General features: G+C 37.7%; 95 protein-coding genes and 1 other RNA gene (2 of these 96 cut by a window edge). 62 read left to right on the forward strand and 34 right to left on the reverse strand.

The genetic code is table 11. The features are described 5' to 3' along the window. Positions 1-717, forward strand: partial view of a Hint domain-containing protein gene (locus PQG54_RS06990; RefSeq protein ID WP_271807711.1) — the end only. Its footprint begins 1272 nt before the window's first position; only the last 717 of its 1989 coding nucleotides appear in the window; its start codon lies beyond the left edge, outside the window; it ends in the stop codon at positions 715-717. Between the two features lie 271 nt (positions 718-988). Here the strand turns inward: PQG54_RS06990 and PQG54_RS06995 are convergent, their stop codons facing one another. Beyond that, positions 989-1312 (reverse strand): FYDLN acid domain-containing protein, encoded by a 324-nt coding sequence (locus PQG54_RS06995; RefSeq protein WP_271790223.1) that lies wholly within the window; start codon positions 1310-1312, stop codon positions 989-991. 158 nt (positions 1313-1470) lie between these two features. Between PQG54_RS06995 and aroA the strand changes: the two genes are divergently transcribed. The 9 genes from aroA (at position 1471) to PQG54_RS07040 (ending at position 17338) form a co-directional block, all read left to right on the forward strand. Then, positions 1471-2814, forward strand: coding sequence for a 3-phosphoshikimate 1-carboxyvinyltransferase (gene aroA / locus PQG54_RS07000; protein ID WP_271790222.1), 1344 nt, complete (start codon positions 1471-1473; stop codon positions 2812-2814). Next, entirely contained in the window at positions 2811-3443 is a 633-nt protein-coding gene (cmk, locus tag PQG54_RS07005) for a (d)CMP kinase (protein WP_271790221.1), read from the forward strand. The genes aroA and cmk overlap by 4 nt, the downstream gene beginning before the upstream one ends. 33 nt (positions 3444-3476) lie before the next feature. Beyond that, the gene (locus PQG54_RS07010; protein WP_271790220.1) at positions 3477-4175 is read left to right on the forward strand and encodes an aspartate/glutamate racemase family protein; all 699 of its coding nucleotides are present in this window, start codon (positions 3477-3479) and stop codon (positions 4173-4175) included. 345 nt (positions 4176-4520) lie between these two features. Beyond that, the gene (rpsA, locus tag PQG54_RS07015) at positions 4521-6245 is read left to right on the forward strand and encodes a 30S ribosomal protein S1 (protein WP_271790219.1); all 1725 of its coding nucleotides are present in this window, start codon (positions 4521-4523) and stop codon (positions 6243-6245) included. 225 nt (positions 6246-6470) lie between these two features. Continuing rightward, on the forward strand, positions 6471-9833 hold the full coding sequence (locus PQG54_RS07020) for a glycosyltransferase (RefSeq protein WP_271790218.1): 3363 nt from the start codon (positions 6471-6473) through the stop codon (positions 9831-9833). Between the two features lie 89 nt (positions 9834-9922). Beyond that, positions 9923-15187: a glycosyltransferase gene (locus PQG54_RS07025; protein WP_271790217.1), complete on the forward strand. Its 5265-nt coding sequence runs from the start codon at positions 9923-9925 to the stop codon at positions 15185-15187. A 3-nt stretch (positions 15188-15190) separates the two neighbouring features. After that, positions 15191-16312 carry a CgeB family protein gene (locus PQG54_RS07030; protein ID WP_271790216.1) on the forward strand — a complete coding sequence of 374 codons (1122 nt, stop codon included), beginning with the start codon at positions 15191-15193 and terminating at the stop codon, positions 16310-16312. 127 nt (positions 16313-16439) lie between these two features. Next, positions 16440-16949 carry a GNAT family N-acetyltransferase gene (locus tag PQG54_RS07035; RefSeq protein WP_271790215.1) on the forward strand — a complete coding sequence of 170 codons (510 nt, stop codon included), beginning with the start codon at positions 16440-16442 and terminating at the stop codon, positions 16947-16949. Positions 16950-16963: 14 nt separating this feature from the next. Further along, positions 16964-17338 carry a hypothetical protein gene (locus PQG54_RS07040; RefSeq protein ID WP_271790214.1) on the forward strand — a complete coding sequence of 125 codons (375 nt, stop codon included), beginning with the start codon at positions 16964-16966 and terminating at the stop codon, positions 17336-17338. A gap of 74 nt (positions 17339-17412) precedes the next feature. On the opposite strand, the gene PQG54_RS07045 is transcribed toward PQG54_RS07040, so the two are convergent. Next, a complete protein-coding gene (locus PQG54_RS07045) occupies positions 17413-17988 on the reverse strand; it encodes a YqgE/AlgH family protein (RefSeq protein WP_271790213.1) in 576 nt (191 codons plus the stop codon). Positions 17989-18171: 183 nt separating this feature from the next. Here PQG54_RS07045 and PQG54_RS07050 point away from each other — a divergent pair, with 183 nt between their 5' ends. Beyond that, positions 18172-18933, forward strand: a complete 762-nt coding sequence (locus PQG54_RS07050; protein ID WP_271790212.1) for an SDR family NAD(P)-dependent oxidoreductase — start codon at positions 18172-18174, stop codon at positions 18931-18933. Between the two features lie 26 nt (positions 18934-18959). After that, a complete protein-coding gene (locus PQG54_RS07055) occupies positions 18960-19958 on the forward strand; it encodes a PPK2 family polyphosphate kinase (protein ID WP_271790211.1) in 999 nt (332 codons plus the stop codon). 187 nt (positions 19959-20145) lie between these two features. Here the strand turns inward: PQG54_RS07055 and clpA are convergent, their stop codons facing one another. Together clpA and clpS are read right to left on the reverse strand one after the other, a co-directional pair. Then, a complete protein-coding gene (clpA, locus tag PQG54_RS07060) occupies positions 20146-22470 on the reverse strand; it encodes an ATP-dependent Clp protease ATP-binding subunit ClpA (protein ID WP_271790210.1) in 2325 nt (774 codons plus the stop codon). Between the two features lie 150 nt (positions 22471-22620). Then, positions 22621-22986: an ATP-dependent Clp protease adapter ClpS gene (gene clpS, locus PQG54_RS07065; RefSeq protein ID WP_271801153.1), complete on the reverse strand. Its 366-nt coding sequence runs from the start codon at positions 22984-22986 to the stop codon at positions 22621-22623. Positions 22987-23381: 395 nt separating this feature from the next. On the opposite strand from clpS, the gene PQG54_RS07070 reads away from it, so the two are divergent. From PQG54_RS07070 to PQG54_RS07090, 5 genes are all read left to right on the forward strand, one after another. Then, entirely contained in the window at positions 23382-24479 is a 1098-nt protein-coding gene (locus PQG54_RS07070; RefSeq protein ID WP_271790208.1) for a D-alanyl-D-alanine carboxypeptidase family protein, read from the forward strand. A gap of 122 nt (positions 24480-24601) precedes the next feature. After that, a complete protein-coding gene (map, locus tag PQG54_RS07075) occupies positions 24602-25393 on the forward strand; it encodes a type I methionyl aminopeptidase (protein WP_271790207.1) in 792 nt (263 codons plus the stop codon). A gap of 940 nt (positions 25394-26333) precedes the next feature. After that, complete coding sequence (locus PQG54_RS07080) at positions 26334-27989, forward strand: dihydroxyacetone kinase subunit DhaK (protein ID WP_271790206.1); 1656 nt, start codon at positions 26334-26336, stop codon at positions 27987-27989. Positions 27990-28614: 625 nt separating this feature from the next. Next, positions 28615-29433 (forward strand): glycosyltransferase family 2 protein, encoded by an 819-nt coding sequence (locus PQG54_RS07085; RefSeq protein ID WP_271790205.1) that lies wholly within the window; start codon positions 28615-28617, stop codon positions 29431-29433. A gap of 20 nt (positions 29434-29453) precedes the next feature. Continuing rightward, entirely contained in the window at positions 29454-30530 is a 1077-nt protein-coding gene (locus tag PQG54_RS07090) for a D-alanine--D-alanine ligase family protein (protein WP_271790204.1), read from the forward strand. 627 nt (positions 30531-31157) lie between these two features. Here the strand turns inward: PQG54_RS07090 and PQG54_RS07095 are convergent. Continuing rightward, positions 31158-31565 carry a hypothetical protein gene (locus PQG54_RS07095; RefSeq protein ID WP_271790203.1) on the reverse strand — a complete coding sequence of 136 codons (408 nt, stop codon included), beginning with the start codon at positions 31563-31565 and terminating at the stop codon, positions 31158-31160. A 124-nt stretch (positions 31566-31689) separates the two neighbouring features. Here PQG54_RS07095 and ggt point away from each other — a divergent pair, with 124 nt between their 5' ends. The 5 genes from ggt (at position 31690) to recR (ending at position 36691) form a co-directional block, all read left to right on the forward strand. After that, the gene (ggt, locus tag PQG54_RS07100) at positions 31690-33516 is read left to right on the forward strand and encodes a gamma-glutamyltransferase (protein WP_271790202.1); all 1827 of its coding nucleotides are present in this window, start codon (positions 31690-31692) and stop codon (positions 33514-33516) included. A gap of 62 nt (positions 33517-33578) precedes the next feature. Further along, positions 33579-33675: signal recognition particle sRNA small type (ffs, locus tag PQG54_RS07105), an RNA gene on the forward strand. A gap of 81 nt (positions 33676-33756) precedes the next feature. After that, on the forward strand, positions 33757-35688 hold the full coding sequence (locus tag PQG54_RS07110) for a DNA polymerase III subunit gamma/tau (RefSeq protein WP_271790201.1): 1932 nt from the start codon (positions 33757-33759) through the stop codon (positions 35686-35688). A gap of 30 nt (positions 35689-35718) precedes the next feature. Further along, entirely contained in the window at positions 35719-36042 is a 324-nt protein-coding gene (locus PQG54_RS07115) for a YbaB/EbfC family nucleoid-associated protein (RefSeq protein ID WP_271790200.1), read from the forward strand. Between the two features lie 55 nt (positions 36043-36097). Continuing rightward, positions 36098-36691, forward strand: coding sequence for a recombination mediator RecR (gene recR, locus PQG54_RS07120; protein WP_271790199.1), 594 nt, complete (start codon positions 36098-36100; stop codon positions 36689-36691). A gap of 3 nt (positions 36692-36694) precedes the next feature. Here the strand turns inward: recR and PQG54_RS07125 are convergent, their stop codons facing one another. Then, on the reverse strand, positions 36695-37474 hold the full coding sequence (locus PQG54_RS07125; RefSeq protein WP_271790198.1) for a DUF1460 domain-containing protein: 780 nt from the start codon (positions 37472-37474) through the stop codon (positions 36695-36697). Positions 37475-37672: 198 nt separating this feature from the next. On the opposite strand from PQG54_RS07125, the gene PQG54_RS07130 reads away from it, so the two are divergent. From PQG54_RS07130 to PQG54_RS07170, 9 genes are all read left to right on the forward strand, one after another. Further along, positions 37673-37834, forward strand: a complete 162-nt coding sequence (locus PQG54_RS07130) for an AtzG-like protein (RefSeq protein ID WP_271790197.1) — start codon at positions 37673-37675, stop codon at positions 37832-37834. A 10-nt stretch (positions 37835-37844) separates the two neighbouring features. Further along, positions 37845-39197 carry an AtzE family amidohydrolase gene (locus PQG54_RS07135; RefSeq protein ID WP_271790196.1) on the forward strand — a complete coding sequence of 451 codons (1353 nt, stop codon included), beginning with the start codon at positions 37845-37847 and terminating at the stop codon, positions 39195-39197. A 45-nt stretch (positions 39198-39242) separates the two neighbouring features. Beyond that, entirely contained in the window at positions 39243-39695 is a 453-nt protein-coding gene (gene uraH / locus PQG54_RS07140) for a hydroxyisourate hydrolase (protein ID WP_271790195.1), read from the forward strand. A 318-nt stretch (positions 39696-40013) separates the two neighbouring features. After that, positions 40014-40862, forward strand: coding sequence for a transketolase (locus PQG54_RS07145; protein ID WP_271790194.1), 849 nt, complete (start codon positions 40014-40016; stop codon positions 40860-40862). Further along, positions 40859-41803, forward strand: coding sequence for a transketolase family protein (locus tag PQG54_RS07150; RefSeq protein ID WP_271790193.1), 945 nt, complete (start codon positions 40859-40861; stop codon positions 41801-41803). The genes PQG54_RS07145 and PQG54_RS07150 overlap by 4 nt, the downstream gene beginning before the upstream one ends. Before the next feature lies 1 nt (position 41804). Beyond that, positions 41805-43286, forward strand: coding sequence for an FGGY-family carbohydrate kinase (locus PQG54_RS07155; protein WP_271790192.1), 1482 nt, complete (start codon positions 41805-41807; stop codon positions 43284-43286). 44 nt (positions 43287-43330) lie between these two features. Next, a complete protein-coding gene (locus PQG54_RS07160) occupies positions 43331-44095 on the forward strand; it encodes an SDR family oxidoreductase (RefSeq protein WP_271790191.1) in 765 nt (254 codons plus the stop codon). A gap of 198 nt (positions 44096-44293) precedes the next feature. Continuing rightward, the gene (locus PQG54_RS07165) at positions 44294-45553 is read left to right on the forward strand and encodes an MFS transporter (protein WP_271790190.1); all 1260 of its coding nucleotides are present in this window, start codon (positions 44294-44296) and stop codon (positions 45551-45553) included. Between the two features lie 28 nt (positions 45554-45581). Further along, positions 45582-46361, forward strand: coding sequence for an SDR family oxidoreductase (locus PQG54_RS07170; protein WP_271790189.1), 780 nt, complete (start codon positions 45582-45584; stop codon positions 46359-46361). A 47-nt stretch (positions 46362-46408) separates the two neighbouring features. On the opposite strand, the gene PQG54_RS07175 is transcribed toward PQG54_RS07170, so the two are convergent. Both PQG54_RS07175 and PQG54_RS07180 read right to left on the reverse strand, forming a co-directional pair. Then, positions 46409-47053: a hypothetical protein gene (locus PQG54_RS07175; protein WP_271790188.1), complete on the reverse strand. Its 645-nt coding sequence runs from the start codon at positions 47051-47053 to the stop codon at positions 46409-46411. A 21-nt stretch (positions 47054-47074) separates the two neighbouring features. Beyond that, a complete protein-coding gene (locus PQG54_RS07180; RefSeq protein ID WP_271790187.1) occupies positions 47075-48043 on the reverse strand; it encodes a sugar-binding transcriptional regulator in 969 nt (322 codons plus the stop codon). A 206-nt stretch (positions 48044-48249) separates the two neighbouring features. Here PQG54_RS07180 and PQG54_RS07185 point away from each other — a divergent pair, with 206 nt between their 5' ends. Beyond that, a complete protein-coding gene (locus PQG54_RS07185; RefSeq protein WP_271790186.1) occupies positions 48250-49740 on the forward strand; it encodes a PepSY-associated TM helix domain-containing protein in 1491 nt (496 codons plus the stop codon). 34 nt (positions 49741-49774) lie between these two features. Here PQG54_RS07185 and PQG54_RS07190 read toward each other — a convergent pair whose 3' ends face one another. Next, positions 49775-51985 carry a TonB-dependent siderophore receptor gene (locus PQG54_RS07190; RefSeq protein WP_271790185.1) on the reverse strand — a complete coding sequence of 737 codons (2211 nt, stop codon included), beginning with the start codon at positions 51983-51985 and terminating at the stop codon, positions 49775-49777. A 215-nt stretch (positions 51986-52200) separates the two neighbouring features. Between PQG54_RS07190 and PQG54_RS07195 the strand changes: the two genes are divergently transcribed. Further along, positions 52201-52458 carry a hypothetical protein gene (locus tag PQG54_RS07195; protein WP_271790184.1) on the forward strand — a complete coding sequence of 86 codons (258 nt, stop codon included), beginning with the start codon at positions 52201-52203 and terminating at the stop codon, positions 52456-52458. Position 52459: 1 nt separating this feature from the next. Here PQG54_RS07195 and PQG54_RS07200 read toward each other — a convergent pair whose 3' ends face one another. Then, on the reverse strand, positions 52460-52894 hold the full coding sequence (locus tag PQG54_RS07200) for a GNAT family N-acetyltransferase (protein WP_271790183.1): 435 nt from the start codon (positions 52892-52894) through the stop codon (positions 52460-52462). Positions 52895-52999: 105 nt separating this feature from the next. On the opposite strand from PQG54_RS07200, the gene PQG54_RS07205 reads away from it, so the two are divergent. The 4 genes from PQG54_RS07205 to xylB all read left to right on the forward strand — a co-directional run bounded on the left by PQG54_RS07205 (position 53000) and on the right by xylB (position 58845). Next, positions 53000-53860, forward strand: coding sequence for an SEL1-like repeat protein (locus PQG54_RS07205; RefSeq protein ID WP_271790182.1), 861 nt, complete (start codon positions 53000-53002; stop codon positions 53858-53860). A gap of 109 nt (positions 53861-53969) precedes the next feature. Continuing rightward, on the forward strand, positions 53970-55316 hold the full coding sequence (locus PQG54_RS07210; protein WP_271790181.1) for a tetratricopeptide repeat protein: 1347 nt from the start codon (positions 53970-53972) through the stop codon (positions 55314-55316). Positions 55317-55425: 109 nt separating this feature from the next. Beyond that, positions 55426-57282, forward strand: a complete 1857-nt coding sequence (locus tag PQG54_RS07215) for a tetratricopeptide repeat protein (RefSeq protein WP_271790180.1) — start codon at positions 55426-55428, stop codon at positions 57280-57282. 108 nt (positions 57283-57390) lie between these two features. Continuing rightward, positions 57391-58845 (forward strand): xylulokinase, encoded by a 1455-nt coding sequence (gene xylB / locus PQG54_RS07220; RefSeq protein ID WP_271790179.1) that lies wholly within the window; start codon positions 57391-57393, stop codon positions 58843-58845. 51 nt (positions 58846-58896) lie between these two features. On the opposite strand, the gene PQG54_RS07225 is transcribed toward xylB, so the two are convergent. The 6 genes from PQG54_RS07225 to PQG54_RS07250 all read right to left on the reverse strand — a co-directional run bounded on the left by PQG54_RS07225 (position 58897) and on the right by PQG54_RS07250 (position 64680). Further along, positions 58897-59193 (reverse strand): hypothetical protein, encoded by a 297-nt coding sequence (locus tag PQG54_RS07225; RefSeq protein WP_271790178.1) that lies wholly within the window; start codon positions 59191-59193, stop codon positions 58897-58899. A gap of 130 nt (positions 59194-59323) precedes the next feature. Beyond that, positions 59324-59797, reverse strand: coding sequence for a hypothetical protein (locus PQG54_RS07230; RefSeq protein ID WP_271807712.1), 474 nt, complete (start codon positions 59795-59797; stop codon positions 59324-59326). Positions 59798-60088: 291 nt separating this feature from the next. After that, positions 60089-60232 carry a hypothetical protein gene (locus PQG54_RS07235; RefSeq protein WP_271788473.1) on the reverse strand — a complete coding sequence of 48 codons (144 nt, stop codon included), beginning with the start codon at positions 60230-60232 and terminating at the stop codon, positions 60089-60091. Positions 60233-60428: 196 nt separating this feature from the next. Beyond that, entirely contained in the window at positions 60429-61790 is a 1362-nt protein-coding gene (locus tag PQG54_RS07240) for an ABC1 kinase family protein (protein ID WP_271788474.1), read from the reverse strand. Positions 61791-61793: 3 nt separating this feature from the next. Next, positions 61794-63614, reverse strand: a complete 1821-nt coding sequence (locus PQG54_RS07245; RefSeq protein ID WP_271788475.1) for a M3 family oligoendopeptidase — start codon at positions 63612-63614, stop codon at positions 61794-61796. A gap of 133 nt (positions 63615-63747) precedes the next feature. After that, the gene (locus tag PQG54_RS07250; protein ID WP_271788476.1) at positions 63748-64680 is read right to left on the reverse strand and encodes a hypothetical protein; all 933 of its coding nucleotides are present in this window, start codon (positions 64678-64680) and stop codon (positions 63748-63750) included. Between the two features lie 235 nt (positions 64681-64915). Between PQG54_RS07250 and uvrB the strand changes: the two genes are divergently transcribed. The 4 genes from uvrB to gshB are packed head-to-tail and all read left to right on the forward strand — an operon-like array spanning position 64916 to position 69443. Continuing rightward, positions 64916-67036, forward strand: coding sequence for an excinuclease ABC subunit UvrB (gene uvrB, locus PQG54_RS07255; RefSeq protein WP_271788477.1), 2121 nt, complete (start codon positions 64916-64918; stop codon positions 67034-67036). An 18-nt stretch (positions 67037-67054) separates the two neighbouring features. Continuing rightward, a complete protein-coding gene (locus tag PQG54_RS07260; protein ID WP_271788478.1) occupies positions 67055-67942 on the forward strand; it encodes an aldose 1-epimerase in 888 nt (295 codons plus the stop codon). A gap of 13 nt (positions 67943-67955) precedes the next feature. Further along, complete coding sequence (gene greB / locus PQG54_RS07265; protein WP_271788479.1) at positions 67956-68447, forward strand: transcription elongation factor GreB; 492 nt, start codon at positions 67956-67958, stop codon at positions 68445-68447. 33 nt (positions 68448-68480) lie between these two features. Then, positions 68481-69443, forward strand: coding sequence for a glutathione synthase (gshB, locus tag PQG54_RS07270; protein ID WP_271788480.1), 963 nt, complete (start codon positions 68481-68483; stop codon positions 69441-69443). Positions 69444-69446: 3 nt separating this feature from the next. On the opposite strand, the gene PQG54_RS07275 is transcribed toward gshB, so the two are convergent. Further along, the gene (locus PQG54_RS07275) at positions 69447-69677 is read right to left on the reverse strand and encodes a hypothetical protein (RefSeq protein ID WP_271788481.1); all 231 of its coding nucleotides are present in this window, start codon (positions 69675-69677) and stop codon (positions 69447-69449) included. Between the two features lie 264 nt (positions 69678-69941). Here PQG54_RS07275 and PQG54_RS07280 point away from each other — a divergent pair, with 264 nt between their 5' ends. The 4 genes from PQG54_RS07280 to PQG54_RS07295 all read left to right on the forward strand — a co-directional run bounded on the left by PQG54_RS07280 (position 69942) and on the right by PQG54_RS07295 (position 73102). Beyond that, a complete protein-coding gene (locus tag PQG54_RS07280) occupies positions 69942-70580 on the forward strand; it encodes a class I SAM-dependent methyltransferase (protein ID WP_271788482.1) in 639 nt (212 codons plus the stop codon). A 75-nt stretch (positions 70581-70655) separates the two neighbouring features. Then, positions 70656-71969, forward strand: coding sequence for a cbb3-type cytochrome c oxidase subunit I (locus PQG54_RS07285; RefSeq protein ID WP_271788483.1), 1314 nt, complete (start codon positions 70656-70658; stop codon positions 71967-71969). Positions 71970-71980: 11 nt separating this feature from the next. Then, positions 71981-72928, forward strand: a complete 948-nt coding sequence (gene cyoE / locus PQG54_RS07290; RefSeq protein ID WP_271788484.1) for a heme o synthase — start codon at positions 71981-71983, stop codon at positions 72926-72928. Between the two features lie 15 nt (positions 72929-72943). After that, entirely contained in the window at positions 72944-73102 is a 159-nt protein-coding gene (locus PQG54_RS07295; RefSeq protein WP_271788485.1) for a hypothetical protein, read from the forward strand. Positions 73103-73248: 146 nt separating this feature from the next. On the opposite strand, the gene PQG54_RS07300 is transcribed toward PQG54_RS07295, so the two are convergent. From PQG54_RS07300 to PQG54_RS07320, 5 genes are read right to left on the reverse strand one after another with little or no spacing between them, the layout of a single operon-like run. Then, on the reverse strand, positions 73249-74328 hold the full coding sequence (locus PQG54_RS07300; RefSeq protein WP_271788486.1) for a Tim44 domain-containing protein: 1080 nt from the start codon (positions 74326-74328) through the stop codon (positions 73249-73251). Between the two features lie 28 nt (positions 74329-74356). After that, entirely contained in the window at positions 74357-75694 is a 1338-nt protein-coding gene (locus PQG54_RS07305; RefSeq protein WP_271788487.1) for a TldD/PmbA family protein, read from the reverse strand. Continuing rightward, positions 75691-76956 (reverse strand): M16 family metallopeptidase, encoded by a 1266-nt coding sequence (locus PQG54_RS07310; protein WP_271788488.1) that lies wholly within the window; start codon positions 76954-76956, stop codon positions 75691-75693. Before PQG54_RS07310 ends, PQG54_RS07305 begins: the two co-directional genes overlap by 4 nt. A gap of 19 nt (positions 76957-76975) precedes the next feature. Next, positions 76976-78376 carry a threonine synthase gene (gene thrC / locus PQG54_RS07315; RefSeq protein WP_271788489.1) on the reverse strand — a complete coding sequence of 467 codons (1401 nt, stop codon included), beginning with the start codon at positions 78374-78376 and terminating at the stop codon, positions 76976-76978. 32 nt (positions 78377-78408) lie between these two features. Then, a complete protein-coding gene (locus tag PQG54_RS07320; RefSeq protein WP_271788490.1) occupies positions 78409-79545 on the reverse strand; it encodes an L-dopachrome tautomerase-related protein in 1137 nt (378 codons plus the stop codon). 204 nt (positions 79546-79749) lie between these two features. Here PQG54_RS07320 and PQG54_RS07325 point away from each other — a divergent pair, with 204 nt between their 5' ends. After that, a complete protein-coding gene (locus PQG54_RS07325; RefSeq protein ID WP_271788491.1) occupies positions 79750-81609 on the forward strand; it encodes a tetratricopeptide repeat protein in 1860 nt (619 codons plus the stop codon). A gap of 13 nt (positions 81610-81622) precedes the next feature. On the opposite strand, the gene PQG54_RS07330 is transcribed toward PQG54_RS07325, so the two are convergent. From PQG54_RS07330 to tsaD, 6 genes are all read right to left on the reverse strand, one after another. Then, positions 81623-84550, reverse strand: a complete 2928-nt coding sequence (locus PQG54_RS07330; protein WP_271788492.1) for a [protein-PII] uridylyltransferase — start codon at positions 84548-84550, stop codon at positions 81623-81625. A gap of 72 nt (positions 84551-84622) precedes the next feature. Next, on the reverse strand, positions 84623-87244 hold the full coding sequence (gene mutS, locus PQG54_RS07335) for a DNA mismatch repair protein MutS (protein ID WP_271788493.1): 2622 nt from the start codon (positions 87242-87244) through the stop codon (positions 84623-84625). 46 nt (positions 87245-87290) lie between these two features. Beyond that, positions 87291-88841 carry a murein biosynthesis integral membrane protein MurJ gene (murJ, locus tag PQG54_RS07340; RefSeq protein ID WP_271788494.1) on the reverse strand — a complete coding sequence of 517 codons (1551 nt, stop codon included), beginning with the start codon at positions 88839-88841 and terminating at the stop codon, positions 87291-87293. 59 nt (positions 88842-88900) lie between these two features. Beyond that, complete coding sequence (locus PQG54_RS07345; protein ID WP_271788495.1) at positions 88901-89392, reverse strand: glutathione peroxidase; 492 nt, start codon at positions 89390-89392, stop codon at positions 88901-88903. Positions 89393-89444: 52 nt separating this feature from the next. Next, a complete protein-coding gene (locus tag PQG54_RS07350) occupies positions 89445-90404 on the reverse strand; it encodes an NAD(P)H-dependent glycerol-3-phosphate dehydrogenase (RefSeq protein ID WP_271788496.1) in 960 nt (319 codons plus the stop codon). Positions 90405-90414: 10 nt separating this feature from the next. Next, the gene (tsaD, locus tag PQG54_RS07355) at positions 90415-91518 is read right to left on the reverse strand and encodes a tRNA (adenosine(37)-N6)-threonylcarbamoyltransferase complex transferase subunit TsaD (RefSeq protein WP_271788497.1); all 1104 of its coding nucleotides are present in this window, start codon (positions 91516-91518) and stop codon (positions 90415-90417) included. 56 nt (positions 91519-91574) lie between these two features. Here tsaD and hemC point away from each other — a divergent pair, with 56 nt between their 5' ends. Together hemC and PQG54_RS07365 are read left to right on the forward strand one after the other, a co-directional pair. Beyond that, positions 91575-92648: a hydroxymethylbilane synthase gene (gene hemC, locus PQG54_RS07360; protein WP_271788498.1), complete on the forward strand. Its 1074-nt coding sequence runs from the start codon at positions 91575-91577 to the stop codon at positions 92646-92648. Then, positions 92641-93381 carry a uroporphyrinogen-III synthase gene (locus tag PQG54_RS07365; RefSeq protein WP_271788499.1) on the forward strand — a complete coding sequence of 247 codons (741 nt, stop codon included), beginning with the start codon at positions 92641-92643 and terminating at the stop codon, positions 93379-93381. The genes hemC and PQG54_RS07365 overlap by 8 nt, the downstream gene beginning before the upstream one ends. An 8-nt stretch (positions 93382-93389) precedes the next feature. On the opposite strand, the gene secB is transcribed toward PQG54_RS07365, so the two are convergent. Then, positions 93390-93917 carry a protein-export chaperone SecB gene (secB, locus tag PQG54_RS07370; protein ID WP_271788500.1) on the reverse strand — a complete coding sequence of 176 codons (528 nt, stop codon included), beginning with the start codon at positions 93915-93917 and terminating at the stop codon, positions 93390-93392. Between the two features lie 204 nt (positions 93918-94121). Here secB and PQG54_RS07375 point away from each other — a divergent pair, with 204 nt between their 5' ends. The 5 genes from PQG54_RS07375 (at position 94122) to PQG54_RS07395 (ending at position 99167) form a co-directional block, all read left to right on the forward strand. Further along, positions 94122-94817: a Tim44/TimA family putative adaptor protein gene (locus tag PQG54_RS07375; RefSeq protein ID WP_271788501.1), complete on the forward strand. Its 696-nt coding sequence runs from the start codon at positions 94122-94124 to the stop codon at positions 94815-94817. Between the two features lie 31 nt (positions 94818-94848). Beyond that, on the forward strand, positions 94849-96069 hold the full coding sequence (gene mltA, locus PQG54_RS07380; protein ID WP_271788502.1) for a murein transglycosylase A: 1221 nt from the start codon (positions 94849-94851) through the stop codon (positions 96067-96069). 12 nt (positions 96070-96081) lie between these two features. After that, complete coding sequence (locus tag PQG54_RS07385) at positions 96082-96954, forward strand: DNA-methyltransferase (protein ID WP_370866871.1); 873 nt, start codon at positions 96082-96084, stop codon at positions 96952-96954. A gap of 93 nt (positions 96955-97047) precedes the next feature. Beyond that, entirely contained in the window at positions 97048-98463 is a 1416-nt protein-coding gene (locus PQG54_RS07390; protein WP_271788503.1) for a cytochrome c peroxidase, read from the forward strand. 89 nt (positions 98464-98552) lie between these two features. Next, positions 98553-99167: a Smr/MutS family protein gene (locus PQG54_RS07395; RefSeq protein WP_271788504.1), complete on the forward strand. Its 615-nt coding sequence runs from the start codon at positions 98553-98555 to the stop codon at positions 99165-99167. A 4-nt stretch (positions 99168-99171) separates the two neighbouring features. Here the strand turns inward: PQG54_RS07395 and PQG54_RS07400 are convergent, their stop codons facing one another. After that, the gene (locus PQG54_RS07400; protein ID WP_271788505.1) at positions 99172-100245 is read right to left on the reverse strand and encodes a hypothetical protein; all 1074 of its coding nucleotides are present in this window, start codon (positions 100243-100245) and stop codon (positions 99172-99174) included. A 206-nt stretch (positions 100246-100451) separates the two neighbouring features. Here PQG54_RS07400 and PQG54_RS07405 point away from each other — a divergent pair, with 206 nt between their 5' ends. From PQG54_RS07405 to PQG54_RS07415, 3 genes are read left to right on the forward strand one after another with little or no spacing between them, the layout of a single operon-like run. Further along, complete coding sequence (locus PQG54_RS07405; protein ID WP_271788506.1) at positions 100452-101690, forward strand: cytochrome b; 1239 nt, start codon at positions 100452-100454, stop codon at positions 101688-101690. Then, the gene (locus tag PQG54_RS07410; RefSeq protein WP_271788507.1) at positions 101690-102466 is read left to right on the forward strand and encodes a cytochrome c1; all 777 of its coding nucleotides are present in this window, start codon (positions 101690-101692) and stop codon (positions 102464-102466) included. Before PQG54_RS07405 ends, PQG54_RS07410 begins: the two co-directional genes overlap by 1 nt. Further along, a complete protein-coding gene (locus PQG54_RS07415) occupies positions 102456-103352 on the forward strand; it encodes an S-methyl-5'-thioadenosine phosphorylase (RefSeq protein WP_271788508.1) in 897 nt (298 codons plus the stop codon). The genes PQG54_RS07410 and PQG54_RS07415 overlap by 11 nt, the downstream gene beginning before the upstream one ends. Positions 103353-103881: 529 nt before the next feature. Here the strand turns inward: PQG54_RS07415 and PQG54_RS07420 are convergent. The 3 genes from PQG54_RS07420 to PQG54_RS07430 all read right to left on the reverse strand — a co-directional run bounded on the left by PQG54_RS07420 (position 103882) and on the right by PQG54_RS07430 (position 106380). Next, positions 103882-104961 carry an alkene reductase gene (locus tag PQG54_RS07420; RefSeq protein WP_271788509.1) on the reverse strand — a complete coding sequence of 360 codons (1080 nt, stop codon included), beginning with the start codon at positions 104959-104961 and terminating at the stop codon, positions 103882-103884. Positions 104962-105048: 87 nt separating this feature from the next. Continuing rightward, positions 105049-105636 carry a TetR/AcrR family transcriptional regulator gene (locus PQG54_RS07425; RefSeq protein WP_271788510.1) on the reverse strand — a complete coding sequence of 196 codons (588 nt, stop codon included), beginning with the start codon at positions 105634-105636 and terminating at the stop codon, positions 105049-105051. Positions 105637-105708: 72 nt separating this feature from the next. Then, positions 105709-106380, reverse strand: a complete 672-nt coding sequence (locus PQG54_RS07430; RefSeq protein ID WP_271788511.1) for a dienelactone hydrolase family protein — start codon at positions 106378-106380, stop codon at positions 105709-105711. Positions 106381-106655: 275 nt separating this feature from the next. On the opposite strand from PQG54_RS07430, the gene groES reads away from it, so the two are divergent. The 4 genes from groES (at position 106656) to PQG54_RS07450 (ending at position 110224) form a co-directional block, all read left to right on the forward strand. After that, on the forward strand, positions 106656-106946 hold the full coding sequence (gene groES, locus PQG54_RS07435) for a co-chaperone GroES (protein ID WP_034337605.1): 291 nt from the start codon (positions 106656-106658) through the stop codon (positions 106944-106946). Between the two features lie 64 nt (positions 106947-107010). After that, on the forward strand, positions 107011-108666 hold the full coding sequence (gene groL, locus PQG54_RS07440; RefSeq protein WP_271788512.1) for a chaperonin GroEL: 1656 nt from the start codon (positions 107011-107013) through the stop codon (positions 108664-108666). Between the two features lie 178 nt (positions 108667-108844). Then, positions 108845-109669 (forward strand): DUF805 domain-containing protein, encoded by an 825-nt coding sequence (locus PQG54_RS07445; protein ID WP_271788513.1) that lies wholly within the window; start codon positions 108845-108847, stop codon positions 109667-109669. Positions 109670-110020: 351 nt separating this feature from the next. Further along, positions 110021-110224 carry a cold-shock protein gene (locus PQG54_RS07450; RefSeq protein WP_271788514.1) on the forward strand — a complete coding sequence of 68 codons (204 nt, stop codon included), beginning with the start codon at positions 110021-110023 and terminating at the stop codon, positions 110222-110224. Positions 110225-110330: 106 nt separating this feature from the next. Here PQG54_RS07450 and PQG54_RS07455 read toward each other — a convergent pair whose 3' ends face one another. Then, positions 110331-113138, reverse strand: coding sequence for an ATP-dependent DNA helicase (locus tag PQG54_RS07455; protein ID WP_271788515.1), 2808 nt, complete (start codon positions 113136-113138; stop codon positions 110331-110333). A gap of 136 nt (positions 113139-113274) precedes the next feature. Here PQG54_RS07455 and PQG54_RS07460 point away from each other — a divergent pair, with 136 nt between their 5' ends. Both PQG54_RS07460 and PQG54_RS07465 read left to right on the forward strand, forming a co-directional pair. Next, on the forward strand, positions 113275-114891 hold the full coding sequence (locus PQG54_RS07460; RefSeq protein ID WP_271788516.1) for a lysine--tRNA ligase: 1617 nt from the start codon (positions 113275-113277) through the stop codon (positions 114889-114891). A gap of 50 nt (positions 114892-114941) precedes the next feature. Further along, on the forward strand, positions 114942-115343 hold the start of the coding sequence (locus PQG54_RS07465) for a lysylphosphatidylglycerol synthase domain-containing protein (RefSeq protein ID WP_271788517.1). 1677 nt of this gene lie beyond the right edge of the window; only the first 402 of its 2079 coding nucleotides appear in the window; its start codon is at positions 114942-114944; its stop codon lies beyond the right edge, outside the window.

Consider the following 115343-nt stretch of genomic DNA (forward strand, 5'->3'; position numbering starts at 1 on the left):
TCAATTTATTACGATCGCTCAAAAATGAAATTTATATATTACCATATTGAAACGGGTGAGCATTCTGTTATTATAGTTAATGGTATGTTGACAGAAAGTTTTCTTAATACACAAAATCACACTGTACACGATGGTAATGTGATTAGGATGCGAAAGAAAACATGGGCAGGCGATGCTGCAGCCCCCTTGACAGTCGACCGTGGTAGCGTTGAACCAATTTTTAATAGGTTACTAAATCGTGCAATTAAAAATAATATTCAATGCAAAGATATTAAGAAAAATGTAACGAACGATCATAATGTGCAGCTAATAACTGATAATGGTAAAGTGATTGATAGAATCATGGTGCAGGGACAGGATAAAGTTATATTTATCGTGCCAAGAAATACTTGCAGTGTCAGAATTCGTTCACGTTCTGGCAGATTAAGTGACACTGTTGGTCCATTCATTGATGATCGTCGTCCCCTTGGTGTGTTAGTCAAGAATATAACTATTTTTAATCGTAACAAAATTGATCATATTGAGACGCATTTATTAACCAAAGATCTTGCTGGATGGTATGATTCAGAGGATGCTTCATTAAGATGGACGAATGGTGATGCCTTTTTGCCATTAGATGACTATTGTAAAGAGGACAACTGTATACTGATATTGGAGATTGTTTCTGCTGGACCATACTTTATACAAGAGGAAAGAGGCATACAAATGGCAGTCTAATACAAATAGCATCTAAATTTTATGAAATAATTCTGTTATTTAGATGCTAGTTTCCTGCTCTTGTATTGTCGTTGTATGAACAATACTCTTTGTTTAAATTTTTTGCTTAACCTTCTATAATAATTTTCTTTTTTAAAGGTTAAATATGAAGTTGGTTTCACATCTGAAACAAATGTGAATAAATATCGTTACAAATTAAACGATTAACAGCAAGATTTGATGAGGTCTTGAAAATTGTAAGACCTCATCAAAACGAATTGTTCAGGATCAATTAAGAATCGTCATCTCTGCCATCATCTTTAATAACTTCGATTTCAGATCCAATGGTGTCTACATCGTCTTCTAGATCAGAAGTATCTTCGATTACATCATCGACATCGGTGCCATCTGTATCCAAATCATCCGCATCGATTACAGTATCCAAATCTTTGTCATTTAGCGCATCGTTATCTTCTTCGGGTGGACGACCACGAGGTAACTCGATCGGTTGTTCTGTGCTGCATTTAGGACATACAGGTGGCATTTTGTTAAGGTCGTAAAAACGAGTTCCACATGAACAACATACTCGTTTAATACCCAACTCTAATTTAACCATTGATTTATTCTACCTCTAACCAATAAAATATACATAGGCGACATGCCAGTTTATAGGGTTTATGTCAAACTTTAAAATGACAATTTCAATATTTCTGATAAAAGTTTTATGACCCGTAGTGAATTATTTAGCAATAATTTATTTTAGAAAGTAAAGATATGACCAATTCTTCTGTAATAAAACCGCTTACTGTTTCTTTTTTGCAAACACCATTAAAAGGGAAAATGAATGTTCCAGGCGATAAATCCATCAGTCATCGCGCATTGATGTTTGCAGCCCTCGCAACAGGGGAAAGTCATATCACGGGTCTGTTAGAGGGCGAAGACGTAATGCAAACAGCCGCAGCTATGCAAGCGCTGGGTGCCCAACCCAAGCGAATTGCTGAAGGAGAATGGCATGTTGTTGGTAAAGGTATTGGTCAATTAACTGAACCAGAAAATGTGTTGGATATGGGTAACTCTGGGACTTCAGCGCGGTTGCTCAGCGGCATTTTGGCGAGTCATGGTTTTTTAAGTATTATGACAGGCGATGGCAGCCTGCGTAAAAGACCGATGAAGCGTGTTACGGTTCCGTTGTCAGAAACGGGCGCACAATTTGCAACGCGTGAAGGTGGCAAATTGCCGATGGCTATAACGGGAACCGCGAATGCAAAGCCCGTCACCTATCGTTTGCCTGTTGCTTCTGCACAGGTGAAATCGTCTATTTTGTTGGCAGGGCTGAATGCTCATGGTGTAACCTGTGTCGAGGAACCTGTTGCAACACGCGATCATACAGAAAATATGCTACGTCACTTCGGGGTAGAGGTTCACGTTGAAGACTTGCCGAAAGGTGGCAAAAAAATAAGTCTTAAAGGACCAGTAACCTTACAAGGGAAAGATATTAAGGTTCCAGGAGATCCTTCCTCTGCAACATTCATGTTAGTTGCGGCAGCAATGATTAAAGGATCAGAGGTTTGCATTGAAAATGTAGGATTAAACCCATTGCGCACAGGTGCTTTTGACGTATTAAAATGGATGGGTGCAGATTTACAAATCCTGAATGAACGGGTTGAAGGTGGAGAGCCTGTTGGTGATTTGATGATTAAAGCAGGCGCTTTAAAAGCGGTGGATGTGCCAGCAGCGCATGCGCCTTCTATGATTGATGAATATCCAATTTTATCAATTGCTGCTGCTTATGCAACGGGTGTGACGCGTTTCAGAGGATTGGAAGAATTAAGAGTCAAAGAAAGCGATCGTTTCACCAGTATTGTCGAGATGTTGCGTAGTAATGGTGTGCAAGTCGATGTTGAAGGCGATGATCTTATCATTCATGGCACGGCAGGTAATATTTCTGGTGGTGGAGAAATTGAAACGCATATGGATCATCGTTTGGCGATGAGTGCTTCTATTCTTGGATTGGTTGCTCAAAAGGGCGTAAAAGTTGATGATGTAACTTTTATCCGTACCAGCTTTCCAAATTATTTTCCTTTGATGAATGCGTTGGGGGCAAAGTTCGACCTATGAGTAAAAAACTAGTTATCGCGATTGATGGGTATTCAGGCGTGGGTAAGGGAACCTTGGCGAAAGCATTGGCTGATAAATTGTCTCTGCCTTATTTAGATACTGGGTTATTATATCGTGCTGTTGGCAAAAAAATGCTCGATGCAGGTCTGTCTGTTGACAGTGATGGCGTCGTCCAAATTGCAGAAGAATTAACTGAAAAAGACTGGCTACGCGATGATTTGCGTACGCCGAAAATTGATAAAGTCGCCAGCCAAGTCGCAGCACAACCGAGGGTCAGGGCTGCGTTGCTGGATATGCAACGTCATTTTGCCACGCAACAAGGCGTGGTGATGGATGGTCGAGATATTGGGACGGTAATCTTTCCGAATGCTGATGTGAAATTATTTGTAACGGCTTCAGCCAAAGTTCGTGCGGAACGCCGTTGGTTGCAATATACAACAAACCCGAACGATCCTGCCAAAGCAGAACAGATTAAACAAATTGAACTTGAATTAATGCAACGTGATGAAGCAGATGCCTCGCGTGCAGTTGCGCCATTACGCCCAGCCGAAGATGCGCATATTATCGATACGGATCATTTAAATGCGAGTGAAGTTTTAACGCAGGTATTAGAGATTATCCAGCGTTAAACGATAATTTTTAAAGTAAGTGCAGGAATTAAGATGAAAACAATTGGTTTATTAGGTGGGATGAGTTGGGAATCCACAGGAATGTATTATCAACTTATAAATCAAAAGATCAAAGCAAGACTTGGTGGGCTACATTCTGCTAAAATTACGTTATTTAGCGTTGATTTTGCTGAAATTGAAAGTTTGCAGCGTCAAGGAAAATGGGACGAAGCAGGGATCTATTTAGCAGAAGCAGCACGAAAAATAGAGGCTGGTGGAGCAGATTTTTTGCTGATTTGCACAAATACAATGCATAAAGTAGCCGAACAAATCCAAAATGCTATATCCATTCCTGTTCTTCATATTGTTGATGCTGTTGCTGAAAGTTTGAAGGAAAATAATATTAAAAAAATTGGGTTGTTAGGGACGCAATTTACAATGGAAGATGATTTTTATAAATCCTATTTCTTCAATCACCATCATATTGAAACAATAATTCCATCATTACCACAGCGTGAAAAAATTCATCATATTATCTATAATGAACTTTGTTTAGGACAAATTAACGCTGCATCTAAACAGTATTACTTAGAGACCATACAAGATTTGTACGATCATGGTGCTGAAGCGATTGTTTTGGGATGCACAGAAATTCAATTGTTGATTCAGCAGCAAGATACGGATGTTCCTTTATATGATACAACTTTGTTGCACGCAGAATATGCAGTCGATTATGCATTGAATAAAGTTTAACGATACAAACACTATTTTACGTTATTTTAAATTAGCAATAATACTTTGAATTGAACTCAAATCTTTATGATGTAATTTGTTAAAATAATGCTGATAAACCAAAGTGTTTTATCTTATTTTTTTTTATATTTAATGATAAGAAATGATTGAATTGCTTATGTAATTCCTATATAGTTCGGTTTAATATTTTTAGGAATATTATTTTTAACCATTTGTTTTTTGAGGTTGCTCGAAAAAAAGTCGTATATTTATTTTATATTGATAAAATAAAGGCGCGCAAATATTAAAGTCTATATAAACAAGGGTTTATTTCCTTGTAATGATGACTAGGATTACAGGTAGCACATGGCTGAAGCCACACAAAATCACCAAGACCACTTTGCTGGTGAAGATTTCGCAACCCTTCTTGAAGAAAGCTTAGGTCAAGATATTGGGTTCGAAGGTTCCGTTGTAACAGGAAGAATCGTTCGTTTAACCGATGATTATGCAATTGTCGACGTTGGTTTAAAAAGTGAAGGACGTGTTCCTTTAAAAGAATTCGCACCAGTTGGTGCAAAGCCAGAAATCAAGCCTGGCGATATGGTTGAATTATATATTGAACGTTACGAAGATCGTGACGGTTTAATTCTACTTTCACGTGAAAAAGCGCGTCGTGAAGAAGCTTGGTCTGCTCTTGAAAAAGCATTCGAAAGCAATCAACGTATTAACGGAACAATTTTTGGTCGTGTTAAAGGTGGTTTCACTGTTGATTTAGGTGGCGCAATGGCGTTCTTACCTGGATCTCAAGTTGATATTCGTCCAGTACGCGATATTAACCCTATGATTGGTGTTGCTCAGCCTTTCCAAATCTTGAAAATGGATCGTGCTCGTGGAAATATCGTTGTTTCTCGTCGTGCAGTTCTTGAAGAAACACGTGCAGAACAACGCAGCGAATTGATTCAAGGTCTTGCAGAAGGCATGATCCTTGACGGTGTTGTTAAAAACATTACCGATTACGGTGCATTCGTTGATCTTGGTGGGGTTGATGGTCTGTTGCATGTGACTGACATTGCTTGGAAACGTGTCAACCATCCTTCAGAAGCATTGCAAATCGGTCAACCTGTTCGCGTTCAAGTGATTCGTTTCAACTCTGAAACACATCGTATTTCATTGGGCATGAAACAACTTGAAGCTGATCCTTGGGAAAATGTTGCAAACAAATATCCTTCTGGTTCACGCTTTACAGGTCGCGTTACCAACATCACCGATTACGGTGCATTTGTTGAGCTAGAAGCTGGCGTTGAAGGTCTTGTTCACATTTCTGAAATGTCATGGACAAAGAAAAACGTACATCCTGGTAAAATCGTTTCTACTTCTCAAGAAGTTGACGTGGTCGTATTGGATGTTGACAGCTCAAAACGTCGTATTTCATTGGGCTTGAAACAAGTTCAACCTAATCCTTGGGAACAATTTGCTGAAACGCATAAAGTTGGTTCTGAAATCGAAGGCGAAATCCGTAATATTACAGAATTCGGTTTATTCATTGGCTTATCTGCAGATATCGATGGTATGGTTCACATGTCAGACCTATCTTGGGATGAAGCTGGCGAAGCAGCAATGGCCAATTATAAAAAAGGCGATGTTGTAAAAGCTAAAGTTCTTGATGTTGACGTTGAAAAAGAACGTATTTCATTAGGGATTAAACAACTTCAAGCTGATCCTGCTGCTGATGCACTAGCAAGTGTTACCAAAGGTAGTGTTGTGACTTGCGTTGTTACAGGCATTCAAGCAAATGGTGTTGACGTCAGTGTGAATGATGTTCTTGTTGGTTTTATCCGCCGCACAGAACTTTCTCGTGATAAAGCTGAACAACGTCCAGAACGTTTCTCTGTTGGTGAACGTATCGATGCAAAAATCGTTACTGTTGACAAAGCAGCTCGTCGTTTGACATTGACCATCAAAGGTCGCGAAGTCGAAGAAGACAAGCAAGCAATCTCTGATTACGGTTCTGCAGATAGCGGAGCATCTTTGGGAGATATTCTTGGTGCAGCTATTCGTCGTCGTAATGAAAATGACACGGATGTAGAGTAGTATTTATTTAATAAATAAATAAATTAAAAGCTAAGTGTATAATAGGCACTTAGCTTTTTTTTTAAATAAAATTAATTAAACTGTTAAGTCGATTTAATAGTGAGTAGCTATTGACTATTTTATTTATCGAGATATCTATTTGTTTATTAATAATTGAGCGCGTAACTTATATTGGTTCAATAGCCGTTACATTTTAAAATATCAACTGGGTGATAAAGATTAATCATGGCCGTTATTTACAATACAAACTATACACACAATTCAAATTCTTATTTGACGCTTGCAGTTGCGCGGGCAGCAAAAGAGCTTTGGGGAGATGAAAATGTTGTTGTCGCTGATAATATGAATTTATTATCAATCGCAGCTACGCACGAACATGAGGTTTTAATTTGTATTGATGGTCAGCGTACTGATTTCGAATTAATCAAACGTTTAAGACCTTGTTTCAAAACAATGATATTTTGGGCATTTGAAGACCCATTTATGTTGGATTTTAATGTTCACGTAACGTCTAACTTTGACTATGTATTTACTAATGATCCAAGTTGTATTGATTCATATCAAGTTGAGGCTTATTATTTGCCACTTGCTGGCAGCAAATCAATTCATTATAGAGACATTAAGAACACGCAAGATCTTGATTACGATATTTTCTTTGCCGGAACGATGTGGCCAAATCGTGTAGAGGTTTTACGTCGTTTGTTAATCGCTTTTCCAGAAGCACGTTTTAAATTAATATGTCCAGGTAACGAGTATTTACCTCCTTTGCCCAAAGATTTAATTAAACGTATTATACCAAGACCCGTCAGTATTGAATCTTTTATTGATTTTGCAAATGCGAGCCAAGTAACGTTAACGATGTTCCGCAATTATGCAAGTCATGGTGATGTCGGTCAGGCAACAGCGCCTGGGCCTAGATTATATGAATTAGGTCTGGCAGGAACTGCACAAGTTGTAGAGTTGCCCTCCGAGATGGATGAGAAATACCTAAAGGAATTAAACGGTGTTTCAATTGCACGGAATACAGATGAAGTTATCGAAACGATTGCCAATATTTTAAATGAGAAAGAATTAAGAAAAAAACTGGCGACAGAGACACAAAAAGCCGTTTTAGATAAACATTTATATAAAGATCGTTTAAAAGAAATTGCTAATATTACTCAAGCAGATTTCAAAAAAAAACAACAACAAGAAATATTACTTGAAAAACCTCGTCGCCAAGCAAAGTTACGTGTTTTATTTGTTACTCATTCCACAGTTCATGAGCATGTCTGGGGTGGTATCGAAGTTTATCAACAAATCTTATCAACCAGCTTAGTCAAAGATGTTGAATTTTTTTATTGGTTACGTCGACGTGGTGCCTGTTACTTGACCGATGCGAATGGTAAAGAGATTGAACGTTTTGATATGCCTGATGTTGGCTGGCTAGATTCAATGAATGATGCTGGTGAAGAAACCGCATTTTCAAGTGTTATCAATCAATATGGTTTTGATGTAGTTCATATCCAACATTTAGGTCATCATACTTTATCCTTACCAATTATTGCAAAAGCATGTGGGGTTGGGGTTATTTTCTCTTATCATGACTTTTTGGCAGTCTGTTCTCATTATAATTTATTGAATTACGAACAACGTTATTGCGAGATTGATAAAAAGAATATTGGTGCCTGCGATATTTGTTTGAAAACTTCTGAGAAATTAGAATTTGGTGTACAACAGACCAGACGCGCCTTTGTATCCAAGATTATGAAGAATGTTGATGTTTGCTTGTATGGAACAAAACATTCTTATGAATTGGCCTTGAAGATTTATCCTGTATTAGAAACTAAGAAAAACTATGTTATGGGTATTCCTTCACCTGATACAACCATCCCGTTAAAACAGAAGAAATATGAACCTTTAAATGGTCGAAAGCTTAAAGTAGCGACTGTTGGGAATTTTATCCGCTCAAAGGGTGCTGATACAATTTTGTCAATCTTACAATCAGCTAATCCTGATCTTTATGAGTTTCATATATTTGGTTATATGCAACCAGATTATGAAAATGTTCTTAGAGAAATGAAGAAGGACAATGTGATACTACATGGATCCTATGGGCTGGGTGAGGTTGCAGCACTACAAGTTGCGGATGTAGCAATGACCTTGTCTATATGGCCTGAAACTTATTGTATTTCTCTATCTGAGGCATGGCAAAACGGATTAATTCCGATTGTTACCGATGTTGGTGCATTGGGGGATCGTGTAAAAGACGGAGTTAATGGGTTTAAGGTTGAGATTGGTGCGGTGAATACTGTGATCGATCGTCTTGAGCTTATCCGATCGGACGAGATGCTACGCAAACAAATAATGGATAATATTACCCCAGAATTGTGGGTAACAGCCGCTGATTATGCAAAAGAATTATTAAAGGTTTATGAGGATGTTGTTCCTTATGACAAGCTAGGGATCAGCAATTTAAAATGGGATATTGGTCGCCTACATTATTTGCCGCATGCATCATGGAAAGACCAAGCGCCACCTCGTCATATTTTTGATCCACCAACAGGCAATGATTTGCATGTTGAATTGCCACAAATTGTTGATGATTGGGCTGTTGTCCAAGGGGCCAATTATTATTTAGACGATATTTGTTATCACATACTCAATATTGACGATAATAAAAAGTTTAAGCCTGCACATGAGTTCCATATCCGTGGTTGGTTTATTTCTCCTGGATTATCAAATGCGGGGTCTTTATATACAGTTTTGATTCACGCAGATAGCGATTTGACGATTTTCTTAGAATGTCAACGTGAAAATCGTGCGGATGTTGCGGAAAGTTTCACAAATGCACCTATTCGTAACGGTTTTTCTGGGCAAGCTGCTTTAAGAGGGAAATGGTGTGAAGGTCGTTTTAGAATTGGTTTAATTAATATTGTTAACGGTTCTGCAGCGTTTCAGCTGACAACAAATGAGATAGAAGTAGAAGAGGGACAAGTTAAAAAAATTGATACTATTTCTCATAGTAATCAAGTCATTTTAGATGATTTCAATCGTATTATTGAAAAAGATGGTTTAATTCGTGGAATCAAGCTTGATACATTCATTGAGAAAAATATTCTTGCTCAACGCTTTGGCGAGTTGGAATATTGTATCGAACATTTCACCGGATTTATCCAAGATAGTGAAGGCGAAAATGCTGTTGAAACATCAGATAAAAGCATTTTAAAAATTGCTGGATGGGCCTTTAATCGTACTAATTTGATGGCTGGTCGGATGTATATCGCATTTATAAACGATCAATCAGAAGATTGCTTTATTGTAGGTACATCAAGATTTATGCGTCATGAGACCTCTGATATTTTTCAATCAGCACCTTTGAATAATGGTTTTGTGGCTGATATTCGTTTAAATCAAGGATGTTTTAAACAGTTTAATGGGCATTATCATGTGTATTTGGTCAATATTGTGCATAATGAATATCAAATTGCCAATACAAATATTCTTGTTAACATTGTGAATAATGTTGTTGAGGATGTCGCAGACAGTGTTTTGACTGAGGGTATTATGAATAAAAACGTTCAAATAATTAATAAAAAATTTAAATAGTTTATTGATTTTTTCTGAATAGAATAGGTATTGATCTGGTTTATTATTTAATAAACCAGATTGTTTTTATAGTATGGTTTATTGATATTATGGTAAAAAAAGATATATTAACTCCGAAATGGGAAAAGTTTGACAATGAATGGTATCGTCAGCGCTATTCTTCTATTCTCCCGATAATTGAGGATATTTATGCTGGAGATGTTTACTTATATTATCAAGAAAAAGGCAGAAAGATTGGGCATTCACCTAATTCATATTTTGACGAAAAATGGTATTTAAAAACATATCCTATTGTTGCTGAAGCCGTTCAATCAAATCAATTTCTGTCTGGTTTTGATCATTATTGTCGTGAAGGATATAAAGATCATTCGCCTCATTGGTTATTTACAGAAGATTACTATCAAAAACAATATAATGAATTGACCAATCATTTTGCTGCTTATAAAAATGGTTACGATCATTATTTAAATGAAGGCGATTTAAATCTATTTTCAGGGAGCATCTTTTTTAATCCTTTGCTTTATGCCTTGCAGCAAGATAACCAAGAGCTTATTTCTGTAGCAGGTGGATCTTATCAGCATTTCTTAAGAAACCTGACTTCCAATATTGGTAAAACAAGACTATCTTGGTTTTTCGATGAAGAATGGTATGTAAACACTTATCCAGATGTTCAAAATTCAATTAAACGTCATGAATATTCGTGCGGATTGCATCATTATTTGTCAAACCCAACGCCTTTAGAATTTTCCCCTTCAGCTGATTTTTCTGAATCATTTTATCGTCAACATTATAATGATGTGGCTTCTTCTGTTGGTGTTGGTCATCCCTTAAGAAATGGATATATGCACTTCATTTTTCATGGTTATAAAGAGGGACGTAGACCAAATGAAAACTTTGAGTTAGATCAATTAGCATTACAAGGTGATGTCATCAAAGCGATATCTTCTCATATGTTCCATAATGCTTTTGAATATTGGGTTGCAAAACAAGATCAGGTATTGTTTGATCAATATTGCAATGAATTTAAGTCCAAGGTTCAGACTGAAGACCTCACCGCGGCTCAATTGCCCCTATCAAATGAAACAAATGTTGTTCATGAAACTGCTTCTCAGGTTGTATCAAAATCTGTTGAAGACAGTGATGCAACTGATGAGGTGATACATTCATTAGGCACGGATCCCATTCCAACTATAGCAAAAGATCCGATAATTGATGAAGATGAAGATTTTCCAGTTTTGACGGTAGATGAAGATAAATCTTTATTGACGATTGAACCTCAGAAAGAAAAAATTAAATTTACAGAATATTCAAAGGTATCAGATGCTGTAAACGAAGATGAGGACAGTAATGTATTATCTGAGATGGATCCCAAGAAAGATCCTCAACCTAGTCCTGTTCCAAGTCCCAATAAAGCTTTTTGGAAAGATTTCGATGAAGAATGGTATGTTCGCAAATATAGTGACGTAACTTCGGAAATCAAAGCCTTGGATCTTGATAGTGTTGAAGAATATTATCATTCATTTGGTTGTCATAAGGGGCATTCCCCCAATCCTTATTTTGATGAGCAATGGTATTTAAAAACTTACCCCGAAGTGAAAAGCCAGATTGAGCAACATCAGTATGTTTCTGGTTTCGAACATTACTGTCATCAAGGATACCAAAAATATTCACCGCATTGGTTATTTTCAGAGGCTTATTACCGCCAGAAATTAACACATTTAACGGATGAAAACCTAGCAAGAAATGGTTTTGTAAATGGATACGATCATTATTTGCGCGCAGGCGATAGGGAAGGGATCAGTGGTAGTGTATTTTTTGCCCCTGAATTTTTTATAGGTCATTATAACTCTCCTATACAATCTGGATTGGGTGCTTATTCGCATTATTTAAAACATATTGACACGATAAGCAACTTGACCAGAACGTCATGGTATTTTGATCCAGCCTGGTATTTGCAACAATATCCTGATGTGCAGACATTAATTGACAATGGTGAGTTTATTAATCCATTACATCATTATTTAACCAATGACGATCCAAAAAATTATTCTCCTCTGCTGTGGTTTAATGAGCAGTTTTACAATAGTGAGTACGCTGACTTATTTGAACAATTAGAGCCAGAGCAAAACTATAGAAATGGTTATGCTCATTTTATTGATAAAGGAATTGGCTTATTATTACAGCCGTCTTTACCGATCAACCTAGATATATATTCCTTTAAAACAGAGGTTAAACGAGATATAAATAATGGTTTATATCCAAATGCTTATGTACATTGGCTAGCAAATCATGCAGATATTCATGATGTAGCAGACTTAAAAGAGGACGAAACTGAATACTATACGCATATCAGTGATATTCTAGCAGATGAAAATGCTTATCAAGGTGCAGTATGGGCACAGTTTGATGAGGAATGGTACTTAATGACTTACTCAGATGTTCCTCAAAAAATGGAGATCTGTGGTATTGAGAGCGTTAAAGAATATTACGAACAAATTGGTGTTTTTTTAGGTCATTCTCCTAATCCATATTTTGACGAGCAATGGTATCTTTTTGAGTATGAATTCGTAAAGAAAGACATCAAGAGAGGAAAGTTTAAAACAGGTTTTGATCATTATTGTCGTATAGGCCACAAAAAATGCCAACCACATTGGCTGTTCTCTTCTGAACATTACTTATATCATAATCCGAATTTTACATATGAAATTAATGCGTCATCCGAATATGTGAATGCTTATGATCATTACTTAAAAAAGGGAGATGCGTTACGTAAAACGGGATCGCTCTTTTTTGATCCGTTGGTTTATGAACGTCATTGTTATGAAGCTGGTAATGTAGAAAAGACCTATTTTCCGTTTCGTAATTACTTGTTAAATATGGGCAAAACCGATCTTAGAGCAACGGTTTCACTATATTTTGATTCAAGATGGTATTTAGATAGATATCCTGAAGTTTTACATGAAATAAAGGCGGGTAAATATACAAGCGCTTTACAACATTATTTTATGAACCCAACGCCAACTTCATATGAGCCTTTGCCTTGGTTTTCTGAAAAATTTTATGTGGAAGAATATCCAGATTTAGCGGGCGTTATTTCAACTGATAGAAATAGTAAATTTCGAAATGGTTATGAACATTTTCTGTTACATGGTTCATTGGAATGCAGAAATCCTCATCCAGATGTGAATTTGAAAAAATATTATCTGTCAGGTTCTGTCCGTGATGATATTGAAAATGGGTTTTACAGAGATGCGTTTGGACATTGGGTCTTTGATAAGCGTCTGGAAGCATGGATTGATCATCTTCCAGAAGATTCTCATTATCGGTTAAGTGATAAAACGATTCAGTCTAGAGAATATTTTCAGAAGAAAGCGCATTTTATGTTGCCCACGGTGGCTCATCAAAAATTGGATTTTTCTTACGAAGGAAAGCCAGATATTAGTGTCATTATGTTGGTTAAAAATCAGCTTGCAGTGACATTGACTGCACTGGCTTCGTTGCGTGCGAATTTCAAAGGAAAAATTCAGCTGCTTATTGGGGATAATCATTCAACTGACGATACAATTTTTATACAAAATTGCTTGATTGGTGCTCATTTAACCAGATTTGCTTATAATTTTGGTTATGGTAGAGCTTGTAATTACTTAATTGAGCAAGTCAAAGCGCCGATTACAGTGTTCTTGAATAATGATATTTACTTATATCCTGGTGCTATCGATATTTTATGTAAGCATCTAGTATCAAAAACAGATATAGCCGCGGTAGGCGGAAAAATTATTCATCCCGATGGTCATTTGCAAGAAGCTGGCTCTATTATTTGGCGAGACGGGACGACGATTGGATATTTGCGGGGGGATGACCCTTTAATTCCAGAGGCAAATTTTGTGCGTGATGTCGATTATTGTTCCACAGCAATGATGGCGATTAAAACATCTATTTTATTGCAATTGGAAGGGTTTTCATCGATTTATTATCCAGCATATTTCGAAGATACCGATCTATGTGTCCGGATTATTAAAGCGGGATACCGTGTTGTTTATCATCCTGATGCTGTGGTGGAACATATGGAATATGCTTCGAGTGATCCTATTGTTTCGAGTGGATTGACGCGTCGTAACCATCAGAAGTTTGTGAAGGCTCATGCAGATTTTTTACGTTTCCAACATCCAAGACACTCTGATAATGTTGTCATAGCTCGAGAACGAACAGAGAAGAATAAACGTATTTTGTTTATAGAGGATAGAGTTCCCTTACGTAATTTAGGATCAGGATATGTGCGTTCGAATGATATTGTTCGCCAAATGGCAAAATTGGGCTATAGCGTAACTGTTTACCCGATTAATGATCAATATCCTCATCTGTTTCAAATTTACTCTGATTTACCTGAAACAGTAGAGGTTCTCTATAACAGGACTATTCATGAACTATCTGAATTCTTTTTCAAACGTGCGGGATATTATGATGTGATTTGGATTGGGCGTACTCATAATTTACAACGCATTTTACCGATGATGGGCGAAGCTAATCGCTATATTCCTCAGGATTGTTTAATATTAGATACAGAAGTTATCGCAACACCAAGAACATTGCTACGCCAAGATATCTTAGGTCTTAAAAAAGATGAAGAAGACACTTTAGAAATTGGCCTTGAGCGCGAGCTTTCCTGTGCAAGACATTGTCAAACGATGGTCACTGTGAATGAAATTGATGCCAATTATGCAAAAGCAACAGGGTTTGATCAAGTATCAATCTTAGGGCATATGCTGGACGTTCGTCCCACCCCAAAAACGTGGGAAGAACGAACAGGATTATTGTTTGTGGGGGCATTGCATGATTCTTTATCACCGAATTTCGATAGTTTAGAATGGTTCTTAAGCGAAGTTTTTCCAATCGTTGTAAAAAAAATGGATCAAGAATTTACATTTACGATTGCTGGATATGTTCACCCATCTGTCGATATGTCAGTGTTTGCAAAATATCCTCAGGTTAAATTATTAGGTGCTGTAGATGATTTAACCTATTTGTATAATGATAATCGTGTATGTATCGCACCAACGCGTTTTGCAGGAGGTATTCCTTATAAGCTACATGAGGCAGCGTCTTTTGGTATACCGATTGTGGCTACTGAACTATTGGTTCGTCAATTGGGTTGGACAGATGACAAGGATATCTTTGCAGCATCAATTTATAATCCGGAATTTTTTGCGTCTCAAATTGTAAGGCTTTATCAAGAGGAAAAACTATGGAATAAACTGCGTAATAACGCATTGTCACGCATTGATAAAGAATGTAATGAACAACAATTTAGAGATAATCTTCAACAAATCTTAACACAAGTAACTTCTCATAAATAGGGAATGGGCAAAATGGCAGTAAGAACAACTAAAAAGAAAGCTCCAGCAAAAGTATCGAATGCTACTGAAGCGACTAAAACAAAAACGACTGAAAAGATCACCAATACTGATGTAACACCTAAAGATGTTGCTGTGACTAAGGTTATAAGTGAAAAAATGAGTGGCAAAGTATTGGTTTGCAGCGGTGGAAGATATGAATCCCAAGCAAATGCTCAAATCCGTGAAGCCATCATGTCAGGTTGGGAAAGTGTTTTTGGCGAAGGGAATGTAATTTCCACTAATATTGCGGGTGCTTCTGCGGCAATTGATTATATTAAACCGAGAATTGTATTCTCTATTGGCTCTTATTTGCCAGAAAGCACCTATTTTGGTGAAGTGTGCCAAAAGGCTAAAGCTGTTGGGGCAACTACCATTTTTTGGGCAACAGAAGATCCTTATGAACAAGATGCTAATTACCGTGTTGTTGATGATTTCGATGTAATTTTTTCATGCGATCGTTGGGGAACCAATTTTTACGAACATCCACACGTGCATTTTTTGCCATTAGCAGCATGTGAAAAATTACATTATCGACCTCTTGATGAAACCCTCGAAAAGAATATTGATGTCATGTTCTGTGGTGTTGCATTTGGTAGTCGTAAAGATGTTATGCGTAGTATTAAACCTGCCTTGGCTGACTTGAATATTAAAATTGTTGGCCCGGGTTGGGGAGAATTCGGAATTGGATTTTCAGATGCGCGTATTGAAAAAGACCAATTAATTGAATTATATCAGCGTTCTAAAATTGTTTTAAATTTAGGTCGTAGTCTGCATTTTGAGAATAAACGGTTTATTATTATGCCTTCTAATCCTGGTCCTAGAACGTTCGAAGCTGCTGCCGCTGGTGCGATGCAGCTATTTCACGAAGATAATTATGCAATTCATGATTTCTATGAACGTGATGAATTACCTGTTTTCTCAACTTGTTACGATTTTCAACAAATATTGGATAAATATTTAAATAATCCAGAATTAATTATTGAAACTGCTAAAAAAGCACAAGCAAGAACCTTAAAAGACCATACTTATTCAAAGCGTATCGAAACAGTATTGTCTTTTGTAAAGCAAGATGGATTTTTAGATTAAATTCTTGATCATTTGGTATAAAAAGAGAGCATGCTGTATATAGAGCATGCTTTTTTTTATTTGTGGAATATTATTTGCTATAGTCGTTATATATAAAAATATTAATTCAGAATGGTGATTTTATAAAATGATAATTGAAAGAGTAACAATAACAAAAGTTGATATTTTACAATCTATTGCTCGGAAATGTTTTTTCGATACATTTTACGAAGTTAATAGCAAGGAGGATATGGATGATTATTTGGAAAATAAATTATCAATAAAGCAATTAAGTTCTGAGTTGAACAACCCTCTTTCACATTTTTATATAGCTAAAATAAACGAGCATTATGTTGGATATATTAAACTAAATTTTGGTATGGCTCAGAATGAGTTTGAGAACGATAACGCAATGGAAATAGAAAGATTGTACATTCTACAACAACATCATGGAAAAAAAATAGGACAAGCATTATTTTCGCATGCTATGTCGATTGCGGATCAAAAGAGAGTTGATTATGTTTGGCTAGGTGTTTGGGAGCATAATCAAAAAGCGATCTCTTTTTATCAAAAAAATGGTTTTGTTGCTTTCAGTCAACATGAGTTTATACTGGGGCAAGATAAACAAATCGATATATTAATGAAAAAGAAACTGTAAATATTGAAGTCAAAATGGATGAATCGTATAAGTCTTCTCTGAACTATGAATTTTTAATAGCATGCACGCAACGATTGCAAAATCTGTTAAGTGAACATGGAAAAGATGATGTTTCTCTGAGAGCGCTATATGAAATACTAGAACCATTATTCAAAAAAATTTATCAAAAACAATTACAAGATGGAATGGATGAATCTTTCATTAATGGGATCATAAGTTGCGCTGGGTATCAAATCAGCGATTCAGGTCTGGATATTTATTATCCTGATCTAAAAATACTTTATTCTGATTTTTACTGGGAAGTTCAAGGAATAGGCAATCATCCTGAGAGAAAAGCTGGGCAATATTCTAGGAATAGTGTGAAAGAAGAAAAATATAGAAAAGGATAGTTCTTGATGAATAAAACTATTTATTTTTATATAGATTTCTTATTATTCCTAGATCATGTGTTTGTATTAACTTATTATGATTTCCCAACAAAATAAGATAATTTACCAGGATCAATAGAGATAGAATGTAATGCATTACGCCATTTTTTTGTATAATGAGGGTTGAACAGCATTTCTTCATTACACGGGGCAATATGCCAAATACTATTTCTTAATTCATCCTCTAATTGCCCAGGTGCCCAGCTGGCATGTCCTAATGCTAATAAAGAATATTTAGGACCTTTCCCAACCGAAAGATCTCTTAAGACGTCAAGGCTGGCATTTAACAAAACTTGATCTGTAACAGCAATACATCCGTTTGTTTCCCAGTCAGTAGAGTGTAAGACTAAGCCATGAGCATTTTCAACGGGACCTCCAGCACTAACAGAAAATATCGCTTCTTGTGGAATAGGGGCTATGCCAAGTTGCTGTAATAGTTCCTCAGGTGTAGGTTTGGTCAGATGACGGTTGACAATAATTCCCATCGCTCCTTCTTGAGGAGAATAGGCACAAAGAAAAATAACCGTTTGTGCAAAAGGTGGTGCGGTAATAAATGGGCTGGCGATTAAAATTTGACCAGCAAGACCGCTGGAAAGATCAGAAAAATTCAAGACTATTTTACCTTGTTTATATAAGGAAACAAAATACGATATTATAAAATCATTTTATGGGAACAATGAAGTTTTTTAAAGAGTATAATGTAAAGATGTGTTCAAATTATCATTTTTTAAGTGGCGAATTATTTATATTATTTTATAATTTACTATAAATATTGTTATAACAAGGAAAAAATAATGGCAGAACAAAAAATTGCTTTGGTAACAGGTGCTTCTGCTGGGTTCGGAAGGGAAATCACGTGTCGGCTGGTTCGTGATGGATATAAAGTTATTGCAACAGCACGTCGTAAAGAAAAACTGGAACAATTAGCTCAAGAGTTATTTGGGAATATTTATCCTGTTGTGATGGACATGGCTGATACCAAAGAAATTGAAAGAGTCATCCAAACATTACCTACTGAATGGCAAGATATTGATGTGTTGGTGAATAATGCAGGGCTAGCTTTGGGAATTGACCCTATTCCTAATATCTCTTTGCCAGATTGGGATCAAATGATTCAAACAAATGTGATTGGGCTTATTCATTTGACACAGCTTATAATCAGTGGGATGCTGAAAAGAAAGAAAGGGCATATTCTTTCCCTTGGTAGTATCGCAGGGACATATCCTTATCCAGGGGGGAATGTTTATGGTGCAACAAAAGCATTTGTAACGCAATTTATGCTGAATTTAAAAACAGACTTATTGGGCACTCCAATCCGAGTGACAAATATAGAGCCTGGCCTTTGTGGTGGCACTGAATTTAGTGAAGTTAGGTTGCAAGATTCTCAAAAAGCAAAAGAAGTCTATAAAGGAACAAACCCGTTGACCGCAGAGGATATTGCTGAAACGATAAGTTGGATCATTGGATTGCCGCCCCACGTCAATATTAATCGGATTGAGATGATGCCTGTGTGTCAGGCACCTGCAGGCGTTGCTGTAGCAAGAGAAATTAAATAATATATCAAAGCAATTGGAGAATAATAATGGTTGATAAATCGGTATGTGAAATATTAAGATCAAAATATAAAGTTGAGCATGGGAAGAAATTTAAACTTTCTGATTATGATCCTTCTGATACAGCGGGACTTTCTTTAACTAAAAAAGAAGCAAAAAAAGCGTTAAGAAAACGAGTCAAACGTTTATGTGAATTGCAAGAGTTGTTATACGCTAATGATGATCGCACTTTGGTGGTCGCTTTGCAAGGAATGGATACGTCGGGCAAAGATGGCACTATTAAACATGTAACGTCAGGGGTTAACCCACAAGGTATTCATGTGGCTTCTTTTAAACAACCTGGCCCTGTTGAGCTAGCTCATGATTATTTGTGGCGTATTCACGTTGCTGTGCCACCTAAAGGCAAAATCGGAATATTTAATCGTAGCCATTATGAAGAAGTATTGGTAACTAAAATTCATTCGGAAGTCTTAGAAAAACAAAGGCTTCCTGAAGAAGTAATGAAAGATAAGAATTTCTGGAAATATCGTTATGAAGATATTTGTAATTTTGAAGCCTATTTGCATAGACAAGGCTACGCTTTTGTTAAGGTATTTTTGAATATATCCAAGGAAGAGCAACGTTTGCGTTTGTTATCACGTTTGGATCGTACTGAAAAACAATGGAAATTCTCTCCAAGTGATCCAAAAGAAAGAAAATTTTGGGATCAATATCAAGAAGCTTATCAAGAAGCGATTGAAATGACAGCCACCCCAGAAGCACCGTGGTTCGTGGTTCCAGCGAATAATAAGTGGTTCGCACGTCTTGTGGTAGTCGAGTTAATGATTGCTGAATTAGAAAAATTTGAAATGGTTGCGCCAAAACCTAATCCTGAGATTCTTGCGTCTCTGAATTTGCTTAAAGCAGAGTTAGGTGGTGATCCAGATCATAAAGCATTGGTAAAAGAGAAAAAAGCAAAGAAGATTGCAAAGTTAAAGGAAATTGAAAAAAAGATTAAAGAAGAGAAGCAAAATATTAAAGCGCAGTAATTAATCTTAACTTAAGATAGATTAGTCATTTGTAATACCCTTTGTTAATACGGTTACATATTGGCAAAGGGTAGGATGAATGACTTATGTCAGATTTTGAAATCAAGATTTGAGTAAATAATTTTCCCTTTACGAGAAGATCACAAAGTAAAACCAGCCATATTTGACTGGTTTTATAAAAAATTATTTATGAAGATTCTAAAGCTACTTTCTTTTGTCGTTTACGCTTCTGTAAAGCCGCTGCTTTATATTCGAAACTCAGCTGGTCGTTATCGACCTGAATATGAACCTCTCCACCGTTGATGAGTTGTCCAAATAAAATTTCTTCCGCCAAAGTTTTACTAATATTATCTTGAATAATTCTGTTTAACGGCCTTGCACCATAAACAGGATCATATCCGTGTTTGATTAACCAATCTTTTGCTGGTTGGGATAGAGTCAAGCTAACCTTTTGTTCGTTTAACCGTTCTTGTAATTCTTGCATAAATTTACTGACGACTTTGCTGATCGTCAATTTTGATAAGGGCGCAAATGGAACGATTGCATCAAGACGATTTCTAAATTCAGGTGAAAAAGTTTCTTTAATCGCTTCGTTATTATCTATATTAATATGATTATTTACGAATCCAATAACAGGTTTGCTGAACTCTGATGCTCCTGCATTAGTGGTCATAATGATAACGGCGTTTCTAAAGTTAACCACTTTGCCATTATGATCGGTTAATGTGCCATGATCCATCACTTGCAATAGGATATTATATATATCAGCATGTGCTTTTTCGATTTCATCAAGTAATAGTACACAATGAGGGTGCTGATCGACAAAATCAGTCAATAACCCACCTTGGTCAAAACCAACATAACCAGGAGGGGCACCAATTAATCTGGAAATAGAATGTTTTTCCATATACTCAGACATGTCAAACCGTATTAACTTAACCCCTAAGACATGTGCCAGCTGACGTGCAACTTCTGTTTTACCAACACCTGTAGAACCACAAAATAAATAGCTGCCTATTGGTTTTTCAGATGAGCGTAATCCTGCTCTGGACATTTTGATGGCTGAGGTTAATAAATCGATTGCTTGGTCTTGTCCAAAGATGGCTTTTTTAAGTTTTAGGTCAATCTGCTTTAATGATTTTTTATCATCTGAGGAAACTGTTTTTTCAGGAATTCGAGCAAGTTTTGCAATTGTCTTTTCGATATCATGAACGTTAATAATTTTTTTTCGTTTATTTACTGGCAAAAGGGCTTGGATTGCTCCGACCTCATCGATAATATCTAGCGCTTTATCAGGCAGTTTTCGATCATGAATATATTTAATTGACAAAGTTACAGCTGTTTGAATAGCTTCTTTTGTATAAGAAATATTATGATGTTTTTCATAGTTTTCTTTTAACCCTAAAAGAATTTGAAATGTTTCATCTGCCGTTGGTTCAATCACGTCAATTTTTTGAAACCGTCTTACCAACGCATGATCTTTTTCAATATGTTGGCGATATTCTTTATAAGTTGTGGAACCAATACAACGTAGGCTGCCATTTGCCAAAGCAGGTTTTAATAAATTGGATGCATCTAAAGAACCATTGGAAGTCGACCCTGCACCAACGATCGTGTGGATTTCATCAATAAAGAGAATTGCTTTCTCTTCGTTTTGTAGGGCTTGAATGATTGCTTTTAGTCGCTCTTCAAAATCACCGCGATAGCGTGTACCTGCCATCAAAATTCCCATATCAAGGGCATAAATGGTAGAATTTTTTAAAATCTCTGGAATAGTTTCATCAACAATTTTTAATGCTAATCCTTCAATAATTGCGGTTTTGCCAACGCCAGGATCGCCCACCAACAATGGATTGTTTTTTGTGCGACGACATAGGATTTGAATAGTCCGTTCAACTTCAGCATCGCGACCAATTAAGGGATCGATTAAACCCGAAGCTGCTTTTTCGTTTAGATTAACACAATATTGATATAGAGGGTTTTCATTATTACTGTTTGTTTGCTCTTTTTGTTCGTCTAGAAAGAAATCTTCTAGATCGTCATTGTCTTCTGAAAGATGAGGATAGTGTGGAGGAGAAGATTTTTTTGTAATTTTGTGAGCAAGAAAGTTCAAAACGTCGAGTTTGGTTAGGTTTTGAGTTTGTAAAAAATAGACAGCATGGCTTTCATGTTCGGAGAATAAAGCAATAATAACATTGGCGGCATTCACATCTTGGGCTTCATTGGATTGGACATGGATGCTTGCACGTTGAATGACACGTTGGAATGCTGTTGTTGGTTTTGGGTTGGTTTCAATATTTGTTGTTAAAATAGATAAATCATTTTGTACGAAATACTGAATATCGTGCCGTAATTGTGGAATATTTACTCGACAAGCATCAAAAATAACAATTGCATCAGGGTCTTCGGTCAATCCATACAAAAGATGCTCTAGTGTCGCGTATTCATGGTTATATTTCCCAGCTAATTCAAAAGCCCGACAGAGGGAATGCTCTAAATTATTGGATAACACAATATTACTACCTTAAAATATACTATAAAACCAACGTCGATTCATTCTATTGCAAGAAATATAATTTTCAAACAATATTTTATCAAAAAGAATGTATTATAAACATAATCTCACTTATTTTGATTTGTTATTAAATAAGTTGGCATTGAATTATTCTTTTTCAAGGACACATTGCAAGGGATGTTGGTGTTTTTTTGACAATTGCATAACCTGATTTTGTTTGGTTTCAGCAATTTCATAAGTAAAAGTTCCACAATGACCCATGCCTGTATTATGTATTTCGTACATAATTTTAATGGCTTCTTCTTTCTCTTTTTGAAAAATGCTTTCAATGACGTAAACCACAAAATCCATTGGGGTAAAATCATCATTTAACATGATAATTTTATACATTGGCGGTTTCTTTGTTTGTTGCAGTGACAGGGTATCGACGCTATCCAGTGTCTGAGAATCGACAGACAATGACGTATATTGGGTTGTGCGGTGATGAAAAGGTAACAAAACAGGCATATTCACTGACATATTTTAATGGGTATTGTTCAAGAATGATTTATAGTTTTATATAATTTTTAAACTATCTGGAAGGGAACTAAGCATATCTTTTTTTCATTTACAAGCAGTTATTCCTTTGTTTTGCTTTGAAAATATTTTTTAAGCGATTAGTTAGTTTTTATTCGCAACATAATCAAGTTGTGATTATACTTTAAATTATTGTAATATGTGGTTGTATTTTAAGTTTTTATTTGATTCTTTGATTGATCGAGGGGGATAAAAATGTTAACCTTAGAGGGTGTACATACATGAGGACTGTGTTTGATTATGTTCAGAGAATAAAAGATAGTTTCTTTACATAATTTTTAATGAAAATGATTATTATTTTTATTCATTCAGGCAATATTTAGGGGAGCAACGTGACAGGATATATTTCTGATTGTAATCACGATCGTTTGATGAAAAAACATTTTACGATTAAAAAACCTTTGTTTAAGTTAAACACTAAGAAGGCAATTGGTTTTTTTGCGTTTTCAGTATCGTTATGTGCATTTCTTTTATCCCCTACGGCACATGCTCAATATACTGGTCGTGTCAGTACTATTGTAACTGATATCAATGGCAAGGTCATTTCCAAAGATGATCCTGATTTGCAACGATATCCTGCCAGCCTTACAAAAATGATGACATTGTATATGACGTTTCGTGCGTTACATGCCAATGCGATCTCTCTAAACCAAAGAATTCCTGTTTCAATTCATGCAGCCTCTATGGAACCTTCTAAATTAGGCTTACGTGCAGGATCAACTATTACTGTTCGTGAAGCAATCTTGGGATTGGTCACCAAATCTGCGAATGATGCGGCTTGTGCATTGGGTGAATTTATTGGTGGTGGTGATGAGCCACGTTTTGCTCAAATGATGACCCAACAAGCCAGAGTTATTGGAATGAATGATTCCACTTTTCGGAATGCATCAGGATTGCCCAACCCAGATCAAGTCACAACGGCAAGAGATATGGCGACTTTGGCCCGTCATTTAATTTTAGACTATCCCGAATATTACCCTTTCTTTAAAGTTCCTTCTTTTAATTTCCGTGGTCGTACGATACCCAATCATGATCCTCTGATTAAAGGCTATGCGGGGGCTGATGGCTTAAAAACAGGATATACTGCGGCGGCTGGACATAATTTAGTTGGTTCTGCAGTACAAGGAAACGTGCGTTTGGTTGGGGTCGTGATGGGAGCCCCCAGTAACTCACGACGTAATACAACAATGATGAGTGCTTTGGATGATGGGTTTTCAAAATATGGGGTCACACCAGCGGAAAGACCTTTAGTCTTAGCAAGAGCGACACCAAGAGGGCGTTCTCATAAGCGTTCCAAAGTAATTCTGGCAAGAGCTTCGCGTTCATCCAAAGGTGGTGTTGTGCAAGTTGCTCAATTGCCAGTAAAGTCTAAAAAGGCAAAATCTTCAAAAACAACAACAAAACATGTTGTTAAGCACAAAAAGAGATAAAAGTTGTTCTATAATATTTGATCCTATTATTAAATGTTATCAAGAATGAGTTTACCTTACCCAACTAATATGTATTATTAGTTGGGTATTTTATTTAAAGTTTATTTAATTTGGAGGATGATATGGCAGATCGTCGGATGGTATTTTATACTCAAGAAGATTTTGTTGGGTTAAGAGCTGCAGGACGCTTGGCTGCTGAAACGTTGGACATGATTACCCCATTTGTAAAAGAGGGTGTCACTACAGAAGAGTTAAATACAATTATTCATGAATTTACTCTGGAACGTGGGGCAATTCCTGCGCCATTAAATTACAGAGGTTTTCCAAAATCTTGTTGTATTTCAATTAACCACGTCGTTTGCCATGGTATCCCAGGGGATCGACGTTTAATGAATGGCGATATTTTGAATATTGATGTTACTCCTATTTTAGATGGCTGGTATGGCGATAGCAGCCGTATGTATGTCGTGGGTAAGGTGTCTCGGCTTGCACAACGATTAATCGATGTGACGTATGAATCTTTGGTGCGTGCGATTAAAGAGGTAAAGCCTGGCAATACGTTGGGTGATATTGGCTATGTGATCCAAGAATATGCTGAAGCACAGCGTTTTTCGGTGGTCAGAGATTTTTGTGGTCATGGCATTGGTCGTGTATTTCACCAAGAGCCAAATGTTTTGCATTACGGGAAAAGAGGACATGGTTTGGAATTGAAACCAGGAATGGTATTCACCATTGAACCAATGTTAAATGTTGGTAAGCCAGATGTGAAGATCCTCGACGATGATTGGACAGCTGTAACACGTGATCGCTCTTTGAGTGCGCAATTTGAGCATATGATGGGCGTCACCGAGGATGGTGTTGAAGTCTTTACCTACTCTCCCAAAGGAATGAACCAACCTCCATATGAGTCGTAGGATTTCATGCCATATTCGCTTTTATAGAAATATAGTAGCTCATTAACCTATAAGTATATTTCATTATATTGATGACTAATCATATAAAAAATATGGTTTGTTATTTGACATAAAACTCTGTCTGTGACAGAGTTTTATGTCAATATAAATTAATTCTAAAAATTTTATCAACCGTACTAAGCGATATATAAATCATTTATTTTTTTCTTACGGATCGTTTTATAGTTCATAAGCATTTTAAGCAATCACAGCTTTGCACACTTTACTGACATTTTGAGAATATTAATAAATTAAAAATAGATGTTGAATTTGTTCATATAAGTCTGAGGTGGTAGCTGTCAAAATATACTCTTGGAACAGATACTGTTCTTGTTCGTAGCATTAATAACGATGATAATTCAATATCAGAGGCAATAACAATAAACGTAAGTCCATCATGATAACCCAGTATATTTGAGTGGCCACGAAATTTAGTTCAGAAGCTAATTTTATTCCACTTATGGCATTTCAAGTATTTACTTTTTGGGGGCTTCAAAATGCATAAAAACTTTAGCCGTCTTCATGTATTTATTTAATTTTTGCTTTACCGTTGATTGCTGAGAGAGTGTAATATTTAATTAAGCAGCATAAATGATGATCGTTCGAAATTCTTGGCAATATTGGCGGTTGACACCAAATGCGGTGACGGTAATCATCCAGTAATATATGAAGCTTAAAGTAAGCATATAATTGATTAATTTGATAAATTTTATAAGCAGCATGATTTTTCGTTGTCCGAAAATGGCAGAATATTATTCATAATTTATGTTTTGAATACGATCATCATTTGCATGTATTTATATATTTTCACAAAATCTTGAATAGTGACTTGTCATGCCTGTTTGCCTTGGTGCATAGTAACAATAGTTATTTAATAATATTTAAAATTAAGGGATGGATCATGTCGAATTTCTTTTTTAATGATCGTAAAGAACTTGTAAATGACGCTATAGAGGGGAGCTTAGTAACAGCACCTCATAAAAATCTTGCAAAACTTGATACGGATCCTTCAATGCGTATTGTTGTGCGTAAGGATTGGGATAAGAAAAAAGTAGCGGTTGTTTCTGGTGGTGGTGCAGGACATGAGCCAGCCCATCTTGGGTTCGTTGGAAAAGGCATGTTAACGGCAGCTGTTTGCGGTGATCTGTTTGCTTCCCCCAGTGTTGATGCTGTTTTAACGGCGATTGTTGCTGTGACGGGAGAGACTGGTTGTTTATTAGTGATTAAAAATTATACGGGTGATCGTTTAAATTTTGGTTTAGCTGCCGAAAAAGCAAAGCATCTTGGCTATAAAGTCGAAATGGTTATGGTTGGTGATGATATTTCTCTGCCAGATAATAAACAACCTCGTGGAATTGCGGGGACTGTTTTTGTGCATAAAATGGCTGGCTATGCAGCAGAAGCAGGTTATTCTTTGGCAGAAGTCAAAGAATTCGTGGATCATGCCAATAAACAAGTATTCAGTATTGGTGTGGCAATGTCTGGCTGTCATTTGCCTCAGGCAAAAGGTGATGCACAACGTATTCCAGAAGGTTCGATTGAAGTTGGTTTGGGTATTCATGGCGAACCTGGTGCCAGCAAAGTTGCCACGCAAAATAGCCGTGAAGTAATTGAATTGATGTTGTCTAAACTAACCCCTCATATTACCAAGAATAATCGTGTGGCGGTGATGGTGAATAATTTAGGTGGTGTTTCTGCTTTGGAAATGGGCATTTTAACAAAAGAACTCTATCATAGCGCGCTTGCACCACAAATTGATTACGTCGTTGGGCCAGCTTTGGTTGTGACGGCGTTGGATATGAAGGGCTTGTCATTAAGCCTTTTGGTTCTTGATGAAAAAATTGAAAAAGCATTAACTGCGCCAACAGAAGCGTCTTCTTGGGTTGGGGCTGTAAAGCCTGAAAAAATGTCTGTTATTTCTTTGGAAACTGTTGAAACGAAAGTTCAATATACACCTTCTGATGATAAGCTTTCTGGTCAAATTGTTGATGTTGTGACACAAACATTAAGCGAACTTGAAGATGAGCTAAATGCACTTGACGCCAAAGTGGGGGATGGCGATACAGGGGCAACATTTGCTGCTGGTGCCAGAGGGATTGCTGCATTATTAAAAGCACAAGATTTACCCTTGGCAGATCAATCCAAATTATGTTTGGTGATTGGCGAACGTTTGGCCGTGGTGATGGGTGGATCTAGTGGCGTGTTATTCTCAATTTTCTTTACGGGTGCTGGTCAAAAATTAGCCGAAGGCAAATCTTTGGTCGAGGGGTTATTATTTGGTTTGAACCAAATGAAGCATTATGGTGGTGCTGATTTGGGTGACAGAACCATGATTGACGCATTGCAGCCTGCATTAGAAGCCTTACAACAAAGCAATAGTTTGGAAGAAGCTGCAAAAGCTGCAGGTAAAGGTGCAGAAGATACCGCAAAATCAACCAAAGCAAATGCGGGTCGTTCTTCTTACTTGAATAGTGACAGCTTGGCTGGAAATCCTGATCCTGGAGCGGTGGCTGTAGCTAAAGTGTTTGCAGCATTACTTAAAGCAAATATTGTTTAGCAATTATTTTTGACAAAGCATAAATGAATTAAAAGCCATGTTCTAGTATTAGAACATGGTCTTTTATTATAAAATATCATAAACATGTCTGTTTCATTTGCTTAACATATCGGTGGTGGTTACATAGATATCTTTTAGAGAATAAATACTATCCAAAAAGGAGATCATATTATCTAATGTTGAATTATCGCGGGCGATGTTTGTTAAAATAGCAAGTGTAATGATTAGGGTTCTTTATTTGATGAAAATAAAGAATGTCAAAAAGCTATATCCTGCCTTCTAACTTCACAACAGGATTATTTAGGCTATATAAAGTTCAAAGCATCTCTTGGTGATGGATACTATCAAAAAGAGGATTATTTTAACGCAAAAGAACAGTTTTATGATGGTTTAAACGCGCCAGATGGTCATCAAAATCCATTTATCTTATTACGACGAGGGACAGATTTTATATAGTCTGAATGATAGTAAGGCGATTTATCCTTCGTGCAACAAACACCATGTGAATAATATTTATTATCAAGCAGCAGCGAAAATGGTATTTATTACTTTTTAGCTATTTTTAATAGTGTAACAAAACGATCGAACTTTTATCGAAAAGTCTATTTCAGTGGAGATTTGTTTGATGGGCTTTCCCTCTCTTCGTATTGCAGTGATAACAAAATGTTATCAAGAGCAAACTATGTTGCCTGTATGGATTAAGCATTACAGCCGTTTAGTTGGTGAGGAAAATCTATTTATTCTGGATCATGGTAGTTCCCCGCCTGTGCAAGTTCAAAATAATATTTATGTTGAGCGTATTTCACGACAAGAATATTTAGATGAATCGGAAACGGTTCGTATTATCAGTGAATGGCAACAAAAATTATTACAAACTTATGATTGGGTTATTTTTGTTGATACTGATGAATTTATTTTACCACGCCCATCTCGTTGGAATTCACTTGGTGAATATCTATCTCAATGCTCTGCGCAGATTTGTCGTTGTGTAGGGGTGGAAGTGATTGATCCTATGATTAAACCTCCCGTTGATTGGTCAAAATCCATCTTAAGGCAGCGTTCGAACGGCGTGATTACCAGTTGGTCTTGTAAGCCATCTGTGTCATCTGTTCCAACAATTTGGGATCCAGGATTTCATCGTTGTCAAAACTCACACTCCTTTGAACATGATTTGTGGTTATTTCATTTAAAATATGCAGATCAAAATCATTTATTAGAGCATTCAGAAGCTATGCGTAGAGTGCCGCGCCATCCAGAAGATATAGAAAATGGTCTTGGGATTTCTCATTTACTATCTGATGACGATATTCTAAAGCGTTTAAATCAATATAGAAGGCGAGTCAAAGAAGGCTCGTTGGATGATTATTTGGCAACGCAACCTGATCCAAATGAAGCTGATTCTGCGTGTCTTGCTATTCCAGAAGAATTCCTTGATTGTCTATAGATTATAATCGGATCGTGTTAATGTTAGAAAAAAATATCGCTCTTTTATATCAAGCATTACCTCCACTAATGATTGATGGCTTACGTAAAGATGGTAAGCCTGGTGGATATTCAGATGGTGGGGCAGATATTGCGTTTACATTGAAACAGCATCATCGTTCGGTGGTAACCCCAACGGTGCATCCTGCTGCCGAAGTGCCGCTTGATTGGGTATTTCCTGATACAAAAGAAGGGATCGAAGCAGCTATAAAAGCTGGGGCGACGAATCTTTGGTTAAATACTGTTTTGTTCGAAGGGCATCCGATCGAGAAAGTGCCCGAAAATATTTACAAAATTGGTCAGACGACTAAGGCGACACAACGCTTTGATGATAAATTTGTGACCAATAAGCTTTTACTTCAACATGGCTTGCCTGTTGCACAATCTTATTTAGTTGGACAGCAGGTTCATGCTGGGATTTTGTCTTTAGCTGACTTGCAAAGTAAAATAGAAAAAGGCGTGATGGTTTTTCCATTGGTGGTAAAACCTGTGCGTGGCAGAGGTAGCCAAGGGGTTAGTGTGGTTTATGATTTTACGCACTTACAATCGACGATAGAACAATTGCAACAAGGGAAAAAATTCGGCTCTTTCTTTATGGTAGAGGAATTGTTAGAAGGGAAAGAAATTACCTTAACCATTATGCCTCCAGTTTCTGGTTTAGATCGTTGGCAAGCACAATCGAATTATTGGGCGTTGCGTCCTGTGCATCGTTTTAATCAAACGGATTATATTGCGCCTTATAATGGGGATATTCCTGTTACAGAAAATAGTGCTGCGATTAGTTTAACAGAGCTACAATCACCAGAAATGCAAGTGATTGTTAAGGCTTGTGTGAAGGCTGCTGAAATAGTGGAGGCCAGAGCCCCCATTCGTATTGATTGCCGTGCGAATAAAGAGGGAATATTTAAGATCTTTGATCTAAATATGAAACCCAACATGACAGGTGCTGGTCGTCCAGGTAGGGAAAAACAAGATTGTCTTTCTATGATTTCCATCAGAGCAGAAGGGTGGGCGTTTATTGATTTGTTGGATATGATGGTTGCAAGTGCTTGGCGTTAGATTTTGTTACATGTTCAAAAATGCTAGTATTGCTAAAATAATAGCTATACTAAATACAATTAAACTACCCAAGGATATATATACATAAACGGCTGCTATGATTAAAGGTGCAAAGATAATAATAAAATATATGAGAGTGCACGCACCCACTATGTAAAAAACAATTTCAATATTAGAAATGACAAAATCAACAATAAACAAAATAATGTTGATGGCAAATTTACAAATATGACCCAGGATCCGTAAGATTTTATTATGATTTTTCATATTTTAATTTACGTTGGGTCAATTAAATAAAACGATATAGAAATGAAATAATAGCAACGATAATGGATGTAATTAATATATAGATTATAAAAGCTGGGAAAAAGATACAAGCAGCGCCAGCTGCGACAGCACCGCCAATAATGAAGTAAATAGAGGCTATACTAGGAACGATAATCTCGACTATGGCTTGTATAATTTCTATAGTTATTTCGCATATATATAGGAAAGTCTCTAAAAAGCTGTTTTTCTTTTGCATAATTTATTGAATTTTTCTCATTAAAATTATTTATATAATAATAAATATTTATATTTAAAATCAACTTATAAATTATGTTTTGAGACTTACACTGTGAATCAAATTTAACACCAAGATTGTAATGCGGTTATAAAACACTCGCTGTTCAAATCAAAATATAATTTAACTTGATGATTAGTTGTTAGAATGATTTGTTGAAAATCTTTGGTTTCGGTAAGGCCAATTTGCAACTCATTTAAATGTTTTTTAAACTGTTGGATGGGTGTTTTTTTATGAATAGGATGCTGGTTTAAAGTCAGGTTTTGGATACGATCAATTTCATATTGTATTAACCATAATTGATGATGGTCAAAGAGTAGCTCTATTTGATTATAAAATAGGGCAAAAGATCCAGCATCATTATCAATGGGGCAAATTTGGTAATGTTGCAGTTTTTTAGAGATATTATCGATTGAATCTCCAAACTGAAACTCTGTTAATCCATTCTGGATAAAATCGTTAAAATTTAGCATTTGCAATTACTTTGACTGACAGTTCAAACAATCTTGATATTTGTTACTTATAGACATTCTTATAAAGAATAGATTAGTATTTCTGAAATATATTGATTTTAATTTGTATCAAGAAAGAATAGCCGTGGAAAAGATTTCTCCTAAAATAAAACGACGTGTTGTACAATCTGCCTTTGGTGCTTTGCTATTGTCAAGCAGCTGTTTTTCGGTTGCTGCATATGCACAAGCTGGAAAAGGTATGGATGCCTTGGCGTTTGGTGGAGTGCCTGCCGCGGATATTCCAACACAACCTGTGGCGGCATATAATGGCATGGTGGTTTCTGCCAGTGATTTGGCTGCCAAAGTGGGTGCACAAGTTTTAAAAGATGGCGGAAATGCTGCGGATGCTGCGGTTGCGGTGGCTTATGCAATGGCGGTTACGTATCCTGCTGCTGGGAATATTGGTGGAGGTGGATTTTTAACCATTCGCTTGCCAAATGGTCAGGCTTATTTTGTGGATTTTCGTGAAAAAGCCCCCAGTGCTGCGACTGAAACAATGTATCAAGACAAAGATGGCAAAGTCATTCCAAATGCTTCTGTGCTGGGCTGGAAAGCGGTGGGTGTTCCTGGAACTGTGGCAGGAATGGAATTGGTTCGTGAAAAATGGGGCAGCAAATCCAGAGCAGATTTAATTTCTCCTGCGATCAAACTTGCCAAAGACGGATATGTTTTAACCAAAGAAGATATAGAACTTTTCTCAACCTCTACAGCTGATTTCGCCAAAGACCCAGAAGCTGCCAAGATTTTCTTAAAAGAAGATGGTAGTGCTTGGAAAGTTGGTGATGTATTCCGTCAAGAAGATTTAGCAAGAACGCTGACTTTAATTGCGAAAAAAGGTAATGACGCATTTTACAAAGGCAAAATTGCTCAACAAATTGTTGCTGCCAGTGTCAAACATGGTGGTATTTTACAAATGAAAGATTTTGAAACCTATCAACCGCGTATTATGCAGCCTTTAACCTGTTCTTATCGTGGCTATACGATTGATACAGCACCTCCTCCAAGTGGCGGTGGGGTGGCATTATGTGAAATGCTGAATATTATCGGTGGGTATGATATGCGCAAGCTAGGATTGCAAACATTACCTTCCGCTCAACGAGAAATCGAAGCAATGCGCCGTGCATATTCTGATCGTCGGGATTTGGGAGATCCGGCATTTGTGCAAAATAATATTGAACGTTTTTTAAACTCACAATATGCCGCAGATGTTCGTAAAACTTTGAATTTCAAACATGCTGTTGATTCTGCTGCTTTAGTACCAGGACAAGTCGCATTGGCTAAAACGATCAAACCTAGTGTTAAACAAACGCACGAGAAAAATGAAACAACCCATTTTTCCATCATTGATAAAGACGGTATGGCAGTGTCAATGACTTATACTTTGAATGGTTGGTTTGGAGCTCGTGTTGTTGCTGGTGCTACTGGAATCGTCATGAATGATGAAATGGATGATTTTGCAACCGCAGTCGGAAAAGCCAATATGTACGGCATTGTTGGCAGCAAGGCAAACGCCATTGCACCAGGAAAAACCCCTTTGTCATCAATGACACCAACGATTATTTCCAAAGATAATCAACCTTTTATGGTGATTGGCAGCCCTGGTGGCTCTCGTATTCCAACGATTGTATTATCTGTGTTAACGGGCGTGATTGATTATGATTTAAATATTCAACAAGCCATTAATTTGCCACGTATCCATCAGCAATGGGAACCCGTTCCCGTGCAATTAGAGTTTAATGCACTCAGTCCTAAAGTTCGTGAAGCGTTAAAGAAAAAAGGATATCCTTTGGATTTATACTCTACGTGGGGCATTGCAGAAGGCATAGTTGTCGGTAAAGACAAAGATGGAAAACGGATTTATTATGGTGGCACGGACTATCGTCACCCAGGTGGCGGGGCTGTTGGTGAATAATTTTTCATAAAATGAAAAAAAAGACTTGTCATCTACCCCGTCTTTCGTGTTAGAAGAGAGGCGGTAAGTCATAAGTGGACGAATACCTTGTGAACTCGGTCAGGTCCGGAAGGAAGCAGCCATTGCGAGTATCATTCGGGTCATTTGTGGCTTGCCACCTTACATTGATCGTTAAGGGCAAAGATGCAGGTCTTTGATTAAGTTTCCTGCTTTTGTTATTTTATTTCCTGGAATGAGTTGATGACAGATCTTCCGGACGACAATTTTCCTTTACCTGACGAGACACAATCCGCTGGTTTATTCGAAGATTTACCCCAAGCTGCACCGAAAGTTGAAAAATCTTATCGTGTCTTAGCCCGTAAATATCGCCCTCAGAATTTTGATGACCTAATTGGTCAAGAAGCCATGGTCAGAACCATGCGTAATGCGTTTGCGATGGGTCGTGTGGCGCATGCCTTTATGTTGACAGGGGTGCGTGGGGTTGGAAAAACTACGACCGCTCGTATTATCGCGCGTGCATTGAATTGCGTTGGAGAAGACGGCAATGGTGGGCCAACAGCTGATCCTTGTGGTGTTTGTCCGAATTGTAAAGCGATTTTAGCAGATCGTCATCCTGATGTATTGGAAATCGATGCGGCCTCTCATACTGGGGTAGATGATGTTCGTGAGATCATTGAAGGGTCTCGTTTCCGTCCGTTACAAGCACGGATGAAAGTCTATATCATCGATGAAGTTCATATGCTTTCTCGGAATGCATTTAATGCATTATTAAAAACGCTGGAAGAGCCTCCAGAACAAGTTACTTTTATTTTTGCCACCACGGAAATTCGCAAAGTCCCCGTGACAGTATTATCACGTTGTCAGCGATTTGATTTACGGCGCGTTCCTCAAGAGCAATTACAAGATCATTTTGCTAAACTTGCTGAACTTGAAAATGTATCGATTGCCCCGGAAGCGATTAATTTAATCGCCAGAGCCGCTGACGGTTCGGTCAGAGATGGATTATCTTTGCTAGATCAAGCGATTGCACAAAAAGATGACGAGGATGGGGCTGGACAAATTGAAGCCTCGACAGTCTCTGAAATGTTGGGTTTTGCTGATCGTGCTTTGGTGTTTGATTTATTCAAAGCAATGATGGCTGGAAAGCCAGATCAGGTCTTAGAATTAACCGATCAAGCCTATGCAAGTGGTGCAGATTTAGGCGTATTGCTGAGCGATTTATTAGACTTGGTGCATTTGCTTTCCAGAATTAAATCAGTACCAGCATTAAAAAATAGTGCTGAGCTTTCAGAATTGGAACGGGTTCAAGGTGGGGAATTAGCCGACAAACTTTCTGTGCCTGTTTTGGGACGCACGTGGCAAATGCTGTTAAAGGGAATACGTGAGGTCGATATGGCACCTAATCGTAAAGCTGCGGTTGAAATGGTGCTTATCCGTTTATGTTATGTTTCTGACCTTCCATCGCCTGATGAATTGATTAAGCAGTTTAAAAATGGGGGTGGCAATCCACCAACAGGTGGAAGTAAAAATACACCACCTTCATCACCAACATTATCATCATCATCTGCTCAAGGGGGCGGTGAAGCATTTTTATATGCTGTCGGACAAAATGGAGCTGTTTCTACTGGATATTCCCAGCCCGAAGCTGCACAAGCCTATACTGTGCCAGAAGTTAAAGAAAATATCGAGCCTGTTCAAGAAAAAACAACTTGGTACAGTTGGCGTGAAGTGGTTGTTTTTGTCAAAGAAAAGCAAGAGCGGTTATTGCATGCGCATTTAAGAAATTCAGTTCATTTGGTGAAATTTGCACCGCCAATGATTGAGTTTAGGGTTGAGGATAAAGCCCCAAATAATGTGGCACAACAGCTGTCAAAACTGTTGAATGAATATTCGACCCAGCGCTGGACGATTGTGTTGTCTCAACATCAAGGGGAACCCTCTTTGATGGAGCAAGAAGCGATCCAAGCCGAAGCAGATTTAAAAGAAGTTGGTCAAGATCCATTTATTTTAGGAATTATGCAAATTTTTCCAGGCGCAAAGCTTGGAAAACTTGTCAATCCTCAGCTAGATGAGTATGGTTTATTTCCAGAAGATATTCCATCAATGGATGATGATGCGGGGGCAATGCGTTTTGATGATCCTGAAATCCCGCCATATGATCCTGATGAATAAAATGAATTTAACGAATGGAGTTTATAGAGTATGAAAAATTTTGCTAATCTCATGAAGCAAGCATCTCAGATGCAAAGCAAAATGAATGAAATGCAAGAAAAATTAGCACAAATTACCGTTGAAGGGTCTTCTGGAGCTGGTTTGGTTACGGTGCAATTAGCAGGCAAAGGGGAAATGAAATCAATTAAAATTGATCCTAAACTTGCTGATGCGAATGAAATGGAAATGTTACAAGATTTGATTGTGGCTGCTTATACCGAAGCACGCCGTCAACTTGACGAAAAAACCAAAGAAGAAATGCAAAAAGTAACGGGCGGCATGAATTTGCCTGAGGGGTTAAATTTACCTTTTTAAATGATTATATATTACGAAGTCGTAAGTCAGTAATAAATCATTAAAGGATAGAAGAATGGGTGGCCCTGAAATAGAACGATTAATTGCTTTATTAAGCAAATTACCAGGACTGGGGCCACGTTCTGCACGCCGAGCCACTTTGGCGTTATTAAAACAACCTCAATCGCGTATGGTGCCTTTGGCTCAGGCACTTCAACAAGCAGCCGATCATGTCAAAACCTGTTCAGAATGTGGTAATTTGGACAGTTCTGATCCATGTGTAATATGCGGCAATCCTGATCGTCATGCAGAACAAATTTGCGTTGTGGAAACGGTTGGAGATTTGTGGGCGTTGGAAAAAACTGGGATTTTTAAAGGACGATACCAAGTGTTGGGTGGGTCGTTATCTCCCTTAGCAGGCATTGGGCCAGAAGATTTAAATATTGCACCCTTAATACAACGATTAGAAGACCAACAAGTTAAAGAGATCATTTTGGCGTTGGGCGCAACCGTAGATGGTGTGACAACGATGCATTGGTTATATGACCAATTATTACCTTGGGGTGTTAAAATTACACAAGTAAGCCAAGGAATTCCAATGGGTGGATCATTGGAGGTCATGGATGAAGGTACCTTGACCGCCGCTTTGACCACCAGACGCTCTGTGTAATGCTTATTGAGTGCGTAAAACCATAATTCCTGGCTTGTCTTTGATGTATTCTAATAGAGGACTATCAACCACTTTGCGGTTCTTTTTTAAAGACGACGCATTACGGAAATAAACTTGGTTGCCCTTTTTAATTAAAATACCAACATGTGAGGCATCTAGTCCGTCTTTGGGGGTATAGATCCCAATAAAATCGCCTGATCTTAATTGATTGAGAACATCACTATCGACAAAGTTGCTGGGAATATAGGTGATATTTCTGGGGATGGTTCCTATGCCTGCGAGATATTCTGTACCATCAGGTTTTTGATTAAGGCGTTTAAAAACCGTTACAGCGTTCGGGCTGATTTTTTGCGTGATTTCTTCGGCATTTTTAGGAGCAATATAATACCAGTCGGAAAAGAAATGTTTACGATTAAAAAAATTGATATTTCCATCAATATATCGGACTTTAATCAGATTTTCGATGAAATCATCCACATTCCGAGATTGCGATAATGCCAGAACATAGTCGATAAAGGTAAAGCAATCTACAGCGTCTAAATTAACGACTAACTTCTCGGGGTGCGTAGAAGAGCCAATTAACGTATCGCTTTTATAAGGGGTATTTAGGAAATTCTTAGAAATTTCTTCAATTGAATGATTTTTACTTTTTAAATATTGGTTAATTTCGTGTTGTGTTTTATCGCTTAAATAGGGGTGAAAAACAGCATTGGCATTGGGTAATGAAATTAAAAAGCTGCCTAATATAAAGGATAAGGGAATGATTTTCTTAGATATAATCATGATGTCTCTGTTTAAAATAATGGATTATAATGGTTACTATCATTTCTTTGAAATGACGATAAAGTAAAGAAATAATTTAAGAAAAAGATCAATTCTCTGTGCAAAAGTAATATTTGATTAAGATAATTCTGTTATGCTTGTTAAAAAGGGTTAAGATCAAGAAAGCTTAATACGTGCTTGTTCAGAAAGGAATTAATCATGCATAATGATCTATCATATCAACTTGTTCAAATGCTTTCTGACAGTATTGATTTGATTATTCCTGATAAGTGTAAAGATGGTGTGACAAAAAATACCGAGCTTTTGCATCAATATAGCAAGCTTATTCATCAATTTGATATTCCTAAAATCAAAGAATAAGGATTATATTGTGAGTATTATCAAAGAAATTACAACGCATATTCGTTCTAGGAAATATTCTGCACAACAAGTTGTTTCTCATTACTTAGATATGATCCGTCAGTGTGATCCACCGATGAATAGTGTTACCCGTCTTTTAAATGATCGCGCTTTGCAAGCAGCAGCAGAAGTGGATCACCTTATAGCGCAAGGGAAAGATCCAGGCGTATTGGCAGGTGTGCCTTTTGGTGTCAAAGATTTATTCGATCTTCAAGGTGAAGTAACAACAGCAGGATCGAAACTTTTATCAAAGAATCAGCCAGCTAAACAAGATGCAGAAATTATTCGTAAGCTATGTGAGGCTGGGGCTATTCCTGTTGCAACATTAAACATGGATGAATTTGCTTATGGATTTGTAACGGATAATGCCCACCATGGAATGACTCACAACCCTCATGATTACTCTCGGTTTGCTGGGGGATCATCAGGAGGATCGGCCGCTTCTGTTGGTGGTGGATTGCTTCCTTTTGCGTTGGGGTCGGATACGAATGGATCTATTCGTGTGCCAGCATCTTTATGTGGTGTATGGGGTATCAGACCAACTTATGGTTCTCTATCTATGCAAGGTGTTTTTCCTTTTGCAGACAGTTTCGATACAATTGGACCTTTTTGCCAAACAATAGAAGATTTGAAATTAATATATGACGTGATAAGTGGTGATGAATATACATCCTCATCACCTGTAACACCATCAGAACTGCGTATTGCTCAGCTCGGTGGATGGTTCGAAAAAGATGTTGATGATGATATTTTACAAACTATCCAAGAGATTATGACTCTATTTGGAAAACAAAAGAAAATTGAACTACCAAATATTAAACAAGTGCGTACAGCTTCATATTTAATGACCGCTTCCGAAGGTGGAAAGTTACATTTGCCCTTTCTTAAAAAAAGCCCTATGGAATATGACCCAGCAACGAGAGATCGTTTGATGGCGGGTGCTTTATTACCCGTATCATCATATTTAAAAGCAAAGGAAATACAATATTGGTTTCAACAATATATGGCACAAATTTTCAAAGAATATGATGTGTTAATTGCACCAGCAGTGGGGTCTGTTGCGCCTGAAATTGATAATCCTGTTGTATTTGTGGATGGAAAACCGCAATCTGCACGGGTGCATCTTGGGATTTACACGCAACCACTCAGTATGAGCCAATGTCCAGTCTTATCGGTGCCTATTTATCGGAAAAATAAGCTGCCTATTGGATTACAATTGATCGCAAAGCCCCACCATGAAGATCTATTATTTTCAATAGGTGCAGTGCTAGAACAAAAGAATATTGCAAAGGCTTCTATTATTGAACGTAATCATATGAACTGATTTATATTATTGTAATGTTAATGATGTGTTTAGAGGAAAAAGAAAATGGAAATTAAACGACGCCACTTGCTGGGGGGTATAGGAGGATCTTTGATTGTTTCTCATGCACATGCAGCAGAACCTGTGATAGAGGAGAAAAAAATGAATAATAATATCACTTTGTCCACGCATATTTTAGATATGGTTTCAGGTAAACCAGCTCCTGATGTCAAAGTTATTTTATATAAAGACACCATTAATCTTTTTGAGGGTCATACTAATATAGATGGGCGTTGCATTGTTATATCTCAAAATCAGAAAATACTTTTGCCAGGTTATTATCAGCTTGCATTTCATGTTGCAGATTATTTTAAAAGGCAACAATATGTTGTAACTGATCCTCCTTTTTTGAATATTGTCAGAATAGATTTCGGTATTGCTAAAAATCCCGTTTCTGACCATTATCATGTACCCTTGTTGTTGTCTCCATATGGGTTTTCAACGTATAAAGGAAGCTAATTGAGTCCTATAAGAGTGTAAAATTCAACATTGAAGAGGCCAGGATTCTTTATTGCGAATCTAAGTTATTTATATTTATTTTTTACTTATGAAAATTAATTATCAAATTTTTATATAACGTCTTAACCCCTCTGTTTAGAGGGGTTTTTTATTGCTTAAAAGAGGTGGCTACAAGTCCTTCTCAATCACAATGGTGTTATTGTTCTAATATTTCATTGACCAATTTCCATAAAAACGATCATATCTATCTATGAATATATTATCATATAGTGAATAAATATTCATAACTGAAATCGGTTTGTTATTGGGGTTTGTTTGATGACCAGAATTCAAGAAGTTTTGCAAAAAGATGATCCAGAGCGTATTGCAAAATTAAGTCAAATTGCTTCTGAAATTCGTGTTGATATTGTCAATACAATTGCTGCAGCAAAAATGGGACATATCGGCGGCGATTTTTCTGTCACGGATATTTTAGTTTCCTTATTTTTCGGTGTGATGAACTATAGATCTCAAGACCCAAATTGGGCGGAGAGAGATCGATTTATTTTGTCAAAAGGACATTGTTCAGCTGCATTATATTCCGTGATGGCTAAAGCAGGCTATTTCAAACATGAACAACTTGGCGAATTTATGAAGCCTTTATCTTTTTTAGGGGGGCATCCAAATCGTCGTAAACTTGCAGGAATAGAAGCAAATACAGGTCCGTTGGGACATGGTTTACCCATTGGGGTTGGTTGTGCAGTTGGGGCTTCTTTGGCTAAAAAATCATATCGAACCTTTGTTGCTTTAGGGGATGGCGAATTACAAGAAGGGTCAAATTGGGAAGCAGCAATGTTTGCGGGTCATCGTAAATTAGGAAATTTGATGGCGATTGTAGATCGCAATAGACTGCAACAAGGCGCTGGCACAGAAGAAACAAACTCGTTGGATCCATTGGCAGATAAATGGCGTGCTTTTGGTTGGGATACATATGAGCTGGATGGGCATAATTTTGCGGAATTATTAAACGTGATGGAGGCTCCAGACACAGGAAAGCCAAAAGTTATTATTGCGAATACAATTAAAGGCAAAGGTGTTTCCTTTATTGAAAATAGAGTGGAATGGCACCACAAGGTTCCTTCAGCAGAGCAAAATATTCAAGCAATTAAGGAGTTAACACACTCATGACATCTTTATCTCAACAAGAAACATTTGATTGCCGTCAAATATTTGCACAAACATTAACAGAGCTGGCACGTCAGGATGAGCGCATTGTTATTGTTTGTAATGACTCTGTTGGCTCTTCAAACTTAAATGAGTTTAAAAAAGAATTTCCTGATCGTTTGGTGAATGTTGGTATTGCCGAACAAAATATGATTGGCGTTGCTGCTGGCTTGGCGAATAGCGGATTTATTCCGTTTGTTAGTTGTGCGGGTCCTTTTTTAAGTGGTCGTGCATTAGAACAAGTCAAGGCTGATGTAGCCTATAATATGTATCCTATTATTTTATGCGCACAAAGCCCAGGGATGTCTTATGGCGAATTGGGACCAACCCATCATTCTATTGAAGATTTTTCGTGGATCAGAGCATTAACAGATATTACTCTGTTAAGTCCAGCAGACCCAAAGCAAACGAAGGATGCTATTCATTGGGCAGTTCAAGCGAATAAGCCTGTATATATGCGTATTAATCGCTTTAAAATCCCTAAAACAACGCCAGAGACAGCTTCGTTCGAAGTTGGTAAAGCATTGTTGTTGAAAGAAGGGAAAGATGTCACATTAATCACGACGGGTATTTTAGTCCCTAGAGCCTTAGAAGCAGCAGCTATTTTGGAAAAAGATGGTATTTCAGCTAGAGTCCTAAATATGCATACGCTTAATCCTATTGATAAAGAAGCAATTATTGCAGCAGCTTCTGAAACACGTGGAATCGTTACGATGGAAGAGGCGATTACAACAGGTGGTTTGGGAGCGGCGATTTCCGAAGTTGTTGTTGAAAATCATCCTACTAAAATGCGGATTTTAGGGGTTTCTCATTTTGCACCAACAGGGTCAGCTTCGTTTTTGTTAGACCATTTTGGATTAAATGTGGAAAATATTGTGAAGTCTGCTTCTGAATTAGTGGGGTAATATGATGGGCGATCCTTTAGTTCTGGCCATCGATCAAGGTAGCAGTTCAACCAAATGTGTTATTGTTGATTATAAAGGCACAATTATTGCTTGTGACAAGGTGGAAATTGGTGAAACGCATCCTTATCCAGGTCATGTAGAACAAGATGCTGAGGAGATATGGAATAGTGTTGGATTAGCTGTATCAAAAACATTAAAACAGCTACAATCGCCTTATCATGCTTCCGATGTTATTGTTGCGGGGATTAGTACGCAACGTGAATCTTTTCTTTTATGGGATCGCCAAACAGGAACCCCTTTGCATCCGTTGATTTCTTGGCAAGATCAACGTCAAGTGGATTTACCCTCAGAATGCTTTGATGAAAGCGTGCAGAAAAAAGTTAAACAATTAACAGGGTTACCATTAGATCCAATGTTTTCTGCCTCCAAAGCAAAATGGCTATTGGATCAATATGATAAAGATCGCCAACGTTCGTTAAAAGGAGAGCTCTGTCTTGGTACGATTGATTCATGGTTGCTCTTTAAAATCTATGGTGAGCATTTAATTGAAGCAGGCAATGCATCGAGAACTCAATTAATGAATGTGCATCAGGTTGATTGGGACGACGATTTATTATCTTTGTTTCATGTACCAAAAGCATGTTTGCCTAATATTATTCCATCAAATGGACCTTTTCCAAAAGTGATTAAAAATTCTTTGGGTCCTTTGACTATTCCTGTTGGGGCAGTGATGGGTGACAGTCATTCAGCATTATTTGGTCATCAGGCGTTTCATATAGGGCAGGTCAAAGCAACTTATGGAACAGGATCTTCGATTATGGGCTTGATCCGTAAAGAAGATGAACTGCATTCTGGTTTATGTTTAACCATTGGGTGGATGTTTGGGGATAAGGTTGCTTATGCCGCAGAAGGAAATATTCGCTCATTAGGTGCAACACTTCGGTGGATGGCCAGTATTTTAAATATAAGTGTTACTGAATTGGTAGAGTTAGGAATGGCTGGTCAGAGTGATTCCGTTGCTTTGGTTCCTGGTTTTGGTGGCTTGGGTGCGCCATGGTGGGATGAAAAAGCAGTTGGGTTAATGACTAATTTAACTTTGGGAACCACACGACAAACGATAGCCAGTGCTACGATTGAAAGTGTTGTCTATCAAGTTGCGGATGTTGTGAATGCTATACGTCGTAATGTTGGCGAAATACATCAACTTTTTGTTGATGGTGGTCCCACCAGTCATGATGGATTAATGAAATTGCAAGCAAAGATATTGGGCTGTTCAGTTTTTAGAGCTGAAAGACCAGAATTGTCAGCTTTGGGTGTTGCGTATATGGCAGGGCTTAGCAAAGAAATATGGACACAGTCAGGTTTAGATAAATTAAACAAAGCGTATAATTTATTCGAGCCTGTTTCAAAACAAGATGAACAAGATATTGGTTTTCAAAATTGGCATGAGGCGGTGAATCAATCACGCCGTGCATATGCTTAACAATGAAGAAACTATTTTGTTTAATGTGATAAAGGAATTTTAAAATGGAACTTTTTTCTCTTTTTGGTCAAAATGCTTTTGTAACGGGTGCAGGCAGTGGGATTGGACAGAAGATTGCTCTTTATCTTGCCAAGGCAGGGGTAAATGTTGGGTGTTTTGATTTGCCAAATAGTGCAGGGTTGGCGGATACAGCAGAGCAAGTAAAAAAACTTGGGCGTCAATCGATTATATTAACTGGTGATGTTACCAAGCCTGATGATCTGGAAAAATCAGTCAATCAGGTTGAAACTGAATTGGGCAATTTATCGCTTGCGGTGAATTGTGCAGGTATTGCCAACGCCAACCCAGCAGAAGAAATGTCAATAGAACAATGGCAAAGACTATATGATATTAATGTTAAGGGTTTATTCTTGTCATGCCAAGCTGAAGCAAGATTAATGTTAAAACATGGTCGTGGTTCTATTGTTAATATTGCCTCTATGTCAGGTGTTATTGTTAATCGTGGCTTAATGCAAGCGCACTATAATTCTGCGAAAGCAGCCGTTATTCATATGACAAAAAGCATGGCAGTAGAGTGGGCAGAACGTGGGGTTCGTGTGAATGCAATTAGTCCAGGCTATACCGCAACACCGATGAATACTCGACCAGAAATGGTCGATCAAATGAAGCAATTTGCTTCGGAAACCCCAATGCAACGCATTGCAGAACCCGATGAAATGGCAGGACCAGCTATTTTCTTATTATCAGAAGCAGCATCTTTTTGTACGGGTGTTAATTTGCTGGTTGATGGCGGTTTTTGCTGTTGGTAAGCATTTTCTAAATTAAAAAACCATAACGATCAATAAAGCTGTTTTTATACTAAATGAATAAATAGACAGCTTTATTCAAAAGGGGACAAGAATATGTGTTTTAAAGCAAAACTATTCTTGAAAGGGAAGCTGTGCCTTCTTTTTAAAATAAAATCTACAAATTTTCTGCAATTTTATACGATGAGTAGGGGATAATTTATGTGGAGTAATTTCGTAGAAAAAGTATTCATCTCGCCTAAATTAATGTTGGGTTATATCGGGGTGATGATTTTTATGGCTGGTGAGGGCTTGGAACAAGGCTGGTTATCACCTTATTTAATAGAACACAGTCTTAGTGTAGAAAAATCGGCATTATTATTTAGTGTATATGGGCTCAGTGCTTCTGTTTCAGCTTTTTTCTCTGGTGTGTTGACAGAAATATATGGTGTCCGTCGGGTGATGTCCACTGGGCTGATTATGTTCTGTATTGGTACATTTTTCTTTTTAACATTTGGTATTTCAAGCCATAATTTTTGGATTATGTTGCCGTCTTATGCGTTAAGAGGGCTCAGCTATCCTTTATTTGCTTATGGTTTTTTGGTTTATATAACCTATGAAGCCCCTGTAAACAGATTATCAACAGCTGGAGGGATTTTTTGGTCTTGTTATGCTTGTGGGTTAAGTGTTCTTGGGGTGATGTATTCTAGTTTTGCATTGAAATTTGTAGCACCCATTCATGTGTTATGGAGCGCACTTTTCTTTGTTTGTCTTGGGGGTGTCATTGCTTTATGGGTTGATAAAGAGGCTATTCAATCTACTAAAAAAATAGAGACTGAAGAAAAATCTTCTCTATTATATTTACTCAAAGGGATCACGATTATTTATGAAGTTCCAAAACTTGGGCTTTGTGGGTTTGTAAGAATAGTGAATACGCTGGCTTGTTATGGTTTTCCTGTATTTTTACCTTTAGTGATGCAAAATTTAGGATTTACAATCAGTCAATGGCTGCAAATGTTAGCATTTTTATGGATCTCTAATATGATTGCTAATTATTTCTTTGGTCTGTTAGGCGATAAATGGGGATGGCGTAACACCGTGATGTGGGGTGGTTGTGTTGGATGTGCAATAACTACTCTCTTATTCTATTATGTTCCAACATGGGGCGGGGGCTATATTTTAACGATGGCTGCTGCAGGGGCGTATGGCGCATGTCTTGCGGCCTATACACCAATTAATGCAATTATGCCTATGCTTGCACCAGAAAACAAAGGTGCAGCCATGTCTGTATTAACACTTGCTGCAGGTCTTAGTACATTCTTTGGGCCAGCTATTGTAGGATTGTTTATTAAATCAGTGGGTGCTGTGGGTGTGATTTGGGTTTATGCAGCTTTATATATCGCTGCTGCATTTGTGATGTCTTTTGTTCATATATCTAAATCTTACGCTCAGTTAAATTTAAATAAAACAGCTAAAATCTAAAATCATACTATATCAAGGAAATAAAAAAATGAGTTTAACAAATAAAGTAGCCGTTATCACAGGTGCAAGTCGTGGTATTGGAGCAGCCATTGCAGAACGTTTGTCACAAGATGGTGCCAAAGTAGTTGTTGCTTCGAATGAGTCAAAAGTTAATGAAGTTGCAGAAAAGATAAATAAAAATGGTGGGCAAGCTGCTGCCTTTGAAATGGATGTGACTAATAAAAAAGACGTTATTCGTTTATATAATTTTGCCGAAGAACAATTCGCGCATGTCGATATTTCTGTTCAAAATGCAGGGGTGATTACCATTGCTAGGGTTGAAGATTTAACCGAAGAAGAATGGAAAAAAGTGTTAGACGTTAATACGACGGGTGTATTTTTGTGCTGTCAAGAAGCGATTGCCAGAATACGTAAACATGGTCAAGGGGGACGCATAATTAACACTGCTTCTGGTCAAGCACGCCAAGGGTTTATTTATACACCCCATTATGCAGCCAGTAAGTTTGGAGTGATGGGAATTACCCAAAGTTTGGCACACGAAGTTGCAAAAGAGGGGATTACTGTCAACGCATTCTGTCCAGGGATTATTGAAACAGAGATGTGGGCATATAATGATGAGCATTGGGGGAAAATGCTAGGGGATTATAAACCAGGTGAATTAATGGCTGAATGGGTTTCCAAAATTCCGATGGGTCGTGCGGGAACAGGTGAAGATGTTGCGAATGTTATTTCATTCTTAGCAGGGCCAATGTCTGCTTATGTAACAGGACAAACCATCAATATTGATGGTGGTATGTTTATGTCTTAATAGGATATGATACACTGTTATTTTTATCTAATAGCAGTGTATATTGTTTATTCTATAACGTAAAATTGCCCTTGTTGAATATACCAATAATGCTTTTTAACAAGTTCATACATCTGTTTTCCAATACGATAATTGGGTGAGGAACGGGTTGCGCCTGTTATGAGTTCATGACATTTAACAGGTTTTGTAACTATGTTTAATAATTTCCATATTTGTTTGATTTGTTGATCCATAAGAGCGCATAAATGAGGATCATTCTTCTGATCTGATATATTCCATCGAATTCCTAATGAAGAAGCTTGGACAGAGAAGAACTCTTCTGGATAAGCAGTCGTATCAATATAAGGATTAAAGTCTGTAGATGGGCAAATATGGTTTGGATATAATTTATTATAATTAAATAATAATATTCCCCAAGAATGATTTGTAGGTAAAACAGTAAAAGCTTGTGATATAAATTTATTCGTATATTGATCGTTTTTTAGAATATCTTTTGTTAATATATCATGAAGAGATGAAACAGATGTGGGAGGGTTATTGTAATAATCATCTTCTGATTCTTTATGAGAAAAATAGGGCTTGAAAATAATTTCAGGCATATTTGCAAGAAGTAAGTCAGAGAAAGCTAAGATATCCTGTTCTGCCATCCATAAATAACTATTTTTTGTTTTTTGTCCTTGTGTCCACGCCATATTGTATAGACTTTTTTAATTTTATGATTGTTGATCTATAGATTTGATAATCCGCATGGCGGTAAATTGGTCTGTAATTAAAATATTAATTAACCGTCCTGATAAGGCCCCCAAAATCGCCTCGATTTTGTTCTTACCTCCAGCAATACCAATAACACGAGGGATGGTTTTTAATTGTTCAAGGGTAATTCCAATAATTCTTTGGTCAATAGCGGTTTGAAGAGGCTTACCTTTGTTATTATAAAAATGCAGGCAAATATCACCAACCGCTTTTTTCTGTGCGATTGTATTCATCTCGGCTTTGGTTAAGATATTTCCACTATCGGCAAGAAGCTTTTCAGGCGAGATAGGACCAATTCCAACCAATGCCATGGTTATTTCTTTGAATTGCTCCAGAGTAGCTTGGACAAAAGGATCAGCCATTAAAATTGTTCGGGCTTCTGTTGAGCCAATAATCCCTTGTGCAGGAAGTAGGATTTGTTCTGCATGGGTGATTTTGGCCAGTTTAGAGCTGAGGATTGATGCGTGTTTTTGAACGGTTGGGCTGCCGATACCGCCTTGGATTTGAATAATTTTTTTAGCGGATATTTTAAAATTATTATTTAAATTATTCACCATATTTAACAAAGATTCACTCCAAGAGGAAATCCCAATTACTTCATCTTGTTGCAGGGTTGCAGAGAAAAACTGCGCTGCTGCTTGACCGATGCGTGAAAAGATTTGGGTTTCTTCATCTTGTTCGCACGAGGCAATGATAACTTCTGATAAATTAAAATGTTGTTTAATTCGTTCTTCTAATTCCAAAAAAGTGCCTTTCGGTTCGTTGATTGAAATTTGAACAATACCATTCAAAGACGCTTTTTTCAGCAGTCGTGAAACGCTAGCCTGTGAAATATATAAATGTTTAGCAATATCGGGCTGTTTCATATTATCGAAATAGTACATTCTGGCTACTCTTGCGATAAATCTTAGTTCGTCAGATGTTGTCATGGATGCTTTTAATAAAAAGAGAAATATTTAAATTAAATAATTATATTATGTTCCAAATGCGGGATGTTTATTTATATATCTTAAAATTGACGACGATCCTATCATAAAATAAATATAAAGTTTTATAGCGATTTACAAATTGTATTTTGAGTTAAATCTCTTATAGTGATATTTATTCTCATTCTTAATAAACTGAAAATCTTCTTATGCTGCAAAAAACACTGTCTATTTTAACATTAATCCACCGTTGGGGCGGTTTAATTGGGGGTTGGTTTTGTTTTTTTCTGGTTGTCACAGGAACAATTTCGGTTTTTGACTTAGAGATTTCTCGATGGATGCAGCCAGAGCTGGCTGACTATACAGATACAGGAACAGTTTCTGAAAAATCTATGGATACATCCTACCAAATATGGCAAGACAATACACGACAGAACCGTTTTAGCTTTGTTATATTACCTACTGAACGATATCCCTTTATTTATGTACTATCCAGCCAAGGGGCATTATTTAAATGGCAAAACATTGATCCAGTGACTGGCAAAGTGATTCAAACGCAACCGACTGTTGGGGGGTATTTTTTTGATAGCTTACATAATAGTTTTTTATTAACACGCCCTGCGGGTGATATTGTCATTATCGTTCTTTCTATTGCATTTTTTATATTTATTTTGAGCGGCTTTATTATTCACTTAAAACATTTGTGGAAAGAGTTTTTTAAAGTTCGTCCGAAAGCCTCTGCATTACGATTTGTATTGGATATTCATTTAGGAATAGGTGTTTTCTTTTTTCCGTTTTTATTATTGATGGTGGTGAGTGGGTTTTTATTTTATGCCCCCATATATATGTCTTTTTTAAACCCATCGCCTGGTCATTATGTAGCTGCACCTTACAAAGAAGGACAAGCAACGCAAAGCCATTCTGAAAAGAGTCTATTTTCATTAGTGCAAGAAGCAAAGACCACTTTTAAATCAATGCCAGGATTTATTTTAATTATGCCTAAACAAATTCATGTTGTACAAAGTGATGCGGATCAATTGGCGATTATGCGGAATTATATAGAGCTTGATCGTGCGTCTCATCAAGTATCATTACAAGTCAACCACTCAACATTTGGTCGATATATATTAAATGTTATGTTCGGTTTACACTTAACGCGTGCTGGTGGCGATGTCTTGCGGTGGATATATTTTGTAGCAGGAACGGGGTCTTCTATATTGGTGGCGACAGGGTTATTATTCTTTTCCAATAAACGTCGTCATTTTAATAAAAAGCATATATCTTCACGATTATTATTTTTTTATAAGGTCATTGATGGCATACATGTTGGGGCAATGATGGGTACATTATTGGCTATTTTAAGCGTTTTCCTAGTAAACACTTTGATTTTAGCGGATAATACAGCAAAAGCATCTTTGGAAATCAATGCTTTTCTTGTTGTACTTGTTTTGTCTTTTGTAGAAGGATTATTTTATTCTTTTTATTCTAGTGTCATGCACGCATGGAAACATCAAATTGGATTATTTGCTTGTTTATGTATGATCGTGCCAGTTTTGAAGATGATATTATATCCAGAAATATTAAATGCTTTTTGGAGCAGTAATTTTGTTTATACAGCAATCAATATCTCTTTTGTAATGACTGGAATTTCTTTTTTCTTATTATATCGTTACCTAAAACGTAAAAATGCTTTTATCTAAGTTTTTATTATTCTTAGATAAAAGCATAATTATTTTACCAGTTATAAGAAAGCTTTCCGATAACAGTCCTGCCTTGACCAATGGCACATCCAAAAGATTGGCTGTAACAAGCGGTAAAATACCGTTTGTTGGTCAGGTTTTGTGCTGTAAATTGTGCTTCTAATCCTTTTAACGTTGGAATGCTGTCATCGAATTTATAATGAGCTTGCATATCAATCATCGTATAGGCTTTGGTGCGAAGATAAGAGATATAATCCCCGTTTGTATTACCATTATATCTGACCCCAATGGCTCCACCAAGATTTTTAAAGGTTCCAGATTGAATGGTATAATCCCCCCAGAAAGAGAAAATATTTGCAGGGACTTGGGTTGGGCGTTGACCAGAATAATCCCCCGCAGTGAATTTTACATCTTGATAAGTATAAGCAGCAATCAGATTTAATCCAGCGATTGGGGACGTATGGGCTTCAAGTTCAAAACCTCGAGAGCGTTGTTTTCCGGCTTGGAGACTAAACATCGGGTTTACAGGGTCGCTGGTTAAGACGTTGGTTTGCTCTAAATTATAGATGGCTGCAGAGAAGAAACCATTGAAATTTTCAGGCTGATATTTGATCCCAACTTCGTATTGTTCACCACGTGTGGGTTGATATGGTTTACCACTTTGTGAAACTTGATTAAGTGGTTGAAATGATTGAGCGTAACTGAAATATGGGGAAATATTATAAGGTAAGTTATATAAAATTCCGCCACGGAACGTAAAGGCTTGGTCACTTTGGGTAAAGCTAGATGAGGGGGTAACATGATTTCTGGTGCCGATGCTAGACCAATCATTTCTGAAGCCTAATTGAGCATGCAGACGTTTATAACTCATATTATCTTGTAAAAAGATTCCCTCTTGATTGGTACTAACACCCATTTGCATAGAAGGTGTGGGAATGGTAATTGGTGCAGAGTAGTTTGGATGATACAGATCAAGTGGAGGGGCATATCCAGATCCATAATCGTAACCAGAACGAATATTTTGCCAACTGACCCCCAGCAATAGATCATGAGCAACAGGACCTGTATGGACTTGCCCATGAAGTTGTTCTTCAATGGTGATGGTGTCAAAATGCTCTTTTGAGCCATTAGCATAACGATACATATATCGACTGCCGGGATAATACCCAGCACTGCCATTGGGGTTTGCACCTGAAGCATAAGAACTTCCATAGACTTGGTTATAATTTGCCCCAACATTGGTATAACGAGCCATTGAAAGAAATTGCCATTCTGGATTTAATTGATAGGTAAATTTATATCCAACAGAGGCTTGAGTTTGATCAAATTTATCAAAATTCTTATCTCCAGAAAAGAAATTAGAAGGAAAATGATAAGGTGCAGATAAAACAGACCCAAATGCTGGAAACGTTTGATAGGAAGTATCGTTGGGTTGCGCTTGATAACGCCCATAAACAGTTAAATTAATATCATCCGTAGGTTCCCAATATAAAGAGGGCTGAATTGCGTAGCGTTCTGCTTTGGTATACCAATCCCGTCCGTCTTGTCTAAATCCTGTACCAACAACACGCCAAGAAAGATTATCAAGCCCTTTGAATTTATCACCTAGATCAAAGACACCACGAACATAATTATAATTTCCGCCTTCAAGCGAAACATGTCGATAGCGTGATCCATTTGCAAATTTACTTGTTAATGCAATAATACCGCCTGGGCTGCTTTGACCGTAAACAACAGAAGATGGTCCTTTTAATACGTCAACTTGCTGTAATAAATAAACATCAACTTGTTGAGCAGCGTAATATTGTCCCTTAAACATCAATAATCCATCAAGATATTGACTGCCATTAACATCAAAGCCACGAATTGTCCCTAAATCATAACGACTATTTGACCCACGTTGTTCCATCGATACGCCAGAACTATAGCGTAAAGCCTGACCAAGGGTTGTGGCATTTTGCATTTGCATCTGTTGGGATGTGACAACTGACACTGATTCAGGAGTATAAATCAGAGGGGTAGAGCTTTTTGTTGCAGCAGACGATGATTTGGTCACAATAGAATTTTTATTGCCTTTGACGACAATTTGTTCATCTTTTGAATCATCGCCTTTTGTTTGCGATGTATTAGATGTTTGTGTGGTTGAAGTGGTCGATTGTGCAATTGCGTTGTTTTGTAAAACGAAAAAGCCTATTCCTGAAGTCACCAGCAAAAGGTAACGATAAGAGATACAAGTCATGAGCATGATAACGATCTAATTGAGAATGAAATTGATAATCGTTATCAGATAGCAGACAGAAATCTTAATTTCAATCAAATTTTCTTGGTAATTGACGTTTAAATTCATTATTCAAAATTTCATGCCTTTAAGGTCTCAATTCATAGAAAATATATCTTTTTATCTCAATTTATATTAAACACAATAAGGGTTCAGTATCATGTCATGTATGGGTGTATAAAATGATTAGAAAAATTATTGTATTGGTTGTGGCTATCGCAGCTTGCATAGGTCTTGGTGTATATATCCGATCTTATAACAGCAATAATAGTTTCAATGCTCAACAACGTTTTAACACTATTATGCAGGCTGCTGACGAGCAAGCACAAGATATTTTAAAAGAAACAGATGAAAAAAAGAAAAAAAATGCTCAGTTATTTATTGAGAGAAAAGATAATTTGTTACGACATCAGCAAAAAGAATTATTCAACCAACAGTAATTTATTCTATATTTGCTTTGGTTAAATCCAACTCCATAGGAACAAAAGTGACATTATTTTTCGTAAATTCTGTGTCAAAATAGGTAAAATTAAATTTCTCGTAAAATCGAGTTGCCGTACTTCTTGCATTAAGATATACGCTTGCAACATGATCTTTCTTCAGTTCTTGCAAGACTGTTTTGAATAATGTGCTTCCAATTCCTCTGTTTTGATAGTGTGATTCTGTTGCAAATTTCCTGATTTGCCGGCGATTAGGTGTACGATAAAAAACAGATAAACAACTTATGACTTGATCATTTATGAGATAACCATAATGAGTTGCGTCTTCGTCCCCTGGCTCCATGCAATCTTGCAGCTTAAATGAAGGCCATAAAATATCTCTTCTTAATTGCAAACAATCTTCTAGCTGAATGTGACGGATATGATACGATGTCATGATCGTGTTCCAATGTGAGTAATTATTTCTGTATTCATTGTATAGTAATTTTTAAATTGATTGGTAATGTAATTTAAAAGATTATGATTTGCAAAGGACGTTTTTATGAAATGGTTTAATCAGGCATCTATCTGTTTTGGAGTGGTTTTGATTCTGACCATTTGTCTTAATACCCCACACCAGTCAAGAGCACTAGAAGTGTTAGACCATACGGTAAATTTTGATAAACCAGACGTAAAACATTCTTTGGCTGAATTAACCAGTAATGCTGAAAAAGGGAATGTAAAGGCGCAATATCATCTAGCTCTTCGTTATCAACAAGGGCAAGATGTTCCTCAGGATCAAAATAAAGCGATTAAATGGTTTGAAAAAGCAGCAGCAGGTGGGAATGCCAAATCACAATTGGCATTAGGTATTTTCTATGGTGGTGGCATTGGCGTAGAGCGTGATTATGTTCAAGCAAGAAAATATTTGGAACAAGCTGCTTTGCAACAAGAACCGGAAGCTAATTTTTATTTAGGATTGCTGTATTATAAAGGGTTAAGGGTTCCCAAATTATATTCTAAAGCCAAACATTATTTTGAATTAGCAGCTCAAAAAGGGAACAGTGATGCGCAATATTTTCTTGGGCGAATGTATTATAATGGTCAAGGTGTCGCTAAGAATTACAACAAAGCATTTGACGAGTTTAAACAATCTGCTCAACAAGGAAATAAGCATGCAAGTATGATGTTGGGAATGCTATATGATAATGGTCATGGGATAAAAAAAGATGTGAAAAAATCAACTTATTATTATACTCAGGCAGCCAAGCAGAATGTTCCCGAAGCACAATTGGCTCTTGGGATTGCCTACCTTACTGGTCATGGGGTCAAAGAGAATAAACATGAGGCAAAAGAATGGCTGTTGAAGTCATGTCGTCAAAATAATAATTCAGCATGTGAGATGGTTTCTAATATGGATTAGGAACACAAGTTGTTCATAAAAGTTTTTTCTTAATTTTTATTATTGATTATCTTATATAGTCTTATTAATTTTAATTTATTATTATTTTGTTATTATTGGTAGGATTTATATGTATCAATATATTTTTATTATACTGATTATTATATGCATCATTTGTATTGCATATGTTGTCTATGATATATGGTTACGTAAACATTTTGCCAATTTTAACACAAAGAGAACCAACTCTACTGTTCAGACTGATGACACCTTAGAAACAGATAGTATAGAATCAAGCAGCCCGATGGATAAAGGGTTGATGTATTTTAAAGGGGATGGTGTTCCTCAAAATTATTCAAAAGCCCGAGATTTCTTCGAAAAAGCTGCTGCGGGTGGCACTGTCCAAGCAATTTTGTATCTAGCCCTTATTTATTACGAAGGACTGGGAATAGAACAAGATGACAAAAAAGCATTAGCTTTCTTTGAAGAAGCTGCCAAAAGAGGGAATGCCAAGGCGATGTTTGCTTTGGGCAGAATTAACCTTATGGGGCATGTGGTAGAGCAAAATTATGATAAAGCACGTGAATATTTTGAACAATCTGCACGTCAAGGTGAAGTAGACGCCTTATTAAATCTTGGTATGATGTATTATGAAGGTGTTGGCGTCGAGCAAAATTATAGCAAGGCCAGGGTATATCTGGAACAAGCGGCTTCTAAAGGTGCAGCTGAGGCGCAAAATAGTTTAGCTTATATGTATATTCAAGCCAAAGGTGTTGAACAGGACACTGAAAAAGCCCGAGAATATTATGCATTGTCTGCGCGTCAAGGAAATATGGAAGGGGAATATCACCTAGCGTGTATGTATTGGGATGGCACAGGTGGCGAAAAAGATCGTTTAAAAGCCAGAGGATATTTTGAAAAAGCGGCTTATCAAGGTGAGGCAGAGGCCCAATTTTTTATGGGTAATATATATTATTATGGTCAAGGAACCCCTGTTGATTACAAAAGAGCAGCTTATTTTTATGATAAAGCAGCACGCCAAAATCATATTCAAGCCCAAAATATGATTGGATATATGTATTCCGAGGGACAAGGGATCTCTAAAGATTATAAATTAGCCATCTATTGGTATAAGCAAGCAGCATTTCAAAATGATGTTCAGGCGCAATATAGTTTGGGCTATATTTATCTTACTGGGAATATTGTTCCGATTAATTTGGAAAAGGCATTTGAATATTTTAATAAAGCGGCACAAAATGGCTATGTTTTGGCGCAATTTAATTTGGCGGTTATGTATTACAAAGGCGATGGTGTCCCCCAAGATTTTTTACAAGCAGCCGAATGGTTTCAAAAAGCAGACCTTCAAGGGCATAAAAAATCTAGTTTTATCTTAGGAAAAATGTATTTAGAGGGGCAAGGCGTCCCTCATAATCATGATAAAGGGATGGCGTTGATTACGAAAAGTGAAGTCGAATAAAGAGCTTGTGATATTTAATGTTCTTTTTTCTATCATGAGATGAGAAAAAGCAGTATGATATCGCTCAAATGTAAATATTAAATGATTTTTTTGTTTCTATTGGTTTCTTATGTCTCGAACTCATATTGCTCTTGTTGGTAAAATAGCAGCCTTTGCTTGTGTTGTTTTTATTATTTTATGTATTTGTTTTTATAAAACAATTCGTACTGGTTTTATCGAAGCCCAATTTAACCGCGCCAGTATGTATATACAAGGCGAGGGTAACCCTCAGGATTTTAAAAAAGCTCGTGAGTATCTAGAGCAATCCGCAAATGGTGGGAATGATGATGCTCAATATATGTTGGGTGTTATGTATGAAAAAGGTCAAGGCGCTTCTCAGGATTTAAACAAAGCAATTGAACTATATAAACAAGCTGCGATGAAAAATCATGCCAAAGCACAATATGCTTTGGGCAGCATGTACGATCATGCTCGCGGTGTTGAAGAAGATCATGCTGAGGCCGTAAAATGGTATGAAAAATCTGCTCAACTTGGCAATGCTGCAGCACGTTATGCTTTGGGCTTTGCATATTTTAATGGGATAGGTACTGCTAAAAATATTGAAAAAGGATTGGATTATTTAAAAAAAGCTGCAGGAGATGGTTACGTAAAAGCACTTGTATATCTGGGATCTTTGTATTTCGAAGGGAAAAATATTCCTGCTGATCCAAAAAAAGCGTTTTCGTATTTCGAACAAGCTGCTTACAAAGGTAATCATGACGCTCAATATTATCTTGGTTTAATGTATGAAGATGGAAACGGTGTCGAGCGTGATTATTCCAAAGCAGTCTATTGGTATGAAAAATCCGTAAAAGCACATTCAAAATCAGCTTTCCATTTAGCCAGATTATATAGAGATGGCTTAGGGGTAGAGGTTAATTATAATAAGGCATTCGAACTTCTTAAAAAAGCAGCAGGTGGAAATAATATTCAAGCCCAATATTTATTAGCAACCTTGTATGACAAGGGGGACAATATCCCACAAGACAGTACAAAAGCAGCCTTTTGGTACGATAAAGCAGCAAAACAAGGTGATAATAATGCCTCATATATGCTTGGCGAAATGTATATGAATGGCAGAGGTGTTAATGAAGATCCTTCTGAAGCATTTAAATTATTTCAACAAAGCGCCCAAAACGGTAACGCGTTGGCACAATATAAAATCGCCTCTATGTATTTTAAGGGGATTACCGTTCCAATAGACCATCAAAAAGCAATTGAATGGTATGAAAAAGCTGCTAATCAAAACAATGTGGGGGCTTTATGTATGCTTGGGGATATTTACGCACAAGGGCTAGACGTGCCTAAAGATATGTCAAAAGCCATAACATTCTATCAAAAAGCTGCAGATCAGGGAAATATTGAGGCTGAATTAAAGCTGGGTTCATATTACTTAAATAATAGCAAAGAGTATGATAAAGCAATTACATGGTACCAAAAAGCTGCAGACAAAGGAAATGTTCAGGCTATCTTGCAATTAGGGCAGATCTACGAACATGGGTTGGGTGTTCCTGTCAACTATCAAAAAGCATTCGAGATTTATAATAAAGGCATTAACAGCCATAATCCTGAATTGCAATATGCGCTTGGTCAGTTATATAAAAACGGGCTAGGGACTGTTAAAAACATAGATCAATCCAGAAAATTGTTCAAACAATCTGCACAACAAGGGTTTGTTGGATCTCAACGAGAATTTGCAAAGATTGAGCTGTCAGAGAATGTTCAAAATCCTGATAAGCAAGCAGCTCTTTCTTATTTACAAGCAGCTGTCAAAAACGGTGACGCAGAGGCGATGTTCATTTTAGGGAATTTATATTCAAATGGATCAAATGTAACCAAAGATAGTAAACATGCATCCGATTTATTCGCTCAAAGTTGTCAAAAAGGCTTTAAAAATGCTTGTCACGTTTCGAAATCAGCGCATTAATCCAGGTATTGGTTTTTCAATTTAGTGGTCATTTTTATGTTTTTTATATATAAATTATAGGCAATATTTCAGTTATTATTTTTAAACATCAAAACGGGAGTTGACCCCATGTATATAGGTATTGATATAGGAACGTCTGGTATCAAAGGAATTGTGTTGGACGATAATCACCAGATCCTGGCCAGCCATACTGAAAAATTAACTGTATCTCGACCTCAGCCATTATGGTCTGAACAAGATCCTAACTCTTGGTGGGAAGCGACTGACAAGGTTATTCAAGCTTTGGGTAGTCAAATTTCTTTAAAAGATGTGCAATCTATCGGTCTAGCTGGTCAAATGCATGGTGCTGTTTTATTGGATAAAAATGGTAAAATCTTGCGCCCTGCGATTTTGTGGAATGATGGACGTAGCTATCAAGAATGTATAGAGCTAGAAGAGGCCGTGCCAGAGTCTCGTAAAGTCACTGGTAATTTGATGATGCCGGGCTTTACCGCACCTAAGATTTGTTGGGTACGTAAATATGAACCTGCAATTTACAGTCAAATTGACAAAGTTTTGCTGCCAAAGGATTATTTGCGTTGGTTAATGAATGGTATTTTTGCCTCCGATATGTCTGATGCTGCGGGCACAATGTGGATGGATGTGGGCAAGCGCTCTTGGTATAAACCATTATTGAATGCTTGTGGTTTATCAGAAGATAATATGCCTAAATTGTTCGAAGGCAACCAGTCAACTGGAACGCTTAAACCAGAACTTGCAAGCCGTTGGGGACTTTCTAATAAAGTCACTATTGTTGCAGGTGGTGGCGATAATGCAGCAGGAGCGATTGGCGTTGGTATTTGGCGCAAAGGTCAAGCAATGCTATCTTTGGGAACTTCTGGGGTTTATTTTGTTGCAACCGATGGGTTTTTAAGCAATCCAGAAAAGGCAGTACATAGTTTTTGTCATGCTCTACCTAATACTTGGCATTTAATGTCTGTGATGCTTAGCGCTGCTTCTTGTTTGGATTGGGCAACGAAAATCACAGGCGTTAATTCTGTTCCTGAGCTTTTACAATTGGCTGAAACAACAGGTCAAGATCCTACGTCTATCTTATTCTTGCCCTACTTATCTGGTGAGCGTACTCCACATAATAATGCCCAAGCAACAGGATGTTTTGTTGGATTAACTCATAAACATGATCGCAAAGATATTGCTCGTGCTGTTGTTGAAGGGGTCAGTTTGGGATTGGCTGAAGGAATGGAAGTTTTGCATGCCACAGGAATAAAACCTGACCGTATCAGCTTAATTGGTGGTGGTGCAAGAAGTGCTTTTTGGAGACAATTATTGGCAGATGTGACGGGTCAAAATTTGGATTATCGTCAAGGTGGTGATGTAGGGCCTGCATTAGGGGCTGCTCGTCTCGCAATGTTGAGTGCTAATCCTGACGTTCCGTTCGGTGATTTATTACCAGAACCCTCTGTTGAGGCATCTTATGATCCTCATCCACAGATTAGTGCTTTATACAAAGAAAAATATGAGCAATTTAAAAATACATATCGTGCATTAAAGCCAGTTTTTTAATTTTTGATTCGATGTAAAAAAGCTAATCTAGAGTTAGATTAGCTTTTTTTATTAGTGATTGTGACGATCTTGGTTATTATGATGGTCGCGATGATTATGACTATTATGATTACGTTGATTTTGATTATTGTTATAACCGTTATTCATATTGTCTAATTTTTTTTGTAAACCATCTCTTTTTTTACAAAATCCGATTGCAGCTCTTTGATTAGGCAAGTTATTTTTACAGTTATAATCAGCTATATCTCTTTGTTTTGTTATTTGTTGCACAGCATTATTTTTACCTTGAGCCAAAGATAATGATGGAACTAATAATAGGGATAAGGCTGATATTATATATTTTCTCATGTCTTCCTCAACAAACTATTCTTTGAATGATGCATTCAATATAAAAAATGATTTTGAATAAATTATGAAGATTAGATAGTAAGCGTTAGAAAAAGCTACTCAATTATGTTGAATAGCTTTTTTGCTTTGGTTAATCGTTATGATGGCCGTGTTTGTGGGAGTCATGATTATTTTGTTCATGACGGTCTCCACGGTTGTGATCATTGTCGTCACGAGAATTACGATGATCCCCACGGTTGCGATCATTGTCATCACGAGAATTACGATGATCCCCACGGTTGCGATCATTGTCATCACGAGAATTGCGATGATCCCCACGGTTGCGATCATTGTCATCACGAGAATTGCGATGATCCCCACGGTTGCGATCATTATCATCACGAGAATTGCGATGATCTCCACGGTTGTGGTCATTGTCATCACGAGAATTGCGATGATCTCCACGGTTGTGGTCATTGTCATCACGAGATTTTTGTTGCTGACTTCCGTTATCTTCATTTTGACTAGACGTTGTCGTCGTAGTTTGTGAAGCCTCTTGTTCTTGAGCGAAAGAAACAGATGGAAGCAAAAGCATTGATAGGGCAAGTAAAGCGTATTTTTTCATTGGATCTCTCATTTATATTTAATATGGTTTCGTTTAATATCTATAACAATTATGGATAAAATATGAAGAATGCGTGATTAAATAAAGGTATCTTTAGTTCTTGTAAGTTTGTCTGTTACAAATAAAATTACCGATAGTTTTCATATTAAATATAAATATCATAATTACATGAAAGGAAATAACGATTATATCGTTTCTGTAAAATAGTCATTTAGTTTCGAAGAAATGAATTGGTAAGGTTCAAGAATGCTTATGTTTGACAAATAATTTTAATATCATCCAAAGCCTCTTTTATTTTTCCTGTATGTTTTCAAGGATAGATGTAATCAAAGCTATATTAACTTTTTCATACATTCTGGCAATATGTCCAATATAAGTAATGGACAAACCAACAATGTCTTCATCTTCATACATATTGATGATGTCTAAGCACATTTGTTGATATCATTCGAAATCATCGATATTAAAACTTAGCTCAAGCAATGCATCAAGAATTTGCTTTTTATCTTGTTGCTGAGCAATAGTGAGAAGAGACTTGATATTAATTAAGGAACAATATTATTGTTCGTGACTAAACAAATAATTATACAATATTGTTCCCTAAACTAAACCTTATTAGTATTAAAAATTATTATTCTAATGGAGGCGGAACTTTGGCAATTTCCATCGCTTTTGCTTGGTTCCTGTCAAGTTCATCAGCATCAAAATTGGCAATCATCTCTTGGAATAAATGATGCCAGTTTAATTTTGCATCAAGACGCGTAAACAAACTTCCTAGCCCAATAGCAGACCGATCAACCAATACAAATTCACGTGGTGGCGTAATGCCTCCAGTCTGTTGCAGGCCTTTGTGGACTTTGGCAGCAATTTTGCGCCCTAAATCAGGATCGCTATTATCTTGGATTGAACGTTCTTTATCTTGCGTCAATGGGGCATAAAGGAATCTTGCCCACTCATTTAGAATATCCATCGTCTCTTTAGAAAGATTTTTAAAGCCCCATGCTGTATAAGCATGATGTGCCAGTTCATCGTCATTTGTCTCAATGGCTTTACAAAGATCAATCACGCCTTTGACGAACTTGCCTTTGAAAATACGAATTGAACCGAAATCAAGCAAACATAAATGATTGTCAGGGTTAATCAAAAAATTACCCATATGTGGGTCGCCATGAATAACACCATATTGGTAAAAAGGTATATACCAAGAACAGAATAAAGAACGTGCAATGTCATTACGATGGGCTTGATCCAAACCGCCCTCAATCATTTGGCGAAGGCCTTTTCCTTCAACCCAATCCATTGTTAATAACCGACTGGTTGATAATTCTTCGATCATATTTGGAACAATAGTGCGTTTATTCTTTTCTAACATTAAAGAGAACAAACGCATATTCGCGGCTTCTCTCTTATAATCCAGCTCTTCTTGTAAACGCGTCACAAGTTCTTTATAGACTTCATCTTGTTTAATCGCATTATCAAGACGATGGTAAAGCCCGATTAACAAACGCAACTGTTTAAGATCAGATTCAACCGTGCTGGCCATATCTGGATATTGTAACTTACACGCAACCTGGCGGCCGTCGGGCAGCGTTGCTTTGTGCACTTGACCCAAGCTGGCTGCTGCGGAGGCTTCTTGGGAAAAAGACGCAAAATGCGTTTCCCAATTGGCACCCAGTTCTGCTTTCATACGGCGACGCACAAATGACCAACCCATCGGTGGAGCATTTGATTGTAAATGAGCCAATTCATCTGCATATTCATCAGGTAACACATTGGGAATGGTGCTCAGTAATTGAGCCACTTTCATCATTGGCCCTTTGAGCCCACCCAGAATATTTTTTAACTCTTCAGCATGTGCAGATTTATTGACCGATATCCCCATCTTTTGACCAGCTAGACGGGCAGCAATCCCGCCCACCGCTGTTGTGGATTTAATCATTCGGCGCATGCCACCCAAGAGGCTAGTTTTGTCTAAATTGTCATCTTTTTCCATGGCTTATGCCTGTTCCAGTTCATCAATAAATTGAGAAATAACGTCTAATCCTTTGCGCCAAAATGCAGGGTCAGAGGCATCCAAGCCAAATGGAGCCAATAATTCTTTGTGCTTTTTAGTGCCGCCAGCTTGTAGCATTTCCATATATTTTTCTTGGAAATTGTCATGTCCATCTTGATAGACTTTGTAAAGCGCATTGACTAAACAATCTCCAAACGCATAAGCATACACATAAAATGGGGAGTGAATAAAGTGCGGGATATAAGTCCAATAGGATGCATATACTGGCGTAAATTCAAATGCTGGCCCAAGGCTGGCTTGTTGGGTTTCCATCCAGAATTGACCAATTTGTTCAGGAAGTAACTCATTCGTTTGACGAGCTTCATGAACTTTACGTTCAAATTGGTAAAAGGCAATTTGTCGAACCACCGTATTTAACATATCTTCGACCTTACGGCTTAACATGATACGGCGTTGTTCTGGTGTTTTTTGGTTTTGCAACAGGCTTTGGAAGGTCAACATTTCACCAAAAACGCTGGCGGTTTCAGCCAAAGTTAATGGAGTGTTAGATTGAATATATCCTTGTTTTGCAGCCAAAAGTTGATGAATACCATGTCCTAACTCGTGGGCGAGGGTCATGACATCTCTATTGCGCCCATGATAGTTTAATAAGATATAAGGATGGACTTGTGGAACGGTTGGATGTGCAAATGCACCCGAAGATTTCCCTGGGCGTAAGGTTGCATCAATCCAAGGTTTTTCTAAAAATTCCTTAATCATACCACCCATTTCTGGATTGAAATCATTATAAGCAGTATGAACAATTTCTTTGGCTTGTTCCCAAGGAATTAATTGGTCATTATCATCAGGTAAAGGCGCATTCCGATCCCAATGTTGTAATTTATCCAGCCCTAACCATTTTGCTTTTAATGCAAAGTAACGGTGTGACAAGCGTTGATAATCTTGGGTAACCGCATTGACCAACGCATCGACGACTTCGTCTTCGATCATATTATCGCAATTACGTTCAGAATCAACACGAGGGAATTTGCGCCATTCGTCCGTAATATGTTTGTCTTTTGCTAATGTATTGGTGATTAAAGAGAATAAACGTAAATTGCTATTAAAACTTTCCCCTAATCCTTTCGCAGCATGTTCTCTGACTTGACGATCGCCAGAGGAGAGCTTGTTTAATGCTTCACCAAGGCTGACTTTCTCCTCTTGCACAGAAACTTGCATAGCGGCCAATGTTTCGTCATAAAGTCGGTTCCAAGCGGCTCTGCCTGTGACGGATTTTTCATGTAAAACTTTTTCAATTTCGTCACTTAATTGATAAGGACGAAATACACGAATAGTATCCAGAAAAGGTTTCCAAGATAATAAAGCTTCGTTAGAAAGCTTATTATTCAAAGCATCTTCGGAAATGCGATTTAACTCTAGGGTAAAAAAGAGCGTTTTGGTGCTGATGCTTGTGATTTGTTCGTTAATATATTGGTAAAATTGTGCATTTTTAGCATCGGTTGAATCCGTAGCAAAAATTAATTGTGCATAAGAACCAATTCGCCCCAAGATTTCGCTGACCTCTTGATATAATTCAATCGCCAGAGCAATTTCTTGACCCGAAGCATCGGCAAGATTGCCTTGCCAGTTGGCAGCAAAGGTTTCTACTTTTTCGCGTGCTTTTTCAAGGTCATTTTTTAATTCTGGACTGTCAGGGGAAGGGTAAAGGTCGGATAAATCCCATGCAGGAAGCTCTTCACCGTTTGGTGTTCCTGATCCAGTTTGGTTTTGAGTATGATGGATAAAATGATCTGATAAAAACATGCTATTCCTATAATTAACAAAATAAATTTGGTTAAAGTAATTTATACTAATATATATTATTCAAAAAAGGAAAGAGTAACTGGAAATTAAATATAGTAATGGATTAATATTCTCTTTTTAAAAGAGTATGTTCTTAATCCCAAAATGCGCATAGGTAAAATTTATCAAGTTGTAATTGTAGATAATCTCTAGAACCACTTTTTGTATTTTTTATAGCTTTATACAGGATGCATATTTTAAAATATTTCTTACTTTTATCCAAAGTGTCTAACATTTCTTTTACATACGATTGTTGAGTAATTTCATTGATATGTTTTGGGTTAATATAAAAGCAAATGTTGTAAGTTATACCGTCCAATTGTATTGTCTGTTTAAAGTTAATACGGTAATCAGGAGCTATTTTATAAATGCGCCCCTGATCTATATAAAAGTGGTATGAACTAGCATCAACAAGATTTTGCTGTTTTATAGAAAGTTTGTTCAACAGTATATTGCTAGGGATATTTTTATATTGAATGGGTAAACTACATTTATACAAATTTTTCTTTTCTTTGATTGATAAAATGCCTGTTGTAATTTTTTGGTGTTCAAGGGTGTCTATAATTTCTCTTAAACTAGCAAGAGATTGTTTTTTTGTTTCTATATTATCTTTACTATTAGGCGGATTATTTGAAGTATGATTGTCTGCATTATCATTTGGTAAAGATAACAATATGCTTGGTTGTAACGGTACATCAGAGTTACTTGATGATAAATTTAGAATAAAACCCATATGATTATAGTTATTTTTTTTCTTTTTTTCAGGCGATAGATTGTTATCATTATCAATATCTTTTTTAATGCTACAGCCATCTGTATGATGGCCATATATTCTGAAATGAAGTTTGTTTATACGTTCAGCTAGAGGTTTATCAAGATTCGCACAAGTTACTTGAGCAGTGCAATTCTTCCCTAAACACTTAAATTTTGCTTTATCTTGTATTTTCTTTGCTTGATACAAAATATCTGCTCTTACGGCGGTCATTTTTTCGTTTGTTTCTAAAGATATGGCTTCACTTATTTTCATTTAATATCTCCAAATTAATTTGTTTTTTATTTTATTTAATTAATAATTAAGGTATTAAAATGTTTTATTTTAGAAATATATTAGGCATAGCCCAAGAATATGTCTGTATGATGCAAGCTACTGGTTGTATCTGCAATTATAATCGCTAAAAGATATTGTTTCTGTAGGATAAAGTTCTATATATTGTTACTATACTATATTCATACATTGTGCTTCATCTTTATTAGTCATTTCCATGAAAAAAACCAAAGCTGCAGATTATAAAGTTATTTTCCATCCAGAAAAAATCCCTGCGAAACCTAAAGTCAAGAAGTTGCAGGTGGTCTCTGAATTTGAACCATCAGGCGATCAACCGACGGCGATCAAAGCCCTGTCCGAAGGGGTGATGAATGGTGAGAAAGATCAGGTTCTGTTGGGTGTCACAGGGTCTGGTAAAACCTTTACGATGGCCAAAGTGATTGAGGCTGTGCAAAAGCCAACATTGATCCTTGCACCCAACAAAACTTTGGCGGCTCAGCTTTATGGCGAAATGAAAGAGTTCTTTCCCAATAATGCGGTGGAATATTTCGTCAGCTATTATGATTATTATCAACCTGAAGCCTATATTCCGCGCTCTGATACGTTTATTGAAAAAGATAGTCAAATTAACGAGCAAATCGATCGAATGCGCCATGCTGCCACGCAGGCTTTGCTGGAACGAAATGACGTGATTATCGTCGGCTCTGTTTCCTGTATTTACGGTATTGGATCGCCTGAATCTTATTCGAAAATGGTGGTCAAAGTCGAAGTCGGTGGGGAGGTCAGTCGGGATCTATTAATTAAAGGACTGGTCGAACAACAATATCGTCGTAATGATTTGGCATTTCAACGAGGCACATTCCGAGTGCGTGGGGAAACGATCGATATTTTCCCTGTGCAAAATGCAGATCGTGCTTGGCGTGTGCATTTATTCGGTGATGAAGTCGAAGAGATCGATGAATTTGATCCGTTGACAGGGGTAAAGACTGGATCGTTACAATCGATAACCGTTTACGCCAATAGTCATTTTGTCACGCCACGCCCGACGCTTACTCAAGCCGTTAAAACGATTAAGTCTGAATTGAAGTTGAGGTTGGATCAGTTTGTTGCAGAAGGTAAGTTACTAGAAGCGGAAAGAATACAGCAGCGTACTCAGTTTGATTTAGAAATGATTGAAACGACTGGTTTATGTAAAGGGATCGAAAATTACTCGCGCTATTTAACGGGGCGACATCCTGGTGAGCCACCTCCGACATTATTCGAGTATTTACCAGAAGATGCATTATTGATTGTGGATGAAAGTCACGTCAGTGTCCCGCAAATCGGTGGGATGGAGCGTGGGGATTATGCACGTAAAAAAACGTTATCCGATTTTGGGTTTCGATTGCCTTCATGTTTAGATAACAGACCATTAAACTTCGCCGAGTGGGATTCGTATCGTCCTCAGACAATTTTTGTCAGTGCAACACCAGGTCCTTGGGAAATAGAACGTGCTCAGGGTGTGTTTGTGGAACAAGTGATTCGTCCAACTGGGTTGGTTGATCCTATAACAGAGGTACGTCCTGTTGACTTGCAAGTTGATGATTTGTTGGCCGAGTCCAGAAAAGTGATCGATCAAGGTGGGCGTGTGTTGGTAACCACCTTGACCAAGAAAATGGCTGAAAAACTAACGGATTATATGAATGAAATGGGGATTAAAGTTCGCTATCTCCATTCAGATATTGATACCCTCGAACGGATAGAAATTATTCGTGACCTAAGGCTAGGTGTCTTTGATGTGTTAATTGGTATCAACCTGTTAAGAGAAGGCTTGGATATTCCTGAATGTCAATTGGTTGCAATTTTAGACGCTGATAAAGAAGGATTCCTTCGTTCCAAAACTTCGTTGGTGCAAACCATCGGTCGTGCAGCTCGTAACTTAGAGGGGCGGGTATTGCTTTATGCGGATAAAATGACTGACAGTTTGAATTATGCGATTAATGAAACCGCAAGGCGCAGGGAGAAACAAACCAAATGGAATGAAGATCATGGCATTACGCCTTTTACCGTCAAGAAAAAGATCGGTGAATTAATGGCTTCGGTCTATGAGCAAGATTATGTGACGATTTCTCGTGATAAAGGATTGGCAGATCCATCATTAACCGGTAAGAATTTACAACAAATCATTGCAGAATTGGAAAAAAGAATGCGTGCTGCTGCTGCGAATTTAGAATTTGAAGAAGCTGCATATTTACGTGATGAAATAAAAAAGCTAGAAGAAACAGAATTAGGAATAGGGGCTGTGTCTGACGGAGGGAGGAACTCTTCTTTGAAAGCACTTAAACCTAAAAAACGTTAAGAAAGGCTGAGGAACAAAATGTTAGAAATCAAAGCAGGGCATCATCGTGTTGGTATATATCCTGCCTTGGGTGGGGCAATTGGGTATTGGTTATGCCAAGATACACCTATTTTTTATCCTCTCATCAATTCGCATTTAGCACAAAATGCTAACCAAATTATCGCAGCCTATCCGTTGATACCCTATTCTAATCGTATTGCTGATGGAAAATTCTCTTTTGAAGGGCGGGAGTATCGACTTGATAAAAACGCCTTAAATGAAAAAGATGCGATTCATGGGAATGCCTGGGAAAAAGAGTGGGAATTGGATAGCTTTTCTAAGAATAGCGTTCTTTTATCGCTTGATTTCGATCCTGCAAAAAATTCAAAGCAACAATGGCCTTTTTCATATAAAGCAAAATTAAAATACACAATTTCTGTTACTGGATTGTCCGTTCGAATTTTTTTCCAAAACACAGATCGTTGCAATCAACCTGTTGGCCTTGGGTTTCACCCTTATTTTCCACGCAATGATTCGGTGGAGCTTGGATTTACAGCAAAATCAGTCTGGAATAATGGCAGCAATGGCTTACCAGAAGGGCGCATGTCTATTGATGGTCGCTGGGCTTTTGACCATATGCGTGCATTAAGTAAAGATGAGCAGCTTGATAATTGTTATGCAGGATGGGACAATTTTGCATTTATTCGTTGGAAACATCTAAATGCTTATTTAACCATGACCAGCAGCCGTATGTTTGAACATTTAGTTTTATTTAATCCAGAAAATCAGCCTTACTTTACCCTTGAACCTGCAACGAACATGAATAATGCTCTGAATATGCCTGAAATCTCGGATCGAGGTATGATGATTTTAAAACCAGGTCAAACAGTACAAGGCGATATACTATATTCTTTTTCAGGCAGCTAATGAAAAATATTAAATGACAATGGCAAATTCATATCCTTCTCATTTAACCCCTCAAGGTTTTGATCGACTCAAAGAGGAATTAAATGGTTTACTATATAAAGAACGCCCAAAAATTGTCGAGATCGTTTCATGGGCAGCGGGGAACGGAGATCGTTCTGAAAATGGGGATTATATCTACGGGAAGCGAAGGTTAAGGGAAATTGATCGGCGTGTTCGCTTTTTATCCAAACGATTAGATAACGCCATCGTCGTCGATCCCAAAGAGCAACCACAGAAGAATAAGGTCTATTTTGGAGCGACGGTTACGTATGTGACTGAAGAAGATCAAGAATATACTGTAACCATCGTTGGAGTCGATGAAGCCATTACAGAACATGGGCAAATTAGTTTGATTTCACCCATCGCAAAGGCTTTAATGAATGCTAAGGTAGGCGACGAGGTCAAATTCCAAAGTCCTGCTGGAGAAAAATTTCTTGAAATTCTTGCAGTTTCTTATCCATCTTAAAACGATATTATAAATTTAAACGAGTATAAAACCATGTTAAAAATTGCCGTACAAATGGATCCGCTTGAAACGATTAATATTAATGGAGATTCTACATTTGCATTAATGTTAGAAGCCCAGGCCAGAAAATATGAATTATTTGTCTATTCTGTTGATACTTTAAGTTTAGAAAGCGATTCAGTTTCAAAAAAAATCACTGCAAGAGGGCGTGATGTAACCGTTCAGCGCGTGCAAAATAATCATGTGCAATATGGTGAAGAAAAAACAGTTGAACTGAAATATTTTGACGTTTTGTTGATGCGCCAAGATCCTCCGTTTGACATGGGATACATTACGGCGACACATTTGCTAGAGCAAATTCATGGTGTGGGCAAAGATAAAGTATTTGTGGTTAATAACCCCACATCTGTTCGAAATGCTCCGGAAAAAATCTTTGCAACGCTTTGGCCAGAAATTATGCCACCCACTTTGATTACTCGTGATGTCAAAGCAATTCGTGAATTTCGTGCAGAATATAAAGATATCATTATCAAACCTTTGTTTGGCAATGGTGGAATAGGGGTCTTTCGTATTCGTGAAGATGACGAAAATTTAAACTCCTTACTAGAAATGCAATTTGCTGCCTCTCGTGAACCTTTGATGATCCAACGTTATGAACCTGCCGTTCGTTTAGGAGATAAGAGGATTATATTGGTTGAAGGACAACCTATTGGGGCAATCAATCGTGTACCGCAAAAAGGGGATTTGCGTTCAAATATGCATGTTGGTGGAATTGCAGAAAAGATTGATCTGACCCCAAGAGACAAAGAAATCTGTGAACTGATTGGTCCAGCATTAAAAGAACAAGGGTTATTATTTGTTGGAATCGACGTTTTAGGTGATTATTTGACAGAAATTAATGTCACATCACCAACAGGTCTGCAGGAATTAGATCGATTTAATAATATTAATTCTGCAGGAATAGTGTGGGATGCTATTGAAACTTATCTAAAATAAAAATCAGTCTTTCTTTGATTCAGAAGCTTGTGTTGTTTTATAATTAATTTTAGTGTTTTCCCCTATATTCAAAGGATTATTTTGCTGTTTGGGTGTAGGGGGCATCGGATCGTCTTTTCCAAACTTATTATCAAGCCACGGTATGACCTTGTCACGTTGCCATACGATATAAGTACCGACCCAGATAAAGATACTAAGCAAAGCTATAAACCAATTAAAGTACGTTATCCACATAAAAGCTTTTACCCTCCCAAAGTTCATGTGAGCCCCTTATTTATTTTATAATTTATATACCCTATATTTGTTTTATAATAAACAGTAAATAATGTATAATAAGCCTTTGTATACCACGTAAGATAAGTGAGAAAATGTTGTTTTAAAGCCTATATGTTTATTTTATAACTATAAAAAAGAAAAAACTTACTAGATTTTTATTTCTTTTTGGTTAATAAGTCTTCTTATATAATATTGTCATTCACAGTTTTTGGGAGCAATAACGTGCCTCCTTCACCTCATACTGCGTTAAATGCAGATGCTGTTAAGTTAGCCTATCGTCGATGGGCGATGGTCTATGATACAGTTTTTGGAAGTATTTCTTCGTTCGGACGGCGTTGCGCTGTTGCAGAAGTTAATCGTTTACCAGGAACAAAAGTTTTAGAAGTAGGGGTTGGAACAGGTTTAGCACTTCCTTCTTATAATTCTGATAAAAGAATCACTGGGATTGATTTATCAACAGATATGTTAAAAAAAGCCCGGCAAAGAGTCGCCCGGCAAAACTTATCTAATGTTGATAATTTATACGAAATGGATGCCGAGGCAACTGATTTTGAAACTGGGTCATTTGATATTGCCGTTGGAATGTTTGTTGCATCTGTTGTTCCAAATCCAGACCTTTTATTTGCTGAATTAAAACGCGTCGTAAAGCCTGGTGGTCATATTTTATTTGTTAACCATTTTCTGGCTCAAAAAGGAATGCGTTACTATATTGAACGTGTTATGGCACCAGCTTCAAAAGCATTAGGATGGCATCCAGATTTTTCAATCGAGTCTTTGCTTCCACCAGAAGCGTTACAACGTGCAGTTTTACAGCCTGTTCATCCTTTTGGATTGTTTACTTTGGTTCATCTTGTTCGATAAAATTGGTCGTAATCATATTTTGCATTGAATGGGATGTGTCTTTCTTTTCAAATAGCCATGTGATAGAAATATATAATGAATACACATTATAAAATTGGAATGAACACTTTAATTTTAGCAATATTTGCTGGAATTAGTGGCGGTATATCTGCACTACTCGTCCAACTTAATGCTTTTTTTCCTGTTCTCGGGGAATTTAGTAATAGCGATTTTATACAGAATTTACCTCAAACTCATGCCAGAATGATGGTATTTTTTGTGTTACAGCCTGCTTTGATGTTGGGGCTAGGAAGTTGGTTTGTTCCAATCCTAATTAAAACCAAAGATATGGCATTCAAATTTTTGAGTATTCTATCTTTTGTTTTCCTTTTTATCGGCTTTATTTGTAATTTTGTTACCTTTCTATATCCACAAAATGCTCTATTTTCTTTGGGCAGTTTGGGATTTTGGTCAGTTTCCGCGCTCTTATTTTCAGTAAATATGCTGGTTACAATTATTAATACCAGAGCAACCGAAGTCAGTTACAATTCTTTACCAATCTTCGTTTGGGGGCAAGGAATTGCTGCGGCATTATTATTGTCGATTGCATCAATATTACTAGCCGCATTAACAAAAGATTATTTCAGAGCTGAACAACTAGGCTTAGCGCTTCAACAAACGGTTCATTCATTTGCATATCCGATGGTAATGATTTTAATCATTCCTGCAATTTCAATAGTTTTTCATATTATTAGCACAATTTCCAATCAACCCATTAAGCAATCAAATTATGTTATTTTAACGATGGCTTTAGTGCCATTAATTGTATTGCTTGCTTGGAATAAAATGATACTGAGCCATGACGCGATCAGTTTACATCAAGGATTTATACTTCAAATCTTCTACTCATGCGCATTATATGGGTTGTCTCTATACCTCTTTATTTACTGCTTACGATTATTTTTCTCAGGCGAAAGACGTTTTCCAGCACCAATTTTATGGTCATTTGGCTTTATTGGATTATTAAGCCTGGGATGGCCGTATCAAGGTATCATGAGTGAAATTGGGTTAATGCATTCTTGTATTTCTTATGGTGTTTTATTTGCCGTATTTGCTGGGTTTTATTTTTGGATGGGTAAAATCCTTGGAAAGCAATATTCAGAATTTTTGGCTAAATTGCATTTTACTTTAACAAGTGTAGGTGTTGTCTTTACCTTAGATATATTTTCATTAGGAAGTAAATCGATCTTGATTGGTGCGATTTTTATGGGATTATCTTTATTGAGCTTCCTTATCGTTCTCATTCATGCTTTATCAAGTAAAGTTAGCATATCTAATAATTATTGGGGTGCAGGAGCAGTAACTTATGAGTGGCAACTTCCTTCTCCTGTCTTTTCTCGTGTAAAATAGGGTATAAATTCATGGGGCAATCACTTGCTGATGAAACGATAGGCTCAAAACGAATTCGTTATGATGCTGCTGTGGTGGGCAGCAATGTCAAAGATTGGTTTGTCCTCTTAAAACCAAGAGTTATTTCGTTAGTTGTATTTACAGGTATTGTAGGAATCGTTTTGGCACCTGGTCATATCAATCCTATACTTGCGTTAATCAGTATTCTTTGTATTTGTATGGCTTCTGGTGGAGCGGGTGCCATTAATATGTGGTACGATCGTGATATTGATCAGATTATGCAAAGAACTATTACCAGACCGTTGCCTGCAGGCAGAGTGAATCCTAATGATGCTTTGATTTATGGTATTGGCGTTTCGGTGCTTTCTGTCATTTTGATGTTTTTAGCAACCAATTTTCTAACAGCAGCGATTTTAGCATTTTCAATTTTCTTTTACAGCGTTGTTTATACGATTTGGTTAAAGCGCTCTACACCACAGAATATTGTTATTGGTGGGGCTGCGGGTGCATTCCCTCCGTTAATAGGGTGGACTTCTGTAACGGGCAGTATGGATCTTTTCCCGATCATCTTATTTTCTATTACTTTTTTATGGACACCTCCTCATTTTTGGTCGCTTGCACTCTATGCTTGTAAAGATTACGGGCGTGCTGGAATACCGATGCTTCCTGTGGTCAAGGGGGCAAGGCATACGCGTTGGCAGATTCTTATTTATACGATTATTTTGGCAATTGTATCTTTATCTCCTGTTTATTTAGGATATACTTCTTATATCTATATGGGGACAGCAATTCTTCTAAACGCTGGGTTTATTTATATGGCGATTAAAGTTTTGTTGGAAAAGCAAACCCCAGAAGGATTAAGTTTAAATAATGACAAAGCTGCCAGACATTCTTTTCGTTTTTCGTTAATTTATTTATTTTTATTATTTCTTGCTTTGATTATCGATCATTTTGTTTAAAGGAAACAAATCACAATGAGAAAGCAACAAAAAGCAAAAGCGATAGCAATTTCTTTAACTGTAGAACAGCAAAAAGAGTTCATACGCCGTCAAAATCAACGTAATATTGTATTACTTTCAGCGTTATTCGGATTAAGTGGGATCTTATATATTTTGTCTTTAATTCAGCTATAGACGATTTATAAGTTAATATTCTGAAAAAACCCCCATTCTGTTTAATTACAGAATAGGGGTTTTGATATTATATCTAAAGAAAACTATAGAGAAATTTTAATTAAATGTATAAATAAAAATATACATTCAATTAAAAGATAAAAGGATTAGTTCGTTTGCTGAATAGCAGACAATAACCACCATTTATTGTTTGTTGCTCTGACAAATGTCCATAACTCAGTAATATTAACAGGTTGGTTTGGATTACCATCAACAACACGCCCAGTATTATCCGTAGTGATGTCGATTAATGAATAGCGCATAGAAACCGTAGCATATTCTCTATTTCCTTCTGCCCAAGCTTCTGATAAGTCACCTTGTACAAATTGAACATTTGAAGTACTATTATGCAATCCTTGGCTAGATAGATCTGTTAATTGTTCGTTAAAATACGCAATCATTTCTGGTGTTGTAATTTTTTGCAAACTATTCAAATCTTGTCTATTCCAAGCATCTTGAACTTCTAATAAACGTTGTTGAAACGTCACATAATCTTCTTGTTGCAACTGGATATTTGTTTGTTGCACAGGTTGAGGATTTGAGTTCATCGAAGGATTGACACGACTAGCAGCAGACATGGTGTTTGCTGCCATATTGTTGTTATTTGTGCCAGCAGCACGACGTCTACGAATAAAGCGCATCACTAACCATACAACTAACCCAATAATGATTAAGCGCGTTAAAAGGCTCATAAAGCCACCACCTTGTTTTTGCTGTGGTGCTTGTTGTCCGTTTTGAGCTTGGCCTTGTTGATCTGGATTGGTGGGTTGTTGCGCGTTACTTTCTTTGCTGCCTGTCAGCATATGGTAACCTGCAGCACCTACAGCACCCCCAATGAGTCCTTTTGTAAAGTTGCTCATTCCACCAGAGGCAGGGGCTTGTTGTTGAGCAGGGCGGTTCATAGCCCCACCAGCCATTCCAGGTGCTCCACCAGACATACTGTTGCTAGAAGACGGAGCCGTTGCTGGTGGACGGGTCATCGTCCGTTGCATTGGTTGCGCACCCATCGGGCTGCTGCGGGTATAAGAAGGGGCGCTATAGGTTCTGCTGCCACGACTTCCCATAGACGAGCCTCGACCAGCTCTTGCTTCTGCTTGTGGGATTAAATCCACAAGAACAGAGGGCGCAACCAGAGTAAAACTTAAAAGACAAAGCAGGGTACGGCTATTGAAGGTCGTACGATTCATTTCTTTCATCCATTTCGGTTAACATATGTTAATTGCCCGCGACACTCATTGCATCAATACGTAATGTAGGGCTGTTAGTATTATAACGGAATTTCAAATCATTAGCGACATGTAATTGTGAAAACATTTCTCTTAAAGTCGATGCCAAGGTAAATTCCATTACGGGTTCAGCAAGTTGCCCATCACGAATCATAAACCCACTGGCCCCGCGGCTGTAATCACCTGTTACCATATTGACTGAGGATCCAATCATCTCGGTGATGTAGATACCCTCTTTGATATCTGCCATTAACTCTATAGGTGTTTGAGTCCCAGCTTTCATGTATAAATTCGTTGTCGTTGGCGAAGGAGGGGATGATGGCCCTCTGGTTGCATGACCATTGCTGACTAACCCTAATTGACTGGCGGTGCGACTGTCTAGCAACCAATTGGCAATCTTACCTTGGTCTACCAGTTTAAGCTCCTCTGGATATAAGCCTTCGACATCAAATGGACGGGATGCCAAGCCTTTTACGAGATAAGGTTGATCGATAATTGTAATGTTTTCAGGGAAAATCAAATTACCCATATCATTTTTAAGGAATGAAGTTCCTCTGGCGATCGCATAGCCATTTAAAGCACCTGCTAGATGACCCAAAATAGAATTGGCTACTCTTGGATCAAAGACGATTGGTAAAATTCCAGTCTTTGGCTTTGTAGGATTTAGTTTTGCTACGGCTTTTTCACCAGCACTGCGACCAATCACTTCTGCATCTTCAAGGTCGCTTAAATGCACGGTTGAATGGTAATCATAATCACGTTGCATCTCGGTGCCTGTTCCAGCCAATACGCATGCTGACAGAGAATGCGAGGTGCGTGCATAAGTGCCAAAGAAATCATGACTGTTGGCCAGAATCATTTCAGTTTTACCATAACCACAGCTGCCACCCATACTATTAGTGACGCCTTGTACTTCTAGGGCTGCTGCTTCTGTTTGTTTGGCTTGTTCAAGCATTTCTTGTGTAGAACGTTCAGAAGCGTCATAGAGGTCAAGTTCTTTGGGATCAATACAAGGTTTAGATGATGGTTCAGGCAAACCTGAAAATGGGTCTTCTGGTAAAATCTTTGCCATCGAAATGGCCTGTTCAACCAATTTTTCAATATTGTCTTTGTGTAAATCCGTCGTAGAAATCGTTGCTGAACGTTTATCAATAAAGACCCGTAGCCCAACAGTTTTTGTTTCAGAACGTTCTAATTCTTCGGGTTGACCATTTCTAACCTGCACACCAACAGAGGTCGAAGCTAACATGACCGCATCCGCAGCGCTTGCGCCTGCTTTTTTTGCTTGATGGATCAAATCTTTGATAAAATTTTGATTTTGTGTCATGAGTTTAGGCTTTCGGTAATCTCTGCTAATGATGGCACATGGCGAATAGGGCCTAATGTGGTTAATGTTGGTTTGCCATGAAAAATATGCTCAGCAATTTGGTAAATATCTTCAATAGTCACAGCATCAATGCGATCAACCATTTCTTGAGGGGGAATAATACGGTCATAAATTTGTAAATGACGCGCAATTTGTTCACAACGGCTGGCTGTGCTTTCCATTGACATCAATAAAGAAGATTTTAATTGAGCTTTGGTGCGGTTTAATTCTTCAGGCTTAATCAATTTTTGAATTTTCTTAAGTTCTTGAATTAAAATAGGCATGAGTTCTTTAGTTTGTTCTTCACCTGTGCCAGCATAAAGACCAAATAATCCATCATCTTGATGCGCAGTGTTGTAGGCATAGACGGAATAAACCAGCCCATGTTTTTCGCGCACTTCTTGGAATAGGCGAGAAGACATGCCACCACCCAAAATAATCGATAATAAAATTGCTGCGTAATATTGAGGATGATTGTAATTAACCGAAGGAAACCCTAACAAAATATGGGCTTGGTCAAGCTCTTTTTCTTTACGGAACTCTCCACCTTGATAATTCGCAGGGACTACGGATTGCGTTGGTGTTTGAGGGAGATCTTTAAAATAATGTTCGACGAGCTTTACAATTTTATCGTGATCCAAATTCCCAGCCGCTGCAAAGATGGTGTTATTCGTATTATAATGTCGCTTCATATAGGCTTGCAAAGTATCACGTTGCATGGTGCGAATTAATGCTTCGGTTCCCAAAGTTGGACGACCCATCGGTTGGTTGGGATAAGCCGTTTCTTGGAAATAATCAAAAACGATATCGTCAGGCGTATCATTGGCTTGACCAATTTCTTGGATGATAACGCCACGTTCTCTTTCCAACTCTGTTGGATCAAATGTGCTGTGGGTCAGAATATCGCCAAGGATATCAATCCCCAGTTCATAGTCATCTTTTAATAATTTAATATAATAGGCTGTGATTTCACGTGCAGTATAGGCGTTAATATGACCACCGACATTTTCGACCGCTTCGGCAATATCTAGTGCAGAGCGTATTGTTGTTCCTTTGAACGCCATATGCTCTAGAAAATGGGAAATCCCATTTTCTTCGGCAGTCTCATAACGTGTTCCAACATTGACATACGCACCAAGTGAAATCGTTTCAACACGATCCATTTTTTCCGTTACGACTAACATTCCAGAGGGTAGGCGTGTGATCTTAATAGCTTGGTTCATATTTATCCTAGAAGTAATATTAAAAATTGTTTTTACGTGCAGTGGCACGAACAGAATCTTCGATTTTCTTTAAATCGGCAGGTAAAACTTGATAATTTTCCTTGCGATCATACAAATCTGCTAATGCCAAAGGCAGTGCTGGCGTAATGCCCGTTGCTTGTTTAATTGCATCTGGGAATTTCGCAGGATGCGCCGTGGCAACGGTGACCATTGGAATATCTTTATTGCGATATTTTTGCGCTGTTGCAATGCCAATAGCCGTATGAGGGTCGGCTAGATAAGCAGATTCTTTGTAATATTGTTGAATAACTTTTTCGGTTTCTTGATCGCTTAGTGCCACGCCTTTAAAGTTTGCGGTTGCTTTGTTCCAAATAGTAGCTGGAATATCCATTTTATTGTTTTGACGGAAATCTTGCATAATTTGACGACACTGATCGGCATCGCGGTCTAGCAATTCAAACAAGAGACGCTCAAAATTAGAAGAAATTTGAATATCCATTGAAGGAGATAGGCTTGGACGAACACCTTGGATGCTCATATCGTTATTCAACAAAAAGCGTGTCAAAATATCATTGTGATTAGAGCCTACACAAAGAAGATTAATTGGCACACCGATTTTACGTGCCGTCCAAGCAGCTAAGATATTACCGAAATTGCCCGTTGGAACGGTGAAAGATACTTCACGATCAGGCGCGCCCAAAAGCAGAGCAGCATAAACATAATAAGGCACTTGGGCAGCAATACGACCCCAGTTAATAGAGTTCACCGCAGACAGCTGCATTTCTTCACGGAAAGGCACATCAGCAAACATCGCTTTGACCAAGTCTTGGCAGTCATCAAAGGAGCCTTCAACGGCAATATTATTGATGTTTGGTTCCAAAACAGTGGTCATCTGACGGCGTTGAACCTCAGAAGTTCTGCCATAAGGATGTAAGATCGTAACTGTTAAATTGGTGCTGCCCTTAAAAGCCTCAATTGCAGCTGAACCTGTATCGCCAGAAGTTGCGCCTACAATAGTGATTTTTTCACCTCTTTGGCTCAAAACATAATCAAATAAATGACCAAGCAATTGCATTGCCATATCTTTAAACGCCAGCGTTGGGCCATGAAATAATTCCTGGACAAAAAGATTATGGTCAAGCTGGATCAAAGGCACAATTGCTTTGTGATTAAAACCCGCATAGGATTTATGACAAAGATCCAATAAAACCGCTTCTGGGATTTCATTGCCGGTGAACAGATGAACGATCTTTGCTGCTAATTCAGGATAGCTAAGACCTCTCATTTTACGCAATTCATCTGCAGAAATCTGAGGCCAAGTTTCAGGGATATATAACCCTCCATCTTGGGCAAGGCCAGCAAGAAGCGTATTAGAGAAATTTAAAACGGGGGCTTGCCCTCTGGTAGAAACGTAACGCATTGTAAACCTAATAAATTATGATCATTAAATATTTATTTATTTTGTAGTGCAGGTGGGATTAAACTGTATATTTGTAAAGGCCATTGTACGGTTGAATGGTCTTGTTTATTCAACAGTTTCGTTTGATCGAGTTGTATTGTTGGAATATATAATACATTGTTTTTAGTCACAAATGGATGGGCTGGCCATTTTAATCTTGGGTCGGTAATTAATTTATTTAAAATACGGCCAGTGGTAAAACGATAAACGCTGTTTGTGGCAATATCATCAATATATATGGTACCATCAGGCCCACATACAATCCCACCAGAGGACGGCGTTTTGAACCAAATCATCATCGCTTCATTTAACTCAGCAGGGGAATAGGTCGCGTCTTTGAGGTACATCGTATCGATACGATATAATGGACCACTGACTGCTTGGTAATATAAGCGTTTTCCATCTGGAGAAATTGCTAGTTGATTAATATTAAAATGCGATGTTTGATCAAGATTAGGTTTGATGATGTTGTTTCTAGCAACAACTTCTAGTCTTGAATAAAGACTGGGTGAGTTTTCTAATAAACGTCTTGCTTTGCCTGTATTGGTGTCGAATACAATAATTGCTGGATTACCATTATCGGCAATATAGACATAATGATCGTAAACAGCGATTGCATTTAAAGCGGTTTTTTCTTTGAATGCCGTAACAGGGATAGGATAGGTTTGAAGAACTTGATCTGTTTTTGTATCGATTTTGACAATTTTTGCAGCATTTTTGATCGGCGCAGAGCCGACTTTTGGAATGCCACTATCTAATACCCATAAAATTCCATCAGGGGTTAAGGTCATGCCTGTTAACCCAATAAAATTCTTGCTTGTATCTTGTGTGTTGACGGTATTCCATTCTTTATTTGGATATGGAATTAGAGTGTTATCTGACTTCACAATCGCAAGGGAAAGTCCTGTTTCATCGGTTAATCGTGGAAATTCAGCAATTAATCGTTCTTTATCATCCACAACGATGTAATCTGGTAAATACCTATTAACTGAGGCGACTTGTTTGAGCGCATCAGATGACAAAAGCGCAGGTTGATCCAACTTTTGTTTTGCATGGGCTAAAGTTGGTGCAACCATTGTCAGTGCCAATGCAAGAGATACAGAACGGGTAAAAGAGTTTAATAAAATCATAACCGAAATTCTATTCCTGATATAAACATATAATTTATTTATAAGGCAATTTTTTAAAAGATGATAGGGAATATCATAGATAAAAGCTGATATTTTTAAACAGAATAAGCTTTTTAGAATTCATTATTTTGAGTTTATACAAAGCTTTTGTATAGTATTTTGAATATTTAAAAATAGTTTATGAAATGATTTGGGTTATTTTACATGTTTTACGATCAAAAAATTAGCCGCGGATTATCTTTATTATCCGAAGGGAAGATCCAAGAAGCGGATGTAATTTTTTGCGATATATTAACAAAAGAACCTAATTTTGCAGATGCTTTATATGGCCGTGCTTGCGTTGCCAGGGCTGTTGGCAATCATGCGCTTGCCATAGGCTTGGCAGGACAGGCCATCGAAAGTAAATCATGTTCTCATTATTATATACCATTAGGACTTTCGTTATATGAACAAGGACATCACATAGAGGGAGAGGCAGCGTTAAAAAGTTCAATCTTAATAAATCCTTATGACTCCAGGGCTTATCACGCACTGGCTTTAATTCAAGAAGCAATGGGGAATAAACAAGACGCAGAGATCACTTTTCGTAAAGCGATAGAATTACAACCCTCATCACTGACATATTGGAAAGCGTTGGTTCAATTTTATTACCAAGGGGAAGCGTACGATCAGGCGTTAAATATTGCCAAAGATGCTGTTAAAAATAATCAAGATAAAATAGAATTCTTACATGAGCTCGGTGTGCTTTTAAATCAGATGGGATTGTTAGGCGATGCGGAACGTGTCTTTCGTAAAATAGTACGTTTAAATTATAATATTATTTCTGCTTATGCAAATTTAGGCGCTGTTTTGTTTCAACTTAATCGCCTGAAAGAAGCTAAAGATTATTTATTGTATGCATTTGAACGTGAGCCTGAAATTATAGAAACCCAAGTTAATTTAGGGTTGGTACAAATGGGGCTTGGTTTTTTGTTAGAAGCCAAAGTGTTACTACAAGATGTCTATGAAAAAGCCCCAACAGATCCTCGTATCGGATTAAATCTTGGCACTGTTCTTTTTGAGTTACGTGAATTAGACGAGGCGGAAGAACTTTATCACCGTCTGTTAGAACCAAATGCCTCCAATTCTGTAACCGCAGAAGAATATCATAAAATAGAATATAATTTATCGATGGTGTTATTGGCTAAAGGAAAATTTATCGAGGGATGGCAGCATATGGAGGCTCGCCATTATTTATTAAATCATGTTGTTGATATTGATAAGATTCCAGTATGGAACGGCAAAGCGCATGCTGAAACAATATTAGTTCGAGCAGAGCAAGGCTTGGGCGATACGCTGCAATTTATTCGGTATCTACCCATGCTTTTGCAGCAATATTCTATCGTCATGGAAGTCCCAAAAGAATTGGTGCGTTTGTTAGAGATTGCTATAAGTCTTTGTAAATCAGAACATTCATGTATTGTTATTGAAAAAAATAGTGTTGTACCAGAGAATATTACCCATCAAGTCATGTTGATGAGCTTGCCTTATCTTCTTCAAACTCAAAAGATTCCCCAATATCAATTGTATTTGGAAAATTGCCAAACAGAACCTCTCGCTGACCATCTTAAAATTGGACTTTGTTGGATGGGAAATCGTGGTAATCATTTTGATTTGTTACGTTCGATACCCCTATCAGATTTAACTTCTTTACTTAATATTCCCAATATAGAGTTCTACGCATTACAAAAGGGACTTAAAAAATCAGATTTGCCAAAAGGGTTTACTGGTATTATACCTCACGGAGATTTGTTAAAAACGGCTCAGTTTATTCAACAATTGGACATAGTCATTACTGTTGATACTGTTATTGCGCATTTGGCTGGAATATTGGGTAAGCCTGTATGGTTATTAAATCGCTATGGTGGGGATTGGCGTTGGTATCCAGCGTATCAGAATGAAAAAGGATATAGTTCATGGTATCCAACATTACGAGTATATCAACAAAAACAGCTCTTACCTCCAGTTCAAGCATGGAATAACTTGATAGAGGAGGTAAAGGCTGCATTAATTAAGATACGATAAAATCTTTATCGTTTTAAAGTTCTTCTTTCGGTGGTGCAATCTCCATTTGAATAATAGAAGCTGTACTATTGGGTTGAATACCCGTAATATTTTCTTCTATTTCTTCCAACACTTTTAAAATGGCTTCGCGAATGATAGATAAGCGCTTCTTATCCTGTATTTTCAATCCAAAAACGTCTTTGACATAGAAAACATCAACGGCTCTAATACCGTAGGTGGTGATATGTGCAGAACTAATCTGTAGTTTTTGTTTTCTAATCGTTTTTGTCACATCATACAATAATCCGATGCGATCGCGTCCATTCACTTCTATGACTGTGAAACCATTAGAGGCTTGATTATCGATGACCACTCTTGGAGGCACATGAATAGCACGCATGCGACGACCATATAACATGTTACGATTACAATCTTGTAGGCGTTGTTCGATATCAATAGCGCCAGCCAAAGCAGAGGTAATCAGTTCAACCGTTCGTTCAAGACGAAGAGGATCATCAAAAACATCTTGTGCGGCATCTTGTATCCAAAATGTATCCAGTACCATACCGTTGGTTAACGTATGAATACGTGCATCGACAATGGAGGCACCAGCTACAGCCAATGCACCTGAGATTTTTGAAAATAAACCGGGATGATCTGCTGCATAAACTGTGACTTCGGTTACGCCACGATCAGGTAAAGGATAGGTGCGTATGGTCAATGGAGCCTGCTTATGATGTGCTTCTATAATCATCTGAGCATGACGTATATGTGTATTTTCATCAAAAGATAACCAATAGCTTGCATAGCCTAAATGCATAAAAAAATCGACATCAGTATTGGGAATATTGATAATTGAAAATTGCTTGGTCAAATTATTTTTAACGCGATAAACGCGTGTATCTCGCTCTTGTGTAGCGAGACTGCCTTCTAAAACTTCTGCAACACGATTATAAAGCTCAGTTAACAAGGTGGCTTTCCAAGCATTCCAAACTTTTTTATTAACTGCACGCATATCAGAAATCGTTAATAAAAAGAGCAATCGTAACCGTTCAGGGGATTGAATGGTATCAACTAAATCTAAAATTGTTTTGGGATCATCAATATCTCTTTGAAACGCAGTATGGCTCAATAACAAATGATGCAGAATTAACCAAGATACTGTATCGGTTTCTTCTGCAGTCATGTTAAGACGAGAACAAATGGATAAAGCCATTTCAGAACCAACTTCGGAATGATCTCCACCTCTACCTTTACCCATATCGTGTAGTAGAGTTGCCATGTATAAGGCTCTTTTTGATTGAATTCCCTGCAGTAATTTATGAGCAAATTGCAAATCATCTTGGTAATACCCAGCTTCAAGCATTGCCAGCAATTTGACGGCTTCGATGCTATGTTGATCGACCGTAAAGATATGATAGGTGTCAAATTGCATTTGCCCTACCATACGCCGCCATTCTGGCATTAACTGCCCCAATATACCTGTTTCATTCAGGATATGAAGCCAGTTTGTATTATATTGATCCTCTGGAGGGGGATAGATAATCGTGTTTTTTTCTTCTTGATGATCGTTTTTTTGAAGTAACTTATAGCGGGCTTTGGGGGATAAAAACGTTGGTGTATCACATAATAAATCAAGAAATATGTTAGAAGCCTCGACATCACCACGTAATTGAGCCGCTTTACGTTCCCATCGAATTAATTGATGAACCGCTAAAGGATGTATAGCACGTTTTTGAGTTTGTGCTAGCTTTAATAAGCGCATCATTTCAATGGGATCTTTTTCAAAAGAAATATGTGCTGTGGGCAAGATTTTGCCTTCTAGCAAAGTACATCCTGTATGAGGGATATATTTGCCACTTTCAAACTTATTTAATTTTGCCTTTTGAGTATAAAGCGTTAATGCAGATTCAATGACGTAGGTCAAGCGCATCACTTCTCTAGCAGTAAGGAAGTAATGGCGCATGAATCGTTCTACACCAACTTGCTGTCCATGTTTGGTGTATCCGATACGCCCACCAACAACAGGTTGCATGTCAAACGTTAAACGGTCCTCGGCTCTGCCTGAAATATAGTGCAGTTGGAATCTGACCGTCCATAAAAAATTGTGCGCGCGTTGAAGACGATGAATTTCTTGTTCTGTTAACAGACCGAGCTCGCTGATTTTTGGTGTTAAAAAATCGCTAAATTGGTCAGAACCCAAGGTGATACGGTATTCCCAACAAATAGTTTGTAGATCTCGTAACCCCCCTTTACCTTCTTTTATATTAGGTTCGACTAAATAAGGCGTTTCACCAAATTTTTTATGACGATTTTCTCGCTCTTTGCTTTTTTCTAAAATATAACGTGTAGCACCGATTTCTTCGCATAAATTGACGAAATTGGTTGTAAAACGATCAAATAGCTTTTGGTTGCCTCTTAATAGTCTGGCGTCCAATAAAGCGGTTAAAATTGTTATATCGTCTTTTGCGGCGGTTAAACATTGTGTAATAGAGCGTATTGCATGACCGATTTTAATCCCCAGATCCCATAAAAAATATAAATGTTGTTCAATGGTTTTTAAAAGCTCTTTTGATGGATTTTCTGGTGTTATGAATAGTAAATCAAGATCACTGAAAGGGGCGAGGCATCTTCTGCCATAGCCACCAGTTGCTACAAACGCAATTTTATTTTTATCATCATCAGATTTTAAGGATTGATGATAAATCAGATCAAATAATACAACCATCAACCCATCTGTATATGCGGTCAGTTGTTTGCTCGCTTGTAACCCTGATAGTCTATTTTTTTCAAAATCAGTACGAACCTGTGTCTGAATACGACCCAAGTGGCGACGAAAAATTTGTAATAATTCATCTCTTGATAAATTTGGATTTTCACGAAAAGCGACGCGTATTTGTTCACGAAACATTTCGGTTGCTTGAGTAGGGTCAGAAGATATATCAGTGACAGGGTGCTTCAATTTTTTTAAACCTGTTAGCAAAATTAATAAAATATTAATAAATAGACATAAATAATATTTAAGCAGATATATTTATTTATCAATAAGCTTTTTAAGCTCATAAAGAATATTTAATGATTTTTTTGGTGTTAATTCATCAGGATCGATTGTTTTTAGAATATTTTCGATTTCTTTATATTCTTTTGGCAATGAATTTGTATTTTTTGTTCCTTCAAGAGTGGGGGCAGGTAAGGGCAGAGTGATTTGCGGATTATGATATTGCTTTTCTAAATTTGCTAATAGATGTTGCGCTCGCTGCAAAGTGGGTAAGGGAACCCCCGCAAGTTGTGCAACATGGATACCCCAACTATGTTCAGCGGCCCCGGGAATGACTTCATATTGAAAGATAATGCTATTTTCCCATTCTTGGACTTTCATGGTAAAAGGTTTGCATGATTGTAGATGTTGGGTGGATTCTACCAATTCATGAAAGTGGGTTGCGAAAATGGTGCGACATTGGATGGTATTATGTAACGTTTCCAGCATTGCCCACGCAATTGCCATTCCGTCCAACGTCGAGGTACCTCGACCAATTTCATCAATAACAACCAAAGACTTTGGCCCAGCTTGATTTAAAATAGAGGCTGCCTCGGTCATTTCAACCATGAATGTTGATCGACCATGTGCCAAATCATCAGAAGCCCCAACCCGAGAAAATAGATGATCAACGATGCCGATTTTTGCCTCGCTGGCTGGAACTGGCAATCCCGCTTGTGCAAGAATAACGCTTAGAGCCACTTGTCTCAAAAATGTTGACTTTCCAGCCATATTTGGCCCTGTTAAAAGCATAATCTTTTTATTATGGGATAAATCACAAGAATTCGGCGTAAAAGTTGCTTTTTGTTGCATGGCAGCTTCTACGATAGGATGACGACAATTGGTTAATATGAAATCTGTGTCATCGCTAAGTGTTGGAATACACCAATTATGTTTGGAATATAAAACAGCACAAGATTGTAGCACATCGATCATCGCAATAGATTTGGCCAGCAAAGGCAATGTTTTTTCTTGTAACGCCTTCTCGATTAGCTCACAGAAAAGTTGCCTTTCTTTTTCAGCAGCAAGAATATTGGCCTCTAATATTTTTTCACTCAGCTCATTGAGTTCAATAGTTGTAAAACGTGAGAGATTGGCTGTTCCTTGCCGTAAAATAAGATCAGGATGATCGCGGAGCTTTGTGCCAGAAGTCGCGCTAACTTCTATAATATGACCTAGCTGTGTGTGATGTTTGATCTTTAGCGTGCTAACACTAAACTTACTTCTATAGTCTTCTTGTAAACCAACAATTACTTGGCGACTATTATCCCTCAGGCGACGATAAGCATCTAGCTCATCATTATATCCAGCTTTAATGATAAAGCCTTCTTCAAGTTTTAAAGGGGGATTTTCTTCTAATGCAGCACGAAGTGCTTGTAACAGTTCTTCACCATATAAAAAATATTCGGATATATTTTGAATGATTGAACAATTACGCCCTGTTTCCTCTTTGAAGGAGGTCAGAATATTGGAAATGTTTCGTCCAATTTCTAATCCATTCCGAATAGAGGCTAAGTCTCTTGGCTGGCCTCTGCCCAATGATAATCGACTGAGAGATCGTGCAATATCTGGGGCACCCTTTAACACTTTGCGTAATTCTGTTAATAAGGTGGCATCTTGGTGCAGATAACTCCAGCCTTCTTGTCTTTTACGAATAAGCTCAATCTGGGTCAAAGGAGCAGAAAGCCAACTGGCCAGCATGCGTGCTCCAGAAGCCGTTATTGTATGGGAAACACTTGAAAAAAGAGTGAATTTTTGATCGCCATTACTATTTTGTAAAATATCCAAGCTATTTCGTGTTGCTGGATCAATGGCTAAAATCGTTTCATATTGCTGGGACTGAGGACGTGCAAGTTGAGGTATTTTTCCTGCTTGAGTTTTTTGTATATAATGAACCAGCTCATACCCAGCGATAATTTCTTCGTCATTAAAATTACCAAAAGCATCCAATGTATTGACGTTAAAAAGCTCAGAAAGCTCCTTCTGGGCAGTCTTAAGGGTATGTGTTTCACGAAGATCAGTGCGTATATTTTCATAGTCTTTTAATAGAATGTCTTTAGAGCACAAAATTTCCGAGGGATTAACACGTCCTAATAGATCGTTTAATTTTATTTTATCAATAAAGCTCGTTTCGAAAATACCCGTTGAAATATCAATCCATGCCACCCCTAATTTGGATGTTTTATTTTTTAATTGAGGAATGATGGATAAAACATAATTTGCTTGACCAGCGTGTAACAACTCATCTTCGGTCAATGTTCCAGGTGTTATAAGTCGAACAATAGCGCGAGATAACGGACCTTTTTGGCCCTTTGGTCGATCGGTGGGGCTTTCAGTTTGCTCGGCAATTGCAACCTTAAACCCTTTTTTGATTAAACGAGATAAATAATTGGGCGCTGTTCCAACAGGTACACCACACATGGGAATAGGATTTCCCCCGTGATTTCCCCGAGAGGTTAAAGCAATATCAAGAGCATTGGCAGCAGCCTCAGCATCCTTGAAAAATAACTCAAAAAAATCCCCCATGCGAAAAAAAAGTAATGCATCGGGATACCAGTTTTTTAATGAAAACCATTGTGCCATTACTGGGGTGGCACCCTCGGGTGATGGGATTGTCATTCTCACTCGTTTAGTTCAGTCGTCGATCGTTAATACAATTGAAATATTATTTTAATATCTTCTTTTTAAGCCTAGTAGAAAATTGCCGTAAGTCAATGACTTTGAACAAATGCAATGTCATACCATATAGCAATCCACCAATTGAAATTAACAATATTACTGAAAATAGACGATATAAGATATTTTGTTCTGGTAAATTAATAAAAAATAGATGTGTTATTGCTATCAGAATGAAACACATCATCAAGGATGCCCCCGTCATTGCTACGATTCGTTTTATCAAAGGAATAGGTACAGATAAAGCCTCTCTTTTATATAATATCACCGCCAGTATAATTACGTTAATAATGGCAGCCATACTGTTAGCAAGGGGCGGTCCCATATAGGTGAGAGGTTTCATGAAAATAAGGTTTAGAATCAGATTCAAAAAGATCGTAAATACACCAATTTTAACTGGGGTCGATGTATCGCCTCTGGCAAAGAAACCTGGTGATAACACTTTGATTAACACAAAGGCAGGTAATCCGATGGTATACATTTGCAAAGAGAGAGCAGAAGCATAAACATCTTTGACAGTAAATGCCCCATGACCAAAAAGTGTTGAAATGACCGGTACAGCGATACTAAATAATCCAAATGCAGCAGGTAACGTTAAAAGCAGACTATAATCGATTGCTTTATTTTGTGCATCAAAAGCTGCATTTGGATCTTTGTTTTGCAATGCTTTTGTTAAAATAGGTAAAAGCGTTGTTCCAGCTGCTGCCCCCAGCACCCCAAGAGGAAGCTGATTAATACGATCAGCAAAATACATTACTGATACGCTGCCAGTGGGTAATAAGGTTGCGATAATCGTGCTGATGGTTAAATTAATCTGTGTAATACCACTTCCAACAATTCCAGGAGCCATTTTTCGGAATAGATGGCGAATATCTTCGGTCAATTTTGGAAAACATAATTTTATTCGCATTCCAGCGTTTCTGGCGGCATATAATAAAATGCCCAGCTGGACAAATCCTGACAAAGTCACCCCCCACGCAGCAGCCCATGCTGCATTTGGCATAAAGGGGGTTAACCATAATAAGGCTGCAATCCCGACGATGTTAAAACTGACATAAGCAGCAGCAGCAACACCGAAATGATGCAGACTATTTAAAACCCCAGCCACCAAAGCTGCGGCGCAAATTAATATCATATAGGGAAACGTAATACGGCTTAGAGCCACCGCTTCATCATAGCGCATTTTATCAACGGTAAAACCAGGGGCTATAATCCTTACAATCTGAGGCATAAAGATTTCTGCTAAAATTGTAATGATGAATAAGATCGTGATTAAAACGCTAAAGGATTCATTGGCAAACCGTTGTGCTTCTTTTTGGTTTTTATTGGTCAGCGTCATGGTGAATAAAGGCACAAACGCTGCGTTAAAAGCACCTTCACCAAAAAGGTTGCGGAACATGTTGGGTAGACGAAAAGCAACTTGATATGCATCTTGCAGAGAGCCAGCCCCTAAAAAAGCAGCAAGTAGTTGGTCTCTGACCAAACCGAGTAGGCGGCTGATCATTGTCCAGCTGCCTACGGTTAAAATATTTTTTAACATTCTTATCCTAAAAAATAAAATGCATATAACAGTGTGATTTTGTTGCGTATCACTCTATTTTAAAAATCGTAACAAGTTCTTTCAATCGCATTAATAAAACGTTTAGAGGAAGGACTGGTCATACTGGAAAAGGATTTATATAACTTTCCTTGGCGATTTAAAATATATTTATAGAAATTCCATCTTGGCTGCCCTAAAAATCCCCCTTGCTTTGCCAACCATCTGAACAAAGGGATCGCGTTTTTCCCTTTTACGTGGCTTTTTTGGGCCAAAATAAAGCCAATATTGTAACGATTATTACAAAAATCTTGAATTTCTTCATCTTTCTCAAACTCTTGTTTTCCGAAATCGGCTGATGGAATACCAATAATCGTTAATCCCCATTTGCGATATAACATCCACAAATCTTGCAAACTCTCATATTGTGGTGTGAATTTACAGTGGGAAGCGGTGTTTACAATTAACAAAGGCTTACCACGATAGTCGTTTAAATCAATCGTTTTTCCTGATTGTATGGGAAGGCTAAAATCATAAACGGTTTGTTCAGGCATTTTGATTCCTTGGTAAATCAATTATTGTTAATCAGTCTAGTATAAATAGATTTTATTCATTGCCTAGAGGTCTAGACATTAAAATATTTTGTGCAGTTTGGATGGTAATTTCTTCGTTTAAAATGTGGGTAACGGCTTCGATAATCGGTGTAATGACATGATGTTGTGTTGCCCGTTGAAGAATAGCTGGTGCTGTCGTAACGCCTTCTGTAACGGTTGTGCGTTGTGCCAGTATATCTTTTAATTTTTTTCCTTGCCCCAGTTCAAAGCCCAAAGAGTAATTTCTTGATCCTTGTCCTGTGCAAGTTAAAATCATATCCCCAACACCTGCTAGTCCTGATAGGGTCATGGGATCACCACCAAGCCCTGTGCTAAGCCGTGAAAGCTCTGCGATTCCACGGGTAATAATCGACGCTCTGGCATTTTCGCCAAGCCCAGCGCCCATTGCTATGCCAGCTGCAATCGCAAAAACATTTTTTGCGGCACCACCAATTTCCACACCAATAGGATCTGTATTGGCATAAAGACGAAAGGTAGAAGTCGATAGTTTATTGGCTAGTTCTTGTGCGAGTTTTGGATTTTTAGAAGCTATGACACTGGCGGTAGGATAACTTTTGGCGACTTCGTGGGCAAAATTAGGACCTGACAAAGCACCATGCTCTCGCTTTGGATAAATTTCCTCAAGTATTTCAAGAGGGAATTTCAGGCTGGTTGTTTCGACACCTTTGCAGCACGCAATAAGCGGGGCAGTGGGTGGCATATAAGGCAAAATAGAACGCATATATTGTAATGGAACTGCCAAAAATACAATATCGGCCTTTGTCGGGAATTGATTGCTGACGGTAATGGTCTCAGGAATAGAAACACAATCAAGGCGCGACAAAGTATGCGTGGTTGGATTGGGTAATTCTTTGCGGCTCCATAAATAAACATTGGCACCCGTTCTGGCCATTTGTAGGGAAAGTGCAATTCCCCAAGCGCCAGCACCAATTACAGCAATATTTATGGGCATTACTTATCCTTTAATGTTTAAATCGTTCTGACATCTCAGATAAAGGCCAACGAGGGCGCGGTAATAGTGAGATATCATCAATGAGTTTATTGGTATTGGAGGCTTGATGCAATATTTCAATGGCTGCCCAACCAATCATAACTGCGTTATCTGTACAATATTTCATGGGCGGGGCAATAAATGGTAACTTATATTGTTCTGCCAGTGCAAGCAGACGCTTTCTAAGATATTGATTGGCTGCAACCCCACCTGCGGTGGCTAATAATGTAGTATCTGGTACCATTTTGATCGCATTTTCTAAACGATTAATAATTGCAGTTGTGATGGCTTTTTGAAAACTTGCTGCAATATCGGCGGCTAATTGCCTTGGCAAAGTATCTGTATTCTCATAACCCGTCAGCAAGTTAGCTACGGCAGTTTTTAAACCAGAAAAAGAGAAGTCACAACCAGGTCTGCCATATAAAGGACGTGGTAATGAAAACGCATTTTCATCACCTTCTTTGGCTAACGCTTCGAGGGCAGGCCCGCCAGGCCAAGAAAGCCCCAACATTTTTGCAACTTTATCAAATGCTTCACCAGCAGCATCATCAATGGTTCCACCAAGGCGTTGATATTCACCGATATTCGTTACGTGAATACATTGGCAATGCCCACCAGAGGTTAAGAACAAAAGATATGGAAATTGAACTTGCACAGAAGAAATATTCGGGATTCGAACAGTCAGGGCGTGGGCTTCAATGTGATTAATACCAATGAAGGGTAGATTTTGTGCCAAAGCTAATCCTTTGGCAAAGCTGCTGCCTACGATGACTCCGCCAATTAATCCAGGGCCGCATGTTGCAGCGATGGCATCAATTTCTGACCAGTCTAGTTGTGCTTGGGACAGTATCTTTTTTACCAATGTTGATAAATGAGAAAGATGCGCTCTGGCTGCGATTTCTGGCACAACACCGCCAAATTCAACATGTTCTTTTTGAGAGTAAATTTGTTCGGCAAATACGGTGCCATCAGACTGCACCAAAGCACATGCTGTGTCGTCACATGATGATTCTATCGATAGAATTGTCAGGTTCTTATTTGTTTTTATCTTACTTTGGTGTATGGATGGCATCATAATGCATTTCTTTAGTTAATTATTAGTCACGATCAAAGAATAAAGTTTATCTTACAATGAGCACGGATACAGTATTACATATTTCTTCTAACTCTGCTTTGCAAGAAGTTGCAGCAAAAGCGTCGAACAAAGGGTTACAGGATCATCATGATGCTTATAAAAGAAAGGGACTGCCGTTGAGGGTAGGGACAAGGGGCTCTCCACTCGCACTTGTTCAGACTCGTAATTTCTTGACAAGATTAACGCAATTTTGTCCATTATTACGTGAATTGGGTGCGTTTCAAGAATTTCAAATTAAAACCTCTGGCGATAAAATCCAAGATCGACGGTTGGCCGATATCGGTGGTAAAGGATTATTTTCTAAAGAAATTCATGAACAATTAAGCGCTGGTAATATTGATTTTGCTGTTCATAGTTTAAAAGATTTGGAAACGACGCTCCCTGATGGATTGGTATTGGCTTGCACATTAAAACGTCAAGATGCAAGGGATGCATTGATTGTAAATGCAAAATATCGCCCTGTAGATGCGGATTATCCTTTTGATTGCTTGCCCCAAGGTGCCAAAATTGGGACGTCTTCGGTTCGCAGACAAGCTCAATTATTACATGTTCGTCCAGATTTAGAAATTGCTTTGCTTAGGGGCAATGTGCAATCTCGTTTAGATCAAGTGGCAGCAAATAAATATGATGCAACCTTCTTAGCCGCAGCAGGGTTGCAACGCTTGGGAATGGAAGATCGGATTGATGTTCTCTTAGACCCCTCGGTCATGGTGCCAGCAGCCGGTCAAGGCATTGTCGGTGTTACTGTGCGCGAGGCAGATGTAGAATTAAGAGAAATGTTGTCGGCGATTGAAGATAAAGAAGCAAAAGCGGTTGCAACCGCAGAGCGTGCTTTGTTGGCAGAATTAGATGGTTCTTGTCGCACGCCGATTGGTGGGTATGCTCAATTAATGCCTGTAGTAGCAGGCGGAGAGCCTGAATTGCATTTGGTTGGTTTGGTTGCCAGCGAAGATGGCACCTTCTTGTTAAAGAAAGAAATCAGTGGTTTACCTGCTGATGCAGAATTATTAGGGCGAGAACTGGGAAAAGAACTACGTAAAGACAGTCCTGCTGATATTTTTAATGAGTAAAAAAAACAAACCGTATCTCGTCATTACAAGGCCTGAACCTGGATTAAGTGAAACTGCTCAAAAAGTTGCTCAATTAGGTTGGCAACCATTATTGATGCCTGTGATGACAATACATTCATTGCCTTTTGAATATTCAGATATGGACGGTTTACAGGCGATTATTTTTACTAGCCGTCAAGCGATCATTCCAACGATACAGCACTTCATAAAACAACATGTTACCTTTCAACATATTCCAGTGTTCACCGTGGGTGATATTACTGCACAGGATGCTAAACAAGCAGGGTTTGTTCATGTCATTAGTGCGGGGAAAGACGTTGTTGCCTTAGCTAAATTAATCACAAGGCAATTATCGCCAGATAAAAGAAAATTGTTTTTTCCTTCGGCCTTGGGACAAGGACAATTATTGGTCGAATTGTTGCAACAATCAGGATTTAATATCGTCCAACGCGCTGCTTATAAAACTGAATCTATATTAAAATTGCCAGATGAATTTACATCACAATTACAAGCAAAAGCTATTAATAGTATCTTGTTCTTTTCGTCCGAAACGGCTCGTTTTTTTGTTGAATTAGTTCCAACAGAGTTGCAACATTATTTTCAATCGATCCAAGCTATTGGAATAAGCTCTAAGGCAAAAAAATATTTAGAACATATGTCGTGGCGTTCTATTGAGATTGCCGCTCATCCCAATACAGAAGAAATGCTCTGTTTACTAAAAGAGCATTTCTAGTTTTTTTCTTAAGCGTGACCAGCTTCAGTTTGTGTTTGTGCAGCTTGTTGTGCTTGTTTATTTTGCCATAAAGATACAAAATCAATAGGTTGTAAAATAACGGGTGGGAAACCACCATCTCTGGTTACATCGCCGATAATATTCCGTGCATACGGGAAAATAAGACGAGGAACTTCTACTAATAAAATAGGTTCAATGAGTTCTTCTGGTGGATTATTCAAAGAAACAACGGCACAATAAACCAGCTCAGTCACAAATACAATGCGGGGTTGTGTTTGATCTTCTCTTGGAGATTCTGTTGCTTCAACTTTTAGTGTTAAGCTAACTTCATAAACATTTTCTTCACTAAGACGATTTGCATTGGCATCAATGGCAACAGAGATTTGAGGGGCATCTTCTAATGTTGCGAAAATAGATGCACCATGAGGAACCTCAAAAGATAAATCTTTTGTAAATTGTATATTTAGTGTTAATGGAAGAGGAGGCGGAGCTTCTTCTAAATGAGCATCAGAAAGATTATTCATTGTATCAGACATAATGAGCCTTTAAATTAAATATTCGTTTGTTCAAAAAATAGTTTATTAAAGCAATTATATCATGATTTTTGAAAATGATAAAATTAAAGTAAATATTTTTTGTAATGTGACAAAATATAAATATATTGTAGTATAGATCATGGTTTAACATTTCTTTTTTATTAAGAATTTTATTAGGTTAACAGGTTTAAAATGGGTTTTTCGATGGCTAATTTTCCAATAGATATCGTAATTTTTGCTTTGCTGGCAGGATTTTTAATTCTGCGTTTGCGTAGTGTTTTGGGGAAAAAGACAGGTTTTAACAAAGAGGATCGGGTTGTGTCCCCTTCTAACAGTGCTGTTAATCGGTCACAGATTATCAATAATAATCAAGATAAACCTGTTGAGCCTGTTAAACCAAAGGTGGAAATCAATATTCCTGCGCCCGATACAGAAGCGGGACAAATGTTAAACAGAATTTCACAGCTGGATTCCTCTTTCGTCACTCAAAAATTTGTTGAAGGTTCCGAAGTCGTCTTTCGTAAAGTGTTAACTGCTTTTGCCAATGAGGATTTAACCGTTTTAAAGTCAATGTTAGTACCTGATGCTTATCATGCTTTTGAATCGGCCATTATTGCACGGAAAAATTTACAAGAAAAACTAACTATTGAGATTAGATCTATTCATTCTATTACACTGACCAAAGTGCAATTGATAGAGGATGAATCTATTAAACGCGCTACCATCGAAGTGCAGTTTATTTCCAATCAAATCAATTGTACATTCGACAAGGATAGTAATCCTATCATAGGAACAGAATCGGTAACTGAATTTATTGATTCTTGGACATTTGAACGTTTATTAGGAACTGGAAACCAAGGAATTTCTTGGCGTTTAAAGTCCGCACGCAGTGGCAAATAATCTTCATTATTAAAGTATTTATAGGGATATTATGAAGTCTGTTCTTCGTTATTTTACTATTTTATTGGCAGGTGGTCTTGCGGCTTGTGTTCAAACTCAAGAAAATCTTTCTGACTTTTATCCTGTTTCATACCAGAATTTGTCAGGTTGGGACAAAGAGAATTACGGTCAGTTACTGACTCTATTTCGTCAAAACTGTCAGTATTTAGAGAAATTGCCCCCAAATAGACATTTAGGGGGTGTTCAGGGTTTGTTTGGTGGCCAAGCGCAAGACTGGTTGCAATCCTGTAATGCCGCTAATGCTGTGAATGTTGCCGATCCTGCTCAAGCAAAACAGTTTTTTGAAGCATGGTTACAGCCATATCAATATACGATCAGTGGCACGACGGGCAAAGTTACGGGATATTATGAGCCCGATGTTAAAGGGTCAACAGTGCGCACGGATGTTTATAATGTGCCTGTTTATGGGAAGCCTAGAGATTTGATCGCCAGAAAAAATACAGATGGTCAAATTGAATATGGCTTTATACAGGGTGGCTTGTTTGTGCCATATTACACCCGTGCGCAAATCGATCAAGGTGCTTTAAGTGGTAAAGGGCTAGAGATTGCTTGGGTAAAAGATCCTATTGATTTGTTCTTTATGCAGATCCAAGGATCAGGAAGAATTGTATTACCAGACGGTCAAATTTTGCGTTTAGGCTATGCTGGTAAAAATGGCCAACCGTATACGGCATTAGGTCGGTTAATGATTGACCAAGGGTTAATGGATTCCCAATCAATCAATATGTTTTCAGTAAGGGCGTGGTTACATAGTCATCCTGAACAAGCTGTATCCTTAATGGAACAAAATAAAAATTATGTTTTCTTTCGCCGCTTAACCGATCAACGTCATGATACTGGACCCATTGGAACATTGGGCGCTCCACTAACTGCGGGACGTTCTGTTGCTGTTGATAAGCAATGGATTCCCCTAGGGGTGCCTTTATGGCTTGAAACGACAATGCCAAGCCCCGCTCAAAACCAGACAGATAGTTTGGTTAGATACCCATGGAAGCGCATGGTTTTTGCGCAAGACGTTGGCGGGGGCGTCACGGGAATGAGTCGAGTTGATTTATTCACGGGATGGGGGGCTCAAGCGGGATGGTATGCTGGGTTGATGAACGAGGAAGGAAAAGTTTTCATATTGTTACCGCGTCGTTCGGAACAACAATCTTTGCCTATCACAACGACCCAGCAACCTTCTGCCCAATGATAAGGATCTAGGGTGTCTCCTAAGAAAAATAAAAAAATTGACATCTTGGTCGAGGAGGAAACTTCTCGACCTTATAGTTTCAAGGTCGGTAACCATACATTAGTTCGTGGTGATTGTTTATCTGTTTTGCAAAAAATGGATGATGAGTCCGTTGATGTATTTATCACTTCTCCGCCTTACAATCTTGGAATTGCTTATAGTGCTTATAAGGACAAAAAAGAAGAAATAGAATATTTAGACTGGCTTGAAACGATTTGTATTGAGATCAAAAGGATCATGAAAAGAGATGGTTCATTTTTCTTGAATATCGCAGGATCATCCTCGTACCCTTGGTTGCCGTTTGAGTTAATGACCAGACTTAGACAACATTTCTATTTACAAAATCATATTGAATGGATCAAATCGATTTCGATTGGTGATGATAGTCATGGGCATTTCAAGCCTGTGGTCAGTAATCGTTTCTTGCATCGTAACCACGAATATTTATTTCATCTGACTAAAACGGGCAAAGTTCCTCTGCAACGTTTGAATGTCGGTGTTCCTTATAAAGATAAGACCAATATTAAGCGTAGAGCCCATAGTCATGATCTGCGATGCCGAGGGGATGTTTGGTTTATTCCTTATAATACAGTTCGAAAAAAATCTGAGAAATTTAATCATCCTGGCACCTTTCCAGAGGCCTTACCTGAAATGTGTTTAAAATTACACGGTGTTTCAAAGCCAGTGGTGGTTGATCCTTTTATGGGAACGGGAACAACATTGTTGGCAACCCACAGAGTGGGCGGGCGAGCAATAGGTATTGATATTGATAAAAACTATGTCAAAATTGCCAAGGAAAGAGTAAAAATGTTACACTCAGAAGGTGAACGTCGTTCAAAATTATAAAATGAATAGGTTTTTACAATTGCTTTTGATAGTATCCCGACCAATTGATTTATTTAAATGAATAAGTTTTAGATATTAGTTAGAAAGCGGATTATGAAGAAACTGATCTTAGCCATTATTGTCCTTGGGGCAGTGGTATATGGTGGAACCGTTTGGTATTTGAATGGGTTTGATCATAAAACCGCCCCTAAATTGGCGGAAAATTCACCTTCACGTAAAGATGCTGTGGCAATGGCTGCTTTTGATGTGTTAACAGAAGCACGTTGTGATTATTGTCACTCTGAAAAGGTAGCATTGCCTTTTTATTTCAAATTGCCTGTTGCCAGCAGTTTGATGGAAAAAGACCGTCTAAAAGGGCTTAAAAATTTCCGTATGGAACCAGTTATTGCTGCTCTGGAAGAAGGTAAACCTGTTGGATTGGTTGCGTTATCTCGAATAGAGTTCGTGATGCAACGTAACTTAATGCCTCCTTCACTATATTTGTTAATGCATTGGCATTCTCGCCTTTCAGAACAACAACGTGATGATGTTATTAAATGGGTTCAACAAGAACGTAAAAAATACTATGCCACCCAAGGTGTTGCAGAGCGCTTTGCTGGCGAACCTGTACAGCCTATTCCAGAATCTTTACCCGTTGATCCAAAAATGGTTGCCTTAGGTAAAAAACTATTTTTCGAAAAAAGATTATCTGGTGATAACACTTCGAATTGTGCTTCTTGTCATGATCTCCAAAAAGGTGGTGTTGACGGATTGGTAACTGCCACGGGTATTTATGGACAAAAAGGTCCAATTAATGTTCCAACAGTTTATAACGCAGTCTTTAATCACAGTCAGTTCTGGGATGGTCGTGCGGTTGACCTAGAAGATCAAGCTGGAGGTCCAGTAATGAATCCATTAGAAATGGGATCAAAATCCTGGGAAGATGTTGCTACGAAATTACGTCAAGAACCTTCATATGAAAAAGACTTTACAGAAGTATTTGGCAGCCCGACAATCGATAAAAAAACGATTACAGATGCAATTGGTGCCTACGAAAAAACCTTAATTACGCCAGACAGTCCTTTCGATATGTATCTAAAAGGTGTAGATGGTGCGATTAATGCCCAAGAAAAACGTGGCTATCAGTTGTTTAAAGAAAATGGTTGTGCAAGTTGTCATAACGGTGTTGCCCTTGGTGGTGCAGCCTATGAAGAACTTGGACTACAGAGTGATTATTTCACAGACCGTGGCGATAAATCGACGGATGCTGATATGGGTCGTTTTAATTTTACCCACCAAGAATCAGATAGACACAGATTTAAAGTGCCTTTGTTGCGTAATATTGCGTTGACGGGACCTTATTTCCACGATGGTAGCGTTAAAACGCTTAAAGAAGCTGTGGAAAAAATGTTGAAATATCAAACCCCTTATCATAAATTATCAGATCAAGAGGTTAATGATATTGTTGCTTTCTTAAAAACATTGACTGGTAAATATCAAGGTCAATCTATTGATAAGTTGGCACCATAATCAATAAAGATTGTTGAAAATCTTTTGACCTTTCACTGGTTTTCTGGTGAAAGGTTTTTTTATTCTATATATTAGGTCAAATCATTTCATTGAAGGTTGGTAAATTGGCAAGAGGACGACAATTAAATAAAGAAGAACAATCTTTATGGGATAATTTTGCCAATCGAATCAAAGGGATTCGTCAAGATAAACAGCGCGAATTGCCTGTAATGAAGATTGCGTATGATGAGCGACCTGATAATCATAAAAGACTATTAGCAAACTCATCGCGATCACAGAAACTCGTTCAAACAGAAACTTTTATCCAATATTATAAACTTTTTAAGAAAAAACAGGAACAACCAATCGAACAAAAATCTTTTATCAATATTGGGGAAAAACAAGCAGGTTTAGATACAAATACGTGGAAGAAATTACATAAAGGTCAAATGCAACCTGAAAAGATTTTGGACTTGCATGGATATACAGCACAGCGCGCTTTTTTTGTATTAGAAGAATTCTTGATTCGATCACAGCGAAGTAATATTCGTTGTGTAGAAATTATCACTGGGATCGGAACAGGATATAAAGAGGGTGGGATTCTTAAAAGAGAGCTCCCTTATTGGTTAAATCGCCCCGTAATACAATCTTTGATCTTAGGGACGACTTATCCTGCACAATGGAATGGTGGCGCAGTTAGAATTTTATTGAAACGTAACCGTTAAGTTCTCAATTATTTGACCATTTTGTAAATTTGGCATTCAGCCATCGTTGTAACGCCATCGTTGTAATCAGTTGAGGACACATTTTACTGATGGTATCAATACAAGCTGCATTCTCTTGGAAGATTACATTATTTTTTTTAGCCAAATCAATTATTTGCTCGTTTTTCAAGAGTTTACTGGTATTCAAACGCCATTTTGCTACGAGTGCAGAGGGGGTGAGCATTGGCAGCATAATAGAAACATTCATTCTGGATGCAAGTGCAAGTGCATTCCATGCTTCAAATAAAGTATTTCCAGTTTTATAGTGGGGCAATTGACTATATAGATCACTAAATTTGGGCCCAAAAGTTGTGGTGTTATCAAGTGAAAAAAAAGTATGTAGACCATCCTTGAGTAAGCTCGGTAAAGCAGCAAATGCCTCCGGAGTGCTTAGTTGTATGACATCAACATCTCCTTTCTTTAATGCTTGAACTGCGGTGGAAAAATCAGTCAATCCTTCAACAGGAATAGTAGTAATTTTCAGAAGCTCAATTCCAAGAAGTGTTGGTAATTCCTTGCCTATGATAGAAGATACAGCTACTTTCATCGATCTGTTTTTAAGGAGATCAGGAATAGAATTATGAAAAGGTTGACGAGCAATTGTAATCGATGGAGACAGGCTGCTTAATATAGGAATCCATCTTTCACAATCGTAATGCACACGTTTATCCCCTGACATAGAGGCGATAAATGGGTTGCCAGAAGTCAATAATGCAGTATTGCCGTCTGGAACTATTCTTGTGTCGAACAGATTTGCCCCAGTTATCCCATCATATCCTGATGTATAACGTAAAGGAACAGGGGCATTATCTTGTAAGCTTGACGTAAACACAGAGGAAAATTGTGATGCCCATTCTCCTACATCACTCTTCTCTGATCCTCCTACGATAAAGGAAAAACTATTATTGCTTTTGGATGTTTGTAAAGCACCCATAGGCATAACTTCATTGGCATTTGCTTGTAATGCCGTTGTTGTTAGACTGGCTCCTGCGAGAGAGAGGATACGAAAAAATTGACGTTTGGTTACCGATAAAGGCATTTCGTGTATTATTTCTTGTTTTTGTATATGTATAAAAGAGAAGAGGCTATTATTATGAAAGATTTTAACGCACGTTAAAAGTTTTTTCTTACATGAGCTAAATTTTCATATAAATATAGCAATTTAAAGGCAAATCTATTTTAAAAATATGGTTTTATGAATAGAATTGGTTTTCTGTATTCTATCTTTGATGTAAAGCGGTTGTTATGACACAAGACCCCGAACCTCATTTAAACCAAGTTTCTTCTAAAAAACACACATTTTCTGAGTGGATAGAAAAGCGTTTTCCAGTTTTTTCAACATTCAGACGTGAATATATTCAATTCCCAATGCCTCGTAATTTAAATATTTGGTGGGCATTCGGGGCAGTGTTATGCGTTACTTTACTATTGATGTTGGCAACAGGGATTTTTTTAGCATTATCTTATACACCGTCAGCAGAAGAGGCTTTTGCTTCGATTGAAATGATAGAAAGGCGAGTGCCAAGTGGGTGGTTATTACGATCGCTTCATATGGCAGGATCAAATTTATTTCTTGTTTTTTTATATTTGCATCTTTTTAGAGGGCTATATTATGGTTCTTATAAAAATCCTAGAGAGCTCGTATGGTTGTCAGGCTTATTATTAATGCTGATGGTGATGATGACGGCATTTGCAGGGTATATTTTGCCTTGGGGGCAAATGTCTTATTGGGCTGCCAATGTGGTTATCCAAGCAATATCTTCAATTCCATTTATTGGCGAAGGGTTGGCGCATTGGTTAATGGGGGGGAGCTCGCCCAGCGATCTGACATTACATCGGTATTTTGTGTTACACTTTGCAATGGCTTTTTTTATAATTGCTGTGGTGTTTATTCATGTGATTTGCGTTCATGTCGTCAAATCAAACAATCCCAAAGGGATAGAACCTAAAACCAAAGAAGAAACGCTACCTTTCTATCCTTATTATGTGGCAAAGGATGGGGTGGTTATCGTTGGAGCAATCATTTTACTGGTTTTATTGGCTTTCTTTTTTCCTGATTTACTAACGAATAGTGAAAATTATACGCCTGCTAATCCTTTGGAAACGCCAGCAAACATAGCACCTGAATGGTATTTCTTGCCTTTTTATGGGATTTTGCAACTTATCCCATATAAATTCCTTGGGTTATTGCTATCGGTTGGTTCAATCATGGTTTTATTTGCGGTACCTTGGCTTGATAGATCACCTATTAAATCAGCGAATTATCGTCCTTTATATCGTATAGCTTTATTTCTATTAGTTCTTTCTTTTGTGATGCTTGGGATTGTTGGAAAATATCACAGCCATACAGGGTTAATATGGCTGGGGCGGTTGGCATTATTCTATTATTATGCGCACTTTTTATTGATCTTACCTTTTTCAGCACGGTTTGAGCTTAAAAGAACGCTTCCTACTTCTTTATTGGATGAGAAGGGGCATAAATAATGGTCAAACCAATTAAAAATGTAAGCTTTTTATTTTGTTTTTTATTTACGTGCTTATTTATTCCATTGATTTCTTACGCACAAAATAAGCCAGCATATAAGCAATATCCTTGGAGCTTCACAGGGATATTTGGTAATTATGATTTATCCAGTGTGCAAAGAGGCTATATGGTTTATCGTAAGGCCTGTGCTTCTTGTCACTCCGTGCAATATATGCGTTATGCGGACTTGCAACAAATGGGATTGACGCTCGATCAAATTGATAAAATAGCAAAAACAGATCAGATCTTGGATGGTAAAGACGCATCAGGTAAAGATTTGTATCGTGCTGCCACATTGGTAGATTATCTACCAGCACCATATTCCAATCAATTAATGGCTAAATCGGTGAATGCGGGAAAGGTGCCTTTGGATTTTTCTCGTTATGGCATGGGGATGGGACAGCAAGCGGATTATATTATGGCAATTTTGATGGGATATCAAAATCCCCCTGCTGATTTTAAACCAGATCAAGAGGGAATGGTTTACAATCAATATTTCCCAGGCCATCAAATTGCAATGCGATCCCCATTAACCAAGGATGGTGTGAAATATGCTGATGGCACCCCAGCAACTATTGAGCAACAAGCCAAAGATGTAACAACATTTTTAAGTTGGACAGCACATCCACATCTGATAGAACGTCATCGTATCGGCATTATGGTAATGATTTATGTTGCCTTTATTGCTATTTTAACATTGCTTGTAAAAAGAAAAGTTTGGTCAAATGTCAAATAAACAATTTTCTTCAACCCATGCTCAGCCTGTGATAGGAATTATTGGCGGTTCAGGGTTATATGATATTTCTGGATTAATCGATCAAAAATGGGTCAAAGTCGAAACGCCTTGGGGTGATCCATCAGATGAATTACTAACAGGGAAACTCGAAGGTGTTTCTTGTGTTTTTTTACCTCGTCATGGTCGTGGTCATGTGATTTCTCCAACAGAAGTTAATTACAAAGCCAATATTGCTGCGATGAAGACATTAGGCGTTACCGATATTGTTTCTGTATCTGCGGTGGGTTCGTTGAAAGAAGAATTAGCACCAGGAACTTTTGTTGTGGTCGATCAAATCATTGATCGTACACGATTAAGAGACAAAAGTTTCTTTGGTACAGGATTGGTAGCGCATGTGTCTTTAGCTGACCCTTTTTGCGATAGAATAGGACAAATGTTATATGATAATGCCAAGGAATTAGGATTATCCGTGGTTAGAGGCGGAACTTACCTTGTGATGGAAGGACCTCAATTCTCTACCCGTGCGGAAAGTAATCTTTATCGTTCATGGGGTGCCTCCGTTATTGGGATGACAAATATGCCAGAGGCTGCTTTGGCTCGTGAAGCTGAAATCTGTTATGCAACCGTGGCGATGGTCACTGATTATGATTGTTGGCATGAAGATCATGATGCGGTGAGTGTAGAGGCTGTGATTAAAACACTGACCGCTAATGCCAGCAATGCACGTGCTTTGGTCGAAAAAATCATTCCAAATCTAGGGAACCAAAGACCAAGTTGTAAGGCTGGCTGTGATCATGCGTTGGAACATGCGTTAATTACGGCTCCTCAAAAACGTGATCCAATGATGATTGAAAAGCTAAAGTTAATTGCTGGGCGTGTTTTGTAAGGAAATATTGAGGATATTGCTCTATATGATCGTAGTGTAGAGCAATGATGAATAGAAAACTCCTTATCGATCAAACATGATTTGTACCATTTGGATATGATTTATTCATTAGCAATTACAAATACTTGTTCTTAGGTTTGTTTTGTTGAATTATTCTATAATAAAGTTAAAAGACTGAAGATCCCCTATCATTTTACTTTGGGTTTCACTTTCAGTCCAAGGCGTATCCATAATTAACGCTAGCCTTTTGATTGCTTGAATTCCATATTTCTATAAATTTGATGAGATAGAATCTGTTATTTTTATTTGTGCAAAGGCAGTTGCATAAGTAACCATGTCGCTTTGTATCATATAGTCTTCTCTAGATGATGACATTTCTTTTATCTTATTAATATCAAGTATATCGACAAGAACATAAGTTATTTTGCGTGGATAATGGGGTTTGGTTAACTGATAAGGTAGCCACCTCAATATATTGAATTTTAGTTTTTTAAAGACCCCTCTGTAGTTCACAGAGGGGTTTATCGTTTTAGTAATCGCTATAGCCTTCTTTACCTTGTGTGAACCAAGTTTTGGCATCGTCAGGGGTGAAAGGTATATTGTTTTTAATTTTATTGACAAGATCAGGGTTAGAGATGAAAGGACGACCAAAAGCAACACCGTCTGCTTCATTATTTTTCATGGCTTGTTTGGCGGATTCACCATTATAGGAGCCGTTAATGATAAAGTGCCCATCAAAATTTTTGCGCATAGCAGGGGCTATCGCAGGATATAAATCATCATCTGTTAAATCTGCCATAATGAAATTATCTTCACCTGCTCTTGGTTCACGTACTTCTAAGAAATTAATCTTTTCTTTGCTCAACGCTTGAGTCGCTGCGACAAATAGAGCTTCAGAGTTACTATCGATAACACCTTGAACCAATTCGTTTGGAGAAAGTCTCACAGACGTTTTATCTGCTCCAACGGTTTGATTAACAGTTTGGGTGACTTGGATTAATAAACGGATTCTATTTTCAATAGAGCCACCATATTCATCCTCTCTGAAGTTAGAGCTGTCTCTTAGGAATTGATCAATTAAATAGCCATTTGCAGCATGAATTTGAACGCCATCAAATCCAGCCTCCATCGCATTTTTTGCTGCTTGTGCATAATCATTCAACAGTCTAGGTATTTCATTTATAGGCAAGGCTCTTGCTTGCTCATAAGGCTTTTTGCCATCATAAGTATGCGCCCATCTGGGAGCCGTCGTGTCTGATGCTGAAATAGGGTGTGGGTGAAAAGAAGGATGCACTGTTCGTCCCATATGCCATAATTGGCTGATGATTTTACCGCCAGCTTCGTGAACAGCATCGACAATGGGTTTCCAAGCTTCAACTTGTTCTTTGCTCCAAATACCCGGTGCGTAAGGCCATCCAAGACCCTCTTGGGAGATCCCTGTTCCTTCTGCAATAATTAAACCAGCACTGGCGCGTTCACGGTAATAATCAATCATTATTTCTGTTGGAATATGATCCTTGGTTGCCCGACCACGAGTCATGGGTGCCATGATTATACGATTAGCAGCATGAATAGAACCAAGTTGAATAGGATCAAATAAACTAGCCATGTGATTATTCCTTTTTATTTCTGTTGATAAATAAAAGCTAACATATAATAGACCAGTCGTCTAGTAGTTTTTAAAAAAATAATACGATTAATTTTTCAATAGATTATCTGTATATTTTAATGCTGTTTTCAGCGGACATTCATTCCGTTGTATCTTGGTAAGCATGCTGGCTCCAAGCCATTGTTGATATAATTCTTGAGCTGCATATCCAGGTTCTAGATGTTTAGGAATAGATCCATCAATTTGACCTTCTTTAATAATATTTGTAATAAGTTGAATGACTTTACTGGTGCCTAAACAAAATTCATGTCGCATTAATTCTGAAAAATCGCTGACTTCAGAGCTTAATTTTACAATTAAGCATCGTCCGTAATAATCATTCGTACATTGGTTTTCTTGCCATGTTTTTAAGTATGATAATAATCGTTCTTTGCAAGAAAGCTGTGAGTTAGAGAATAATCTGGCGATATTTGTTGTGTATTCTTGCATGTAAAAACGAATCACCTCTACGCCATATTCTTCTTTAGAACTAAAGTAATAATAAAAGGATCCTTTTGGAATACCAGCTTTTTTCAATAACTCGGTTAATCCGACATTCGTAAATCCATGGACTGTGAATACCTCAAGTCCTGTTTTTAAGAGTAGCGTTTTTTTCTCATTACTTACAGAATTCATTGTTTTTTCTTTTTTTTATGGTTACGCTATATTTGAAGATATAGCGCTTTATCTTTAATTTATTATAGATGATTATAAATTTTTTGCAAAAAGATCCAATGTTCTTTGCTGAGCAAGCTCGTAAGCTTCTGAGTTGAAACTTGATCTTGCTTGGCATCCAAATCCATGTTCAGCATTTTTATAAACGTAAATATCTACACCATTATTATCTTTATAAGCTTGCCTGATTTTATCAATAGCATCCAAAGGAATGCTATGGTCAAGTTCACCAAAATGCATTTGAACAGGGCAATGGGGTGGGTGATCAAGCAATGATGGAATCATCGCACCATACCAACAGCTGGCAGCAGAAAAAAGTTTTGTTTCAGTAGCGGCTCTCCAGCTCAAACTACCACCCCAGCAATAGCCCACAATCCCAATTTTATCGTAAGGGAGGTGCTCAGCAGCTGCGATTACATCTGATAATGTTTTTTCAGGTGAAATTTTTGCCCTGATGTTAAGGCCACGTTGCATATCTTCTGGCTCATATCCCAACGAGATATTCCGTTCAACGCGATCAAATAACGCAGGGGAAATGACGTGATATCCTTGCGCCGCAAACTTATCGCACACTTGACGAATATGCGGATTAACACCAAAAATCTCTTGAAGCACAACTAAACCCGCCAAAGCATTGGTTGGGGCATGTTCATAAGCATTTAAACTATGTTGATCAGAAGTGGTCAGCTGAATGTCTTTTTTCATTGTAAAAAGCCTTTATTTGTAAATTTCGCATAGGTTGAATGAACGTAGTATAGTTTAATCTGTATTCAAAAAAAATGATGTTTTTTTGGCGAATTATTCCTCAAAATAAGTGTTAATTTTCTTGACAATGTTACAAGCAACACATAAATTAACAGCGTATATATCAATCAATTTATTGATATATTTTGGAGTGACGCGGCAAAAAACGCGCGTAGTTAAAACCCATAATGCTGCTTTCATAGAAGGGCATTATATAGAAATATGGAGCGATCCAAATGACGAATTTTCGTCCTCTACACGACCGTGTGGTCGTACGCCGTTTAAATGGTGAAGAAAAAACTGCTGGCGGAATTATTATTCCTGAAACAGCAAAAGAAAAACCTCAAGAAGGTGAAGTCGTTGCCGTAGGACCTGGCGCTCGTAACGAGCAAGGTCAAATTGTTGCTTTAGATGTAAAAGCTGGCGACAAAGTATTATTCGGCAAATGGTCAGGCACAGAAGTAAAAATCAATGGTGAAGATCTTCTGATCATGAAAGAAAGCGATATTATGGGAATCGTTGGTTAATCCAATTATTTCTGAATTCTATACGTTTTATTTTTGACTTTAACTTTATTTGGAGAAATGAATTATGGCAGCCAAAGATGTAAGATTTGGTGCTGATGCACGTCAACGTATGTTACGTGGTGTCGATATCCTTGCTGATGCAGTAAAAGTAACCTTGGGTCCAAAAGGACGTAACGTTGTCTTAGATAAAAGCTTTGGTGCACCTCGCATTACAAAAGACGGTGTTTCTGTTGCAAAAGAAATCGAACTTGCAGATAAGTTCGAAAATATGGGCGCACAAATGGTGCGTGAAGTTGCTTCTAAAACCAATGACATTGCTGGTGATGGTACAACCACAGCAACCGTATTGGCTCAAGCAATCGTTCGTGAAGGGTTAAAATCAGTTGCTGCTGGTATGAACCCAATGGATTTAAAGCGTGGTATTGATAAAGCTGTTACTGTTGTGGTTGAAGAACTACAATCAAAAACAAAAAAAATCTCTACCCAAGCTGAAATTGCTCAAGTTGGAACAATTTCTGCAAATGGTGAAGCTGAAATCGGTGAGATGATCAGCAAAGCTATGGAAAAAGTTGGTAAAGAAGGTGTTATCACCGTTGAAGAAGCAAAAGGTCTACAAACAGAATTAGATGTTGTAGAAGGGATGCAATTTGACCGTGGATATATCTCTCCATATTTTGTAACCAACTCAGAAAAAATGACAGCTGATTTGGATAATCCTTTAATCCTTATCCACGAAAAGAAATTATCTTCTTTACAACCAATGTTACCATTGTTGGAAAGCGTTGTTCAAAGTGGTCGTCCATTATTGATTATCGCTGAAGATATTGATGGTGAAGCATTAGCAACATTAGTCGTTAACAAACTCCGTGGTGGTTTGAAAATTGCTGCTGTTAAAGCTCCTGGTTTTGGTGATCGCCGTAAAGCAATGTTGGAAGATATCGCTATTCTTACAGGCGGACAAGTGGTTAGCGAAGATCTTGGCATTAAACTTGAAAGCGTTACATTGAAAATGCTTGGTAATGCTAAAAAAGTTCATATCGACAAAGAAAACACCACCATTGTTGAAGGTGCTGGCGATGTTGAACAAATTAAAGGTCGTTGTAACCAAATCCGTGCACAAGTTGAAGATACAACTTCTGATTATGACCGTGAAAAATTACAAGAACGTTTGGCCAAATTAGCTGGCGGTGTTGCTGTTATTCGCGTTGGTGGTTCTACTGAAGTTGAAGTGAAAGAACGTCGCGATCGCGTTGACGATGCTTTACACGCAACTCGTGCTGCTGTGGAAGAAGGTATTGTTCCTGGTGGTGGTACAGCATTAGCTCGTGCATCTGTGAAACTTGCTGAAATTGCATCTCATACAAATGATGATCAACGCGTTGGTGTTGAAATCGTTCGTCGTGCATTACAAGCTCCTTTACGTCAAATCTCTGAAAATGCTGGTGAAGACGGTGCAGTGATTGCTGGTAAAGTTCTCGAAAACACCACCTATAGCTTCGGTTTCGATGCTCAAGAAGGTGCATATAAAGATCTCGTACAAGCTGGTATTATCGATCCAACTAAAGTTGTTCGTACAGCGTTACAAGATGCAGCATCTGTTGCTGGTTTGTTAATCACAACCGAAGCTATGGTTGCTGAACGTCCAGAAAAGAAATCTGAAGCTGGTGCCGGTATGGATGGCATGGGCGGAATGGGTGGTATGGGCGGAATGGGCTTCTAGTCCAACGCTGATACGCTTGTTTGCTTAAAAATTAAATAGAGGGACGCCTCTTAAATTTTGAAATCGCTACCTTAAATAAGGTGGCGATTTTTTTTAGGGTTTGTAAAATTAATAAATTTTAATTCAGCAATATATTCAGTATAGTTTTCGAATTAAAATGTAAAAGGGATAGAGTTATATGAGAGGAATTATATTAAACTTCTCAATACAGGAAAATACAGGTTATATTTCTGGAGATGACGGTAAACGTTACGTATTTACTGGGAAAGAGTGGAAAGAAACTTTTGCTCCTGAAAAAGGAAAAAAGGTTGATTTTGAGGTTAATATATCAAGCGAAGCTTGTAGTGTTTACTGCATTATGTATCAAGAAAATGATGCAAACAAATTGAATGTAGGTTCTCATATAGCTGATGATACCCATCAAAAACCAACTCCGCAAATTACAGAATCATATATAAATCAACTGGAAGTTGAAAAAACATACGGGACAATGTCTTGGTTTAAGAAGTGTATGAAAAATTATGTGAATTTTGCAGGACGAGCTCGAAGAAGTGAATTTTGGAATTTTGTTTTAATGATATGTTTTATACAAATAATTCCATCTATTATTATAAGTATTACTACGTATTTTATAACAGCTAATCAATATAGATCTTATTCTTACTACAGCTATAGCAGTGGTATAGGGATGAATGACTTTGCCCAGATATTTGGGATTTCATTTGTTATGGCTTTTATTGTTACATGCGCTTATTGTTTTATATGTTCATGCATATTTTTGTTACCAAGTATTGCTGTTACAGCACGTCGTTTGCATGATATTGGACTTTCAGGTTGGTGGGCTTCTTTAATTATTTTAACCTATATAAGCCCTCTATTGATGCTAATGGGTGGAATATTTTTCGCAATGATTGTCTATATTGTGATTTGTATTTTATTTATCGTGTGGTGTTCAACGGATACTAAGCCACAAGCAAATGAGTGGGGGCTGCCAGCTAAGTAACAAAGGCGTGAAAATTAAGATGTTTTGTTTTTAAATTTTCATAGATAATTCGCCAGTATTCTTTCACTGAAATAACGAACGAGTATTATTATTAATAAATATTAATATAATATTAATAAAATCTATATTTTTATTGATAATCAATATAAAATACATTTTTTTTACATTTTTATTCATATTTTATTTGACATTGGACCTGTTTTCTGTGTCAAATAGAAGTCAGAAAGAGTTGTTACAATTCTTTCACCCAAAGTAAATAAGATCAACTGATTTTATTTAGATATTTTAACTCTGATATCAGGTCTGTTTTTCAAGGACTTGGTTCTCTAATAGATAAAGGATGCGCGGTTAATGCAAACTGGAACCGTGAAATGGTTTAATCCTACAAAAGGATTTGGTTTTATTGTCCCTGAAGATGGTGGTAAGGACGTTTTCGTTCATATTACAGCAGTTCAGGCAGCTGGTTTACGTGATTTGAAAGAAAATCAACGTGTAAGTTACGAAATCGTGACAGAGCGCGGTAAAGCTGCTGCAGCGAATTTAAAACCTCTATAAGTTTTAAATCATTGGATTACTGGTATTAGAGTTAGCTCGTTACCGTAAGCGAACCGGTTCTTGAAAGAGAGCCGGTTTTGTATTTTATAAACCTTAACATTTTTTTTTAAAAAAATTCTCGTATAGACGCGATGGCATCTTGCAATGATATTCTAGCAATCGGAACATCGGATGGAAATGCGGATAACATCCGAGTCGGAGTTCTGCGGTCTAAGATAACAAAAATCCCTCTATCACTTTGAGTGCGAATCAATCGACCAAACGCTTGTCTTAATCTCAACCTTACCAGCTGTTCATCATAAAAATTGGGATTCTCTGGATAAAAATATTTTCGTCTTTCTCTGTGAAGAATATCGGGTCTTGGCCAAGGCATTTTTTCAAATACAACTAATCTTAATGAATTGCCTGGGATATTAATTCCGTCCCGCATGGCATCTGTGCCCAATAAACAGGAATTTTGCTCTGATTTAAATAACTCAATGAGGCTGTTATTATTTATGGGGTCAACATGTTGAGCAAACAAAGAGATATTTTGTTCTTCTAGCGGTTGAATGATCCTTTGATGTACAGCCTTCAATCGTTGAATGGCGGTAAATAACCCCAAAGCCCCACCTTGAGACGCTAGAAACAGGTTTAGAAAAGCGTGGGATAGATTATTAATCGACAGGTTATTTAAATCATTGATAATCAATACGCGTGCTTGTTCCGTGTAATTAAAAGGACAAGCGAGTGAGGCGCGAATAGGGGCGAACGGTAGGTGCGGTGTACCAACGCGTTTCTCAGCAGCTTGCCATGTCACCTCGGTATCGTGCTGACTGTCATCTCGAAGAGTTGCAGAGGTTAAAATCATACCATGCGCATAATTGGTGATGGTTTTCATAAACGGCAGGGTTGGATCTAACCAGTGATGAAAAATACCAATATCTAAAATACGCGTGCCAGTTTTTTCAACTTTTAAAAATGTGATGTGTGTTTGTGCTTCTTGTTGCTTTTGGTCTGGTTGATCTAGAAGGTTCAACAGATCAACCCAAACACTTAAGGGATTAACAGCACGTCTTTGTAAAGAGCTGATTGTCGTTTCAATGCGGTCTTTGGAATATTTATCTAATGTATCAATATCAGTTTTTAATTTATGTTCTAAAGTTTGAATAAATTGCAATAAAGGTGTTAGGATTTGAAGAAAACACTCAGAAAGGATAGCAGCTTGTTGTTTCAATTCTGGTAAGATAGGAAATAGATCACATTCATTTTGGTCGTAATATTCTGGAACAGGGACGGGAGAAGTGTTCTTTTGTGATCGTGCCGTGATTTGCATGTAAACTAAATAGAAAAAATACTCTGTTGGGTTGCTATCAGGAATATGATGCTCATCAAGCTCTGTTGAGAAATGAGATGACCAATTTAAAACGGGTAAACGATGTGTCGCTTGTAAAATGCTCTCTAATAAACGTTCAAGTTTATTGTCACCGATAATTACATCATGAATACGTTTTTTCAGTCCTTTAGAACGGGTTTTATTCCCTTCATTACCCAATAACCATCGGCGCAGTTCGCTTGTTTCCAACAAAGAAAATGCAACTGAATAAGCACTATCTGTCGCATCTAATAAATGATGTGCTTCATCGAATATGAAACGCGTTGGAAAATTGGATTGTTCTACAGAATCATTATTGTCATGCCAGGAAATATGCTGCATGACGAGCGCATGATTGGCAATGACAATATTTGCATCTTGCGCTTTGTGGATGGAATTTTCGACAAAGCAACATTGATAATGTGGACAAGCTCCGTGAATACATTCGCCTCTACGTTCAGCCAGTTGGTATAATAGTCTTTCGTTGAACAGATCATTAAACCAATTGGGTAAATCACCCCCAAATAAATCGCCATCATTGGTTTCTTCAGCCCATCTACAGAGTAAAATAAGGGCGATTTTATTGCGAGATTGCTGTTGTGAGAATGTATTGAGGTGTTCTTCTAAATTAAGTAAGCATAAATAATTCTCACGCCCTTTACGGACAATAACATGCTTTTTTCTAATCTCAGGGTCAGGATAAAGCCGTGTAAATTCTTCTTCGATTTGTCGTTGCAGGTGTTTGGTATAAGTATTAATCCAAACGGTTCCCTCGTTTTGCTCTGACCATAAGGTAGCAGGTGCCATGTATCCCAAGGTCTTTCCTGTTCCTGTACCAGCTTCTGCTAAAACGACGTTGGGGCAATCAGGATGGTTGCGCGGGGCAAAAGCAGCCCGAGAAATATCTGCAAAATCAATTTGCCCCATTCTAGTTTCAGCCTGAGGTCCTAAGAGCTCAGATAAACGTTGTAATGTTTCTTTACGTTGTAGGGGTTGTTGTCTTGGAGGTGAGCGAGGAGGGGTATCTTGCCATTTTGGCAATTTTCGCCATATTTTTAAACTGTCATTAGGTTGCAGTTGGCTGAAGGGAATGGGTAGTGTTATATTCAGAACATCTATGATTAAAGGTGCCCATTTCCATTGGGCATAAAATAACGCTGCCCCTTGAGCTTTGAGGGATTCAGAAGGGAAGTGGCGTTGTTTATCTTGCAAATGTTGGACGAGATGATCGATAATTGTGAATAGAAAATCAGCACTGACAGGCTCAGGGCAGGGAATATCAAGTGCTTGCGCCATACTTTGAGGGGTGAACCCAAAAGATTTAGTGGGATATATAAAAGCTGCAAGTTCAAGAAGGTCAAACCATCCATGAGGGTTAATATTTTTTGGAGTATGTAATTTACGATAAGTAACGGGAGAATGAATGACAAAAACAGCAGGCTCTTTCCCAATTTTTTCAATTGCTTGTTCAATAGATAGATCAAGCAATTCGCCCTCTGAAGTCATTAAAGAGCATTGATGTTGGTGAATTGTAAGTGCTGAATATTTGTCTAAAAACATTTTTTTACTAACAGTTTAAGAATATATGATGATATTCTAATTTCTTATGTGTTTTAATAGAACACATATTTTTGTTTTTTTATAAATTAATTTATACTTATAGAGGGCAGGTATTTGTTAAAATGCCTGTAAAGCAATGTCTAAAAACGATTTTTCTTCATTATCTTCGTTACCAAAATCTTGGCCTTTTGAGGAAGCTGCTAAGTTAGTTGATCGTATGAAAGGTAAGAAGGATAAGTTGAATAAACCTGCCCTGATGGAAACAGGCTATGGCCCTTCTGGACTGCCGCATATTGGTACGTTTGGTGAAGTTGCGCGCACATCATGGGTGCGACAAGCATATCAAGTACTGACGGGTCAATCGATTAAAATCCTCGCATTTTCTGATGATATGGATGGATTACGCAAAGTCCCCGATAATGTGCCGAACAAAGATATGTTAGCACAACATTTGGGTAAACCATTATCCCGTATTCCAGACCCATTTGGAACCCATGATTCGTTTGGTGCGCATAACAATGCACAATTATGTTCTTTCTTAGATCGGTTTGGCTTTGAATATGAATTTGCATCCGCAACTGATTATTATACGTCTGGGCGTTTTGATGCTGCGTTGAGACGCGTATTAGAAGTTCACGATCAAATTGCGGCTGAAGTTAAAAAAACATTAAGAGAAGAAAGAAAAGCGACATATTCTCCGATTTTGCCCATTCATCCTGAAACAGGGATTGTAATGCAAGTGCCAATGGAAAAAATTGATCTGGATGCTGGTACGGTTGTATGGCGTGACGAAAATGGCAAGGCGTTTGAAACGCTTGTTAAAGGCGGTCACGTAAAATTACAATGGAAAGCCGATTGGGCAATGCGTTGGTATGCGTTGGGCGTTGATTATGAAATGTCTGGCAAAGATCTGATCGATAGCGTTAAATTATCCAGCAAAATTTGTAAAATTTTGGGTGGAGAGCCACCAATTAATTTAACGTATGAATTATTTTTGGATGACCAAGGACAAAAAATTTCAAAATCTAAAGGAAACGGACTTTCAATTGAAGAATGGCTGCAATATGCGCCAGAAGAAAGTTTGGCACTTTATATGTATAATGCGCCTAAACGTGCAAAAAGATTATTTTTTGATGTTATTCCCAAGGCAACGGACGAGTATTTGAAACATGTTGCTGATTGGGCAGCGCTTGAAAAAAACGAAGATAGTTTGGAAGTTGCTGAACAAGAAAAGAGATATAATAACCCTGCTTGGTTTATCCATCAGGGTAAATTGCCAGAAAAAGTTGGCAGTCCAATCAGTTTTGCGATGCTTTTAAATTTGGCGTCTGTTGCGAATGCTGAGCGTGCAGAAATTCTATGGGGCTTTTTAAAGCGTTACGATGTAAATGTTTCCCCCGAAACGCATCCGATGTTGTCTCAACTGGTAGAATGTGCATTGGCATATTATGCAGATTTTATCAAACCTCATAAAGAGTATCGTAAACCAGATGATAAAGAAAAACAGGCTTTAACAGCATTGGTTAACCAATTGCGTGCGGTGCAAGAGCAATCGATGACAGCAGATGAATTGCAAAATATGGTATTTGCGGTTGGTAAAGAATTCGAATTCGAACCTTTAAGAGCATGGTTTGGATGTTTATACGAAGTCTTACTAGGGCAAAAAGAAGGACCCCGTTTTGGTATGTTTATTGCTTTATATGGTATTTCAGAAACGATAGCGTTAATTGAAGCCGCTTTGACCCGAGAATAGTTTAAGTGTAAAATAAGAACAATTTGTTTTCATAATATTATAGTATAAAGATGCAACCACAAGATTCTTGCTCAAAAGAGCAGACAGGCCCGACTAAGGGAAACCAATTCAAAGATCGCAGTTGGAAAACTTGTTTTAAATATGCTTCTCGGCTTTTTGGTGTGGCTATTTTTGTGGTTGCTATCTATGTGGTACAAAATGAATTTAAGCACCTCAGTCTTAAGAATATAAAAGATTCTCTGAGTCAAATTCCAGATGTCGCCTTGTATGCGGCAGCAGGGTGTACGTTTTTATCGTTTTTAATTTTATCCTTTTATGACAAATTGGCCGTTATTCAAGTTGGTCATCGCTTATCATTTTTAAAAACAGCATTTGCGTCGTTTTGCTCATATGTTTTGTCGCATAATATTGGGTTTTCAGCTGTTTCTGGAGCGATTGTTCGTTTTCGATTA

This window comes from Commensalibacter communis (assembly GCF_947179015.1).
Classification (GTDB): domain Bacteria; phylum Pseudomonadota; class Alphaproteobacteria; order Acetobacterales; family Acetobacteraceae; genus Commensalibacter; species Commensalibacter communis.

Coding starts and splice junctions, on each gene's coding strand:
- PQG54_RS06995 (WP_271790223.1), bottom strand. CDS start 1,312: ATGGTTAAATTAGAGTTGGGTATTAAACGAGTATGTTGTTCATGTGGA.
- aroA (WP_271790222.1), top strand. CDS start 1,471: ATGACCAATTCTTCTGTAATAAAACCGCTTACTGTTTCTTTTTTGCAA.
- cmk (WP_271790221.1), top strand. CDS start 2,811: ATGAGTAAAAAACTAGTTATCGCGATTGATGGGTATTCAGGCGTGGGT.
- PQG54_RS07010 (WP_271790220.1), top strand. CDS start 3,477: ATGAAAACAATTGGTTTATTAGGTGGGATGAGTTGGGAATCCACAGGA.
- rpsA (WP_271790219.1), top strand. CDS start 4,521: ATGGCTGAAGCCACACAAAATCACCAAGACCACTTTGCTGGTGAAGAT.
- PQG54_RS07020 (WP_271790218.1), top strand. CDS start 6,471: ATGGCCGTTATTTACAATACAAACTATACACACAATTCAAATTCTTAT.
- PQG54_RS07025 (WP_271790217.1), top strand. CDS start 9,923: ATGGTAAAAAAAGATATATTAACTCCGAAATGGGAAAAGTTTGACAAT.
- PQG54_RS07030 (WP_271790216.1), top strand. CDS start 15,191: ATGGGCAAAATGGCAGTAAGAACAACTAAAAAGAAAGCTCCAGCAAAA.
- PQG54_RS07035 (WP_271790215.1), top strand. CDS start 16,440: ATGATAATTGAAAGAGTAACAATAACAAAAGTTGATATTTTACAATCT.
- PQG54_RS07040 (WP_271790214.1), top strand. CDS start 16,964: ATGGATGAATCGTATAAGTCTTCTCTGAACTATGAATTTTTAATAGCA.
- PQG54_RS07050 (WP_271790212.1), top strand. CDS start 18,172: ATGGCAGAACAAAAAATTGCTTTGGTAACAGGTGCTTCTGCTGGGTTC.
- PQG54_RS07055 (WP_271790211.1), top strand. CDS start 18,960: ATGGTTGATAAATCGGTATGTGAAATATTAAGATCAAAATATAAAGTT.
- map (WP_271790207.1), top strand. CDS start 24,602: ATGGCAGATCGTCGGATGGTATTTTATACTCAAGAAGATTTTGTTGGG.
- PQG54_RS07080 (WP_271790206.1), top strand. CDS start 26,334: ATGTCGAATTTCTTTTTTAATGATCGTAAAGAACTTGTAAATGACGCT.
- PQG54_RS07085 (WP_271790205.1), top strand. CDS start 28,615: ATGGGCTTTCCCTCTCTTCGTATTGCAGTGATAACAAAATGTTATCAA.
- PQG54_RS07090 (WP_271790204.1), top strand. CDS start 29,454: ATGTTAGAAAAAAATATCGCTCTTTTATATCAAGCATTACCTCCACTA.
- PQG54_RS07095 (WP_271790203.1), bottom strand. CDS start 31,565: ATGCTAAATTTTAACGATTTTATCCAGAATGGATTAACAGAGTTTCAG.
- PQG54_RS07110 (WP_271790201.1), top strand. CDS start 33,757: ATGACAGATCTTCCGGACGACAATTTTCCTTTACCTGACGAGACACAA.
- PQG54_RS07115 (WP_271790200.1), top strand. CDS start 35,719: ATGAAAAATTTTGCTAATCTCATGAAGCAAGCATCTCAGATGCAAAGC.
- recR (WP_271790199.1), top strand. CDS start 36,098: ATGGGTGGCCCTGAAATAGAACGATTAATTGCTTTATTAAGCAAATTA.
- PQG54_RS07125 (WP_271790198.1), bottom strand. CDS start 37,474: ATGATTATATCTAAGAAAATCATTCCCTTATCCTTTATATTAGGCAGC.
- PQG54_RS07130 (WP_271790197.1), top strand. CDS start 37,673: ATGCATAATGATCTATCATATCAACTTGTTCAAATGCTTTCTGACAGT.
- uraH (WP_271790195.1), top strand. CDS start 39,243: ATGGAAATTAAACGACGCCACTTGCTGGGGGGTATAGGAGGATCTTTG.
- PQG54_RS07145 (WP_271790194.1), top strand. CDS start 40,014: ATGACCAGAATTCAAGAAGTTTTGCAAAAAGATGATCCAGAGCGTATT.
- PQG54_RS07150 (WP_271790193.1), top strand. CDS start 40,859: ATGACATCTTTATCTCAACAAGAAACATTTGATTGCCGTCAAATATTT.
- PQG54_RS07155 (WP_271790192.1), top strand. CDS start 41,805: ATGATGGGCGATCCTTTAGTTCTGGCCATCGATCAAGGTAGCAGTTCA.
- PQG54_RS07160 (WP_271790191.1), top strand. CDS start 43,331: ATGGAACTTTTTTCTCTTTTTGGTCAAAATGCTTTTGTAACGGGTGCA.
- PQG54_RS07165 (WP_271790190.1), top strand. CDS start 44,294: ATGTGGAGTAATTTCGTAGAAAAAGTATTCATCTCGCCTAAATTAATG.
- PQG54_RS07170 (WP_271790189.1), top strand. CDS start 45,582: ATGAGTTTAACAAATAAAGTAGCCGTTATCACAGGTGCAAGTCGTGGT.
- PQG54_RS07175 (WP_271790188.1), bottom strand. CDS start 47,053: ATGGCGTGGACACAAGGACAAAAAACAAAAAATAGTTATTTATGGATG.
- PQG54_RS07180 (WP_271790187.1), bottom strand. CDS start 48,043: ATGACAACATCTGACGAACTAAGATTTATCGCAAGAGTAGCCAGAATG.
- PQG54_RS07185 (WP_271790186.1), top strand. CDS start 48,250: ATGCTGCAAAAAACACTGTCTATTTTAACATTAATCCACCGTTGGGGC.
- PQG54_RS07190 (WP_271790185.1), bottom strand. CDS start 51,985: ATGCTCATGACTTGTATCTCTTATCGTTACCTTTTGCTGGTGACTTCA.
- PQG54_RS07195 (WP_271790184.1), top strand. CDS start 52,201: ATGATTAGAAAAATTATTGTATTGGTTGTGGCTATCGCAGCTTGCATA.
- PQG54_RS07200 (WP_271790183.1), bottom strand. CDS start 52,894: ATGACATCGTATCATATCCGTCACATTCAGCTAGAAGATTGTTTGCAA.
- PQG54_RS07205 (WP_271790182.1), top strand. CDS start 53,000: ATGAAATGGTTTAATCAGGCATCTATCTGTTTTGGAGTGGTTTTGATT.
- PQG54_RS07210 (WP_271790181.1), top strand. CDS start 53,970: ATGTATCAATATATTTTTATTATACTGATTATTATATGCATCATTTGT.
- PQG54_RS07215 (WP_271790180.1), top strand. CDS start 55,426: ATGTCTCGAACTCATATTGCTCTTGTTGGTAAAATAGCAGCCTTTGCT.
- xylB (WP_271790179.1), top strand. CDS start 57,391: ATGTATATAGGTATTGATATAGGAACGTCTGGTATCAAAGGAATTGTG.
- PQG54_RS07225 (WP_271790178.1), bottom strand. CDS start 59,193: ATGAGAAAATATATAATATCAGCCTTATCCCTATTATTAGTTCCATCA.
- PQG54_RS07230 (WP_271807712.1), bottom strand. CDS start 59,797: ATGAAAAAATACGCTTTACTTGCCCTATCAATGCTTTTGCTTCCATCT.
- PQG54_RS07235 (WP_271788473.1), bottom strand. CDS start 60,232: ATGTGCTTAGACATCATCAATATGTATGAAGATGAAGACATTGTTGGT.
- PQG54_RS07240 (WP_271788474.1), bottom strand. CDS start 61,790: ATGGAAAAAGATGACAATTTAGACAAAACTAGCCTCTTGGGTGGCATG.
- PQG54_RS07245 (WP_271788475.1), bottom strand. CDS start 63,614: ATGTTTTTATCAGATCATTTTATCCATCATACTCAAAACCAAACTGGA.
- PQG54_RS07250 (WP_271788476.1), bottom strand. CDS start 64,680: ATGAAAATAAGTGAAGCCATATCTTTAGAAACAAACGAAAAAATGACC.
- uvrB (WP_271788477.1), top strand. CDS start 64,916: ATGAAAAAAACCAAAGCTGCAGATTATAAAGTTATTTTCCATCCAGAA.
- PQG54_RS07260 (WP_271788478.1), top strand. CDS start 67,055: ATGTTAGAAATCAAAGCAGGGCATCATCGTGTTGGTATATATCCTGCC.
- greB (WP_271788479.1), top strand. CDS start 67,956: ATGACAATGGCAAATTCATATCCTTCTCATTTAACCCCTCAAGGTTTT.
- gshB (WP_271788480.1), top strand. CDS start 68,481: ATGTTAAAAATTGCCGTACAAATGGATCCGCTTGAAACGATTAATATT.
- PQG54_RS07275 (WP_271788481.1), bottom strand. CDS start 69,677: ATGTGGATAACGTACTTTAATTGGTTTATAGCTTTGCTTAGTATCTTT.
- PQG54_RS07285 (WP_271788483.1), top strand. CDS start 70,656: ATGAATACACATTATAAAATTGGAATGAACACTTTAATTTTAGCAATA.
- cyoE (WP_271788484.1), top strand. CDS start 71,981: ATGGGGCAATCACTTGCTGATGAAACGATAGGCTCAAAACGAATTCGT.
- PQG54_RS07295 (WP_271788485.1), top strand. CDS start 72,944: ATGAGAAAGCAACAAAAAGCAAAAGCGATAGCAATTTCTTTAACTGTA.
- PQG54_RS07300 (WP_271788486.1), bottom strand. CDS start 74,328: ATGAATCGTACGACCTTCAATAGCCGTACCCTGCTTTGTCTTTTAAGT.
- PQG54_RS07305 (WP_271788487.1), bottom strand. CDS start 75,694: ATGACACAAAATCAAAATTTTATCAAAGATTTGATCCATCAAGCAAAA.
- PQG54_RS07310 (WP_271788488.1), bottom strand. CDS start 76,956: ATGAACCAAGCTATTAAGATCACACGCCTACCCTCTGGAATGTTAGTC.
- thrC (WP_271788489.1), bottom strand. CDS start 78,376: ATGCGTTACGTTTCTACCAGAGGGCAAGCCCCCGTTTTAAATTTCTCT.
- PQG54_RS07320 (WP_271788490.1), bottom strand. CDS start 79,545: ATGATTTTATTAAACTCTTTTACCCGTTCTGTATCTCTTGCATTGGCA.
- PQG54_RS07325 (WP_271788491.1), top strand. CDS start 79,750: ATGTTTTACGATCAAAAAATTAGCCGCGGATTATCTTTATTATCCGAA.
- mutS (WP_271788493.1), bottom strand. CDS start 87,244: ATGACAATCCCATCACCCGAGGGTGCCACCCCAGTAATGGCACAATGG.
- murJ (WP_271788494.1), bottom strand. CDS start 88,841: ATGTTAAAAAATATTTTAACCGTAGGCAGCTGGACAATGATCAGCCGC.
- PQG54_RS07345 (WP_271788495.1), bottom strand. CDS start 89,392: ATGCCTGAACAAACCGTTTATGATTTTAGCCTTCCCATACAATCAGGA.
- PQG54_RS07350 (WP_271788496.1), bottom strand. CDS start 90,404: ATGCCCATAAATATTGCTGTAATTGGTGCTGGCGCTTGGGGAATTGCA.
- tsaD (WP_271788497.1), bottom strand. CDS start 91,518: ATGATGCCATCCATACACCAAAGTAAGATAAAAACAAATAAGAACCTG.
- hemC (WP_271788498.1), top strand. CDS start 91,575: ATGAGCACGGATACAGTATTACATATTTCTTCTAACTCTGCTTTGCAA.
- PQG54_RS07365 (WP_271788499.1), top strand. CDS start 92,641: ATGAGTAAAAAAAACAAACCGTATCTCGTCATTACAAGGCCTGAACCT.
- secB (WP_271788500.1), bottom strand. CDS start 93,917: ATGTCTGATACAATGAATAATCTTTCTGATGCTCATTTAGAAGAAGCT.
- PQG54_RS07375 (WP_271788501.1), top strand. CDS start 94,122: ATGGCTAATTTTCCAATAGATATCGTAATTTTTGCTTTGCTGGCAGGA.
- mltA (WP_271788502.1), top strand. CDS start 94,849: ATGAAGTCTGTTCTTCGTTATTTTACTATTTTATTGGCAGGTGGTCTT.
- PQG54_RS07390 (WP_271788503.1), top strand. CDS start 97,048: ATGAAGAAACTGATCTTAGCCATTATTGTCCTTGGGGCAGTGGTATAT.
- PQG54_RS07400 (WP_271788505.1), bottom strand. CDS start 100,245: ATGCCTTTATCGGTAACCAAACGTCAATTTTTTCGTATCCTCTCTCTC.
- PQG54_RS07405 (WP_271788506.1), top strand. CDS start 100,452: ATGACACAAGACCCCGAACCTCATTTAAACCAAGTTTCTTCTAAAAAA.
- PQG54_RS07410 (WP_271788507.1), top strand. CDS start 101,690: ATGGTCAAACCAATTAAAAATGTAAGCTTTTTATTTTGTTTTTTATTT.
- PQG54_RS07415 (WP_271788508.1), top strand. CDS start 102,456: ATGTCAAATAAACAATTTTCTTCAACCCATGCTCAGCCTGTGATAGGA.
- PQG54_RS07420 (WP_271788509.1), bottom strand. CDS start 104,961: ATGGCTAGTTTATTTGATCCTATTCAACTTGGTTCTATTCATGCTGCT.
- PQG54_RS07425 (WP_271788510.1), bottom strand. CDS start 105,636: ATGAATTCTGTAAGTAATGAGAAAAAAACGCTACTCTTAAAAACAGGA.
- PQG54_RS07430 (WP_271788511.1), bottom strand. CDS start 106,380: ATGAAAAAAGACATTCAGCTGACCACTTCTGATCAACATAGTTTAAAT.
- groES (WP_034337605.1), top strand. CDS start 106,656: ATGACGAATTTTCGTCCTCTACACGACCGTGTGGTCGTACGCCGTTTA.
- groL (WP_271788512.1), top strand. CDS start 107,011: ATGGCAGCCAAAGATGTAAGATTTGGTGCTGATGCACGTCAACGTATG.
- PQG54_RS07445 (WP_271788513.1), top strand. CDS start 108,845: ATGAGAGGAATTATATTAAACTTCTCAATACAGGAAAATACAGGTTAT.
- PQG54_RS07450 (WP_271788514.1), top strand. CDS start 110,021: ATGCAAACTGGAACCGTGAAATGGTTTAATCCTACAAAAGGATTTGGT.
- PQG54_RS07455 (WP_271788515.1), bottom strand. CDS start 113,138: ATGTTTTTAGACAAATATTCAGCACTTACAATTCACCAACATCAATGC.
- PQG54_RS07460 (WP_271788516.1), top strand. CDS start 113,275: ATGTCTAAAAACGATTTTTCTTCATTATCTTCGTTACCAAAATCTTGG.